Origin of the sequence: Maricaulis sp. W15, assembly GCF_001924955.1 — a bacterium.
Lineage (GTDB): Bacteria > Pseudomonadota > Alphaproteobacteria > Caulobacterales > Maricaulaceae > Maricaulis > Maricaulis maris.
This window is the reverse complement of record NZ_LQXG01000019.1, coordinates 113,314-225,723: the sequence shown is the minus strand read 5'-3', so window position 1 is coordinate 225,723 and position 112,410 is coordinate 113,314. Positions and strand designations below refer to the sequence as shown.

Below are 112,410 nucleotides of genomic sequence, written 5' to 3'. Positions count from 1 at the left end.
CTGGCGGCCCTGGCGTTCGGACTCGCAGTCCTGATAAGTCTGGGCCTGGGCCATGGACGGCAGGGTGACACTGAGTGCGGTCGCGGCCAGAAGCGTGGGGGTCAACAGTTTCATCTCTACCTCCGTTTCGGATCGGTCCGACGGTATCCGCCGGTGTTGAGTTCTGTTCTAGCGCGCCCGCGATGAGCCGTAGATGAACGCCTGCATGACAGTTACGCAAGAAAAAGGCCGACCCTGGCGGGGCCGGCCTTTCCGTCACGGCACCCCACGCACACAGGGAGCCGCTATTTCTGCGGAATGCCGTTATTGGTGGCGCGCGACCTGCCAGTCGCCATAACCATCCCGGCACATGCGCACACGGTCATAGGCAAAGGTGCCGTCCGGCATGTAGACCTCTGCATCACCCCAACGGCATTCGACGCCGGCGGAGTAATAGGTCTCGCGGATGATAATCGTGCCGCGGACACCGGAATACGGGTTGCCCCAATAATAGGGTTGTCCGTATTCGAAGGCGTAGTTCATCGCGTATTGGTATTGCGCCCGGTCGCAATTATCCATCCGGTTCAGGCTGTCACCGAGGACCGCCCCGAAACCGGCACCGAGCAGGATTCCGGCCCCGACATTGTCGTCGCCGGCGGCCGCGCCGCCAATGATCGCGCCGAGCAGGGCGCCAACCACCGCGCCGTCGCCATTGTTATTGTAACGGCAGATACCGTCATAATAGGCGAACTGGCGGTTGGAATAGCCATAGTCGTAATAGCGCGTGTTGTAGCGCCAGCGGCTCGACGGCCCCCAACGCCCGTAATAGCGCGAATTCGACCAGCCATGATTCATATGGCGCAACCAGCGCCGCTGCGCCTGGTGGCGTTGGCGGTCATGATAGAAATTGTGGCGGCGCTGCGCGTATTCCCAGCGGCGCGGATTATGGCCGGCGAACGGACGCGATGGCCGTCCCGGGCGGTGGGCGCCGGGGAGGTTCGGCCGGTTGGGACGCGCATCCGGGCGACGTCCGGGATTGCCAACATCAGGGCGGCGTCCGCCGGGCCGGGCGTCAGGCCGTCGTCCGGGATTGCCCGCATCGGGGCGACGCCGGTCGGGGCGTGTATCAGGGCGACGTCCAGGATTGCCGGCATCCGGGCGGCGACCGCCGGGCCGGGCATCGGGCCGACGACCCGGGTTGCCCACATCGGGGCGACGTCGATCAGGTCGGGTATCGGGGCGGCGTCCCGGATTGCCGCCAGAGGTTGGACGCGACGGCGCCGGGCGGGCGTCATCGCTGCCACGCCCACCGCGTCCGGAACGATCACCGCGACTGCCGCGATTGCGGTCGCCGCGCGTGCCTTGATCGCCGCGATTGCCGCCACGTCGGGCGCCACGGCCGGTTTCATTGCCGCGATCGCTACGGACTTCGTCACCGCCGCCGCGGCGCTGGGCTTCGGCCGGTTCGATGGCGAGCAGGGCCGGCAGCAGGATGAGTGACGCGAGAGAGGCGCCAAGCCATTTGCGCTTGAGCTGCTTCATGCGGTGTTCCTCCACGGGGTCGCGCCGGGCAGACCCGGCCAATCTGCCTGAACCCTAGGATTTCGCGTATGAGCCGAACATGAACGCCGGGTTCACCTTCATGACCAGTCGGCGGATGAAAGCGGATGGCCGTGGCTGATTTACCAGGCCGACTGGCCGGCATGGCGGAGTTTCTGGTCGGCCAGAACAAGCGCCGCCATGGCCTCGCCGACGGGCACGGCGCGGATGCCGACGCAGGGGTCGTGGCGCCCGCGTGTCTCGATTACGGTCTCCTCGAAATCCCGGTCCAGCGTACGCCGTTCCACCGTGATCGAGGAGGTTGGCTTGACGGCAAAGCGGACGACCAGGTCCTGCCCGGTGGAAATCCCGCCCAGCACGCCACCATTATGGTTGGACAGGAAAACCGGCCCGTCCTCGCCCATCCGCATTTCGTCGGCGGCGTCCTCGCCGCGCATCGCTGCAGAGCCGAAACCGGCCCCGATCTCGACACCCTTGACCGCATTGATGGTCATCATCGCGGCGGCCAGTTCGCTGTCCAGCTTGGCATAGACCGGCGCACCCCAGCCCGCCGGCAGGCCGGCGACCACGACTTCGACAATCGCCCCGGTCGAGGATCCGGCCCGGCGCAGCGCGTCCATATCGGCTTCCCACAGGGCGGCGGTTGTCGCGTCAGGGCAGAAGAAAGGGTTGTTGGTGACTTCATCCCAGTCCCAGCGGGCGCGGTCGATGGCCCGACCACCAACCTGCACCAGCGCGGCGCGGATCGAGATGCCATCGCCGAGCACTTTGCGGGCAATGCCGCCGGCGGCGACGCGCATGGCGGTTTCGCGGGCCGAGGACCGACCACCGCCGCGATAATCGCGGATGCCGTATTTCATGTCATAGGTGTAGTCGGCATGGCCGGGCCGCCATTTATCACGGATGGCGCCATAATCCTTCGAGCGCTGGTCGGTATTCTCGATCACCAGGCTGATCGGCGTGCCGGTGGTCACCGGACCATCCGTGCGGTCATCCTCGAACGTGCCGGACAGGATGCGGACCTGGTCGGGTTCCTGGCGCGGCGTCACATGGCGCGATGTGCCGGGACGGCGCAGGTCGAGGAAAGGCTGCAGGTCGGCTTCGCTCAGCGCAATGCCGGCCGGGCAACCATCGACGACGGCGCCGATCGAAGGTCCATGGCTTTCGCCCCAGGTGGTGACCCGGAAAAGATGTCCGAACGTGTTGTGTGACATGGTGTATCCGCCTGCTGTACGGGCAGATTAGACACAGCTTGGCGTCAGGTCACGCGGCCGACTGCGCTTTGCGTATCCAGCGCGCCAGGCGGGTGGTCACCGAGGGGCGCGAGAATTCGTGCATGAAAGCGTCGAGATCGGCGGCATCCGGGAAGTCGGGCGGGGCCGGGGTGACGGTCTCACCCTCGGCCTGAACGCGGATCGTCACGCTGATACGGTCTTCGCCGACCGCGGTCAGACCGGTGCCGTCGCGTGTGCCGGCCGGGATGCGCACCAGCAGCGGTTTGTCGCCATGACGCAAGGTGCGGGTCAGTCCGCGCGCCGCTTGGGCCGCACTGATCTCGACTTCCAGCGCCACCGGTGCATTGGCGCGGATATAGTCCATCGCCGCGACAATCCGGGCGAGTTCGGTGAGGGTTGCTTGGGTCGGCGGTGTGACGTCAGGATGCAGGCGTTTGACGCGGCTGCGAAACGCCGCACGCGCCGCCGCAACACCGTCCACCGGGGCCACCCCGAGGACAGCGAAAGCCGCATCCAAACTCACAACACGCGATGTCATGAGCTTGATCTAGCACGAGAAGATTCCTGAAAGGTTGACGGGCGGGGACGGGGGGAGAGCTTGTTCCGCCCGAGCGCTCATTGACGGCAGGTGAGGACTTGTCCAACTTGCGCGCGTCAGGGTGTTGCCAACAACCCATCAGCCAACGGAAGTATTGCCGGCATGGCCGCTACTGTCGAAATCAAGACGGAGCACGGCGCGTGATTGCGTTTTTGCTGAGCCCGGTGATGCGGGGCATGAATGAGGCGGGGCGGGAGCGATGATGAGAAATTTGGTTGGGGTGGTCGCCAGCTTTCTGGCCTTGGCATCCTGCGCCTCCACTGCAGAATCCGTTGATCCGCGAGTTGCGGAGTCGGTCGAGCAATATTTTCAGCTCTGTTCCGGTGAAAATGGGCGGACATTTCAGTGCGGAGTCGCCGCAATGGAAATACTGGTGCGTGTTGAGCGGTGCCCACCTGTCTTGCCGCGTTGTCAGGCTGTTCTGGATGACCTGGCCCCGCTTTACGCGGCATTTAGTTACTCCGATGGGGCAACGGACATGCAAGAAACGCCAGCGTTGGGAAGAGACCTTTTTCTTTATTGTAAAGTCATTTCCCCGTGGCGGACGCTGCTTGTCGATGCGAATCCCGGATTTGACGCAACCGACGTGTTTGCTTTCAGCGAGTTCTCAGGGCCGGGATATCCTATCTGGCCGCATGACGAGCAGGGTGCGCCGGGGCGCCAAGTCGATCTGTATTGTGAGGAATTTCTCGATCCCTCACGTGACTGCCTGATTTGCTGACGAGGACTTTTGGAATAACCGGAACAGACACAATGGAATAACCGTGACCTGAGCCCTTTGGCTCCCTCGATTATTTCGAGAGTCTGAGCCTTTGGCCGGATACCAACGCTCTACGGCGGATTTTTGAACGCCTTCTTAGAGCGGTGGACTCGACCATCGGCACGAAATCCGTTTCAATCATAAATGGCTTTTTGCCCAGAAGATATTTCAAGAAAGAACATTCATGAATGACAGTATCGATCCTGAGCAAAACGAAGATGAAAGAAAAACCAAGCGAGAGGTTCGTATGTCTGTGCCTTGGGGAGGCCGAGCTAACATTGCTAGCTTTTGCTGCGAAATGGCAAATTCTGGCACGATGTATGATCCAGAAGAGTTAGCATTATTCACCAGGGTGCGAAGCGAAGTGCACAAAGAATTCATTGCGCAACAGGAGAAGACCAAGCGCCTTACCCTTATAATCGGAAGCGTCAGCTTCATCTCCGGATTGCTTGTGTTGGGCTTCTATCCAGAAGGAAGGGCCATGACCTCTATTCCGGCAGCAATAGGTTTGGTTATTTTTGCCGCTGGTGCTTTCGGATACAACCGGCTTTGGGGCAAAGGCGTTAATTTCGAATTCTCGGCTGAGAAATAGTTACGGTATGGCTATTATACGTTATTGTTATCAACAACATGGGCCGCTTCTTAACCAAATCCTAACCATGTTGAGGCTATAATTGTGTAGCTATGGATGAGCGGTGGAGTGAGCAGAAAAGACGGCAGGGTCTTTAATAAACGGGGACACGTACCGTTTTTCACTAGCGCCCTTCTACCCGCGCCTCCGGCGCAAACCCCACCATAGGCCGCTTGCCGAGAGATCGCCGTATCCGCTTCTTCAGGTCAAGGGCGCCGCAGGCGCCGCTTCGCGGTTTCACCCTTGAGCTGAAGAAGCGGATACGGCCTGCTGGCTGACAAGCGCTGTATGGATGGCTCCGCACCGGGCGCCCTTTTTCAGTGGCGAACAGGGAAGCTGCGTGCGCGTGCTTGATGTCGCTGGAAACCGCGCCGTCCGCTGGCGATGGACGCGCCGGGAAAGCTTGACGTGCCGGGTCAGGCGCTTACCTAGGCGGACGTGTTCCAGGAGCGCCCCCGATGTCCGACGACAAACTCATCCCGCCCAGTCCCGACGCCGAGACCTATGCCAGGACGGCGGTCGCGACTGCCAATGCCGTGGAAATCTTCGATCGCGACGACCCGTTTGCCCTGTTTGCCGACTGGCTGACCGAGGCGAAGAAGAAAGAGCCCAATGACGCCAATGCGGTGGCGTTGGCGACGGCAGATGCGTCCGGCCTGCCGGATGTGCGCATGGTGCTCTTGAAGGATGTCGATGCCGACGGTTTCGTCTTCTACACCAATCTGGAGAGCGGCAAGGGCGGGCAGCTGGCGGACAATCCGCAGGCGGCCTTGTGTTTTCACTGGAAGTCGCTGCGTCGCCAGGTGCGGGTGAGGGGGGCGGTCGAGCCGGTCAGCGCCGAGGAGGCCGACGCCTATTTCGCCTCGCGTGCCCGTGACAGCCGGATCGGGGCCTGGGCCTCGAAACAGTCGCGGCCGCTGGAAAGCCGTTTCGCGCTGGAAAAGGCGGTGGCTCGCGAAGCGGCCCGCTTTGGTCTGGGTGAGGTGCCGCGCCCGCCGCACTGGTCGGGCTTTCGCATCCGGCCGCTGAGCCTGGAGTTCTGGCGCGACCGCCCCTTCCGTCTGCATGATAGAATGTTTTTTGACAGGCCGGATTTGGGGTCGACTTGGACGGTGAGCCGGTTATATCCCTGAGCTGAACGCCTGAGGGGGCTTAAAAGTGGAACGTTTCACCGACATGCTGCGTGTGGTCATCCAGCCGCTGGGCTGGATCACGGCGCCGCTCGCCCTGCTCACGCCGCTCTGGTTCCTGATCGCGGCGCTTGGCACCAAGTTGAGTTTTTGGGGCTGGGAGTTCGGACTCTCCTGGATGACGCTCGATATCGGTCCGAAACTGATCCTGGCCTGCGCCATTGCGGGTAGCCTGATGACAGTCCTGGTGGTGGCGCATCGTCTGATGACGCAGCGCTGGTTCGGTGTGATCAGCGTGCCGATCCTGGCCCTGCTCGTCGCAATCGGCGGCTATGGCGGGCGTTATGTGTTCGATGGCTTGGCCGACAGTCGACCCATGCTGCTCGACGTCACAACCGATTTTCAGGACCCGCCGCATTTCACGCCGGCCTATGCCGCACGTCGTGGCGGCGCCCAGCGCTCGCTGGATTTTGACCCGTCCGGACTGCAATTGCAGGCGGAATATTATCCCGGCATCACCAGCCTGACGGTCGAGCGGGAGGCCGGGGCGGTGTTTCGCGAGGCGCTGATGTATGGCCGCGAGGCCGGTTGGCGGATCGGCACAGCCTCCGACGCGGCCGGCATGTTCGAGGCCGGCGCCGAAAGCCTGATGTTCGGTTTCCGCGACGACATCGCCGTCCGGGTGACCGCGCTGGAGGACGGCCGCAGCCAGGTCGATATCCGCTCGCTGGCCCGTCAGCCGGTCCATGATCTCGGCCGCAATGCCAAGCGCGTCGAGCGCTTCCTGGCGGCGATGGGCGGTGAGGGCGAGGCGGGGTAGGGCCGTCATTTGTCCCAAGCTTGCTATCCCTTGTCATCCCCGCCGAATGTCCGGCGCAAGCCGGACGCAGGGCGGGGACCCAACTGATTGCAACAACATAGGTCCCTGACTTTCGCCCCGCCTTCGCCGGGCGTCCATCAGGGGTGGCAATTCGTGCTTTAAGCCGGTTCCGCGAGCCTGAACGTCGCGCTCAGATCCACCTGGTCGACCGCATCGCTGGCGACCTTGCCCAGTTCCACCAAGTGGATGACATGGGCCAGCACCGAGTGGGCGGCGGCGGGGTGGAGGCGTTTGTCGACATCGGCATACATGATGGCGACCATGTCGCGGATATTGTCATGGCCGTCAGCGAGGCAGGCGAGGATCTGGTCCTCGCGGGCGCGGCGGTGGTCGATATAGGCCTGGATGAAGGGGCGCGGGTCATCGATCGACGGGCCGTGGGTGGGCCAAAGCCTGGCGAAGTTGCGGTCGCGCACCCGCTCTAGCTGATAGAGATAATCGCCCATATGGCCGTCCGGCGGACTGATCACACTGGTCGACCAGCCCATCACATGATCACCGGAAAACAGCGTGTTTTCCTCGTGCAGCGCGTAGCAGACATGGTTCGACGTGTGGCCGGGCGTGTGTAGCGCCTCGATCGTCCAGCCCTTGCCGCGGAAGATCTCTTCGTCGCCGACTTCGATATCCGGCTGGAAGCCGACATCATCACCCGCTTCCAGGCGAACCTCGCCGCCCGCGGGCGCGGCCTGTTGCGGACCGAAGCCATAGACCTTGGCACCATGCCGTGCCGCGAGCGGGTGGGCGAGGGGGGAATGGTCGAGATGGTGGTGGGTGACGAAGACGTGGCTGACCGTCTCGCCCTCGAGCGCCGTGTCCAGCGCCTCGATATGGGCCGGATCAACCGGGCCGGGGTCGATGACCGCGACCGAGCCGTGGCCGATGATGTAAACGCCCGTTCCTGTGAAGGTGAAGGGGCCCGGGTTGGGCGCAATGACGCGCCGGATCAGGGGGGAGAGCGTGTCGCAACGCCCGTACTCGAAATCGAAATCGCGTACGAAAGGAATTGAACTCATGATGCTTGCTTGGCCGGTTCCGGTTTCGGGTGACCAAGGAATTCCAGGAATGCCGCGGCCAGCCGTCGTGTGACTTTGATCTTGTCATCTAACTGCATCGCGACCGGCGGACCCATATCAGTTTTGTTCACATCCACGACATAGAGGCGCCCGTCATCGCGATTGCGCAAGACGTCGAGGCCGCCCCAATCCAGCCCCATCGCCCGGGTGAAGGCGGCGAGCTGGGCCTTTTCCTGGGCCGAGAAGACATCATCGGTCTCGGCGCATTCGATTTCGTCATTGGAGTTGGAGAAGCGGTTGCCGATCTTGCGGCGCTTGCGGATCACCAGCGGGATATGGCCGTCCATGGTCGGACAACGCAGGTCCTCGACCATGCCACCCGGCACGGTGTTGTCGATCACACGCTGATAGACCCGACCCGCCTTCGGCGCGGTGATCGGTCCCTCGATCACCCGCCCGTCATGGGCGCCGTTGAGCTCGGATTTCTCGACCATCGGGCCGGTCCAGGTCATCGGGTCGACAGACAGGGAATAGCCGAAGGACTGCTCGAAGACGGCCGCGACATGGCTCTTTTCGATGCTTTGGCAGTCGCGATTGATGACCCGGGCATCGGGCGGCACATTGCAGGGGCGGCAGGTCGTGGAATCGTCGAACACGAAGACGGCATCGGCTTCGCCGGGATGGGCCGCGATGCGCGCGCCAGCGGCGTGCAGGACCGACCAGATCAGATACCAGGGACGCGGCCGGTCGGGCGCGAACCAGATTTTCGGCCCGTCTGTGCGCAGGGCCGACTTGATCCGCCAGCCCTCGACGATGAAGTAGAAGGGAAACCAGGACAGGACTTCGCCAATCAGTCCCAGTTTGAGCGGAAGACGGGCACCGGTCTTCTTGACGGTGACGATACCGTCCTGGAACTCGAAATCTCGCCACCACAGCGCACTGTGCATGGATTGGCCTTTCTCGGTCGCCGCCACGCCGCATCCTAGGCATTCGCCGGATACTTGCAATTCACTCCGGATCACGGGCGGCGCGGAAATTGCGTGATCGGGGTGTGTCGTCTGATCACGGGAGGGGAATGTGAACGCGGGTCGTTTCCTAGGCAAGCGCATCTTGCGGCTGGGTTGGCTTATCCTGGCACTGATATTGGTCCAGTTTTTTGTCAGTGAGGCGACACCCAAGCGCACGCTGTCGCGGACGGCCCCCTTGCCCCCACTCGTCGTGCAGGATGCTGCATTACAGCAACAGAGCCTTCATTGACATCACACGTTCCGCATTGAAACTGCGCGAACCTTGGACTGAGCCGAAGATTTCATGCTTGGATTTGTACTCAGGCGCTTCAGTGTCGCCTTCCCGACCATATTGGTGATCATCACGGTCGCCTTTTTCATGATGCGTGTCGCCCCGGGCGGACCGTTCGACCTCGAACGTCCGATGCCGGAAGAAACGCGTCAGGTGATCCTGGCCAGCTATGGCCTCGATAAGCCGCTGATATTCCAGTATTTCGACTATATGGGGAACCTGTTCCAGGGTGATCTCGGCCCGTCGCTGAAATTGCGCGACAAGGATGTTGCGGAGATCATCGCGGAGGGTTTTCCGGTCTCGGCTACCATTGGCCTCTTCTCCATGCTGTTGGCGATCGCGCTCGGCACGCTGCTCGGTTCGGTGGCGGCCCTGCGCCAGAATTCCGGCACCGATTTCTCGGTCATGACCTTTGCCATGGTCGGGATATCGATCCCGCCCTTTGTGATGGGGCCGATTCTGGCGCTGGTCTTTGGTCTCTATCTGGGACTCGTGCCGACCGGCGGGCTGGATCCACGTTATGGCATGACGCCGGACCGGCTGATCCTGCCGGTGATCACGCTGGCCCTGCCGCAGATCGCCATTATCGCGCGGCTGATGCGGGCCTCGATGATCGAGGTTGTGCGCTCCAACTATATCCGTACAGCGCGGGCCAAGGGCCTGTCGGCACCGGCGGTGATCATCCGCCATGCCCTGCGCTCGGCCATCCTGCCGCTGGTCTCCTATCTCGGACCGGCCTCGGCAGCGGTGATTTCCGGCTCGCTGGTGATCGAACGTGTTTTCCAGCTGCCCGGTATCGGCAAGCATTTCGTCGATGCCGCCCTGCAGCGTGACTATACCGTCGTGATGGGTGTGGTCATCGTCTATGCGACGCTGATCATCCTGCTCAATCTGCTGGCTGACCTCTTGTATGGCGTTCTCAATCCGAAGGTGAAGTACGAGTCATGACGACGCTTTACACTCCCAAGGAAAAGGCCGAGCTGATCGAGAAGGCGGCTGTCCAGGGCCGCTCGCTCTGGGATGATGCCCGGGTTCGCCTGATGCGCAACAAGGCCGCGGTCACCTCGATGATCGTGCTCGCCATTCTGGTCTTCCTGGCCACGATCGGCCAGCTGCTCTGGGTGCACGATTACGACACCATTTATCGCGACCGTGTCTGGATCGCCCCGACGATGGATAACTGGCACATCCTGGGCACCGACGCCCAGGGGCGCGACATGGTGGCCCGCATCCTGGTGGGGCTGGGTGTCTCGTTGATGGTGGGCATCGTGGCGACCTTCGTGTCGCTGCTGATCGGTGTGACCTGGGGGGCGACGGCCGGCTTCATCGGCGGCAAGGTCGACCAGGTGATGATGCGTTTTGTGGATATTCTCTATTCGCTGCCCTTCATCTTTTTCGTCATCATCCTGATGGTGACTTTCGGGCGAAATATCGTGCTGATTTTCGTTGCGATCGGCGCGGTCGAGTGGCTGACCATGGCGCGTATCGTGCGTGGTCAGACCATCGCCCTGAAGGGCATGGAATTCGTCGAAGCGGCCCATGCGGCTGGCGTGTCCCGTCCCAGGATCATCCAGCGACACATCATTCCCAACGTGCTCGGCCCGGTCGTGGTCTATGTCACCTTGATGATCCCGGTCGTCATCCTGGCGGAGAGCTTCTTGAGCTTCCTCGGCCTGGGTGTCCAGGAACCCCTGACCTCGCTCGGCCGCCTGATTTCGGCCGGCGCCCAGGACATGGAGCCGGCGCCGTGGACCCTGATCGGTCCCGCCGTGACGATGATGGTGACGCTGTTCTGCCTCAACTTCATCGGTGACGGCCTGCGCGACGCGATCGATCCGAAGGACCGCTAGCGGCGTCCTGCGCTTCGCAAGACAACCAAAAAGGCCGCCAGATCACCCTGGCGGCCTTTCTCGTTTCTTATTGCAATGGCGTCGATCTAGCGTTCGCGTTCGACGCGGATGGCCCGGCCTTCACCATTGATCCGCAGCAAATAGCTGGACATCGCGCCGCGGCGGATTTCCGCCGTGTGGCCGTCACCGCGCGGAATGCGAACGCGGCCCGTGTCGGTTTGGCGCCAGACCTGACCATTGGTCATGTGGAAAACAGTGGTGTTGTAGCCGACCGTCCGGGTGCGTTCGATCATCATCTCGACCCGGAAAACATCGCCGTCATCGGTGCGTTCCACGATCGCGACCGAGGTTTCGGCTGCCGCGGTGGTCGTCGCTGCGGCAGCGGGGGCCGCCGGCGCGGGCGCCGCCGCAGCCGGGCTGGCCGGGGCGTTGGCGGTGGAGGTTGCAGCGGGGGCCGCGTCGGTCATGTCCACCGTGGCGGCGCCCTCCAGCGCATCGTGTTGCTGATCGGCCGCGGCAATGGCCAGGCGCGGCATGCGCAGGCGCGGCAGGGACGGCATGGAGAAGCCGAAACTGTCTCCTTCCACGGCGGCGACGTCGCTGCGGGTGACCGTCATCAACTCACCGCTTTCGCGGTCACCGGCCAGGCGGGCGGCCGCACTGTCGAAACAGGCGAGGCGGGCTTCCGTCTCGTCGATGCCGCGGCAGGCCAGAATGCCGTCGACGGCATCGGCGTCCGACTGCGCCAGAGCGCTGGCCGGCAAGGCGGTTGTCAGGAAAAGCGCGGCAATCGCCGCGTGGCGTGAGACTGTCATGAGACCCTCGATTGATTACTCGACACGTTCGACCCGGAAACGGCGACCGCCATTATCCAGGCGCATGAAATGGGAACCCAGTGCACCATTGGATATGGTCGCGGTGTAGTCCGTGTCGGCGCGGCTGCGCGTCAGCTGGACATAGGTATTGTCGGTCTGGCGCCAGACCTGGCCGTTGGCGAGGCGGACGATGGTGTCGCCAGACCGGTTCTCTGAAATCTCGGCCACGGCCAAGCCTTCAATACTCTCGATCTGACCGTTCGTGTCACGCACGATAACACGTTGCGGTGAGGCGCTTGCTGATTCGAGTTCGGCGAGCTCGGCATCCTCGCCGCCACCGGGCAGCGACAGGCCCGGCAGGCGGAATTGCGGGATGGTGAGCCCGTAAGTCGCTTCCTCGGCAGCCTCGATCTGCTCGCGGTCAACGGCGACGACCTCACCGCTCTCGGTCTCCGAGCGGAGGGCGTCGACAGCCGCATCAAGACAGGCCAATCGGGCGCCGTCGTCAGCGATGTCCCGGCAGGTGAAGAGCGGGTCCAGTGGCGAGTCGCCACCCTGGGCCAGGGCCGGTGCGGTGATCAGGCTGGCCGGCAACAGAATCAGTAATCGCGCGTTCATGGTCACTCGTGTAAATCTGATAACTTGTTCGACTATGCGCGACCGGTCGGCCAGTGTCGACCGGCCGATGATGTTCGGTTAGAACATCGGCAACCGACTTGTCGTGCCGCTTCGGAGGGGAGACCGAAATCGTGATCCGCACAAAATTTTTCAACACCATCCTCATAACCGCCTCGGCGCTGGCGCTGGCCAGTTGTGGCGGTAGCAACGGGCCCGACTCGTCAAACGTCGTGCTGCACCGGGGGAACAATGCGGAGCCGCTTTCGCTCGACCCGCACAAGGCGTCTGGCACTTGGGAAAACAACATCATCGGTGACATGTTCCTCGGTCTGTTCACCGACGATCCGGACGGTGCGCCGATCCCGGGCATGGCCGAGAGCTGGGAAGTTTCCGAGGACGGGCTGACCTGGACCTTCACCCTGCGCGAGGCCTACTGGTCTGACGGCGAACCGGTGACGGCGGGTGATTTCGTCTTCGCCTGGCAGCGAATCGCGACGCCGGCGACCGGTGCCCAATATGTCTCGCTGCTTTACCCGATTGTCGGGGTCGAGGAGGCGTCGACAGGTGCCGCTGACCCGTCGAGCATCGGTGTGCGCGCCATCGATGACCGCACGCTGGAAGTCCATCTGGTCAATCCGGCGCCCTATCTGCAGGGGCTTTTGACGCACTACACCACCTTCCCGCTGCCGCAGCACGTGGTCGAGGTCTATGGTGATGAATGGGTGCGTCCGGCCAACATGGTCTCGAACGGTGCCTATACGCTCGAGGACTGGCGGACCAATAATTACGTCCACCTGACCCGCAACGCGAATTTCTACGACAATGCCAATGTCTGCATTGACGACGTGTATTATTACCCGACTGTGGACAATTCGGCCGCTGGCCGGCGGGTGCGCAATGGCGAACTCGACCTGAACATGGAATTCCCGGGCCAGCAGATGGAATTCCTGCGCCGCGAAATCCCCGACTTCGTCCGGGTCAATCCCTTCATGGGCACAATCTATTTCTCGATCAACACCACGATCGAGCAGTTCGATGACGTCAATGTCCGCAATGCGCTGGGCATGGCGATCGACCGGGACTTCATCGCCAATGAGATCCTGCGGGCCGGCCAGCAACCGGCTTATTCGATGATCCCGCCGGGCGTTGCCAATTATCCCGGCGGCGTCGAGGCTGAATGGGCCGATATCCCGGTCGAACAGCGCCGCGCCAATGCGCGCGCCTTGCTGGAAGCCGCGGGCTACGGTCCCGACAATCCGTTCGAGTTCGAATACACCTACCGTGCGACCGGCGATAATCCGCGGATCGCGCCAGTGGTGCAGAATGACTGGTCGGCGATTGCTGACTGGGTCCAGCCGGAGCTGATCGTCAACGACACGCAGATCCACTACGACAATCTGCGTGCCTCCGATTTCCAGGTTGCCGATGGCGGCTGGATCGCCGACTACAATGATCCCTACAACTTCCTCTTCCTCGGCGAATACCGTTCGGTGCCGATGAATTATGCCCGCTACAACAATCCGGAATTCGATGCGCTGGTCACCGAGGCCAATCGCGAGCTTGATCTGGAACTGCGCGGCGAGATGATGGCCGAGGCCGAGCAGATTCTGATCGACGACATGCCGATCATCCCGCTCGTCTTTTACGTCAACAAGAGCCTGGTGAACCCCCGGGTTACCGGCTGGGAAGACAATCTCACCAATATCCACCGCACACGCTATCTCTGCTTTGCGGATCTGGAAGAAAGCGACAGCGCAGCCGAATAGGCCCGTTGCGCTTGTCAGAAGCAGCCCTGCCGACCTAGCTTGTGTTCGCGCAACGCCAGGGGGCAGGGCTTTTTCATGACCGGAAGTGACCCAATCAGTGAAGCGGTGGTGGCAGGAAGTGCCGCCGGTGAGCTCGGCGACGCGATCCAGGCTTCCAGGCGCAAGAAGCGTGAGCGCTATTCCGCCTTCGAGGCACCGACGCCAGCGGGTGTCTGCTCCAATTGCGCGACCCAGCTGTCCGGTCCGGTCTGCCACAGTTGCGGCCAGACCGCCGACACCTATCACCGGCCGATCTGGGAATTGCTGACCGATATCCTCGATGGCCTCTTCGGTCTTGAGGGGCGTTTGTGGCGCACGCTTCCGGCGCTCATGTTCAAGCCCGGCAAGATCACCCAGAATTATCTCAGCGGCGTGCGCGCCCGCTATGTCATGCCCTTCCGTCTTTATCTGACGGCCAGCGTGCTCTTCTTCCTGCTTGTCTTTGCCTTTGACGGGATCGGCGGCGGAAGCGATGCACCGGAAACCCTTGACCCCGATGAGGTCGCTGACCTGGAAACCGGCCTGTCCGAACTGGATGCGCAGCTGGCCGCAACGGGACTGTCTGAGGAACAGCGCGCGGCGGTCACACGGAATGTCGAAGCCGGCCTTGAGCAGGCCCAGACCCCGCCGGACGTTCCGCCGGAGGTTCTTGCCATGCAGGAGCAGGCCAGCCGGGATGATATCAAGCTGACCTTCCGCCGCGCGCTCCTGCCGGAGGAATATCCGCTGGAACCGGGCGAAGTCGTCGCGACGGAGGACGGTCCCATTGCGATCGGCGATGGCATGATGGTCGACACGAACGGGTTGGAAGACTTGCCATTGTCGGTTCGCCGGGAACTGGCAGAGCGGACCGACCGCATCATAGACAGCGAGGGCGCCACCCTGGCGGCGGAGATGCAGCGCTGGGCGCCGACCATGATGTTCTTCATGCTGCCGCTCTACGCGCTGATGCTGGCCGGCATGCACTTCTACAAGAAGGGCTATTTCTTCTACGACCACCTTGTCGTGTCGCTGCACTTTCACGCCTTCATGTTCTTCCTGATCACCGGCCTGTCGCTCGCCGCGAACATCATTCCGGGCTGGATCGCGGTCTTCGTCGGCCTGGGTTGGTCGAACTGGTATCTCTACCGGCTGCACCGGACGGTCTATTCACACGGGCGTTTCACCTCGCTCCTGCGTGTGGGCATCTTGGATTTTGCCTATCTGGTCCTGCTAAGTTTCGGCCTGCTCGGCCTGCTGATCGTGGCCGTCATGATGTCCTGAGCAAACGGGGACGCAAAAAAAAGGGCCCGCCGAAGCGGGCCCTTTTCATTTGTATCCGCCGTGCGGGTCAGCGCGGCAGGGCCGCATCCGAGCGCATCTGCACACCGGTCCTGGTCGCGGCCTCGCGGGCTTCCAGCGCGGCGCGGACTTCCGGCAGTTCCATCAGCGCGTTGAGGCGGGCTGCGGACTGCGCCGTGTCGGCAGAGACACCGAACAATTCCTGGAAAACCTCGACCGGCGTTCTCTGCGCCGGGAAACGGCGTAGTCGAATCGCCTGGTCCGGATCAATGCCGGCAAACTCGCGTGCCGCATCAACGGCATCACGCAGGCCACCGATCTCGTCGACCAGACCGAGGTCCAGCGCCTGGGCGCCGGTCCAGACGCGGCCACGGGCAATCTCCAGCACGCGTTCCAGCGGCAGGTCGCGGCCATCGGCGACGCGCTGGGTGAAGTCGTCATAGATGTCCGACATCTGGGCACGATAGGCGGCGCGCTGTGTTTCGCTCCATTCCTCCGACGCGGCGAAGGCGGTGGCGTATTCGCCGCCGACCGAGACCGTTTCGGCGTTGAGGCCAACCAGGCCGAACGTGCCGTCGAGCACGATCTTGCCGCCGAGCACGCCGATCGAACCGGTCAGCGTCGTTTCATGGGCCAGCACATAGTCGGCCGGAGCGGCGATATAATAGCCGCCGGATGCCGCGTAGGACGCCATGGACACAATGACCGGCTTGCCGGCTTCCCGGGCGCGGGTGACCGCATGCCAGACCTGGTCGGACGCAATCGCCGAACCGCCGGGCGAATCGACGCGGATCACGATCGCACGCACCGACGGATCATCGGCGGCATCAAGGATGGCTTCCGACATGACGTCGCCACCGATCATGTCCTCGCCGCCAAACGGGCTGGCGGTCGGCGTGCCGGTGACAATGGCGCCCTGGCCCTCGATCAGCGCAATGACCGGGCCATTGTTCCAGGCCGGTACGGCCTGGGCGTGATACTGGCCGATTTCGACAAAGCTGCCGCCTGCGCCGACACGGGCGAGTGTCGCCTCACGGGCCTCGATGACATGACCGAGCTGATCGACCAGGCCAAGGGCCTCGGCCTCTTCAGCGGTGTGCGGCGCGGTTTCGAACACGTCGCGCAGGGCGGCCTCATCAAGGCTGCGATCGGTCGCGATACGGCGCACCGCCGTGTCGTAGATCGATCCCATATAGGACAGGGTTGCTTCGCGATGGGCTTCGGTGAAGTCCGATTGCGTGTAGGTGTTGGCGGCGTTCTTGTACTCGTGGAACTGCTCGAATTGCGGCACCGCATCGAAATGTTCGAACAGGCCACCGAGGAAAGTCACTTCCGAAGCCAGGCCGGCCGGGGTGAAATTGGCGGTGTCCTGCAGCCAGATCTGGTCCGAACCGGAGACGGCGAAATAGCCGGTGACGCTGGTCCCCTCAAAACCCTGGGCATGGGTGACGACAAATTTGCCGGCGGCGCGGAAATCCGCAATGGCGTCGCGGATTTCTTCCGCCGCGCCCGGCGACATGCCGAATTCATTGGCGCGGATAAAGAGGCCGGCGACGCGGTTGTCGGTCTCGGCCTGTTCCAGGGTGCGAACCACATCGACCACCGCCAGTGGCTCGGCAAAGCCGAAGGGCGTGCGCGACGGGCTGTCGAGGCGACCGTCACGCAGGTCGAGTTCCAGCACCATGGCGGTCTGGGGCAGGGCGGTTTCGGTCCGGGCCCCTTCCATCATGGCCCCGATCATGGCGCCGATGAGAAAGACGCCGAGTACGACGGTCAGAAGTGATCCGACGACCACACCGACAATCGAGCCGAAGAATGTAATCCAGAACTGTTTCATAAGAGCCCTTTCGCCCCGCGCTTTCATGATGAGCTGCAGGTCCTGCAAGAAGCGGTCCTGTCCGGGCCATTATGTAGGCGTTCAATGCGATTGGGTCGAGGGACAGGACGTCGCGCGATCCCGCAACGTCCGGCAGGCAGACGCAGTGCGCCTGCGGGCGGACACCCTCAAGGGGCAAAGGGTCTGAAACGAGGCGGGAAATGAATGGTCGGAGTAGCAAGATTCGAACTTGCGACCCCCGCCTCCCGAAGACGGTGCTCTACCAGGCTGAGCTATACTCCGAACCGAGGCGCGGCTTATAGCCAACTCTTCTGCCCCGTGCAACGCGGCAAAGACAGGCTTGCACAGTGATCTGCACAAGGGCTGGTTTTACAGCCTGTCCGGGCAGGCGGGGGCGGCCTGGCCGGCGGTCGCGAACTGCAAAATTTGCGGGTTGAACTGAGATGAACCGCACAGGGCCGTTGCATCCCTCTCAGGGGTTATGTATTTACGCCGCTCGCCGTCTTAGACGGCTCCGGTTGGGGCGTCGCCAAGTGGTAAGGCACCGGTTTTTGGTATCGGCATTCCCAGGTTCGAATCCTGGCGCCCCAGCCATCTCTTGCAAATCCATTTGTCCTGAATCAGGAATTCGGGCGACGGTCATCACCGCAAGTCGGGTGGCTGCGCGCGAGCCTTGATGTCGGGCAGCCGCGATCGGCTCACCCTGTTGACCGATGGATGGTGCCGGCAAGATCCGGGCTGCGAGCCTGGTCACAATGCGCAGGGTCCCAATTCGTCGCGTATTCGGCGCCCGCACCGCACCGGATGCCGGATTCCAACCGACCCGTTGCATGCGGCAGGTATTTTCGGACCGGGAATGTCGAAATGGGCGCGAAAATCACCTAAGGGGTGTTCTGACGCCGCTATCACCGAAATGTGAGTATGTGTTTTTGCTGCGCGACAATTGTCAGCCATGGGGTCCGGCGATGCAACCGGATGGCGCCATCTGTGCTATCTTTGGGCGAACTGTCACACGCAGGTGATCCTGATAGGCGAATCTTGCCTTATTGTGCGCAGTTCGGGCCGCATTGCAGCCACAAAGATGTATTGATCGTAGTGTAACGCTGGTGTTAGCGTTCAACGGATTTTCAAGCGGCGCGCCTGCGCCGACGAGATGGCGGGGAAACCGTCACGGACCGGGTGGCCTGCAGTTGCGGTAACCACTCATGCAGACTTGGGAGGCTAAGCCGCTGTTTCAGTGGCTTGGCCAGGCCGCTTGAACCGAGGGTAGGGGCCAAGTCAGCTGGTTAGCTGACTCAGCATCGAAGTTTAATTGGGGCGGGGAGTCTTCCGGGACGAACCCGCATTGACCATTGTGAGGCGAGAAATGGTGAACTTGAAGAATTTGGTTCGCGCGTCGCTTATGGCGACAGTGGCGGCGGGCGCCTTTGGGGGGGCCGCCGTTGCGCAGCTGAACCAAACGCTCGAAGTCGCGCGTGGCGATACGGCGAACGGGGCTCAGACCCAGTCGCGTATCGAGCAGCTGGACGACCAGCGGACCGACATCGAACTGGAATATCGTGCGCTGCTCGAGCAGATCGAGTCGCAGCGTCTGTTCGTCGAGCAGCAGCAGGTCTTCCTCCGCTCGCAGGAGAATGAAATCGCCTCGCTCGAGCAGCAGATCGGTCGCGTGGACAATATCGAGCGCGACCTCGCGCCGATGATGCGCGAAATGGTCGTGCTTCTGGAGGAGTTCGTCACGCTTGACCTTCCCTTCCGTCTTGAAGGCGAAGCCGGCCGTCTGGCCCGCATCGAACGTCTCTACGAGTATATTGACGATCCGAACATCACGCCGGCCGAGCGCTATCGCCTGATCCTGAATGCCTACGACATCGAAGCCTCCTACGGCCGCGGTGTGAACACCTATGAAGAGGAAGTCCTCGAAGACGGTGTTCCGGTCCAGGTGACGGTTTTGCAGATCGGTCGCGTCGCGATGATCCGCCGCTATCCCGACAACAGCCTGACGATGCTGCACAACGACTCGTCTGACTGGGAAGCCCTTCCGGGCAGCTATCTTGCCAACGTGACCCGCGCCATTCGCATCGCCCAGGAAGTGACGACGCCGTCGATCTTCCTCGCGCCGCTGCCTGGCCCGACGGTCGCCCAGTAACGGCTTGGAACGGAGAGTTAAAATGAAGACCACCATGAAGATGCTCGCCGCTGCCGTTTCGCTTGGCGTGGCTCTTACCGCCGGTGCTGTGGCCCAGACCCAGCCGGCCGGTTCCCTCAATGAACTCCTCAACCGCGTGCGTTCCGACGCCCGTGAAGCGAGCGCTGAAAATGCCGCTCGCCTGCGTGAGTTCCAGTCCTCCACCAACACCCAGCAGGCCCAGCTCAACACGGCTCGCAGTGAACTGGCTGCTCTCGAGCGTCAGGCGACCCAGTTGTCGGCCGACTTCGAAGCCAACCAGGTGCGTATTGACGAACTCGACGCCGAGCTTCGCCAGCGCCAGGGTGCTTTCGGTGAAATGTTCGGTGCGGCCCGTCAGGCCGCCGGCGAATTCGCTGCGATCCTGAACCAGTCCGTCATCTCGGCCCAGTTCCCGGGCCGCGCCGATGCGCTGGAAACCCTGTCCAACAGTCGGACCCTGCCGACCCGTGCGGAACTCGATTTCATTCCGCGTCGCGTCATTGAAGAAATGATCCAGCAGCAGCAGGTCGTCACCTTCAATGGTCGTGTCACCGGTCTTGGCGAAGGTGCTGCGGTTCCGATCACCCGTGTCGGTCCCTTCCTGGCTTTCACCAACTACAACAACAATCAGCGTTTCGCCCTCTGGGGTCAGAACGAGAATACCGGTGCCTACTCGCTGACGGACATGCCGGCCCAGCCGCCGGCAAACTTCATCAGCGCGGCGTCGGCCCTGTTCAATGCGGATCCGAACGAGATCGTCGAAGGTGTCGTCGACCCGTCGCGCGGTGCCCTGCTGGACATCTACAAGAATGTTCCGGACATCAATGAGCGTATCCAACAGTCGGGTAATGTCGGCCTGGTCATCATCGGCCTGCTCGTCATCTCCGCCCTGTTCGGTATCTTCCGCATGATCACCCTGCTGCTGACGCAGGCGGCGGTCTCCGGCCAGAAGCGCAAGTCTTCCGGTTCCAAGGGCAACCCGCTGGGCCGTGTTATGCTGGCCTATGAAGGTGCCAAGGACAAAGACGTCGAGACGATGGAACTCAAGCTCGACGAAGCCATCCTGCAGGAGACGCCGAAGCTCGAATTCGGTCTCAACTTCCTGAAGCTGGCTGCCGGTATCGCACCGCTGCTGGGTCTTCTGGGTACCGTCACCGGTATGATCAAGACCTTCACCCAGATCACCCTGTTCGGTACGGGTGACCCGCGCATCATGGCTGGTGGTATCTCCGAAGCCTTGATGACCACGGTTCTGGGTCTCATCGCGGCGATCCCGCTTCTGTTCATCCACAGCTTCGCGCAAAGCTTTGCGCGCGGCGTTCAGCAAGTGCTCGAAGAGCAGGCGGCTGGCATGATTGCCCGTCACGCTGAAGAACGCGCACAAGGCTAACCGGAGGAAGCGTTATGGATTTCCAGGCCGTACAAACCGGCCTTCAGGAGTTCCTCGAGCGCGGGGGCCCCGTCCTGGTTGTCATCATGGCAACAACATTTGTGATGTGGGCCTTTATCCTCGAGCGCTTTGCCTATTTCTACATGGCCCATGAGGGCTTTGCGAAATCGGCAAAGAGGGAGTGGAATGCGCGGGCAGACCGGCAAAGCTGGTATGCCCACGCCATCCGCGACCAACTCATCTCGGAGGTCAAATCGCGTTGCGATCAGAATGTCGAGCTGGTGAAAACCCTCGTCGCTGTCGCTCCGCTCTTCGGACTGTTGGGAACAGTGACCGGCATGGTCTCGGTTTTCGACGTCATGTCGATTTCGGGTTCCTCGGACGCCCAGGCCATGTCGGCCGGTGTTTCGCGGGCCACGATCCCGACCATGGCTGGCATGGTGGCGTCCCTTTCGGGGCTCATCTTCGCCAACCAGATCGAACTCCTTGCCAAGCGTCGCGTGTCGAAGCTGGCGGACGAGCTCGAGATTGGTGAGGGGGCTGTGATATGAGACGCCGTCAAAAGCACCAGGATGACCAGGCGGAAGTGAACATGACGCCGATGCTCGACATCGTGTTCATCCTGCTCATCTTCTTCATCGTCACCGCCACCTTCCTGTCGGAAGAAGGCATCGACATGCGTCCGCCTGCGGACAATCCGAACGATCCGCCGCCGGATGCGGCACCGCCGATCGTGATCCAGGTCGACGGGGACAATGAGATCTTCGTCAACCAGGTTCGGACCGATGTCGATCGCGTGCTGTCAGCCGTCAACCGCTTCCGGGCGGAAGAGCCGAGCTCGGCAGTGCTTCTCGAGGTCTATGACGAAGCTGATCACGGCATCATCGTTCAGATCTGGGACGAAATGGGCGCCAATGGCGTGCCGGTTTCGATCCAGCGTCAGACCGACGGATAGGGGAGGTTTTCATGGCTAGACGTGCAAGCCGCGTGAATACCGAAGAGGAAGACGTCGAGCTGAACATGACGCCCATGCTGGACGTTGTTTTCATCCTCCTGATCTTCTTCATCGTGACCTCCGTCTTCATCAAGGAGCCGGGTGTGGACACTGTCCGCCCCGACGCCGTGACCGAAGGGCGCGAGAACCCCTCCATGCTCGTTGCCGTGACTGCGGACAATGAGGTGTGGGTCAATCGCCGGGTCTATGAGATGAATGAGCTCCGCGGGGTTATCGAGCAGTTGCTGCAAGAAAATCCCAAGGGTGAAGCCATGATCCAGGGTGATGAAGGTGCCAATATCGGTCTGATCCTCGACGTCCAGGAGCTCCTCATGGAGATGGAAGTCGATGTGAAGATTTCGACGTTGCAGTAGCGAGAGGAAAGAAAATGGGAAGTTTCATTCGTCTCGTTATCGGCGTCCCGCTTGCGGCGATCATCACGGTGTTCCTGTTCTATGTGATGCAGGATCTGATCAAGACCGATGCCGTCGAGCAGGAGCAGGAAGCCGAGGACATCGTCTTCTCGATCAATGATGAAGTGGCCGAGGTGGAAGCCCGCCGCCGCGACACCACGATCGAGGATGTCCAGCAGGTCGATCCGCCACCCCCGCCGCCGCAGATCGAGCGGCAGCGTGCGGAACAGCCGTCGGAAGGTCTCGCCACCGTCATGGGTGCGATTCCGGATTTCGAGGCCCCGCAGCTCAACTCGGACAGCGTCAATTTCTCGGTCTCCGACCGTGATGCACAGCCGCTGGTCCGGATCGAGCCGCAATACCCGCTTCGTGCTGCGGAGCGCGGGATTGAGGGCAGCTGCTGGGTTCGCTTCGATGTGACGCCGGACGGAACGCCGACCAATATCGACATCTATCGCTGCGACAGCTCCTTCTTCGAGCGCGCATCGACCCGGGCTGTCGAGCGTTGGCGGTACAATCCGAAAGTCGAAAATGGTGTTCCTGTCGCCCGCCGTGGCGTGGAGACCCGCTTCGACTTCCGCTTGGCCGAATAGTGATCCGGGCGCGGCGGGCCTTGGCCTGCCGCGCTCCACTGGCCACCTGGGATGAACCAAGGACCAAGGCGGTCCGCATCCCGTGAGATTTTGGAAAGCCGACCCGGGGAGTTGGGGTCGGTATGAAGGAGCCATCGATGATCCGTTTCAACGGTTTCGATACATCGGGCCTGTTGCGCTCTGTCGCGACCCTTGCCCTCGCCGTTTCGCTGGCCGGGGTCATGATCTCCGACGCCGATGCCCAGCGCCGGCGGAATAATAACGAGGAAGACTCCGAGCAAAACCAGGCTGAGCGGGTTTTCTCGGCGGCGATCGGCCAGATTGTGCTGGAAGCCCAGGAATTCCAGGCCAATGACCAGTTTCAGGAATCGATCACAGCCCTGACGCGGGCCTTGGGCAATTCCGGGATCAACCCGTATGAGCGGATGATTTCGCTGCAGATGCGGGGGCGTGGATATTATGAGCTGGAACAGGTTTCACGTGCCATCCAGGACTGGGAAGCAGCCATCGCCACCGGCGCCATGCTGCCCCAGGAAGTCGCTGACCTGCGCATCAATATCGGCCAGCTTTACATTGCCGAGGGTCAATATTCGCAGGGCATCCAGGCACTCGAAGCTGCGGTCGCCGTGCTCGGCAATGAGGGCATCAATCCGCGCGTGATGCGGATGCTGGCGCAAGCCTATGCCCAGGCTGAGCGTTATCGCGAAGGTGTGGTGTGGGCCGAGCGTTTCTGGAACGCCCAACCGGCGTCCGAGCGGGTACGCGGTGACTATTCGCTGATGCTGTTCTTCTATCAGCAGCTCGAGCGCGTCCCGGACCAGTTCCGCATCATTGAAGAGATGGTGCAGCGCTGGCCGACCGAAAAGAGCAATTGGCGCTCCTACGCGTCGCTGCTGGCACAGACCGGTCGCGAGCAGGATGCGTTCGAAGCCAACAAGATCATGTATATCAACGGCATGCTCACCGAGAGCCGTGAGATTGTGGCGTTGGCGCAATACTATTCCTTCTATGAATACCCCTATCGCGGTGCCGTCATCCTTGAGCGCGAGCTCAACTCCGGCGCTGTCGAGCGGACCCGTAACAATCTCAACCTCCTGGCCAATATGTGGCGCCAGGCGCGCGAGTGGGAGCGGGCCATTCCGGTGCTGCGCCAGCTGGCTCAGCTGACCGGTGACGGGGATGACTTCCTCAAGCTGGCCGAAGCCCTGTGGCAGCGCCGCCAGCTGGATGAAGCCGAAGATGCCTTCACGGAAGCGCTCAACCGCGGCGGTCTTGACCGTCCGGGCGACGCATGGACCTTGCTGGGCAATGTGCGGGCCGAGCTGGGCCGCGAGGAATCGGCACTGGCGGCCTTCCGCGAAGGTGCGCGCTACCCGTATTCCCGCCGCACCGCCAATGGCTGGGCGACCTTCATCACCAACCGTCAGCGGGCGGCACGCGACCGCGTGCGGATTCGCGAGCAGGTCCGTCAGGACGAGTGCCGTTTCTCGATCAGCGATTTGCTCGAAACCGCCACCCTGCTGGGTGATGTCGACGAGAATGGTCGCATCGTGGTCGATGTACCGGAGCGTTGTTCCGACCTCTACAACGTCCATGGCGAGCAATTGAGTGAAGTTGCTGAAGCGGAAGCTTCGGAGGCCGACGCTGGCTGATCCCGACGTCCAAAACCAAAAATGATTGACGCCCCGGCTGCTGCAGCCGGGGCGTTTTTCATTGTGCGAAGAACGGTCCGGTCGCGCATCTCGCGCTTCGGGCCTTCAAAACAACCCCAAATAGCCACATTCCCGCCGTCTTGGCCGCCGAAGCTTTCATTACATGACGGTAATGACGGGCTGGGGAGTTCGCGTCATGACTTGGGGAGAAGCACATGGACAGATCGGATCGCCCGGCGTTTGGCGCCGGATGGCCCCGCCTTGCAGTGGCGGCGCTCATTCTCGTTCTCACACTCACAACGACAGGCCTGCCGACCGCACTTGCGCAAGATGATGACCGACCGGCCGGCGTGTTGTCGCCGGGCGTGGGGAGCCGGTTGCTCGAACTGATCGAACTCGAGGGGCAGGAAGCCTGGAGTGAGGCCGTGGCGGGCTATACAGCCCTGATCGATGGCCGGGCGCTGAGCGCCTATGAACGTGCCGTCCTGCTGCGCCAGCGCGGCCGCGCCCGCTACGAACTGGACGACATGTCCGGCGCGATCAGTGATTGGCGCACCGTCATCTCGCTGGCTGTGCTGCCTGACGAGGAGGTCAATGCCCTGCGCATCAATACCGGCCAGCTGCTGATGGTCGATGGCCAATACCGGGCCGGGATCAACCAGATCGAGGCGGCGTTGGCGCGTGGTGTCACCCTGAATGCCGACCTCGCCATGCGGTTGGCCCAGGCCTATGCCCAGGACGAGGATCATGATGGCGGTCTGCCGCATGCCCGCAACTATTATCGCCTGACCGAAGCCGAAGGCGCGGACGGGCGGCAGCACTTCTCGGTCCTGCTCTACTATTTCCAACAGCTCGGGCTCGTGACCGAGCAGTTATCACTGATGGAGGAGATGGTGGCCCGCTGGCCGGCCGAGAAAGCCAATTGGACCAGCTATGCGTCCCTGCTCGCCCAGACCCGCCGCGAGAGCGACGCCTTCGAGGTCAATCGCATCATGTATCTGGGCGGCATGCTGACCTCGAGCGAGGAGCTGGTGCGGCTGGCGCAGTATTATTCCTATTACGACTATCCCTATGGCGGTGCGGTGATGCTGGAGCGCGAGCTCAATGCCGGCCGTGTCGAGGCGTCGGTCCGCAATATGCAGCTTCTGGCCAATCTCTGGCGTCATGCCCGCGAGTGGGAGCGTGCCCTGCCGGTGCTGGAACGTGTGGCCACGACCTCCGGTATCGGGCGCGACTATGAGGCCTATGGCGAAGCACTCTACCGGGCGGCGCGGTTTTCCGACGCCGAGGCGATGTTCGTCCAGGCGATCAATCGCGGCGGCCTCGTCCGGCCCGGCGATACCTGGACCTATGTCGGCAATGCCCGCATGGAACAGGATGATCTGACTGGCGCCACCCGCGCCTTCCGGCGCGCGCTGGAGTGGGAGTATTCCCGTGCAGCGGCACAGGGCTGGTTGGAATTCATCGCCTCGAAGCGGGAGATTCTCGCGGCCGGAGAGCGACTGGAAAGGCTGACCACGATCGAGACCTGCGAAATCGCGATCGAACGCGCCCGTCGCCAAGTGGTGGTGTCCGAGGACGAGTATGACAGCGAAGGGCGCCGCGTACTCGATATACCGGCCATGTGCGAGCCCTGGTTCGACACCTATGGCAATCGCCTGCCGGCGTCGGAACGGATCTGACCGGCCGGACTTGCGGTCGGCGCGACGCCCGCGCATGACCCCGCAATCGCCCCAATTGACCGCGATTGCGCCCCGCTTCTGCCCCGACCGGGGGCGAGGCTGACAGTGCGGCGAGGCCTCGTGTTGTGAGGCCGACCCGCACCGGCCAACCCGACGCCGGTGGACGGCGCCGGGCCCCTGGCCGGATCTTGGGGCATACCTCTGTGAGGCCATGCAGAACACGCCCGTGGGGAGGCTTGTTCAATGACAGCCATGATCCAGAATCTTCGTACCCCGATGGTCTTGCCGGTTGCGGCCGCGATCACCGTCGGACTTTTCCTGCTGATGCGCGATTTGATCGCCGTTCCGATGGTGGAGCGGGTGCAGCAAAGCGAGACGCCGCGCTTCGTGATCAACGACGTTCCCGACGACACCGAACTGGATGTTCGCATCGACATCACCGAAATCCCGCCGGTCGAACCGCCGCCGCCGATTGAACGCCTGCCGGTGGATCGCGCGGTGCCGACCGATCCGGGCGATGGTGTCACCTACGCCCTGCCGCCGGTGGCGCCGACGGAGATCAGCCATACAGGTGGCCTGGTCACGCCGGATCGTTCGCCCATGCCCATTGTCCGCATCGAGCCGGTCTTCCCGGCGCGAGAGGCCTCCCGGGGCAATTCCGGCAGCTGCACCGTGATCTTCGACATCACGCCGCAAGGTCAGACCACCAATATCCGGTCCCTGGCCTGCGACAGCCGCGCCTTTGAACAGGCGACACTGAACGCCGTCAGCCGCTGGCGCTACAACCCGCAGATTGAAAATGGTCAACCCATCTATTTCCGCGGTGCGACGACAAGGCTCGACTATCGTCTTGATGGATAGGTAAGGGGCGTGGGGGGGCTGTGCCCCCCACGCAACCCATCCAATGTTTGTCATCCCTGATGGACGCCCCGCAAAGGCGGGGCGAAAGTCAGGGACCTATGTGATTGCAACCAGTTAGGTCCCCGTCCTGCGTCCGGCCTACGCCGGACATCCGACGGGGATGACAAAACGCATGCTACAATTTATAATTGCATTCATGTTCCACGTATATCTTCTTGCCTCCCACAAGAACGGCACGCTCTATTGCGGTGTCACCCGCGAACTACTGGCGCGGGTCTATGCTCACAAGGTTCGCGAGGCGGGCGGGTTCACTGCGCGTTACGGCGTCGACCAGCTCGTCTGGTTCGAGAGCCATGAGCTGGTGAATAACGCGATCACGAGGGAAAAGCGGATCAAGCGCTGGCGGCGGGCCTGGAAAATCAATCTCATCGAGACGACCAATCCCGACTGGCGCGACCTCTATTGGGAGATGGGCGGCGTTGACCCGCGCGAAGTGGTGCCGGATGGCATGCGGGCATGGGAAAGCGACAAAGTCTGATCCCGTTTGTCATCCCTGATGGACGCCCGGCGAAGGCCGGGCGCAAGTCAGGGACCTAGATGTTTGACCAGTTGGGTCCCCGCCTTCCGTCCGGCCTTCGCCGGACATTCAGCGGGGATGACAAGGGGAGATGGCGTGGCAACGAAAAAGGCCCGGATCGATTGATCCGGGCCTTGCTCATTCACTCACACGCGCCGCTACTCCGCCGCGATGGCTTCCACCTCATCGTCGGCCAGGCCGACGACCATCAGCGCAAACGCCCAGTTGAGGGCGGTTTCGCGCAGGCTGTCGAAGCGGCCGGAGGCGCCGCCATGGCCGGCTCCCATATTCATCTTCAGCAGGGTCAGGCCGTCATCGGTGCGGCGGTCGCGCAGCCGGGCGACGAATTTGGTCGGCTCCCAATAGGTGACGCGCGGATCGGTGAGGCCACCCGTGGCCAGGACATGGGGATAGGCCATTTCCTGGATCTGGTCGTAGGGCGAGTATTCGATCATCGTCTGATAATCGGTCGCGCTTTCGATCGGATTGCCCCATTCCGGCCATTCCGGCGGCGTCAGCGGCAATTCCGGATCCGACATGGTGTTGATCACGTCGACGAAGGGAACAGCGGCGATGGCACCGGCAAACAGGTCGGGCTGCAGGTTGATCGCGGCTCCGACGAGCAGGCCACCGGCCGAACCGCCATAGGCGACGATCTGGCCGCGGGACGTATAGCCGAGCTCGGCGAGAGCTTCACCGGCCGAGACAAAGTCGCGGAAGGTATTGATCTTCTGCTCGAGCTTGCCGTCCAGATACCATTGATAGCCATTGGCCATGCCGCCACGGATATGGGCGGTGGCATAGACCATGCCGCGATCGACCAGTGATAGCGGCGTGACGCGGAAAGCGGCCGGAATGGTGATGCCGTAGGAGCCATAGCCATAGAGCATCAGCGGCGCGCTGCCGTCGATCGGCGTGTCGCGGTGGTAAAGGATGGTGACCGGGATCTGGGCCCCGTCATGACCCGGCGCCATGATGCGACGGACGACATAGTCTTCCGGATAGTGACCCGATGGGACTTCCTGGCGTTTCAGCAGCGTGCGCTCCTGGCTGCGCAGGTTGAAGTCATAGGTCTCTTCCGGCGTTGACGGGCTTTCATAGGAGAAACGCAGAATGTCGGTGGCGAACTCGTATCCGGCCGAGGCGCCCAGCGAATAAGCCTCCTCGTCGAAGTCGATATTGTATTCTTCACCGGTGGCGTATTCGTGGACGACGATACGCGGCAGGGCGTTCTCACGCTCGACGCGAACCTGCCAGTCAGCAAAGCCGATGACGCCATTGATCAGCGTGCCGGAACGATGCGGGACAAAATCTTCCCAATTTTCGCGGCCGGGATTGTCGAGCGGGGCCGACATGATCTTGTAGTCGACCGCGCCGTCGATATTGGTCCGGAAATAGAAGCGGTCACTGGCTTCGGTGAGATAGTATTCGACATCATCCTCACGCGCCGCGATCAGGACCGGCTCGGCGGCCGGATCATTGGCGTCGATCAGCCGCATCTCGTTGGAGGTGTGACCGCCGGCATTGATGATGATGTGGTTGTTGTTGTCGCTCAGGCCGACCGAGACGAAGAAGCCGTCATCGGGCTCTTCATAGACCAGCTCGGACGGGCCGCCATTGGCGGGCTGGCGATAGACGCGCTTGGAGCGGCCATTATCGTCACGCCAGACCCAATACAGGGTGGCACTGTCATTGGCCCAGGTGAAATCGCCCGAGCTTTCATCGGTCAGGGTCGCGACGATGGCGCCGGTGGCCACGTCCTTGACCCGGATTTCATAGTATTCCGAACCGCGCACATCGACGCCGAAGGCGACATAGCGGTGGTCGGGCGAGTGTTCCATGTCGGAAAAATCGAGATAGTCGAAATCGGCCGCTTCGGCATCGCCATCGACCAGGACTTCTTCCTCACCCATCGGCTCACCGGTTTCCGGATCGACCGGACGGCGGGCAAAGACCGGATACTGGCCGCCTTCGCGATAGCGGGTGTAGTAGGCATAGTCGCCATCGCGCTCGGGGACCGAGCTGTCATCTTCTTTGATGCGGCCGCGGATCTCCTGGAAAATCCGTTCCTGCAGCGCCTCGGTCGGTGCCATGACATTGTCGAGATAGGCGTTTTCCGCGTCCAGGAGCTCGCGGACATCGCTGTCCAGAACTTCCGGCTCGCGCATCACCTGCTGCCAGTTTTCGTCCTTGATCCACTGATACTCGTCGACCCGGGTAAAGCCGACCTGTTCGATGGTGACCGGGCGTTGTTCGGCGCGCGGCGCTTCAAGGCCCTGGGCGCGAGTGATCAGGGCGCCATGGGTGTTGACGGCGGCGGTGGTCGCGGCCGGATTGTCGGACGTCATGTCAGTCTCCTGGCTGCAGGCGACGAGTGCGAGACCGGCAAGTCCCACGCCCATCCGCCTGGCAAGCGGCAAATAACGCATCTGTTTCCCCTCAAGTGTGTGGCCTACTTCTCGCCGTCGCCGGGCTTAAAGTCCAGCACGCCGCCATTGGTGCAAAAGCGCTGACCGGTCGGCTGTGGCCCGTCGGGAAAGACATGGCCGAGATGGGCGCCGCAATTGGCGCAGTGGATTTCGGTCCGCGGCAGGCGCAGTTTGAAATCGGTCTTGGTCTCGACATTGTCGCCCTCGACGGGCTGCCAGAAGGATGGCCAGCCGGAACCGCTGTCATATTTGTGGTCCGAGGCGAAGAGCGGGATGTCGCAGACCTTGCAGTGATAGCTTCCGTCGCGCTTTTCGGCGTTGAACGGGTGGGTGAAGGCGCGCTCTGTGCCTTCCTCGAAAGCGATGGCATGGGTGTCGGCATCGAGCTTGGCCTTGAGGGCCTCGATCTCGGCAGCACTCAGTCGTGGCATGGTTTACTCCGGCGTGGCAGGGGGCGTGGCAGCGGTATCGGGCGCCGGCAGGCCATGGGCCTCGCCGCGCTTCACCGACAATATGGGCGTGGTCAGGCAGATGACCAACAGCACCGCACCCAGCCCGACCATCGGGATCAGGGCTGACAGGTTCGGACCGAGCTGGCCGACCACGACGCCCATCAACACGGCACCGGCCGGCATGCCGCCGAACAGGCCGAGCTGGTAGACCGACATGACACGGGCCAGCTTGTCCGGCGGGGCCTGTTCCTGGACCACTGAACGCGACAGCGAGATGGCCACACCGGCACCCAGCCCCCAGCCGAACACCAGCAAATAGAGCGACCAGAAGGGCAGGTGGAAATAGAAGGCCCCGGTCGCCATCACGGTCACCGCCTGGGCCAGGATCAGCGCCCGTCCGGGCCGCTCGATCTGGCCGAATTTCACCAGCGCCACATTGGCGACCAGGGCGCCGACCCAGAAGGCGACCATCAGGCTGGCAATCTCCGGAAATCCGCCGCCATAGCTCTCGCGGATGATCAGCGGGATCAGCACCAGGAAGGAGCCGCCCACGACCAGAACGCCGAGCGCGATCATGATCAGCGTCATCGGCATCAGCACCGGAGAGGTGAAAACGGCCTTCACCCCGTCGGCCAGGTCTTCCATCGGGTGGGCGGTGGACTTGTCACGCTTGGAGCCCAAGCGCGGCAGGAAGGCGGCGGAAACGCCACCAATGCACAGGCCGGCGGCCTGCATCAGGAAGAGCGCGCCGGGGCCGGTGTAGGCGGCGAAATAGCCGACCGCCATGCCGGCGATCTGGGCCCCGAACTGGACCGCCGAGGCCATCACGACCGCCCGTTGCAGTTCGATCCCGCCATGGCGGGTGCGGGCCGAGATGCGGACCACCGGATTGATGGCGCTGTCGCGGGCCGGCATGACAAAGCCGCCGGCGACCCCGATCAGCAGGGCGAAACACACCATCACCCAATAGGTCAGATGGCCGGTCAGCAGCATCAGGCCCAGCGCGCCCGCCGACAGGCCGGCGAAGATGTAGAAGTAGAAGACAATGCCGCGCCGGTCCTTGCGCTCGGCTAGCACGCCGGCAAAGGGCAGCAGCAGCATCATCGGTGCCGTCAGCGCGGCCTGCGCCAGTCCGAGCCGTTCCGGGCTTTCCTGCAGGGTGAAGGTGATGACACCGGGAAACAGGGTGGTCTGCAGGCCGAATCCGAAAAACCAGCCGGCCACGAGGACCAGATAGGCGCCGAAGGGCGGCATGCGCAGTTTGCGATTGCCGGCGAGGGGACGAAAAACGGGCAAGGGGTGATCGGGTCTCGTGCGGACTGGGGATCGCCGTTTCTGTGATCCGGCGTGATTTGTATTGCGCCTTGTCTAGCAACATGTTGGCCTTAAGCAAATCGGACTGGTCCGAAACAGAGCCAAATGGGGCGAATAATGAAATTCATCAAACCCGGCCTCGGCCTCCTTCTCGCGGCCTTCCTGATCTTCATGGGGTTGCAGAAATTCGGTGATGCCAATCCCGTTTTCCAGTACATCGCGGAGCAGTCGGGCCTGGCCTTCTTTGAGCCACAGGTTCGGGTGCTGACCGGTGTGTTGGAGATTCTTGCCGCCGCGCTCCTGTTGGCCGGGGTTTTCCTCAAACGCTTCGAGGGTTTCGGCGCGGCCCTGTCGCTGGCTGTGATCGGCGGTGCGATCGTCTTCCACCTCTCGCCCTGGCTCGGCATCAATGCCCCGGTCGCCTTCACGGCAGATGGCGGCTATGAGCGCTCGCCCATGTTGTTCGGCATGGCGATTGTCTTTGCGGCTGTCGCGGCGGTGGTGACATGGATGGACCGGGACAAGTTGCCGCTTGTCGGCAAGGGGTGACCGCGACGGCGCGATTGCGCCGTGCATCCCTACCATTCATTAACGCGCAGGCCTCATCCTGTCCGGCAGACTGGATCTGACAGGCCCGACAATGGCGAATGCCGAACCCTTTGAGCTCAACGAGCCCGTTGCATCTCGCACGCGTGCGATCCTGGCCAAGCGCCTCGCCGACATTGTCGGTCTGCCGTCGAGCCGGATCACGCCGCGCGAGCGCTGGATCGTGGGCGATCTCCTGTTTGATGTGATCCGCGCCAGCGATGTCGATCTGCGCAAGCGTTGCGCCAAGCGCCTGTCCGGTTTGAGCGATGCGCCGCACCGCCTGTTGCGCACGCTCGCCTGTGACGAATACGAGGTCGCCGCGCCGATCCTGGAAGATTGCCTCGCCCTGTCCGATTTCGACATGATGGAGGTCGCCCGGGTCGGCAAGCTGCAGCACCGCCTGGCCCTGGCCAAGCGCGAGAACCTGTCGGCGACCGTCTCGGCGGCCCTGGCCGCCGGTAGCGAAACACCGGTGATTGAACGCATCCTGCGCAACAAGACGGCCGTCCTCGCCATGCCCACGGTTGACCATCTGGTCGGCATGGCGGCGGATGAGAGCAATTTCGCGCATTTGCTGATCCGCCGCGAGGAATTGCGTCCGACCCAGGCCTTCCGCCTGTTCTGGACCTGCGAACATGTCGACCGCTACCAGATCCTCGAGCGCTTCGCCGTTGATCGCACCATTCTCATCGACGCCTCCGAAGACATCTTCCCGATGGCCGCCGAGGAGGGGTGGTCCGATCCGATGGTGAGCCGGATCCTGCGCTATATTGATCGCCGTCAACGCAATCGCGACGCCGCCGAGCTGAGCCCCTATGGCTCGCTGGAAGGCACGATGGAAGCGATGTCGATGGACGGGGCGCTGCCGGAAATCATCACCGAAATTTCGACCCTCGCCAATGTCGATCGCCGCCTGGTGCTGCAAATGGTCGACGACATGGCCGGCGAGCCGGCGGCGATCCTGTGCAAGGCGACGGGCATGAAATGGGCCAGCTTCGAGCATTTCTGGCGCGGCCTCGGCCGTTCCTTGACCAGCGAACCGGTGGCCCAGGCCCGCAAGGTCTATGACAGTCTCTCGGTGGAAAAAGCCCAGACGGTGCTGCGCTACTGGAACCTGTCCATGGAAGACAAGGGCGGGAAATAGGGGGCTTCTTTGGGGCCTTCCCCTTGATGGGGAAGGTGGGCCGAGGCGGAGCCTCGGGTCGGAAGGGGTGAGGCGCGAGAGTGTTCTGTCACCGACCGCCTGTCACCCACTCCGTCTTGTCGCTGGCGCGACAATCCACCTCGCCCATCAAGGGCGAGGACCTTGTGACGATCGCCTAGCTCTGCCGCCGCTCCAGCTCCCAGACCTGCCCGGCCGCAAAGCTGCCGTCCGGCGCACTTTCCTGCCGGGTCATCCGGATCCCGTCCGCATTGATATCGATCAGGTTGAAGCTGGCCGTCTCCTGTCTTGTCCGGCGCGAGAAGGTGGTGCCGGTGCCGATGAACCAGCAGGTCTGATCCGGATCGGGCGCGGGCAGGACGAAGGTCTCGTGCAGATGGCCGGTCAGGACCAGATCGCAAGCGGCTGACAGACGTCGGGCGGCGGCAAGTCCGTTGCGGGTGGCCGCGCGTGGATCGTCGGGACGCGGCGCGATCAGCGGGTGGTGACAAGCCAGGACGCGGACCCGGTCGCCGGCCTGGGCGAAACCATCGAGCGCTTGGGCGATGTCTCGGTCGGCGGCGCGGCCCAGAGACCAGTCGGGGCGCCATTGTGCGCGGCGGGCGGTGTGCAGCGTCTCGGCCTGCAGGGCTTCGTTCCGCCAGGCAGGTTTGATCTGGTGACCCAGGGCACGCTCAAAGCGCCGCCAGGGCCGCAAGGCCCGTTCGACCGGGGCGTAGACCGGGACGTCATGATTGCCCGGCCGGCCCACGACCGGTTTGCCAATGCGTTCAAACATTGCCGCTGCCGCATTCAGTTCACGCCAGCGCGCCGCCTGGGTGAAGTCGCCGGCCGCGACGATCAGATCGGGCTCAAGCGCCGCGCAGGCCGCCTCGAAACCGGCCACCAGTTCCGCGTCTTCGGCGCCGAAATGCAGATCGGCGATATGGATGATACGGGTCATTCGGACGGCTTCAGCACGGTAACGGGGTCGGGAAGGCGGGCGATGCGGGCGTGGCGCCCGAGCGTCAACGGTTCGCCGTCAATCATGGCGGCAAGCGGTTTGCGCGAGCGTATCTCTGCGACATTGAACGCGATCGGTCGGGTCCGGGCATCGGGATTATCGGTGCGGGTCAGCGTATCGACGGGCGCAGCGGCCATGTCGCCGATATGCCGCCAGCGGGTCAACACGGCCGCAAAGCTCGTGGCTTCACCCTGCTGGTCGGCCGTTTCCGGATCCGGCGCGATGGTCTCGTGCAGCGGATCGGTGGCGAGGGTGACATAGAGGCCGGAGGCGCGACCTTTCGCCGGGCGATCGTCAAAGCGGCATGTCAGGCGCGGCCGGAAAGCCTGTCCCAGCGAGGCGATGGCGTTGCGCATGGCGCCGGCCAGTTTGTGGCGTCGATCTTCATCACGCAGGCTTTCGCGGGCCCGGGCGAGGGCAGTCGGGAAACCGATCGCGGCCGCGATCAGGAAGAGATGGCCGTCCAGCGCGCCGGCGGTGAGGTCATGCCGCTCAAACCCGTCAGCCTCATCAAGCAGACTCAGCGCATCGCGATCGCCGTAGAGCGCTCGCGGCAGGAGATTGGCGGTTCCCAGCGGCAGGGGGAGAAGGGGGAGCGGGCAGCGCGCCTCCATCGCCGCCGCCGTGACAGCGCGAATCGTCCCGTCTCCGCCGGCGATGGCGAGCGCGTCGACACGGTCGAGCTTGATGGCGGACAGGACCTTTGCCGCGTCGCCCTCCAGTGTTTCCACTTGCTGCACGCTGTCATGCGCCTTGAGCGCGTCCAGCAGCGGCGCGCCCTCACGGGCCAGCGTGCCGCCGCGCGGATTGATGATGATGGCAAGGCGAGGCATCGGGGCCTTTGTGTCTGCGTGGGTCTGACTCTGGGGCGATTGAGCCGTGGCGTCCAGTGCGGCGGCTGGACGGAGGCTTTGGTCCACAGGAGCCGACATTTGGATGGTGTCGTGGTGGTCTTGCCATTCGGGGTCGCGCCAGTGACGCCAGTCGCGGTCGGTACGCGCCACCAACCCGAATATCCCTACTGCAAGTGCGTCTGCATCTTCCCGGCCGCTTTATCTGGTCAAGACTCGTCTGAGAAGCTAATTACCGGGGAAGCAGCGTTATCGCGCGGGGAGTTTCCATGTTCTATGGCATCAGCCTGACCGCCATTCTGGTGGCGCTCTGGCTCACCTTGTCCGGCCCGTTCACCCTGTCCGGGGATTATCCCATCGTGATGGGATTGGGCTTGCTCAGCATCATCGGCACGGTCGCCTTGACCTACCGTATGCGCATTGTTGATCGTGAGACCGTTCCGATCGGTCCGGCATTGGCGCTGTTCACCTATTGGGGCTGGCTGGGCGGCGAGATCGTCAAGGCCAATCTGGCGGTGCTGCGTCTGGTGATGAAGCCGGAAGTCGAGGTCGAGCCGCGCCTGATCCGGGTGTCGGCAGAGCAACGCTCCGATCTGGGTCGCAGCGTGTTCGCCAATTCGATCACGCTGACGCCGGGCACGGTGACGGTGGATGTCGAGGATGACGGTTTCCTGGTCCACGCGCTGGACAATTCCTTCACCGACCCGGCCGGATTCGCGGAAATGGGCGCCCGTTCGGATGTTGCTTCCGACGGCCGCAAGACGGGTATGGCAACGGGAGAGGCGAACTGATGACCTTCCTGACTTTCCTTGTCGCCATCGGGATGGCCGTGGCGATGGCCATCATGCTGGCCCGACTGTTTGCCGGTCCGACGCTTTATGATCGCGTGCTGGCTGCCAATTCCTTCGGCACCAAGACCGTGCTCTTCCTGCTGGTCTTTTCGGCGCTGGTCGGGCGCCAGGATGCCATCGACATCGCGCTGCTCTACGCGCTGATCAATTTCGTCGCGACCATCGCGATCCTGAAATTCTTCCGCTATCGCTCGCTGGAAATCGCCCTGGCGCAAATGTCGCTGCGCCGGGCCCTGGACGGGGATTACGAGAAATGAGCGCCGCCGAGATTTTCCAGCACGCCCGCGACGTCTTCTCGATCGGAGCCCTGGCCGTCGGCCTGGTCTTCGTGATCGCCGGTGCGACGGGCGTGATGCGCCTGCCTGATTTTTACACCCGCATGCATGCGGCCGGCGTGACCGACACGCTGGGCGCCGAGCTGATCATTCTCGGCCTGATCGCCCAGGCCGGTGACTGGCAGACTGCCGCCAAGCTGGCCCTGGTCGGTCTTCTGCTCTTCCTGACCAGCCCGACCGCAACCCACGCGATTGCCAATGCCGCGCACCGGGCCGGACAGAAGCCGGACCTGTCGCATTTCAAGCCGAAACATCCGGCTGATACCGCCACGTCGGAGGGTCCGAAATGAACCATGCCGATCTGACCCAGTATCTGGACTATTTGCTGATCGCCATGTTGCTGGCGGTCGGTTTTGCGATCGTCCGCCTGCGCAACCTGTTCGCCGTGGTGATGCTGACGGGCGTCTACTCGCTGCTGTGCGCCGCCTGGTTCGTGTCGCTGGATGCGGTCGACGTCGCCTTCACTGAAGCCGCGGTCGGCGCCGGTATCTCGACCGTGCTGATGCTGGGCGCCATGCTGCTGACCGCCCGCGAGAGCGAGCCGGCCGGGGCGGGGCGTCACTGGGCCGCCTTTGCGGTGGTCGCCGCTGCGGGTGCGGCGCTGTTTTTCGCCATCCCGGACATGCCGGTCTATGGCGATGCCGAGAGCCCGGCCAATGCCTATCTCGGCCGTGACTTCATGGAGCGGACGCCGCAGGACATTCAAATTCCCAATGTGGTGACGGCCGTGCTGGCCAGCTATCGCGGCTATGACACGTTCGGCGAGACGGTCGTCGTCTTCACTGCGGCTTTGGGCGTGATGTTGCTGCTGGGCTTTGGCTCCGGCGCGCGTCGCAAGGATGAGGAGGAGGATTGATATGTCACCGCACCTGATCCTTCGGGTCATTTCCAAACTCCTGATCCCGCTCATCGTGGTGTTCGGGCTGTATGTTCAGTTTCATGGTGATTTCGGTCCCGGTGGCGGCTTCCAGGCCGGTGTCATCATCGCCGTCGCCGTCATCCTCTACGCGCTGATTTTCGGCATGGACGAGGCCCGCCGCGCGGTGCCGCCGACCGTCGTGCGTTACGGCGCCGCTGCCGGTGTGCTGATCTATGCCGGTGTCGGGATTGCGACCCTGCTCATGAACGGGGCCGGCGAGCCGCTGAACTTCCTTGATTATGACGCGCTGCACCCCGACCAGGGCCACCATACCGGCCAGCATTACGGCATCCTGCTGGTCGAGCTCGGCGTTCTGACCACGGTGTCGTCGGTGATGCTGGCGATCTTCTATGCCTTTGCCGGCCGGGTGCCGGATATCCCGGACGAGGAGTGGTAGCGATGCTGGAAATCCTCGCCGAACGTTTCAACTACATCCCCATTATCATCCTGATGATGATCGGGCTTTACGTGGTCATCGCCACCGGCAATCTGGTCAAGCGACTGGTCGGCCTGTCGCTGTTCCAGACCTCGGTCTTCCTGCTCTACATCACCATCGGCAAGGTGTTTGGCGGCGGGCCGCCCATCATCGCCGATGACGGGAATCACGGCGAAGATGCCGGTCATGGCGCCGAAACCGCTGATCATGCGGCGGCCGCCACCGACCACGCCGCCGAGGCGGCCGATCATGCCGTTGATGCGGCCCATCAGGCCGCTCAAGTCCTTTACTCGAACCCGCTGCCGCACGTGCTGATCCTGACCGCGATCGTGGTCGGCGTGGCGACGCTGGCGGTGGGTCTGGCACTGGTCGTGCGCATCCGCGAGGCCTACGGCACCATCGAGGATGATGCGCTCAATGCCGCCGATTATTCGCTTGAATCCGGGAGCGCCGAATAATGCAGTTTCTGGCTGACTTCCTGCCGGCGGGCCTCGCCGTGCACGCGCCTGCGCTGATTGTCGTCATACCGCTGATCATGGCGGCTGTCGCAGCGCTGATGCCAAACGGGCGACTGGGCTGGCTGGTGACGCTGATCACCGCCGCCATCGTTGCCCTCTTCGCCCTCAACCTGCTCGGTCAGGTCGTCGAAAGTGGCGTGATTTCCTATCATCTGGGCGGTTGGGCGCCGCCGATCGGTATCGAATACCGCGTCGACATGCTCAACATTCCGCTCCTGCTTGTGGTCGGCATTGTCGGGCTTTTGTGCGTGATCTACGCCCTGCCGAGCGTGGGCGACGAGATCGCCGAGAACAAGCAGGCGCTGTTCTATTCCGCCTTCCTGGTGTGCTTTGCCGGCCTGTTGGGCGTGACCATCACCGGCGATGCCTTCAACGTTTTCGTCTTCCTCGAAATCTCCTCGATCGCCACCTACACCATCATTGCGATGGGGGCGGGCAAGGATCGGCGGGCGCTGACGGCGAGCTATAATTATCTCGTCCTCGGCACGATCGGGGCGACCTTCTTCGTGATCGGCGTCGGCTTCCTCTACATGGCCACCGGCACGCTCAACATGGCCGACATGGCGGCGATCCTGGAAGAGACCGGCCATAACCGGGTCACCCAGGCCGCTTTTGCCTTCATCGTGGTCGGGCTGGGCCTCAAGGCGGCGATGTTCCCGCTGCATGTCTGGTTGCCGAATGCCTATGCCTTCGCGCCGAATTTCGTCACCGCCTTCCTCGCCTCGACGGCGACCAAGGTGGCGTTTTACGCGCTGATCCGCTTCCTGTTCTCGGTCTTCCATCCCGATGTCAGCTTCGTGTCGATGTCCTTCACCTGGCTGTTTGCGGTCGTCGGCACCATTGCCATGGTGGTCGCCTCCCTGCAGGCCGTTTTCCAAACTGATGCCCGGCGCCTGCTGGCCTATTCCTCGGTCGCCCAGGTCGGCTACATGATGCTGGGTCTGGGCATGGGGACGGCGGCGGGCCTGTCGGCCGGTATTCTTCACCTGATGAACCACGCCCTGATGAAAGGCGCCCTGTTCATGGCGCTGGGGGCGTTTGCGCTCAATTTCGGCGTTCGCCGGATCAAGGACCTGGCCGGGATGAGCAAGACCATGCCGGCGTCCGCCATGGCCTTCACCATTGCCGGCCTGTCGCTGGTCGGCGTGCCGCTGACCGTCGGCTTCACCTCGAAATGGTATCTCGTCACCGCGGCGCTGGAGCGCGGCTGGTGGTGGGCGGTGGCGGCGCTGATGCTGTCCTCCCTGCTGGCCCTGGCCTATGTCGCCCGGCTCCTGTCAGCGATCTGGATGGATGCGCCGCCCAGCCATCATGGCGAGCTGACGCAGCGCCGGCTGGCACCGTGGATGGTATTGGTGCCGATGTCGGTGCTGGCGCTGGCCAATATCTACTTCTTCTTCCACGCCGACCCGCTGGTCTGGCTGGCCCGGTCGGCGGCGAATGCCGTGATGGGAGGGAATTGATCTGATGTGGACGCCTGAACTCTCCCTCGCACTGGCGCTGGTCATTCCGGCCATGGGCGGTGTCTTCGTGGCCCTGCTGGGCTCGCGCCCGAATTTGCGCGAAGCGGCGACCCTGATCGCTGCCGTGCTGCTGGCCTTCAATGTTGCCTATCTGGTGGAGGTGGCCCAGGGCCATCCGACGCTGAACCTGGCGACGCTGGCGCCCGGTCTGCACCTGGTCTTCAAGCTGGAACCGCTGGGCGCCATCTTTGCCGCCGTCGCCTCGGGCCTGTGGATCGTCAATTCGCTGTATTCGATCGGCTATATGCGCGGCAATAACGAGAAGAACCAGACCCGTTTCTATGTCTGTTTCTGTATCGCCATCGCCGGTGCCATGGGCGTGGCCCTGTCGGGCAACCTCCTGACCATGTTCCTCTTTTACGAGGTGCTCACCCTGTCGACCTATCCGCTGGTCACACACAAGGGTGATGCCAAGGCCAAGCGGGGCGGGGCGATCTATCTCTCCATCCTGCTGGGCACCTCGATCGGCCTGCTTCTGCCGGCCGTGATCGCCACGCATTTCCTCGCCGGATCGACCGACTTCGTGGCCGGTGGCCTGCTGGCCATCAACGAGATCACGCCGGCGATCTCCAGTGTGCTGCTGGTCCTGTTCGCCTTCGGGATCGGCAAGGCGGCGCTGATGCCGGTCCATCCCTGGCTGCCCAACGCCATGGTTGCACCGACCCCGGTCTCGGCCCTGTTGCACGCCGTGGCCGTGGTGAAGGCCGGTGTCTTCGCGATGCTGAAAGTGGGCACCTATATCTTCGGACCGGGGCTGATCGCCATCACTCCCGCCGCCGACGCGCTGGCCTGGATTGCCGGTATCTCGATCGTGCTGGCCTCCGTGGTCGCCATGACCAAGGATAATCTGAAAGCCCGGCTGGCTTTCTCGACCGTGTCGCAGCTGTCTTATGTGACGCTGGGCGTGATGCTTGGCTCGCCGCTGGCCATGCTCGGCGGGGCGCTGCAGATCGTCATGCACGCCTGGGGCAAGATCACCCTCTTCATGAGTGCCGGCGCGATCTATACCGCCACCGGCAAGACCGAGATATCGCAGATGGACGGGCTGGGTCGCTACATGCCGTGGCTGTTCATCGCCTATACGGTCGGTGCGCTGTCGATCATCGGCCTGCCGCCGCTGGGCGGCTCCTGGCCGAAACTCTTCCTGCTGCAGGGCGCCTGGGACAGCGGGCATGGCTGGCTGATGGTGGCGCTGATTGCCTCCTCCATCCTCAATGTCGCTTACCTGCTGCCCTTGTCGGCGCGCGGTTTCTTCTCGCCGCCGGCCGAGGCCAAGCTGAAGAAACAGCCGCCCATGCTGGTCATCCTGCCGCCGGTCATCACGGCCGCCGGGGTGATCGTGCTCTTCTTCCTGATCGGACCGCTGCGTGACTATCTGGCGCCGGTCTTCCTGTCGTCGAACCTTGCTGCGGAGGCCGCACTGTGAGCGATCAAAACGGCAAACATGATGAATTGATCCACCCGGTCGCCCGGCCCTTCCTGTGGCTCGACGCGGCGTGGCTGAAATCCTCGATGATCTGGATTTTCCTGGTCGCGACGCTTGGTTTCGTGGCCGTCGATTTTTTCCATCACCGCCATGAATACGTGCATCTGGCCGAGTTCTACGGCTTTTACGCCATGTGGGGCTTTGGTGCCTTCGTGCTGGCGGTCATGGTCGGCTGGTTCGTCATTCGGGGCCTGCTCGGCCGCGAAGAGGACTACTGGGATGGCGATGACACAGATGAGGAGGGCCAGTCATGATTGAAGCCTTCTACGACGTCTCACCGGCCTGGCCTGTCATCATTGCCGGCCTGCTGGCCGCCGCCTTTCCGCTTTACCAGGTCCGCAAGGGCCTCGCCCTGTTGGCGCCAATCCTGGCGCTGGGTCTGTGGTTCAATGCCCCGTCCGGCGATCATCTGGGCGGTATCATCGAGCTGGGCGGGTTCAGGCTGGAAACCTTCCGCTTCGATGGATTGTCGCGGATCTGGGGCCTGATCTTCATCATCGCCGCCTTCATCAACGGGCTCTACGGCCTGCATGAGAAGGATCGCGTCGCCGATGCGTCCGGCCTGATCTATGCCGGTGCCGGCCTCGGTGCCGTCTTTGCCGGTGACCTCCTCTCGCTCTTCTTCTTCTGGGAGCTGACGGCGATCTCCTCGGTCTTCCTGATCTGGGGCGCGCGCAACCAGGCCGCCTACAAGGCCGGCCTGCGTTATCTGGCGATCCATGTCCTGTCCGGCGTGCTTCTGCTCACCGGTGCGGTGATCCGGGCCAGCGAGACCGGTAGCTGGGCCTTTGACGAGACCCTGTCGATCGAGACGCTGGGCGGTTTCCTGATCTTCATCGCCTTCGGTATCAAATGCGCCTTCCCCTTCCTGCACAACTGGCTGCAGGACGCCTATCCCAAGGCCACCATTACCGGCGCCGTCGTGCTCTCGGCCTTCACCACCAAGCTGGCGGTTTACGCGCTGGCGCGGGGCTATGCCGGCACCGAGCAGCTGATCTGGATCGGCGCGATCATGACCGCCTTCCCGGTCTTCTTCGCCGTGGTCGAAAACGATCTGCGCAAGGTCTTGTCCTATTCGCTCAACAACCAGCTCGGCTTCATGGTTGTCGGCATCGGTGTCGGCACCGAGCTGGCGATCAATGGCGCCGCGGCGCATGCCTTCGTGCACATCATCTACAAGGCGCTTCTCTTCATGAGCATGGGCGCGGTGTTGATGCGGGTCGGGACGGTGAAAGCGTCCGAGCTGGGCGGGCTGTTCAAGTCGATGCCGGCCACCACCGTCTTCTGCCTGATCGGGGCGGCGTCGATCTCGGCCTTCCCGCTCTTCTCCGGCTTTGTCGCCAAGGCGCTGACCCTGGCGGCCGTCGCCCAGGACGGGCATTGGTTGGTGTGGCTGGTCCTCGTCTTTGCCTCCGCCGGTGTGCTCGAGCATTCGGGCATCAAGATCCCGTATTTTGCCTTCTTCAGCCATGATCGCGGCCATCGTGTCCGCGAGGCGCCGGCCAATATGCTGATGGCGATGGGGATCGCGGCCCTGATCTGCGTCTATCTCGGGGTGAATTACGGTGTGCTCTACGAGCTGGTGCCCTTCCCGGAGGCGGCGCTGCATTATGAGCCCTACACGTTCGACCATATCGTCGGGCAGATGCAGCTCTTGCTTGGGGCCATGTTTGCCTTTGCCTTCCTGGTCCGGATGAAATGGTATCCGGACGAGAAGCGGGGCGTGAATATCGACACCGACTGGTTCTACCGCCGCTTCCTGGCCGACACGGTCAATTGGGGCCACGCCATGTTCGGCCGTTTGTGGGCCTCGCTGGGCAATCTGGTCACCGGATTCCGGACCCGGACGGGTGGAAAACTGTTCGAGGTATTCAGTCCTATCGGTGCCCTGAGCCGGGATATCCCCAGTGGATTGCTCGCCATCTGGACCAGCGCGCTGCTGGCGATCGTCCTGCTGATCGCCTATCTCGCACCTTAAGTCTCAAAGGCTTGCATGAAACAAGAGGGCGCAACTCGCAAGGGTTGCGCCCTCTTTCTTTGCAACAAAAATAGGAATATTATCCCCACCTGGGTGTAGCCATCTTAGCATCACGTCGGTCGCGGCCATCGGGGCGCCGCGTCAGAACGGGAGTGCACGGATGAGCCGTATCATGTGCAAATTGGAAGAGGATGTCGCCCGGGCCCGCCTTGCCCAGAGTGCCGTCGCCTACGCCTTCGGGATCTCGCAACGCGAGCTGGAAGCACCGACACGACGATCACGCGAGACCGCGCTGGCCCGCCAGGCCGCCATGTATCTCGCCCATGTTGCCTTTGAATTGCCGATCAGCCGGGTGGCGCTGGCTTTCGGGCGTGACCGCTCGACGGCGGCCCATGCTTGCCATCGCATCGAGGACCGGCGCGATGACCGGGCCTTTGACGACTATATGGACGCGCTGGAAGCGGCCTTGCGCACGGCACCGCGCTTGAGCGCCCTGCAACGCCTGGCCGGTCTGGAACGCTTCGAGCGCCCGGAGCGACTGACATGAGCGCGCCGCGCTGGATGCGGGCCCTGGCCCGTCCGGGTGCCCGGATGCTGCCGCCGGGAGAGATCGAGGCGCGGGCGGTGGTGTTGCCGAAAGGCGACCGGCGACGTCGGCCGACGACATACCTGTCCGCCAGCCGTTTCGAAGAGGCGATGCGCTGTGGCTGGCTGGCGCGTCGCGAGAATGGTCTGGGCCTGTCGGCGGACGGCCAGGCGGCGCTGAAAGCCGGCACGCGCGGTGAGGACCCGGACCCGGCGGCACGTCATCGCGAGATGGAGGACCGGTCGCTGATCACGCCGGATGGTTCACTCAGGACCGCCCGCGCCAATCGCCGTGAAGGCCCGCTCGGCCCTTGGCTCGATGGTCTCGAACCGCACCAGCGCCAGGCCGGCGAACGTTTCATCAGCGATTATCACCAATCCACCCTGATGAGCCCGGTCACCCGCAACTGGTCTCCCACCGCCCAGCGCCGCAGCGAGGGCCGCCGCAAGGGTCCGGAAGACGCGGCCGTCTCGGCGCTTGCCGCCAAGGACAGGGTCATGGACGCCCTCGACGCCCTCGGCCCCACCTTTGCCCGCGTCATCGAGGCCGCGCTCGTCCATGAAGACAGTGCCGCCGCGCTGGAGCGCCGTTTTGGCTGGGCGGCGCGGTCGGGCCGCACAGTGCTTGGCCTGGCGCTGACGCGGCTGGCAGAGATCTATCGGCTGGTTTGAGGGAGGCTTCACCCTGTTGCCTCTCCACTTGATTTTTCCCGGGCGTAGACCCGGGACCCACGAAACGATCCGGCGAGCGATAAGTTTCCCGTAGGTCCCGGATCGCGCCAGGGCGCGTCCGGGAAAAATGGAGTGTGGGGTTAAGGTGTGGCGCTCGTGCGCTCACCCCGTCATTCATCCCTTGCCGAGATGCGGCCTGCTTGCCGACAAGTGATGTATGGATGCTTGCGAGCGACGGCTCGGCTGTTGGAAATCTCACCTTCCCTGGTACGCCCGCGGGACATTGCGCGCCGGCAGCAAGAAAGGCGCTCCGGCCTTTTCTTCCCCGCAATGCGGGAAGTGGGCCGACGCGGGAGCGTCGGGTCGATGGGGCTGAGCGAAGAGAGGGGAAGTCCATGCCGCCTGCGGCGTCACCCCACCGCCACGCCCTCTCGGGGCGTGGCACCTCCCCACGGGATGGGGAGGAAAAATCATCGAGCCCCTAAAGCGCTTCCGCTTCACCCCGTATCCGCCCGATCATCGAGGCCAGGCCATTCGAGCGTTGCGGGGAGAGGTGTTCGGCGAGGCCGATTTTGGCCAGCACGTCGCGGGCATCGACGGAGAGGATTTCTTCGCCCGTGCGGCCGGAGTACAGGCGCACCATCAAGGCGGCGAGACCGCGCACGATGTGGGCGTCGCTGTCGGCGCGGAAGGTGAGGGTATTGCCGGCGGTCTCGGTGACCAGCCAGACCTGGCTGACACAACCTTTGACGCGATTGCCCTCGGTGCGTTCGTCCCCGGGCATGTCCGGCAAAGCCTTGCCCATGTCGATGAGATAGCGGTAGCGCTGCTCCCAGTCGTCCAGAAGGTCGAACTCGTCCACGAGGTCGTCGATTTCAGTTTGGATATCTTGTGCCGTCATGTCAGCGCCGACGTAGTGCGGGCGGGGCGGCGTGGCAAGCCGGAGGTGCGGTTTGCAGTCAGTTCGCGCCGGTTGGCGCGGTGATTACGGGGAAGCGGTCAGGATTTGGCCCGGGCCGGGGTGGGCGCATGGGGTGTCGGAGACGTCGACGAGGCTGTCTGGCGTTCCTGATGGTCCTCGATGGCGTCACCAATGCGCGACACGGCCATCTCACCGAGGAAGCTGCCAAGTCGGGCGGCTTCGGAACCGGCTTCACAGATCACTTCGTTTTCGGCGCACCAATCCGAGACCTTGGCGGTTGCGTCAAGGCGGGTCTCGGCGGTGTTGAACGGCAAGTCGATCGCGTCGCCCGCAAAATCCTGCGGTACGAAGAAACTCACGACTGCCAGCCAAAACGCGGCGCGCAGTAAAAACATCATGTTCGACCTCACTCATGACCGAAACCGGGTGTACCGATCTCAATGCAGGATAGAGGCTAGGGAGAATTCTCAGTAATAGCGAGCGATTACGGGCTTTACCGAAAACGGTGTGCGAATTCGATCCGCGAATTTTGTGTAAAATTGTCGATAAATTCGATCTTGTCTCTGATCGGGACACGTTTCGTTAACATTTGGCGGGATTCCGCGAAAACCAACGTTCAAATTTGACTCAATTCGCGCTGCTTCCCAGACACCGGCTGACGTCCATCAGGGCGTGTTCGGCGATGCAGAAACTGTCTTCATACATGAAATGCCCGGCGGCGACGCATTGCTGCAGGTCAAGACGGACCCAGGCGAGGCAGCGTTCGACCACCGGATCGGCCAGCAGGGCGTCAACCACCTGGTCGGTACGGGCCGGGTCGCTATTGTTCAGTGATTGCAGGGCCGCGACCGAGAGAATGCGGCCGATCCGGCTGCGGTCCGGGTCGGGCACGGCTTCACCGACGGTCAGCGTCAGCTGCGGCGCGACCGAGGCGCGGTCGGACAGGGGCGCGGCATCCATGTGTTCAAACAGGGCGGAGGCCGGCAGGCCATTGTCGAACCCGCCGGACAGCGTCATCAGGACTTCGTCCGTCATGTTGATCGGCTGGCTGCCCATCACTGACAGTTCGGCAAGGCGGTCGGACCGGTCGCCATAGCTGCGATTGGCCCAGCGTTCACTCTGCAGGTCGTAGGCGGCGGCGCGATAGCGTTCGGAGACTTCGCGGATCTCGGCATTGTCGGCGGCCATGGCGTCGACGACCGAGTCCTGGGCATCCTCCGACGACGCGAAACTGGTCGCATAGGTCGGGTCGTACATCAGGCCGGTCATGGCCGCTTCCGGACCGTAATAGTCGGCCAGCTCGCGGACCTCGTCGAGATATTCCGGGTGGCGGGCGGCGATGATGGCAGCATAGGCGATCCAGGCCCGTACCAGGCGTTCCTCGCCATAAAAGGCGGTCAGCCGGTTCATCGCGGTATCGAGGTCCTGGCTCGAGGCGATGGGAGCCGAATGCAGGTCTGCGATCACACCGTGATAGGCGGCGTATTCGCCGGCCGAGCGTTCCACAAGTGTCGGATTGCGCGGTTCAACTTGTCCAAGCTGCAGCACGGGCGCGGCCGGTGCAGCGCTGGTCGCATCGGCCGGCGTTTCCGGCACGGTCGACGCAGACGGCTCCGTGCCGGACGGTTCGCTGGCAGGCGGTGTGGCGTCCTGGAGTGTCAGACTCATGCTCATGCTCAGCGCGCCGATGGCGAGGAGAGACGTCAACATTACACAATACTCCTTTGAACCCGGCTCATACTGCCTTGCCTTGAACCCGCATCCAAGGGGGGTAGCGTGATGAATTATCACGACGCTTACCGCATGGGATGCGTAAACGAACAAAGTTTAAGATTCAGTATTTGTTAACGTCGAAGGCGAAGATTCCATTCAGCAATAAAAGCGAGTCGCACCGGTTCGACATGAAGCCGAAAACGCCTGCCATAGCAGCCTGGTTCGCACGCCAAGGCGGAACGCTTGTCAGCCTGATCTGGCTTGGCACGCTGGCGGCTGCCTTGCCGCGGCTCTGGCCAATCCTTGACGGCGGACCGCTGGAGAAAACACTGCTGGTCGCCGGCATCGCCGCGCCTGCCCTTGTCTCCTTCCTGCTGATACCCCGCATGGAGCGCGCGTTCGAGCGTTTCCTGCTGGCCTTGGTGTGGACCGGCTTCGCCGTCGGCGTCACCCTGACCGGCGGCGGCGTGACCGGTATAGGCGTGCTGGCCTTCCTGCTGGCACCGGCGATCGCGTCGGCCTGCGGTGAGCGTGATGGGGTCGTCAAAGCCGCGGCCCAGTCGGGGCTGGCGGCGCTGGTCGTGGCCGGGCTGCAGTTGACGGGTTTCGTTGCGCCGGCCCCGATGTCGGTCGAACTCCATCTGCCCTTCGTGCTCGGTTGCGTGCTCACCCTGTCGACCGGTTTTGCCTTTGGCGCCCTGCGCGCCGTGCATGATGCCGACAAAGCCCGGGCCGAGGCCGAGCGTGGCCGGGTTCGCGCCAAGGCGTTTGATGCCTCGCCTGTCCCGCTCATTGCCTGCGATGCCGACGGCCATATCCTGGCCGCGTCGAAAGGTCTGCGTGACTTGTCACCCGGCCTGCCGCGCGAGCTCAAGGGCCTGCCGCTGGCCGATCTCGGTTTTGACGAGGATGACCGCGCCCAATTGGCCGCCTCCGGTCGCCGTGCCGCCCTGCGTGATATTGACGGCCAGCTGGTGGTGCGGGGGACTCGGGGGCACAGCGAAGATGTCCGCGTCCAGTCGCATCCGATCCATGGCGGTTCGGTCATCGCGCTGGCCAAGGATAGCGGCCCGGCGCTGGAAGCCGCGCTCAGCCAGGCCCGTCGCGATCGCGAAGCGGCCGAAGAAGACGCCCGCGCCAAGTCACAATTCCTGGCCTCGGTCAGTCATGAGCTGCGCACGCCGCTCAATGCCATTATCGGCTTCTCCGACGTCATGAAGGCGCGCCTGTTCGGGCCGCTGCCGGCGCGCTACGCCGAATATGCCGACCTGATCCATGAAAGCGGCCAGCACCTGATGGAGCTGATCGGCGACGTGCTCGACATGTCCAAGATCGAGGCCGACCGCTATGAACTGGTGCGCGAGACCTTCGATATCAGCGAAGTGGTCAACCTGTCGGCCAAGATGATGCGCCTGCAGGCAGAAGAGGCCGGCATCAATCTCAAGATCAAGCGCCATGACGGCCCGGTCCTGGTCGATGGCGACCGCAAGGCGCTGCGCCAGATCCTGCTGAACCTCTTGTCCAATGCCGTGAAATTCACGCCCAAGGGCGGCGCGATCGTGGTGATGGCCCGCCCGTCCGGCGGCCAGCTTGTGCTGGCGGTCGGTGATAGCGGTGTCGGCATTGATCCGGCCGAAGCCGGCCGTCTCGGCCAGCCCTATCAGCAGGCCGCCAATGCCCGCGACATCGACAAGCGCGGCACCGGTCTTGGCCTGTCGCTGGTGCGCGCCCTGTCCGAACTGCATGGCGGCTCGATGAATATCGCCAGCCGCAAGGGTGAGGGCACCACGGTGACCATCTCCCTGCCCATCCTCGCCGAGGACCAGGCCGATGTGGAGCCCCTGCCGGGCCTCGACGTCCGCCAGCAAATCCAGCGCGCCCAGGAAGCCAGCCAGGACATGACGGTGGCGAAAGCGGACGTGGCCTGAGGGCTGAGACGGAAGCGCCCCTCTGGGCCAAGCCCCATCTACCGCCATCGGTGAACAGTTCGCGCGACGCGCAGACCCGCCCTTACATTGCTTGTCAGCTAGCGCGCCAGACGCGGTTTGCGAGGTCAAGGGCGCGAAGCGCCGCTGTGCGGTTACACCCTTGAGCTCGCAAACCGCGTCTGGCCATCTCTCGGCAAGCGATGAGTGGGTGAGTGGGCGCCGGGCGCCAATGCCCACAGCATTTCTCCCGGACGCGCGCCAGCGCGATCCGGGACCAACGGGAGACTCATCGCCTGTGGCGGCGTTCCGTCGGTCCCGGGTCTTCGCCCGGGAAAAATGGTGGAAATGCTGTGAGCCCTAGCCCTTCGGCTTGCGCTTCAGCGTTGCGCCTTTCTCGAACGGCTTTCCGCCGTCCTTCTTGAAGCCGGGCTTCTTGCCGGCCGGCTTGTCATAGCCGCCGGCCTTTTTCTTGAAACCGCCCGGCGCGGGTTTGCGCTTGCGGGCCCAGGAACTGTCCTCGCCCTTGTCGGGCCGGGCATTGGGGTTGGTCAGGTCGCCGGCGGGGCGGGCCTTGGCGGTCGGACGGTCTTCGTTCGAGGATGACGGCTTGTCGGCTCGCGGACGGCGGGGCTTGTCGTCCTTTTTCCAATCGGACTTGTCGGCCCGGGGCTTCTTTTCCCAAGGCTTGTCGTCACCGCCGACCGGTGTGTCAGCGCGGTCAAAATCGGGCTTCGGCTTGCCCTTGAAGGGGCGGTCACCATCAGCCTTTTTGCCATAGGGTTTCTTCTCGTACGGCTTCTTGTCGCCATAGGGTTTCTTGTCCCCATAGGCCTTCTTCTCATACGGCTTTTTCTCGTAGCGTGGCTTGTCGCCTGACGTCTCGCCATCACGCTCGCGCTGGTCATGGGGTTTGCGGTCCTCATAGGAACGCGGCGCGCCGTCATCGCGATTGCGGCTGACCGGATAGCCGTCGCTGTCGGTCTCGCGATGGCGGGACTTTTCGCGGTGACGCATTTTCGGCGTGCGGGCATCGGTCGGCCCGTCATTCGGTCCGGCGCGCTCCATCTGCGAGCCGTCATCCGGGGTGACACGGATATTATTCTCGCCGCCGCCGTTTTCAGCCAGGGCCTTGGCGAAGCGGTCGGCATGTTCGGCGTCGATCTCGAAACGGGTCTCGCTCTCGCCAATCTGGATCGAGCCGATCTCGCGCTTGGTGACATGACCGAGGCGGCAGATCAGTGGCAGCAGCCAGCGCGGCTCGGCCTTGGCCTTGCGGCCGGCCGACATGCGGAACCAGACGCTGGCCTTGAAATTCTCGCGCGGTTTGCGCTCGGGACGGTCATTCTGCGCGGCGGGGCCGGACAGCAAGTCTTCGGCCGACGGCAGGGTCGCGAGGCGGGCGCGCAGGAAGGCGGCGGCCAGTTGCTCGGCGGTGAATTTTTCCAGCAGGGCGTCGGTGTCGACCTTCATCGCCTCGTCGATCTCTTCGGTGAGGATCGGATCGGCCATCAGGCGTTCGCGGTCTCGGGCGCGGACATCATCCGAGCTCGGCGCCTCGGCCCATTCGGCCTGCAGCTTGGCGTCGCGCAGAAGACGGTTGGCGCGGCCGCGGCGGGTGTGCGGCACGATGATCGCGCAGACGCCCTTGGCGCCGGCCCGGCCGGTGCGGCCTGAGCGGTGCAGCAGCACGTCGGAATTGGTCGGCAGGTCGGCATGGATGACCAGTTCCAGACCCGGCAGGTCGATCCCGCGGGCAGCGACATCGGTCGCCACACAGACACGGGCGCGGCCATCGCGCAGGGCCTGCAGGGCGTGGGTGCGTTCCTTCTGGGTCAGCTCGCCGGACAGGGCCACGGCGGCAAAACCACGATTGCCGAAGCGGGCGGCCAGACGGTTCACCGCCTCGCGCGTGGCGCAGAAGATGATGGCGCGCTCGGCGTCGTAATAGCGCAGCACATTGATGATCGCATTCTCGCGATCGGACGGGGCCACCGACAGGGCGCGGTATTCGATATCGGCGTGCTGACCGCGCTCGGAGACTGTCGAGATGCGCAGCGCGTCCTTCTGGAAGCGGCGCGCGATGTCGGCAATGGCGCGCGGCACGGTGGCCGAGAAGAGGAGGGTGCGACGGCTCGCAGGCGCGGCGTCGAGGATGTATTCGAGGTCTTCGCGGAAGCCGAAATCGAGCATCTCGTCGGCTTCGTCCAGCACGACGGCCTTCAGCTGCGACATGTCCAGCGCGCCACGCTCGATATGGTCGCGCAGGCGGCCCGGCGTGCCGACCACGATGTGACAGCCGCGCTCCAGCGCCCGGCGTTCGGTGCGCGGATCCATGCCGCCGACGCAGGAGGCGATGCGGCCGCCAGCCTCGCCATAGAGCCAGGACAGTTCACGCTCGACCTGCAGCGCCAGTTCGCGTGTCGGGGCCACAACCAGCGCCATCGGCAGGTCGGGCATGTTGAAATTGGTGTCGTCGCCCAAAAGCGTCGGAGCCATCGCCATGCCGAAAGCGGCGGTCTTGCCGGAGCCGGTCTGGGCCGAGACCAGCAGGTCGCGCCCGTCAGCATCTTCCGCGATCACAGCGGACTGGACTTCGGTGAGGGCGGCATAGCCCTTCTTTTCAAGCGCAGCAGCAAGGGCCGGCGCAATGCGCGGATTCAGAGTCATATGGTGCTTTTCCAGTGCCAAAATGCCGGCCACACCCATCAGCGGCCGGGTTCCATCAGTGTCCCGGTAAGGACGCCGAGAGGGCGACTGGCCGGAATATGCGGGGCTTTAGCACAGGACAGGCGGCAAAGGCCAATGGTGTGGCAGCAGGGCGGGCATGCAGATGTGGGGGTGAGGCGCGAACGGGTGATCGGCAGGTCATGAGAGCGGGGCACAGGTCCTCGGATGAGTGTGCCAGGTGTCGTCCGATGTTTCGGAACCGTGTCCGGTCAGCTTGCCGCCTATCATGGCGAATCTGCGCATTGGCTGATTTATTGTTTTGCGACAGGACCGTTCTGTGGTGGACTATCAATTCGCATGACATTTTTGCTGTGTCGGTTCGACTGCGTGATCGGCCCCGCAACCGGAGCATTCGCGTTGGAGAGACAACCCGCCGGCTCGGAGCCCAGACGCTTCCTGATCATCGATGATGACGATCTCGATCGGATGGTGATCGAGCGCAAGCTGGGTCAGCTGGAGCCGGGTGCAGTGTGTTGCCACGCGGCGACCGCCGAAGATGCGCTTCGCCAGGTGGCCCGGGGTCCGGCCTTTGACGCTGCATTCGTTGATTTTGCCATGCCGGACGAGGACGGGCTGAGCACCATTCGCGCGCTGCGGCGGCAAAAATCGCTTGAGCTGGTGCCGGTGATCATGGTCACCGGGAGCGCAGACCCGGTGCTGGCCGCGTCGGCCATCATCGAGGGAGCGGATGCCTATCTTGGCAAGGAGGACATGACCGACTCGCGGTTCGCCTGGGCGCTCGTCAGTGCGACCGAGCGGGCGAGATTGCGCCGCGAGGCCCGGGCCAAGGAGGTCGCGATGCGTGAATTTGCGTTCAACGCGGCCCATGATCTCAAATCACCGCTGAACGGGATTACCGGATTTGCCACGCTGCTGGCGAAAGCCGTCGACGGTGTCTCGCCCCAGGCCCGGGAGTTTGCGGCAAAGATCCGGACCCAGGGTTTCAAGATGGCGGAATTGATCGACTCGATGCTGGACTACGCGATTGCCGGTGAAGCGATCGGCGAGACCCCGGTCGTCGCCCTGCAGGATGTTGTCGACGATGCCATCGCATCAACCCGGGCTGCGTTGGACGCGGTCGGCGCGACCGTGCATGTCAGCGCGACCGGCCAGGTACCCATGGACCGCCTGCAGGTCGAGCGGGTCTTGCGCAACCTCATCCTCAACGCGGTCAAATACCGCTCGTCGGCACCTCCTGAGATAACGATCCGGACCCGCGACGAGGCCGGTGGCATGGCTGTCGAAATTGCCGATAACGGGCTGGGCGTTCCGGCCGATCTCCAGGACCGGATTTTCGAACCCATGCAGCGCGCGCACCAAGAATCGGCAGACGGGCACGGTCTGGGTCTGGCGATTTCCCGCAAGATCATCAATGCCCATGGCGGCCGGATCTGGTGCGAGACACGACCTGACGGCGGTAGCCTGTTCACCTTCACCCTGCCCGGAGCCTGACCGGATGGCGCAGGCCCCGCCTACACATCTCTCTGCCCTGCTCACCCGGGCCGGACCCCATCGCGGGCATATTGCGCTGGCGCTGGTGTCGATCGCGATCTGCGTCACCGTCATGATCGGCTGGAAGCTGGGTCTGGAAACGGTGGTGCGGCTGTCTCCGACCCTGTCGCCGATGCAGTTCAACACAGCCCTGGCGCTGGCGCTGGTGGGCATCGGGGCGATTGCCGGGAGCCTGCGGTATCGCCTCGTAGCGGGCGTCCTGGCAGGAGCGGGGGCAGGCATTGCCGCCCTTAACCTGCTTGAAATCGCGACCGGTGTCCGGCTGCCGCTGGATGAGTTGTTCCACGCCCATCAATTTGTCGAACCTGGCGCCATTGCCGGCCGGATGTCGCCCAATTCTGCATTGGCGATCCTGTTGATGGGGCTGACCGTCTTCGTGCCCCAGATCCGATTGTCGGGTCGACCAATGCCAGGCGCGGCGATTGCCGCCTTCATGTTCAGTGCGGCGGCGATCGGCGCGATCGCGGCGTCGGTGATCGGCTATTTGATCGGCGCCGCGGAAGTCTTCGGGTTTGTGCCGGAAACGCGGATGGGTGTGCTGACGACGATCGCGGCGACCTGTCTGGCGGTTCCGATCTGCGAGTCGATGCTGGCGGCCCTTCTGCGTCGGCGCCGTTTGCCCGTGGCGGGCCTGCTGGCCGGTTTCGGTCTCGCACTGGGGATTGTGCTCGCGTCCGCGCATGGTGCCATTCGCGAAGATGCCCAGAATGCACGACGCGCCCAGCTCGACCTGGAACTGGGATATGTCGCGCGCCAGCTTTCGGGCAGCATTGCCGACCGGGTCCTGGCGATGGAACGCATGGCGCAGAGATGGGGGCGGGTCGGCGGCCTGTCAGAGGAGAACTGGCGTGCTGATGCGCTGCGCTACGCCTCAGACTATCCGATGATTCAGGCTGTCAGCTGGGCCAGGACCGATGGCATTCTGGCCTGGGTGGAACCCCTTGCCGGCAATGAAGAGGCGGTCGGCCTTGATCTGTTCAGCTTTCCGGATCGACGCGCCGTCTATGAGCGTGCCCGCGACAGCGGCCGCACGGTTGCAACGCCCGTTCTCGATTTCGTGCAGGGCGGCAGGGGCTTCATCACCATGTCACCGGTTTACGTGCGCAATGGTGAGTTCGACGGGGTCATGAATGCCGTTTTCGTATTGTCTGAGGTGGTCTCGGCCATGCCGGTCTCACCGGTATTGGGCGAGGCGGAGCTGATCCTGGCGGACACCACTACCGAGATGATTATGTGGGACCAGGTCCAGGTCCTGGACGGGACTTTCTTTGTCGGCATAGGGCAGGACGCCGCAGCCGTGCTCCAGCCCCGACAGGTGATCGCTGACCTGGTGCTGGTCCTCGGCCTCATTTCCGGCGGGCTGGCCCTGCTGGCCTCGGCTGCCCTGCTTCGCACGCTGGCGCAGAACCGGCAGATCGCGCAGACCAATCGGGACCTCGAACAAGCCAATTCCGAACTCGACAGCTTTGCCTATCTGGCCTCGCACGACCTGAAATCGCCGATGCGTGGCATCCGGCAATTGGCCGACTGGCTCGAACAGGACATGGCGGCGAATCTGTCCGAGGAGGCGCGGCGCTATCTCGGCCTGATTCATTCGCGGATCGGTCGCTTGCAGGACTTGTTGGATGCCCTGCTTGAATTCTCCAGGGTCGGGCGGAATGCGATGGTGCTGGAGAGCGTCGACGTGCTGGAGGAGGTCCGGCGCGCCGTTGCCTTGCAGGATCTTCCCGGGACGTGGACGGTCGACATCCGCGGCGACCGGCTGGAGGCGAGGGTCGACAAGAATCTGCTTCTCGTGATCGTCGCCAATCTTGTCCGCAATGCCGTCAAGCACCACGACCGGGAGGCCGGGCATTTGCAGGTGGTTTTGACCTGTGATGTGGATGACTGGACACTGGCCGTGATTGACGATGGGCCGGGCATACCTCGTGAGAAGCAGGAACGGGTGTTCGAAATGTTCCAGACTCTCAAGGCTAAGGATGTTGTTGAGGGCAGCGGCATGGGATTGGCGATTGTGTCCAAGGCTGTTGCGCGTTTGGATGGCGGTGTCCGTGTCGTGTCGGATCCATCCGTAGAGCGCGGATCCCGTTTTATTGTTCGATGTCCGCTTGTGGTGAGGGAAGCTGATGCATCTCAATCGTGAAATTTCCATCCTGTTGGTCGAGGATGATGATATCGACGCCGAGGCTGTTTCCCGGGGTCTGCAACAGGCCCGGGTTGCCAATCCGGTTGTACGGGCCCGCAATGGCGAGGAAGCGCTTGCGATTTTGCGGCGGGAGGACGGGGCGCCGGGCATCCGGCCTCCCTATCTCGTGCTTCTCGACCTCAACATGCCGGTGATGAACGGGATTGAGTTCCTGAGGGAGCTGCGCGCCGATCCGGCGCTGACCCGGGCCGTGGTCATGGTGTTGACCACCTCGAACGCCGACAGGGACCGGCTTGCGGCGTTTGATCACCATGTGGCCGCCTATATCCTCAAAGCCCGGGCCGGGGCCGAGTTCGAGGCCGCGATCAAGCTGATCGGGCATTACTGGCGCTACGTCGAATTTCCCGACTGATGCCGGCCGCTGGCGGGCTTGCGGCCGTTGGTCAGGCCTTCGCCTTGGCCTTGTCGGCCTGCAGGATCAGCTTCCGGTAGTCATTGAGATCACCATCATAACGCGTCGCGCGGCCATCCTTGACCAGCCAGAGCTGGTCGGCCGTGCCTTCGGCGAGATAGACGTCGTGGGTGATCAGGACGACGGCGCCATTATAGTCGTTGAGGGCGTAGATCAGCGCTTCGCGGCTGTCGATATCAAGGTGCGAGGTCGGCTCGTCGAGGATCAGGATGTGCGGCTTTTCCAGCGCCATCAGGCCGAGCAGCAAGCGCACCTTCTCGCCGCCGGACAGTTTCTCGATATTGGTTTCGACCTTCTCGTAGGGAAAGCCCATCCCCGCCGCCACGGCGCGGCAGCGTGACGGGATTGTGCCCTCGGGCAGGGCGTCGCGGACATGGTCGAGCACGGTTTCGCCGGGGCGCAGCTCATCCATCTGGTCCTGCGAGAAATAGCCGATGCGCAGGGAGCGCGCCGCGGTGCGTTCGCCGGACATCAGCGGCAGGCGGCGGGCGATGGATTTGACCAGCGTCGTCTTGCCCTGGCCATTGGCGCCGACAATGGCGATACGGTCATCGGGGTCGAGGCGCAGTTCGACACCTTTGAGAATTTCCGCGTCCTTGCCGTAGCCGACCGAGGCGCCGCGCAATTGCAGCAGCGGGGCGGCCAGCTTGTCGGTCGAGGTGGGGAATGAAAACGGCGTCGTGCGTTCGGCGATCGGGATGGAGATGTCCTGCATCTTCTGCAGCCGTTTCACCCGTGATTGGGCCTGGCTCGCCTTGGAGGCCTTGGCCCCGAAACGATCGACGAAGGATTGCAGGTGGGCTCGGTCGGCTTCCTGTTTGGCGCGCTGGCTTTCCAGCAGCGCAGTCTTGGCGGCGCGCAGTTTCAGCCAGTCATCATAACCGCCCGGCGAGATGGAGAGCTGCTTGTGTTCCAGCGCCAGGGTGTGGGTGACGCAGCGGTTCAGCATTTCCCGGTCATGCGAGACGATCAGCACGGTGTGGGGGTATTTCTTGAGATAGGTCTCGAGCCAGGCGGCGCCCTCGAGGTCGAGATAGTTGGTCGGCTCATCCAGCAGCAGAAGGTCGGGCTGTGAGAACAGCACGCCGGCGATCGCCGCCCGCATCCGCCAGCCGCCGGAAAATTCGCGCGTCGGGCGCGACAGGTCGGCATCGGTGAAGCCCAGACCCATCAACACTTCCGCCGCCCGGGACTCCGCCGACCAGGCGTCAATATCGGCCAGGCGCATGAAAATTTCGGAGATGCGGTCCGGATCGGTCGCGGTTTCCGATTCCTGCATCAGGGCATGGCGTTCGGCGTCGGTGGCCAGTACCACGTCCAGGATGGTCTCGTCGGACGGTGCGACCTCCTGCGCCACCCAGCCCATGCGGGCACCGCGATTGAGGCGGATCGAGGCGTCGGAGGAGGGTTGGTCGATCTCCTCGCGGATCAGCTTCAACAGGGTCGACTTGCCGGTCCCGTTGCGCCCCACCAGTCCGACTTTCCAGCCGGAAAAAATCTGCGCCGAGGCATTCTCGAACAGCGAGCGTTCACCGATGCGATAATCGAGGTTTGAAATCGTCAGCATTGACGGGGTCCAACGGGCGTTGAAGTGGCCGGAAAAAGGGGTGGTGAGGGCCGGACTTCAACCGCGCCGCATCACCCGCCGGACATCACGCCCGTACTCTTGGCCGGGGTCATAGCGGCTGAAGGGCGATCCGGCCAGTGCTGGCTGCGGTGAGGGGAAATTCGAACCCTTGTCATCCCCGCTGGATGTCCGGCGAAGGCCGGACGCAAGGCGGGGACCAACATGTTGCTATCAGCTGGGTCCCTGACTTTCGCCCCGCCTTCGCGGGGCGTCCATCAGGGATGACAACAGGGGAGAGCCCCGTGCCCTAACTCCGCACCTCACCGCGGTCAGCCCCGCGCAGAAACGCCAGCGCGGCAGCGAAGTCGCCGATTTCGATGTGGTGGCGGGCGACGATATGGCCGTGTCGGTCCATCAGTTCGATGCGGGCGGTTTCGCGCGGGTCTCGTGCAGCCAGCGCGTCGGCGGCCGAGATCGGGAAGTCGAACAGGGTGGCGCGGTCTTCACCGGCCAGGGTGGCGGCGGTACGACCGGCATCGCGGCCGCTGGCCCAGACGCGTGTCTCGGCAAAGCGGGGCGGGGTCCAGCGAGCCCAGGGGGCGTCGGTCGGGCCGGTATAGGTGCCGCCCATCGTGGCATCATACAGCGTCGGCTGGCGATCCATGTCGCGCAGGACGAGAATGGCCGAGGTGGCCCGCTCATTGCCGGGCAGGGTGAGGCTGAGCTGGCGCTGACCGCTGCGGGTCGAGACCCCGATCTTCAGATCGCCCTGGTCCTGCAAGATCGACCAGACCGGCATGTCCGGCATGATGCCGCGGCTGGCCGTCCAGGTGAATTGCGCGCCGGGGAAATCCATCGCCGGAATGCGGACCCAGCCGGCAAAGGCGTCGACGACGCGGTTTTGCAGATCGCCGACGGCGGGGTCGTTGCAGGCAATGCCGGACGCTTGTTGTTGCAGCTCACGGGCATAATCGTCGAGGGCGTGCAGCGAGATGCCTTCACGCAACAACAGGCCGCGGGCTTGCAGGCGGGCAGCGTCAAGGGCGTTGCGCTGACCGGCCGTGAAGAGGTCGCAGCGGGCATCGACCGCGAGGGCGAGTTGACGCTCGCCATAAATGGCGGCGGTCGCATCGTCGGCCAGGGCCGGTGCGGCCAGGCTGGCCAGCCCCAATCCGAGGCAGATCGTTTTGATGATCGCGTGCATGACAGATCCCGCTTGCATGGGACCTGTCTAGCAGGCGGGCTTTGATGCCACGTGAAGAAGGGTGGTTAATGCTTAGCGAATTCAATTACTAAGATTTACGGCACTAGGCTCGGGCCCGGGCCTGTTTGCGGCGACCGAAGAAACCGCGCACCAGCAGGAGGAAAGCCGCACCGAACAGCAGGAAGGCGGCGTCGCGGGTATGGTCGACGGCGAATTCCTGGACCCGTTCGACCAGGCTCGGTGCGACCACGGTGTAATCCAGTGCGGTGACCCCGCGGGCACTCCAGACCGCAGCCCGGCCTTCCAGTGCCGTCCACAGGTCGGACCGGGCCAGCGAGCGACCGGCGGCCTCGAAGGAGGCAATGTCGGGTGCGGTCAGCGTGCCGATCCAGCGACCATTATTGGCCTGGTCGCGGAACAGGGAGGCGACACCGATCCCCACTTCATTACCGGCTTCCGCATCCGCGGCGTCGGCATAGGCGGCGGCGGCGAGGCGCATCAGGCCGCGTTGTCCGCGCGAGCGTTCGGCAGCGCGCAAGGCGGCGCGCAGCTCGGGCGGGGCATTGCGGTCAACGGCGGCGATCTCGGTCGAGCCGGGCCCGATGACCAACAGGTTGTGATTGGCCGGGGCGGTCTCGCTGGCATCGCCATACCAGGCATAGAGCCACGCTTCGCCGGAGATCAGCGCGGCGCGGGCGAGGACGGACAGGGCACCATGGCGGTCGGCGTCGAACTGGGTCGAGAATTGTACCGCTGTGCGAGACCCCTGATCGGCACTGAAGGGCAGGCCGCTGTCGGCAAAGGTGCGCAGGTCGGCATTGGCGTGCAGCGTGCGGGCATCGCGGATCTGACGTGTGCCGAGACGGGTTGCCGTCATCGCATCGGCGGCGAGGAAGCCGCGGCGATAGCCGATGAAGGAGCGCGCTGCCATCAGGCGGGCCGCGGCGGTCGCCTCGTCGAGATTGCGGCCGGTAACGACCAGATGCGGCAGGCCGCGTTCATTGCGGAAGGCGATCTCCGGACCGGTCGAGCGATCACCCGAGCGCAGGGCGGCGCGGTCGTCGGCGGCGAGACGGTCATTGTCGGCGATGCGGACAATCAGGTCGGCCTCGTCGGCATTGGCGGTGAAGAGCGGGACCTGGCCGGCGCGCAGGGCGAGACCTTGGGCGACCAGGGCTTCCAGCGTCACTCGTTCACGGCTGGCATCGGTGATGAGGGCGATCCGGCGCGGCGCGGCAAAATCGGCAGCCAGCGCCTGTTCCAGGCTTTCCAGCGTGTCGATCGGTGCCACCGGCTCCAGCGTCAGCCGCATTTGCGAGCGACGGGCATCGACAATCCAGCCGGCGGCCGAGGTGTCGGTGGAATAGGCGATCTCGAGCGTGTTGCTGCCGGGACGGAAATCAGCGGAGAAGAGCGCGAAACGGGCTTCCATCGGCCGTGCCTGCGGCCGGATGGTGATCGCTTCACCGCCATTGACCGAGACATGGATCAGGCCGGCCGTGCTGTCGCTGGCCGGGCGGGCCGCCAGGCGCAGCCAGGCTTCCGACGTCTGGACATGCGGCGGCAGGGTGAAATCGATCCGGGCCAGCCGGCGCGTGGTGGAGAGGATGAAGGCGTCGGCGCCGCCATCGAGATCCGACAGGCTGCGCTCTTCCGTGTTGACCGGAATTGTATCAACCTCTGCCGCAGGCGTTTGTCCCGCCGCCGCGTCGGTCGATCCTGTACTCTGGCCCCAAACGGCAAATGTGCCGGACGCAACGATAGCCAAAGCGGCAACCGCAGACGACAATACTCGTACCAACATAGAACGCTCCCTCACCCGTTTACAGATTATTAAGCAATTGGGCGGCCAGCAACGAAAATGAGTGCTCTGAAATCAAAATTCTGGGTCGACGCCTTGATTCGCAGGGCTGAATTGGGGTTGGCGGCGATTTATGTGATTCGCCGGGGAGACGAAGATGCCGGGGCAGTGCTCGTGAAGGTGGTAAGTGGGCCGTCGCTGGCACAGCTTTATGTGCCGTCGCGGGACGAGGAGGGCAGTCGTATCTGGACCTGCCGGCGCGAAACCGACGAGGCCGAGCTCGACGCCTGGTGCCGCAAGCGCTTCGACCAGGACCCGGATCTCTGGCTGATCGAGATCGAGGACCGGCAGGGGCGGCATTTCCTGACCGAGCCGGTAGACAATCCTTAACGTCACCGCGCTAGGGTCAGTGCGGTTCCAACAGCTCAACAAGGTTCGAGTTTGCGATGTTGTTTCTTTTCAACGATGTCGTCTTCGACCTGGGTGATCTGAAGAGCGTTTTGCGCTCCGGCAAGATTCCGCTTTCGACCGCCCAGATCGAGACTTTGACGGCCGCCCAGCTGAATTCCCTGGTGCGCGAGGCCGTGTTTGCTGACCCGCATATCGCCCACAGCAAGCCGGAACATGTGCGCCATCTGGTGGCGCTGATCAGCTTTGTCGCGCCCGGCGCGAATGCGCTGTTGGCGGTCCGACCGGACGACGCCACCGGCTTTCAGGAGGTCGGCCTGCGCTATGCCAATGTCTCGATCACGACGCTGGCTTCGCTGTGGCGCGATCAGACCAATGGCGATCTCACGGCGCATCAGATCAATGATCAGGTCTGGCTGGCCGCTTGAGGTGGCTTGCCTAGCGGCCCGGTAACAGGGTAACCGAACGCCCTGCATCACCTGTGAGCCCATCATGACGACCCCGACTTCAGACGCTCCGGAATGGGCGCGCCGCCGCTCTTTCGCCATCGTCTCCCACCCGGATGCCGGTAAAACGACGCTGACCGAGACCCTGCTCCTGTCAGCCGGTGCCATCCGGCTGGCCGGCCAGGTGCGCGCCCGCGGCGAAAACCGCCGCACCCAGTCGGACTGGATGAAGATCGAGCAGGAGCGCGGAATTTCGGTCTCGGCCTCGGTGATGACCTTCGAACACCGCGCCTTGCTGTTCAACCTGCTCGATACGCCGGGCCACGAAGACTTCTCCGAAGACACGTATCGAACGCTGACTGCGGCTGATAGTGCGATCATGGTGCTTGATGCGGCCAAGGGCGTTGAGCCGCGGACCTTGAAACTGGTCGAGGTCTGCCGCCTGCGCGACATCCCGATTGTCACCTTCATCAACAAGATGGACCGCGAAGCGCTCGATCCGGTCGACCTGCTGGAAGACATCCAGGACAAGCTGGCGCTGGACACGGTGCCGATGCAATGGCCATCCGGTTCCGGCAATCGTTTCAAGGGTGTGCTTGATCTGCGGACCAAGGATTTCGTCGGCTATCAAAAGCCTGGCGATGATCGCGACGACACGGCCGCCAGCCCGCGCTGGGCGCTCGATGGCGACGAGATCCGCGCGCATGTGTCCCAGGACGAGTTGGCCGAGCTGGAAGAGGGCGCGGAAGTCGCGGCCGAGCTGTGCCCGGCCTTCAAGATGCAGAGCTTCCTGGAAGGCCATATGACGCCGGTCTTCTTCGGCTCGGCCCTGCGCGGCTTCGGCGTCCGCGAGCTGCTGGACGGTCTCGCCGACATCATTCCCGGACCGGGGCCGATGGCGGCGATCAAGGGCGGCCAGGCAGTGGAGCTCGAGCCGGGTGGCAAGGAAGTCGCCGGCTTCGTGTTCAAGGTGCAGGCCAATATGGACCCCAATCACCGCGACCGGGTCGCTTTTGTGCGCCTGTGTTCCGGCACGTTCAAACGCGGCATGAAACTCAAGACCGAGGCCGGCAAGCAGCTCACCGTGTCCTCGCCCATCCTGTTCTTCGCCCAGGATCGCGAAATCGCCGACGAGGCTTTCGCTGGTGACGTGATGGGTGTGCCCAACCACGGCACGCTGCGGGTTGGTGACAGCCTGTCCGAGAGCGGCAAGCTGCGCTTCTCGGGCATCCCGAACTTCGCGCCGGAAATCCTGCGCCGGGCCCGCTTGGCTGATCCGCTGAAAGCGAAACACCTCAAGAAGGCCCTCGAGAGCCTCGCCGAAGAAGGCGTGACCCAGCTCTTCCGGCCGACGCTTGGCGGTGATTTCATCGTCGGTGCGGTCGGCGCGCTGCAGATTGATGTGATGCGTGAACGGGTCGCGGCGGAATACGGTCTCGAGGTCGATTTCGAGCCGGCCCCCTATGATACCGCGCGCTGGTTGTCGGGCGATCGGGACAAGATCGAAGCCTTTGCCGACCGCCACAAATCGGCCATGGCCGAGGACATCAATGGCGATGCGGTCTTCCTCGCCAAATCCGCTTGGGAAGTCTCCTATTCGGAAGAAAAATTCCCCGACCTCACCTTCCATCGCGCCAAGGAGCGTTCGGCATGATGACAGCCGCACCGGCAACGACGCCGGCCAGCCCGACGATAGACGACAGCCTGCCCGAACAGGCGCAGGAGTTGTGGGGCATCGCGATCGAGGTCTGGAACACCTCCTTTCTTGGTGTCAGCGTCGGTCAGGGCCTGGCCGCGCTTTTGATCGTGCTGATCGGCCTGGTCGCCCGCGGGCTGATCGCGCGCTGGCTGATCGCCGCACTCAAGCGCCTTGCCGAACGCACGGAGACCACCTTCGACGATGCCGTCGTCGATGCCTTGAGCGGCCCGATGAAACTGGTGCCGGTGATTGTCAGCCTCTTCTTCGCGCTGAACATTCTCCAGATCGGCGCCGAGGGCGCCCTGCGGGGCCATCAATTCGTCCAGTCGCTGGTCGTGATTGCCCTGTTCTGGTCGCTGCATAATGCGGTCGGCCCGCTGGCCCATGCCCTGCAGGGCCTGCGCAATGCGCTGACCCCGGTCATGGTCGATTGGATGACCAAGGCGCTGCGCATTGTTTTCATCATCGTCGGCGCGGCCGCCGTTCTGCAGGTGTGGGACATTCCGGTGGCGGGCATAGTCGCCGGTCTCGGCCTGTTCGGCGTTGCCATCGGTCTGGGCGCCCAGGACCTGTTCAAGAACCTGATCGCCGGCATTCTCATCCTGACCGAAAAGCGCTTTCTGCCGGGCGACTGGGTGAAGGTGGATGGCGTTGTCGAAGGCACGGTGGAGGAAATCAATTTCCGCTCCACCGTGGTGCGCCGCTTCGACAAGGGGCCGGTCTATGTCCCCAATTCGAAACTCTCCGACAATGCGGTCACCAATTTCACCCGCATGACCCATCGCCGCACCTATTGGATCATCGGCGTGCGCTATGACACCACCGCTGAGCAATTGCGCGAGATCCGCGACAAGGTGCTCGGTTATGTCGAAAACCATCCCGAATACGCCCAGGCGCCGGAGGTCTCGACCTTCATGCGGGTCGACAGTTTCGGCCCGTCCTCGATCGACTTCATGCTGTATTGCTTCACCAAGACCACCAATTGGGGCGAATGGCTGCGCCTGAAGGAAGAGCTCGCCTTTTTCATCAAGGAGACGGTTGAAGCCGCCGGCACCGAATTCGCCTTCCCCTCGACCAGCATCTATGTCGAAAGCGGCGCGGAAGTGTTTTCGCCGCCGGGCGATGACGCGGCGAAGGCCGTGCTTGCGGGTGAGGCCGGCAAGGGCTGAGGCGGACTTTTCCTCCCCACAAAGTGGGGAGGTGGATCGTCGCGCCAGCGGCGAGACGGAGGGGCCGCCGCAGGCGGCGAGCGGATTTCCTCGCTACGCTCGGCCCCATCGACCCCTGCTTCGCGAGGGCTACGCAGGGCCCACTTCCCCATGGAATGGGGAGAAGAGATCGTCATCCGCTCGGCAGCAATCCGGCCCGTCGCCGCAGCGCCTGAGCGGCGCCCGAGTTTAGCTGCCAGTCCAGATCCGTGATCACATCCGGGATATCGCCCCAGGCCGCCAGGAAAGCGGACCGGGCCGCGTTGAGTTGCTGATACCGGAGCGCCACCCCCGGATCGGCGGCATCCAGCCCCTCGGCCAGCGCCCAGCGCGACAGGTCCGCCGCATCGGCCAACTCGGCAAACCCGCGCCCGATCATCACCAATGCCAGCAAGGTGTCGTGGGTTGCGAGGTCGCCATACTCGTCAAACACGGTCACCCGCAGGGGCGGCACGGTGTCGCTGTGAACGAGGATATCGACGGCATCACCGTGCAGGACCGCAAAGTCGGACGGCGCGACCGCCAGTCGAATGCCGGCGTCGGCGAGCCAGGTTTCGAGCCGGGTAGTGGCACGTGTTGCAATGGCGGGGTCGAAGGGGGCAGGCATGTTGGGAGACTGGCATGGTCGGAGGAAGCGGGGAAGTTTCCCGGATACTCTTCGGTCGCTCGTTCCGGGCGCAGCCCGGATGTGTTATAATACACGTGACCACACGAGGTGATGTCATGACCAGTCTGAAAATTCGCACAATCGGCAACTCGCAGGGCGTGGTTTTGCCCAAGGCGCTGCTCGAGCGCTTCAAGCTGGCGGCCGGTGACGTCCTCTATGTGACCGAAGCATCGGACGGATCAATGCGGATCACCCCCTATGACCCGGCTTTCAGCGAACAGCTCGAGGCGGCAAAGGAGGGCATGGCTGCCTATCGCAATGCCTTGCGTGAATTGGCCCGGTGAGCGCCCCGAAATGGTTGTCACCGGCAGTCGTGTTTGCCGTTCACGACATGCAGATCGCAGAGCATGGCGGTGCGGCGGGTCTGCGCGATGCGGAAGGTTTGGACAGCACGCTGGTTCGTCCGTCGCAAGCCTATGAGTATGGACTGACGGACCTGCATGCGCTGGCCGCGAAATATGCGCACGGCCTCGCTTCGGCGCATCCGTTCGTGGACGGCAACAAGCGCACAGCGTTTTTGGCGGCGTTCATATTTCTCAGGATCAACGGATTGAATTTGGCGGCATCGGAAATTGATGTCGTGCGTCATACCTTGGCCTTGGCCGCAGGCAAGTGTTTGCAAGGCGAATACGCCGAGTGGTTACGCATGGGGACGAAGCCGGTCGACCTGGCAAATGCACCCGCCCCCTAAGCCGCCATGTCCCGGCGCATGCGCCAGAAGCGCATCGCTCTTGCGGCGTCGTCTTCGGTGATCCTGTCGTAGAGCTGGCCGAGTTCGCGGGCGTCGCGGAAGGCGTCTTCGCCGCCATTGTGGCGCAGCACGGCTAGGGTGACGAAGAGGGCCTTGTCGAAGCCGGCGGAACGGCAGATCAGGGCGAGCGGATCAATGCTCTCCTGTTCGATGGCGCGCTTGGCGGCCGGGTAGTCGACGCCGGTCATTTCGGCAAAGGCGACATGGCATTTCACGTCTTCGCCCTCGCGCATGAGGCGGGCCAGAAGGCCGCCATCGAGCTTTTTGCGCATCGCCATGGCGCGCACGAATTTGCGGGCTTCCTCGACCGCCTTGTCCTGCTTCATGCGGGCCGCGAGACGCGCCCTGGAGACGGCCATGGCCTGGTCGATGATGTCCGGATCGACGCTGTCGAACTTTTCCATGATCTGCTCGCGCAAATGATTGCGGACGGTCAGCATCATGTCGGCGAGGATGTCGTTCGGCGTGTCACTCCGGCGGACCAGCGGCGCCTGCAGGACTTGCGAGGTTTCGGCCCGTTCGGAGACGGTCTCGAAGGTCTCCCGCGACAGCTGCGCGCCCTCGTTGGAGATCAGCGTCGCGACCGTTTCGTCATCGCCGCGGCGAACAATCGTGTCGGACAGGCGTTCGGAAACGGCCTCACGTTTCGACATCGCCTTGAGATGATGCTGGCCACCCTTCTCGGCGATTGCCATCAAATCGTCTTCGGACAGGACCGAGGATTTCGACAGCATCGGGCCGGCAACCTCGATCGCGTCCTGGGCCAGTTTCAGGACCAGGCCGCGCGGCGCCAGCGGCGTGTCGGCGAAGCGCTGGGACAATTCCTCGCGGGCGTCCTGGGCGGTCTGTTCGGCCAGCGCGGAGAGGACTTCATCAAACCGTCCCGATACCGCGCTGTCACGCGCCGGCGGTTCCTCGAAGAAGAGATCGGTCACCTCGCGCAACAGGGTCCGCCGGCGATCACTCGATTTCTCGCGTGCCAAGTCGACCAGATTGTTGAGCTTGCTGATGACAGCCATGGGGCACTCCAAACGAGGATAGGGGCTCAATCTGCCTGCCGCGGGTAAAAAAAACGTACGGGCGATGGTTCAAATTGTTTGTGACTGCTGATTTGTGGGCGCGAAGATCAGTACGATCCCCGCAACACCGCCCGCAGGGCCGGCATTTCGCGGTCGCTGGGCGGGCGTTCGGCTGTGGCTTCGATGCGGGCGCTGACCGCGCTGGACAGGCCTGTAACCCGGCCAGGCGCGCGATAGGGGGTCGGCGTGCTGGCGAGCAGGCTGCAACCGGGGTCGCTGCCGGTCAGCTCGGCCCGGGTCCACACCCAGGACCGGCACATCGCGTCGTCGTCGCACAGGGCGGCACAGGCTTGCGGGGTGAGGTCGGGCTGGGTCATTCGCTGATAGACCGCGCCGCGGCGGGCGTGGCCGTCCATGACGTCATCGGCAAGGGCCGGTATCGCCGGGACAAGCCAGGCCGTCAGCAGGGCCGCGATCCGGAGCCGCGGTTTCACGCTTGCGCCTGACGCGGTGCCGGTGCCGCGATGTCCGGACGGGGCCGGCCTTTTGAAAGCGTCGTCGTCAGGCACGGCAGGACGTCGTCCGCCGCCATTGGCGCGCCGATCAGATAGCCTTGGACGTGGCGGGCGCCGAGCGAGCGCAGAATATGCATCTGGGCCTCGGTCTCGACGCCCTCAATGACACAGCCAAGATCGAGCGTCTGTGACAGGGACAACATGGTTCGTACGATCTTAAAGGAGGAGCTGTCGGTCAGCATGTCGCTGACGAAGGAACGGTCGATCTTCAGCTTGGAGACCGGCAATTGCTGCAGATACTGCAGGGAGGAATAGCCGACGCCGAAATCGTCCAGGGCGACCGAATGGCCCGCTTGCGAGATCCGGTTGATGGCGTGGCGGGCCTGGTTGAAATCGCTCATCATCGCGGTTTCGGTGATCTCGAACTCGATCCGGCTGGCCGGCAGGCCGCGGGCCTTCACGGTTTCCAGCACGCTGTCCATGGCCTGCGGCGACATCAGGTCGTGGGCGGACAGGTTGAAGGACAGGGCGACATCCTCCGGCCAGTCGGCCATGGCAGCGAGCGCCTTGCCCAGCAGGACCTGGGTCAGGGGCCGGATCAGGCCGGCGCGCTCGGCTGCGGCGATGAAGACGTCCGGTGCGACCGTTCCCAGCTCCGGGGAGTCCCAGCGGGCGAGGGCTTCAAAGCCGATGATCTTCGACTTCACCAGATCATATTGCGGCTGGAACTTGACCGTGAATTCAGACTCGTAGTCGCAGCGGCGCAGCGCCTTGTCGATCTGGCTCGACGCCGTCATCTCGTGTTCCAGCGCGGCGTTGAACAGGACCGCCTTGCCTTGCAGGGCGCGCTTGGCGAAATAGAGTGCATGGTCGGCCCGTTCCATCAGGTCATGGGTCGATAATTGCGGGTCGTCGCAGATCAACAAGCCGACCGAGCCCGATCCCTTGCAGGTATATTCGCCCAGGTCATAGGGTTCCGAGAGTTGCGCCTCGATCCTGTGGCCGAGCTGCAGCACGGTTTCGGTCCGGGTGCATGGTGCCGGGGCGATGAGGGCAAATTCGTCACCGCCGAGGCGGGCCGGCATGGCCGTATCACCGGCGACACCGGTCAGGCGCCGGGCGACGGTCTTGAGCATTTCGTCGCCGGCCGCGTGGCCATAGGTGTCGTTGACCGGTTTGAAACCGTCGAGATCAACCAGTCCGAGAATGAAGGGCTCGCCATGGCTGCGCAGGCGCGTCAGCCGGCTTTCCAGGGCCAGGAAAAAACTGCGCCGGTTGGGCAGGTCGGTGAGGGCGTCGCATTCGGCCAGGTGGCGGGCTTCGGCGGCAAGAACCTCGGCGGTCTCGCGGTCCTTGACGGCTTCCAGCCGTGCCTTCACCGCGTTGACGACGGCATTGCGGATGATCACGGCAATGGCGACCGATGTCAGGACTCCGGCAAAGCCGACCGAGAGGTAGTCGTTCATCATGTGCGGAAGATTGGCGTGTACCAACCAGCCCAGCATGACGCAGCAGATCGCCACGGCGATGACGATCGACCGCCGTCGCGGCAGCAGAGTCGCGAAAACGGGCATCATCAGGACGGAATAGACAAGGTTTTCCTGCTCGAAGGACAGGAGTTGCTGCAGGTTGGAATTCAGGAACAGAACCAGACAGATAACCCCACCCAACAGGTCCAGTTGACGCGTCGACAACTCGTGACGCAGGCAGAAGTGGACAAAGGTGAGTGTCGCCAGGCCGACGACATTCATCACCAGCATGGGGCCGTCATAGAGCGGATTGGGGAAGAGGAGCCGGGTCACGAAGTCATAGGCGATGAACATCAGGATCGCGATGGTCGCGCCGTTCAGGATCGGCTTGTAGGCAATCAGGACCTCGTCGGCCTCCGGCAGGGCCGGGCCGGGAGGCTGCGTCGTCTCCGGAATGTCTTGGCGGGGTGTCCGCATGGCAAGGCCCGATCACTGTTCGTCGCCTTGATAGATGTGTGACCTTAAATCGTGGATAAGCGGTCCGGTAAAATTCGATCTATCTGTGATTTTCTTCAAATGTGATCTGCCACCAGATGATTGAATTTCAACGGGGACAGGGCTAGGAGCAGGCCTGACTGCCAGTCGGGACAACGGTGGCGGGGCTGCCGAGGGGGATGGGTGTGAAGGCTTTCATCGAGAGTTCGCGTTTTCGCAATTTCATCATGACGCTGATCGTTTTCAACGCGATCACGCTGGGGCTGGAGACCTATCCCTATGAGGGCGCGTGGTTCACGACCTGGCTGCCCATGGCCGATCGCATCATTGTCGGCGTGTTTGTCGTCGAAATCCTGCTCAAGCTGATCGTCTACCGTCACCGCTTCTTCCTCAATGGCTGGAACTGGTTCGATCTGACGGTGATCATCATCTCCATCCTGCCAGCGGCGGGCGGATTTTCGGTGCTGCGGGCGTTGCGCATTGTCCGCGCCTTCCGCCTGTTCTCGGTCATGCCGGACCTGCGCAAGGTGGTCGAAGCCCTGTTGCGGGCCATTCCCGGCATGGGCGCCGTCATGGCGGTGCTGGGACTGATGTTTTACGTCTCGGCGGTGATGGCGACGAAATTTTTCTCCGAGACAAATCCGGAGCGGTTCGGGTCGCTGGGCGAAAGTGCCTTTGCTCTGTTCCAGGTGATGACGCTGGAAGGCTGGGCCACCGATGTCGCTTTGCCGGTGATGGAATTTCACCCCTGGGCCTGGATTTTCTTCCTCGTTTTCATCGTCCTGACCAGTTTCGCCGTCCTCAACCTCTTCATCGCCATCATTGTCGACAGCCTGCAGGCCAAGCATTTTGACGATGAGGAGGCGCGCGACGCCGAAGCGGACGCCGATCGTGACAAGCTGCACGCGGAAATCAGCGGTCTGCGGGTTGAAATCAACCGCCTGACGGCGCTCGTTCAGCGCTCATTGGGCGACGCCCCGTCGGCCAGTATCGCCGAAAAAGACGCCGACAAGTCGGAATAGAAGGCGGCCAGGCGCTCCTCGCGTTCCGAGCGTGTGCGTGGCGCGGGGGCCGAGAGCGGTCGCGACGGCAGGCCCTGATGGACCCGCGTCATATAGCGCTGCCAGATCATCGCCGGCAGGCCGCCGCCGGTGACATTGTCCATCGGCGTGTCGTCATCATTGCCGACCCAGACCCCGGCGGTGAAATCGGCGGTATAGCCAACAAACCAGGCATCGCGGAAGGACTGGCTGGTGCCGGTCTTGCCGGCGGCGGGACGATCACCCAGCGCCGCCCGGCGCCCGGTCCCGGTCAGCACCACATCCTGTAACATGGTCGACATGGATTGTGCCACGGCAGCCGTCGTCGCCCGCTGCGCCGGTGCGGTTTCGTGTTCATAGAGCACATCGCCGCGCGAATTGGTGATCGAGGTGATGAAATAGGGCTCGCGCCGTGCTCCGTCATTGCCGAACACGGCATAGGCGGAGGTCAGCTCCAGCAGGTTCACTTCGGCGGCGCCGAGCGCGATGGCCGGCAGTTCGGGCAGCGGTGAGGTGATGCCGAAACGGCGTCCGACCTCGACCACGCGATCAATCCCGACCTGGTCACCGACCTGGGCCGCGACCGTGTTGATCGACCGTTTCAGCGCCTCCTGCAGGGTCACCAACCCCCGGAAACCGCCGGAGAAATTCTGCGGCGTCCAGCCTTCCAGATCGACCGGCTCGTCCCACACGGCCGAGGACGGGTCATAGCCCGCTTCCAGCGCTGCCGTGAACACGAAGGGCTTGAAGGCCGAGCCGGGCTGGCGCTGGGCCTGGATGGCGCGGTTGAACTGGCTGGTCGCATAATCGCGGCCGCCGGAAAAAGCCCGCACCGCCCCGTCCGGTGCCAGCAGCACGACCGCCGCCTCGGCGGCATTCTGGCTTGCGCCCTCATCCGACAACACCTCTTCGACGATGTCATGGGCGGCGCGGGCCAGTGCCGGGTCGAGTGTGGTGTGGATCACCAGGTCCGGCACCTCATCACCGATCAGCCCGGTGGCCTCGGCGAGGGCAAAATCGAAGGCATGGCCCCAGATCGCCGTGCCGCCGGGATCGGACGTGTCGGCGACCGGCACTGCCGGTTCGGCAATGGCCGCATCATGGGCCGCCTGGTCGATGAAACCGGCCGCCAGCATGGCGTCGAGCACCGTCGCCGCGCGCGCTTGCGCGGCGGCCAGGTTGACCGTCGGGTCAAGCCGGCTGGGCGCCTTGGGCAGGGCTGCCAGAAGCGCCGCTTCGGCCAGGGTCAGCTCGGTCGCCGGCTTGTCGAAATAACGCTGTGCCGCCGCCTCGACCCCGAAGGCGCGGGCGCCCAGATAGATGCGGTTGAGATAAAGCTCGAGGATTTCGGTCTTGGTCAGATGGTTTTCCAGCTGCCGCGCCAGTCGCATTTCCTGGATCTTGCGGCGCAATTGCCGGTCCGGTGTGAGGATCAGATTCTTGACCAGCTGCATGGTGATGGTCGAGCCGCCCTGGACCGATCGTCCGGCCCGGAAATTGACCCAGAGCGCCCGGAAAACGCCGCGCAGATCGACCCCGTCATGCTCGTAAAAGCGCTGGTCCTCGATCGCCAGGAAGGCTTGCGGCACATGCTCCGGCAGGGTGTCGAGGCCGACCGCGCGGGCATAGAGCGGGCCGCGCACGGCCAGCACATGGCCCTCGCGATCCATCAACGTCACCGCCGGTTCGCGTCGGGTCGACCAGAGTTCGGACGCCGAGGTCGGCACCGCCGGCAGGTCATGGAAGGCCCATTGCCAGCCGATCGCGGCCAGCAGCGAGCCGACAAGCACAAGCGATCCCAGCACGGCGGCCAGGATTCGCCGCGTGCGCTGCTCGCGTCGTTCGCGTTCCATCAAGTGATCCGCACGAAACGGCTCCTGATACATGCTATAGCCACCCCCCTTGGTGACAGTCTAAAGCCTTCCAATCGAGGCCAAATTCAGGCGTTTCCCATGGCATTGCCTTTCTGGAAGATGAAATCTCTCGGCGAGATGAGCAAATCGGAATGGGAGTCATTGTGCGACCATTGCGGCAAATGCTGTCTGATCAAGCTGGAGGATGAGGATACCGGCCTCAATCTGGACACCGATGTCGCCTGCAAACTCTATGACTGCAACAAGGGCGGCTGCCGCCATTACGCCAACCGTCACACCCATGTCCCCGATTGCGTCGTGCTGACGCCGGAAAACGTTCCCCAGCTCAAATGGATCCCGCAAACCTGCGCCTACCGCCTGATCGCCGAAGGTCGCGACCTTTACGACTGGCACCCGCTGAAAACCGGTGACCCCGACAGCACCCGCAAGGCCGGCATGTCGGTGATCGGCCGGGTCTATTCCGAGAGCCAGTTCTCCGACCCCGACAGCGTCGACTGGGAAGCGCGGATCACGGAATGGCCGGGTGAGGGGGAGGAGTAGCTTGCCTCGTTTTCTTGTCATCCCGGGCGGAGCCCTGACCTGATCAGGGCGGAGATCCGGGACCCATCAGCCCGGTGCTGCGGCCTGCCTGCGCAGGCCAGGAGCCTGCGCCCGCGAAGGCGGGTGGCCGGGATGACAAAGGTTTGGATTACATTCCGTTTGGCAAGTCGCGCCCCGCGCGAACCCACCCTTAATTCACTTGTCAGCCAGCGGGCCGTATCCGGTTCTTGAGGTCAAGGGCGGCGCAGCCGCCGCTTCGCGGGTTCCCCCTTGAGCTCAAGAACCGGATACGGCTGTCTCCCGGCAAGTGATTTATGGCGGGGCATGCGCGCGGCGCCAGCCCTTCCACATCCCCCAATCCCCGTCATCCCCCGGCTTGTCCGGGGGACCTCGTCCACCCGCTCGACGGGGAAGCGAAGGTCCCCCGGATCGCGGCCTTGCCGCGACCGGGGGATGACGGTGGTGGTGGGGTATCGAAACAGCGCGGAAGAAGCGGCCCGCGCTCCACCGCCTCCCCCCGATAGATCGCATTTGCACCCACGCCTTTACCGCGGCGCAACCCTCGCCCCACTCCGGTGTTTCAAATTCGAGCCAAATTCGTCACAAGAGCGATCAAGCAGGGCGCGCCGCCAACCCGCCTTCACGACAAATGCCAGTGACATTCCCCCCGACGGGGCCACAAGGCGCGGATAAACCCGCCACTATCCCCGTATCTGTCCCGAAGAACCCGTGACCATCCAGTTGGTTGCGGGTTTTTTCGTGGTGGATATCCGACCGGTGACGGCGCCGGCCTATTGTTCGGCATGCCCGGAATTCCCCAGACAAAGCCGAAAGACGACGTGGCCTGGTACCCCTATTTTTGCGTTCGCAGAGTGGGGCGACCGGGCCGGAGCTGGCCGAAATGTGCGGCCTGTCCATCCCGACCGTAAACCGGCATTTGCGCCGGCTGCGCGCCTATGACGCGGAGACCCTAGCCGGCCTCAAAGAGCAGGCCATCGAGCGCCGCAAGGATGAAGCCGTGATCGAATTCCTGATCGGCGACCCCGGCAAGGCGACGCGCATTGCCAATGGCCTGGCGGCGCTCTGCAAGCTTGATCGCGCCACGCCCGACACCGCCGCAACACCCGATACACTAGACGAAGAGGACGCGATCGATGACGCCGCCCGACACGCTCGCGACGATGCTTTCCTTCGTCGATACATTCTGGACCATGACGATGCGGGAGCGGGTGAGGGCGTGGAAGACGGCGAAGCCGCCGGCCCGCGATGCGATCCATACCGACTTCCGCTACCGCGCGACGGGCCCGCAACTGCCGCCGCCGGGTGAGTGGCGGACCTGGCTCTTCCTCGGCGGGCGCGGGGCCGGCAAGACCCGCGCCGGCGCTGAGTGGGTGCGTCACCGGGCGCTGCGGACGGTGAGCCGGATCGCGCTGGTGGGACCGACTTTCAATGATGTCCGCGAAGTGATGATCGAGGGGCCGTCCGGCCTGTTGCGACTGGGCTCGCGGGCCGAGCGGCCGCGCTATGAAGTCAGCCGCAAACGCCTGGTCTTTCCCTCCGGCAGCCTGGCCTATGCCTTTTCCGCCGAGGATGCGGACGGGTTGCGCGGGCCGCAATTTGACTATGCCTGGGGCGATGAGTTCGCCGCCTGGTCGGACCCGCAACGTGTACTCGACACGCTGCGCATGGGGGTCCGGCTGGGCGGCGCACCGCAAATCCTGCTGACCACCACGCCGCGCCCGATCCCGGCCCTGAAAGCACTGGTGAAGAGCTGGGATCCGAAAGGGCCGGTGCGGGTGACGCATCAGCCGACCGCCGCCAATGCCGCCAATCTGGCGCCGGGCTTTGTCGAGGCGCTCAACGCCGCCTATGGCGGCTCGATGCTGGGCCGGCAGGAGGTGGAGGGGCTGTTGATCGATGATCCCGAAGGCGCGCTGTGGACGCGGGACCAGATCGAGGCGGCGCGGCTCGAGACGGGTCATCCGGTGCCGGAGCTGGACCGGATCGTGGTGGCACTCGACCCGCCGGCCAGTGGCGGGCCGCGTTCGGATGAATGCGGGATTGTGGTGGCCGGGGCGCAGGGCGAGGGACCGGCCCGTTGCGCCGTGGTGCTGGCGGATCTGTCCTTCGGCCCGGCCTTGCCTGCCGATTGGGCCGCCCGCGCCGCCACCGCCTTTGCGGAGTACAGCGCCGACGCGCTGATCGCCGAAGCCAATCAGGGCGGCGAAATGGTGCGCTCGGTCCTGCAGGCCGCCGCGCCCGGCCTGCCCGTGCGCCTAGTCCATGCCAGCCGCGGCAAGCGCGCCCGCGCCGAACCGGTCGCTGCCCTCTACGCCGCCGGACGGGTCCGCCATGCGCGGCCCTGTCCGGCCCTGGAAGACCAGATGTGCGCCTTCGGCGCCGCCGAGGCCGCCAAATCCAGCCCCGACCGGGTCGACGCCCTGGTCTGGGCCATCAGCGATCTCGTGCTGGGGCGGGTGGGGGCGCCGAGGCTGCGGCGGCTTTAGCCACCTGTTTCAAATTTCAAACCAAAAGGAGGCTGCTATGCCCCATTGGATCGACCGCTTGTTCGGCCGGGAGGAGAAATCCGCCCTGTCCAGCCGTCTCATTGCCCTGACTGCGGCGTCGCAGACCGGATGGTCGCCGCGCGCCTTGCCGGCGATGATGCAGGCCGGTTATGCCCGCAATGCCATCGTCCATCGCTGCGTCCGGCTGACCGCGGAGGCCGCCGCCGCCGTGCCGCTGACCGCGTCAGACGCGGAGATCACCCGGCTATTGGACATGCCCAATCCGGACCAGTCCGGGCCGGAGCTGTGGGAAACGCTCTATGGTTATCTACAGCTGGCGGGAAATGCCTATCTCGAGCTTGCCAGCCTGGCCGATGAACCGCGCGCGCTCCATCTTTTGCGCCCGGATCGCATGCGTGTACTGGCCGGGCCGACCGGTTGGCCGGAGGGGTGGGAGTATGCGGCGGCCGGCCGGAAACGTCGTTTTCAGCGCGATCGGGCCTCGGGCCGCAGCCCGGTTTTCCACATCCGCCTCTTCCATCCCGGCGATGATCATTATGGCCTCTCACCACTGGAGGCGGTGGGCCGGGCGCTGGATCTTCACACCGCCGGCTCCGACTGGGCGCGCGCCCTGCTGGACAATGCGGCGCGGCCGTCCGGCGCGCTGGTTTTCAAGGGCGAGAACGGCCAGCTCTCGCCGGACCAGTTCGAGCGTCTGAAAGCCGAGCTGGAGGCCAGCCATACCGGCCCGAACAATGCCGGACGTCCGCTGCTGCTGGAAGGCGGGCTCGACTGGACGCCGATGGCGTTGAGCCCGGCCGAGATGGACTTCACCACCGCCCGCCGCGAAGCGGCGCGAGAGATCGCGCTGGGCCTCGGCGTGCCGCCGCTCCTGCTCGGCCTGCCCGGCGACAATACCCACGCCAATTACGCCGAGGCCAATGCCGCCTTCCTGCGCCAGACCGTGCGTCCGCTGGTGATGAAAATGGCCCGCGCCCTGAGCGTCTGGCTGCGGCCCTGGGCGACGCCGGAGCTGGAGATCAAGCCGGATTTCACCGTCCTGGAGGACGGCAAGAAGGAGGCGCGCCATGCGTGAGGCCGACAATTGGACCGTCCAGAAACAGGTCACGCTCGGCCTGGTCTTCGCCATCCTCCTGCAGACCTCCGGCGCCCTGATCTGGTCCGGCCGGGTCGGTGAACGTCTCGACCAGCTCGAACATGTCAGTGACCGCCAAAGCCCGCTGGCGGAACGCTTGGCGAGGCTGGAAGCCGAGATGCGCCTGGCCCGCGAGAGCCTGGTGCGGATCGAGCGGCGGATGGAGGAGTGAGTTTTTTCGATATTGAAGTGAGGCGCCGCAGCGCCCACCAATCCATTCATCGCTTGCCGGGACGTCGCCGCATCCGGTTTTCCAGGTCAAGGGCGCGAAGCGCCGCTCCGCGGTTTCACCCTTGAGCTGGAAAACCGGATGCGGCCTGCCGGCTGACAAGCGATCCATGGATGATTGCGCGCCAGCGGCGCTGAATTTCCAACTCTATTCCAACTCCCATCTACCCACCGTCATCCCCCGGCTTGTCCGGGGGACCTCAACCATCCCGCCAGCCGGTTAGCCGGGGTCCCCCGGACCGGCGCTGTGCGCCGGCCGTGGGATGACGGTGGGTGAGTGAATTCAATCTCCCCCCAACAAGGACACCCCCCCATGCCAGACACCCTCGCCATCGAGGGTCATGCCAGCCTGTTCGGGCTGGCTGACCTTGGCGGCGATGTGGTGGCGCGCGGCGCTTTTGTCGCGTCGCTCGCCACCCGTCGCACCATTCCGATGCTGTTCCAGCACGATCCGTCCGAGCCGGTCGGCGTGTGGACCTCGATCACCGAGGATGCGCGCGGCCTGTTCGTGCGCGGCGAAATCCTCGCCACCGGCGCGCGGGGACGGGCGACAGCGGCGCTGGTCCGGCGCGGCGCGGTGGACGGGCTGTCCATCGGCTTTCGCACCCGCGCGGCCCGGCCTCGCAAGGTCCGGGGCCGTCTGCTGACCGCGATCGATCTCTGGGAAGTCTCCATCGTGACCTTCCCCATGCTGCCCCAGGCGCGCCTGCGTCTTGTGGCTCCGGCGGGCGACCGTGTCGCCGCCTGACTTTCCACCCTTTGCCAACTCCAGGAGATTTATGTGAGCAAGGAAACCAAGATGACAGCCGCGACCGGTGACAGCCGCGCGGTGATGGGCGAGCTGCTGGCTGCCTTCGAACAGTTCAAACAGGCCAATGACCAGCGCCTCGCCGAGATCGAGACGCGGGCCGCTGCCGACGTGTTGCTGGAAGACAAGGTCGCCCGCATCGACAAGGCCCTCGACAGCCAGAAATCCGCCCTCGACCGGCTGGTCCATGAGGCCGCCCGTCCGGGCCTCGCCACCGGTGCGGACAGGTCCGCGGCCTCTCTCGGCTTTGCCGCCTATATGCGCAGTGGCCAGATCGGGGAGGGCAAGTCCGCGACCGCCGGTACGCCCGGCGAGGGCGGTCATGTCGTGCCGGTCGAGACCGAGGCGCATATCGACCGCCTGCTGGCCGAAGCCTCGCCGATCCGCTCGATCGCCACCGTGCGCCAGAGCACCATGGGCGTGTTCCGCAAACCGGTCTCGCGCGGCGGCGCAGCGACCGGTTGGGTGTCGGAGACGGCCGCCCGCCCCGAGACCGATGCGCCGAGCCTCGAACTGATCGAATTTCCCGCTGCCGAGCTCTACGCCATGCCGGCGGCGACCCAGCAATTGCTCGATGATGCCATGGTTGATGTCGAGCAATGGCTGGCGGAAGAGGTCCGCGATGTCTTCGCCGCCCAGGAAAGCGCCGCTTTTGTCTCCGGCGACGGCATCAACAAGCCGCGCGGCCTGCTGGACTACACGGCGGTTGCCGAGGGCACACAGGCCTGGGGCGAGCTGGGCTATGTCGCCACCGGCACGGCGGGCGGGTTTGATGCCGATGATCCGGCCGACGCGCTGATCGACCTCATCTATGCGCCCAGGACCGCCTATCGCGCCAAGGGCCGTTTCGTGATGAACCGCCAGACCGTCTCTGCCGTGCGCCGCTTCAAGGATGCCGACGGCAATTATCTCTGGCAGCCGGCGCTGGGTGAGGGTGCGAGCTCGACCCTGCTCGGCTATCCGGTCACCGAAGCCGAGGACATGCCCGATATCGGCGCTGACAGCGTCTCGATTGCCTTCGGCGATTTCACCCGCGGCTATCTCGTCCTCGATCGCCAGGGCGTGGAAGTCCTGCGCGACCCGTTCAGCGCCAAACCCTATGTCCTCTTCTACACCACCAAACGCGTCGGCGGCGGGGTGCAGGATTTCGAGGCGATCAAGCTGCTGAAGTTCGGCGAGAGCTGAGTTCCTGATCCTGTGCAAATTTACCGTCATCCCCCGGCTTGTCCGGGGGACCTCAGCCAAACCGTCGACGGGCAAGCGCAGGTCCCCCGGATGACCGCTACGCGGCCACCGTGGGATGACGGTGTTTTGTGGTGGTCGGTGTGACGCGCCTCCGGGCGCTCACCCCGCCATACACCCCTTGCCGGGACGTCGCCGTATCCGGTTTTCCAGGTCAAGGGCGCCGCAGGCGCCGCTCCGCGGTTTCACCCTTGAGCTGGAAAACCGGATACGGCCTTTTGGCTGACAAGGGATTTATGGCTCAGTCCGCGCTGAGGTGCTCAGTCATAATGCCATCCGACAAAGGGAAAGCTCGATGCCGCGCCGCGCGCTCGCAAGCGCCCCATTCGGTAGATGTTGGCGACCGCGCTCAAAAGTATGAGCAGCGCGAACGGGGCGGTAATAATAGTCAGTGGCGGGGCCAGGAAATACAGCCAAGCGCCAGCTTGTGGCTCGATCAGGGCCACGACAAGCGCGATGATCAGGCCGCCGACGAACACGCCCGCGCCATGGCCGAGCACCGGCAGGTGCAGGCGGTCTTCCTCGATATGCCAGGCCGGCGAGACATCACGCGCATGATCGGCTGCCCAGACCACGCCATAAACCTTGAACCACCAGGGCAGGGGATCGGGGCCGAGTTGTGCCCGGCGGCGCAGGACAGGGCGCAGGATCGCGCGAAAGACTGGCGGCAGCACAACGGCCGGAATGATCGGTGTCAGCAAGATGGGCATCAACACTATCGGCACCGGGTCTACAACCCACAGACGCAAAAGCACGACCCAGACCACCACACTGGCCAGACCGGCCAGTGTGAAAACCCCGACCTCGACCCAGAACGGCTTCACCGCCTCGGGCGGAAAGCGGACCCCATCTTCGTCCTCTGAAACGGAGTTTTCCCCCATGTCCCTCACACTCCTTGATCCGCCCGCCGCGGAGCCTGTTTCGCTGTCCGAAGCCAAGGCTCGCCTTCGGGTGGCGGATGCGTCGCAGGACGACGCGATCAACCACTGGATACAAACCGCCCGGGCGCGTGTCGAGCGGGATACGGGGCGGGCCTGTCTCGCCCAGACCTGGCTCGAGCGGCGCGATGTGTGGTGGGGCGAAGGGCGGCTTTCGGCCTTCGGGACGCGGTTTCGCCTGTTGAAACCGCCCCTGATCGCGCTGGAAGCGGTCACGGTATACGGGCTGGATGATGCGCCGTCGGAGATCGATCCGGCGGCGTTTTTTGTCGACACGCTGAGCGATCCGGGGCGGCTGGTCCTGCGACCGGGCATGAGCTGGCCGCAGCCGGGCCGGGCGGCAGCGGGGATCGAGATCCGCTTTCACTGCGGCTATGGCGACCAGCCTGATGACGTGCCGGCGCCGCTGCGCGAAGCCATCCTCCAGCTCACCGTGCATCTTGCGGAAACGGGCGGCGCCAGTGCCCTGCCGCCCGGCGTGGCCGAGCTGATCCGGGCTTTCCGTCCGGTGATGTTGTGAGCGGCGTGATTGAGGCCTTGCGCGAGGCCCTGACAGCGCAGTTTGCCAGTGATCCGGCGGTGATGATCCTGCTGGGTGACCCGATCCGCCTGTATGAGGAGCGCTCCGCCCGTGCCGCTTTCCCCCATGCCAGCTGGGGCCGCATCGAGAGCCACGAGAGCGGCGCCGATGATGTCCGCCTGCTGGACATCCGCCTGACACTTGATATCTGGCATCGCGATGGCGATCCCGATCCGGTGGTCGCGGCCCTGGCCGATGCGGTTGCCAGTGCGTCACCGGATCTGCCGGCCCCCTGGCGCCTGATCAGCCTGACGCCGACCTATCGCGATGTCTTTGCGACGCGGGACCGACGCTTGAAACGCGGACTGTTGCGGGTAAGGGCCGTGGCGGGGGCGCAGGTGTCGGCGTGAAATCGGCACAATTGCTGCCTATATTGGGGCTTGCGGGTCAGAAGCGGTGCCAGAAGGGATGACTGTTTACGGCCCGGTAAGCGCGCCTGTGCTATAGACCAGACAGGCGAAACCGGCTAGAAATAGCCGCAAGTCGATCAGGAGTTTTGTGATGCATCGTGAAGGTACAAACCGGATTGAGGGTACCAATCGTGAAGGCACCAACCGGCTCGAGGGCACGAACCGCTGATTGGCGGCGCGTTGCACGGCCCGGCTTGTCCGGGCTTTTTTGTGTCTGCACATACCCGTCAAGGTGGTGAGTGAGGGTTGTGCGTGATTTCGGCGTCCAAAGGGCGGCGCGCACAGGAGGGGCATTTTGAGCCTGTTGCAAATTCTGCCGGCCATGTCGCCATTCGTGCTGCTCCTGTCCGTCGGGATAGCGTGGCTGGCCTTCCGGGATGCGCGTCGGCGCAACCGCGTGGATCACGATGAAGCCCGCAAGCGCGATCAGGTCTCCAAGTCTTTTGACCACATTATCGAGCAGACCCGAGATCGCGACCTGATCGAGATGAATGAGCAATTCAAGGCCGTGATCGACAGCCTGAAGAAAACCGGGCCGGGGCCCTATGGTTTGGCCGAGGTCGAAGGTCACTTCGTCAAACACCGTCAGGCGGCCATTGATGCTGCGGAAGTGATCACCAAGCTGTTCAACTATTATGAGGCGACCGCGATCGGGATCAGCCTGGGTGCGCTCGACGAGGAAATCATCAAGCAGTGGTGGCGCGCCAGCTATGTTGCCGATTGGCAGGACTTCTCCGCCTATGTCACCGAAAAGCGTGAGCGCGATGGCCGCGACGCACTCTACCTGCAATATCAGAGGCAGGCCGAACGCTGGGCCTGACCGGCCCGACGCCCACCTCACCCGCCCCAACCGCCCCCACCCGGGCGGTTTTTTTGTGCCTGACACCCAGACCTGATCCCCGAATGAAGGAGCCCTGCCATGAGTGTGCAATCCGGCCGCGATATCCTGATCCGTATCGGCGATGGCGGTGATCCGCCCGTGTTCACCAGTGCCGCCGGGCTGCGGTTGAAGACGATTTCGCTCAATGCGCGCACGGTGGATGTGACGAATACCGACAGCGCCCAAGGCTGGCGCGAGCTGCTGGCCGGGGCAGGCGTGAAGACCTGTTCCGTGTCCGGATCCGGCGTCTTTGTGGATGTCGCCGCAGATGCACAGATCCGGCAGGGGTTTTTCGATCAGGCGGCGCTGGTCTGGCAGCTGGTCATTCCCGATTTCGGCACGCTGACCGGGCCTTTTCAGGTCGCGGCGCTGGATTATGCCGGCCGCCATGATGGTGAGGCGACATGGTCGATGAGCCTGGCCTCGGCTGGCCCGCTGGTGTTTGCGGCGCTCTGAGATGGCCAATCCGCAACGCGGCGAGGTCGAACTCCTCGCCGGTGAGATGCGGCTGACGTTGTGTCTCACACTGGGCGGCCTGGCCGAGATCGAAGCGCTGAACCGGGACGGCGAGGCACTGACGGCCGAGACGCTCTTGCGCCTGGTCGAAATCCTGGCTCGTGGTGGCGGCAGTGCCATCACGTTGGAGACGCTCAAGGCCGCTCCGCTGTCGCTGACGCAAGCGGCCGATGCGGTTGCCGCCTGCCTCGCAGCGGGGATGGAGCCTTGAACTGGGCTGCCATCCTGCGCACCGGGTTGGCGCTCGGCCTGATGCCTGACGCGCTTTGGCGCCTGTCGCTGGTCGAGTGGCGCGCCCTGACCGCCGCCAGCGGTCCGCCGCCGCTTGACCGGACCGGGCTGGACGCCCTGCGCGCCCGTTTTCCTGACAATTCTGACAAGGAGGCCGAGAGATGAGTCCATCCTCTTCCGACAATCCGCTGGACGAATTCGCCGACGGAGCCGGCCAGCGCGCCGCTGAGGCGCTGGAGACGGCTTTTGAACGCGCCGGCAGCCGGATCGAGCAGGCGCTCGGTCGGGCGGCGCGCTCTGGCGAGGCGGATTTTTCGCGCATGACCGAGGCCATCCTCGCCGATCTGGCCCGGCTGGCGGCGCAGCAGGCGATCGAACGTCCATTGGCCGGGCTGATCGACCGGGTGCTGGGGCCGGTGACGCCGTCCGGCGCCCGGGCCGAGGGCGGGCCGGTGCAGGCGGGCGCGGCCTATCTGGTCGGCGAGCGCGGGCCGGAGGTCTTCGTGCCGGGCACGAGCGGGCAGATCGGCGCGGCAGGTGGCGGCCAGACCGTGCACATCCATCTCACCCTGCCGCCCGGTAGTGGTGGCGACAGCGAACGCGCCGTGGCGCAATCGCGCAGTCGCATCGCGCGCAGCCTGGCGCGGGCGGTTGATGAGGGGCGGCGTTGGTCATGAGCGTGTTTCACGAGATCCGCTTTCCCTTCTCCGTCTCGATCGGGGCCTCGGGTGGTCCCGAGCGGCGGACGCAGATCGTGCCGCTCCTGTCCGGCCGCGAACAACGCAACACGCCCTGGGCCAACAGTCGCCGCCGCTATGATGCCGGGCCGGGTGTGCGGTCCTTGGCTGATATCCACACCCTGATCGAATTTTTCGAGGCGCGGCGCGGTCCGCTGCACGGGTTTCGCTTCCGCGACCCGTTCGACAATCGCTCGGCCGCCCCCGACCAGGCGTCATCACCGACCGATCAGATACTGGGCAATGGTGATGGCGCGACAACCATATTCCAGCTGGTCAAATCCTATGCCAGTGGCGGCGAAAGCTGGACACGGTTCATCGAAAAGCCGGTCGACGGGTCGGTCCTGGTCGCGCTGGACGGGGTGGCGACGAGCGACTTTGTGGTCGATCCGGCGACCGGCCTGGTCACGCTGGCCAGCCCGCCGGCCAGCGATGTCGTGGTGACAGCCGGTTTTGCCTTTGACGTGCCGGTGCGCTTTGACGCCGAGCGGCTCGATCTCGCCTTGGACGAACCCGGCGCGGCCAGCGCGCTCTCCATCCCCCTCATCGAAATCAGACCCTGAACCGTCGCCCCCGAGCGGGGCGGCAAGGAGGTGTTCATGCGAACCATTCCGACGCCGATACAGGCGGCGCTGGACAGGGGTGTGTCCTGTCTGTGCCAGTGCTGGATCGTGACCCGAACCGATAATGCCCGTTTTGGCTTCACCGATCATGATCGCGATCTCGTCTTTGCCGGTGTGACCTGTCGTGCCGGTACCGGGTTTGGCAGTGGCGACATGGCGTCTGCGACGGGCCTGGCACCGGATCAGGCTGGCGTGGTTGGCGCGCTCGATGATGCGGTTTTGCGGGCGGCGGACCTTGAAGCCGGGTTGTGGTCCGGTGCCCGGGTCGAGGTTTGGCGGGTCGACTGGTCGGCTGATCCACCGCTTGGCGTGAAGACCGGCCAGGGCGAGCTGGGCGAGATCCGGGCCGTTGCTGGCCGCTTCGAGGCCGAGCTTTTCGGCTTGTCGCATCGCCTGTCGCGGCTGACCGGGCGGGTCTTTGCCCGGCGCTGTGATGCGGAACTGGGGGATGCGCGCTGCGGCGTCGATCCCGGTCATCCCGGTTTTGCGGGCGGCTGTGACAAGGCCTTTGCCACCTGCCGCGACCGTTTCGCCAACACGCTCAATTTTCGTGGCTTTCCGTGGATGGTCGGCAATGATGTGCTGCAGGCCTCGCCGGCCGGAGACGCCGTGCGCGACGGTTCCTCGCGGGGGCTGGGCGGATGAGCCGGGCGAAACGGCGCCGACCGGTCTCCGCCCGCGCCCTGGCCCTGGCCGAAGCGCGACGCTGGATCGGTACGCCCTTTCACCATCGGGCCAGCATCCGCGGCGTTGGCTGTGATTGTCTCGGCCTGCTGCGCGGTATCTGGCGGGCGCTGCATGGCGCCGAGCCGCAAGCCGTGCCGGCCTATGAACGCGACCTTTCCAATGGCAGCTGGGACGGCGCCTTGCTGGCGGCGGCCCGGAGCCATTTTTGTGAAATCGACAAACAGGCGGTGCGGCCGGGCGATGTGCTGTTGTTTGCCGTCGAGCCGGGCGGCGCGGCGCGTCATTGCGTCGTGCTGTCGCAACGCGGCCGCATCATCCACGCCTATTGGCATCGCAGCGTCGTCGAGACGGCGCTGACGCCGTGGTGGCGCCGCCGCCTGGTTGCTGCCTTCGCCTTTCCCGACCTGCCTGACACCGAACCGAGCGAGGAGGCAATATGGCCGAACTTGTCCTGACAGCCGGTCGCGCGGCCCTGCAAACCGGTCTCGCTTTGGCCCGTTCGGCCCTGCCCATGCTGGGTCAGGCTGTGGCCGGTGCCGCGGTCAATGCGCTGTTGCCCGGACGTGAGGGGCCACGCCTGGTGGAGCTGCCGGTCCAGACTTCGACCGATGGCGCAGCCATGCCACGCCTGTGGGGGCGGGCGCGTCTGGCCGGTCAGGTGATCTGGGCGGCTCGTTTTACTGAGCACGCGCAAACCTCCGGCGGCGGCAAGGGCGGGCCGAAGGAGACCGGGTTTTCCTATTCCATCTCCTTCGCCGTCGGCCTGTGTGAGGGCGTGATTTCCGGGATTGGCCGGATCTGGGCCAATGGCGCACTGGTCGACCAGTCGCGCTTTGCCGTGCGCTGGCATGGAGGGGCGGAGGACCAGACACCGGACCCGCTGATCACGGCGATCGAGGGCGATACGGCGCCGGGATTTCGCGGCACCGCCTATCTCGTCTTCGAGGATTTGCCGCTGGATGAGTTCGGTCACCGCATCCCCAATCTCTCGGTCGAAGTGTTTCGCGGGGTCGGGGCGGACGGGCTGGAGACGCAGGTCCGCGGCGTCAATCTCATCCCCGGTTGCGGCGAGTTTGCCCTGTCGCCCGAGCCGGTCATGCGGCTGGACGGACCCGGCGCCGAGACGCCGCTCAATAGCAACAATTCGCGCGGCCTGACTGATGTCATGGCGGCATTGGATGATCTGGAACGCGATCTGCCGGCCTGCCGTTCGGTGCAGATCGTGCTGGCCTGGTTTGGCACGGATCTGCGGTGTGGTGCCTGTGAAATCCGACCCGGCGTCGAGGATCGCGAGACCGTAACCCGGCCGACCTCCTGGTCGGTCGCCGGCGCCGATCGCGACAGTGCCTGGTTGATCGGCCGGGTCGACGGGCGGCCGGTCTATGGCGGCACGCCGGATGATGCCGGCGTGGTCGCCCTGATCAAGAGGCTCAAGGCGCGTGGTTTCACGGTCACCCTCTATCCCTTCATCCTGATGGATATCGCGGATGGCAATGATTTGCCCGACCCCGATGGCGGCAGCGGTCAGCCGGCCTATCCCTGGCGCGGCCGCATCCGCCCGGTCGGCGGCAGCGTGGCAGCGCAGGTCGCCGACTTTTTTGGGTCGGCCGCCGCGAGCGATTTCAGCGTTGCGGGTCAGACGGTCAGCTATGACGGACCGGCGGCCTGGCGCTATCGCCGCTTCATCCTGCATTGCGCCGCCCTGGCCAAGGCGGCGGGTGGGGTTGATGGCTTCCTGATCGGCTCGGAAATGGTCGCGCTGACGACGGCGGGGGCGGAGGAGAGCTATCCGGCCGTTGCCGCCCTGTGCGATCTCGCGGCCGAGGCGCGCAGCCTGCTCGGTCCGGCGACCCGGCTCTCCTATGCCGCGGACTGGAGCGAGTATCATGGCCATCAGAGCGGCGGCGGCGCCAAGATATTCCATCTCGACCCGCTATGGTCGCATCCCCAGATCGACGCCGTGGCGATTGATTTTTATATCCCGCTGGCCGATTGGCGTGATGGCGACGGGCATCTCGATGCTGGTCTCGCCGCGACCCCGCATGACCGCGCCTATCTCGCCAGCCAGCTGACCGGCGGGGAGGGGTATGACTGGTATTATGCCAGCCCGGCCGATCGCGAGGCGCAGCTGCGCACGCCGATCCTGGATGTTGGCCATGGCGAGGACTGGGTCTGGCGTTACAAGGATCTCGTCGGCTGGTGGTCGAATGCGCATCATGACCGGCCCGGCGGTGTGCGCAATGCCAGTGCGACCGGCTGGGTGCCGATGTCGAAACCGGTCTGGCTGACCGAGCTGGGCTGTCCGGCGGTCGACAAGGGCGCCAACCAGCCCAATGTCTTCATCGACCCGAAAAGCTCCGAGAGCGCGCCGCCGCATCACTCCAGCGGCAGCCGTGATGATCTCATCCAGCGCCGCTACCTGGAATGCGTGCTGGCACATTGGCAGGATGTGGCGGCCAACCCGGTCTCACCGGTCTATGGCGGGCCGATGGTCGAGCCCGACTGGTGCGCGGTCTGGGCTTTTGATGCCCGACCCTGGCCGGACTTCCCGGCGCGCTCCGAGATCTGGTCGGATGGCGGCAATTGGCGGCTCGGGCATTGGCTCAATGGCCGCGCCGGCCTGGTCCCGGTCGCCCGCATCATCGACGAACTGGCCGACGCCTCGGGCCTGACCGAAATCGACACCAGCGCGGTCCACGATCTGGTGGCCGGCTATGTCGTCGATCGACCAATGGCCGCACGCGACGCGCTGGCGCCACTGGTTGCGATGCTGGGGCTGGATGTGATCGAGGGCAGTGACGTGGTCCGCTTCCAATCCGCCGCACCTGTCACCGACGGCCTTGCCCTGACCGACCCGGTTGCGGCGGAAGCCGACAGTGTGACGCGGCATTATCCGGCGCCGCTTGATCTCATCCGCGATGTCCGCTTGGGCTTTTACGATGACCGCTCGGCCTATCGCCTTGGTCACGCCTATGCCCGCGACACGTTCGGCACCGTTGAGAGCGCAACTCTGAGCGTGCCGGTCATTGCCGATGCTGACACCGCCCGGCGCTGGTGCACAGACTGGCTGGCGGCGGCGCAGACCGAGGCAGACCGGCTCGACCTGATCCTGCCGCCTGCCGCGCTGGGGCTGGAGGCTGGTGATGCGATCACCGTGTCGGGCGCAGTGTGGCGGATCGTGTCGCTGGACGGCGATTTTGGCCGTACGGCGCAGCTGGTCCGTCCCGGTGGGCGCCGCCTGACCGTCGCGACCGGCGAGGCGGGGGTGGACGGGACATTGCCCGGACCGGCGACCCGGCCGGCGCTGGAGGTTCTCGACCTGCCGCTGCAATCGGGCGAGGCGCGGGACGGGCCGCTGGTCGCCGCCTGGTCCAAACCCTGGCCCGGCGCCATTGATGTCTCGCTGGCCGGCCAGACCCGTCTGCGATTGACCCGTCCGGCGCGGATGGGCCGACTGGTTGAGGCGCTGGCGACCGGACCGGTCGGGCGCTGGGACCGCGCCGCCCGTCTCGACATCGCGCTCGATTGGGGGCCGCCTGACAGTCTCGATGAATTGGCGGTGCTGGGCGGTGGCAACCGGATTGCCGTCGAAGCGGCGCCGGGCGTCTGGGAGGTTGTCGCGTTCAGCGACGCCGAACTGGTCGCACCGGGACAATACCGGCTCACCGGATTGTTGCGCGGTCTGGGCAGCTGCGTCGCGCGCACCGCTGCGGCCGCGGCGCGGGTGGTGATCCTCGATGCCGCCTGCCAGCCTCTGATGCTGGCACCGCATGAGCGTGGTGTGGCGCTGGACGTCGCTGCCGTTGCCGCAGGGCGCTCGCCGCTGGACGAGGCCGCAAGCGTGCGCACGATCGCGCCTGTTGTGGCTGACCTGACGCCGCTGCCGCCGGTCCATCTTTCCCTGACGCGGACCACCGACGGGGTCGAACTGGACTGGATCCGGCAGACCCGGATCGGTGGTGATGACTGGTCGGCACCGGAGGTGCCGCTTGGTGAGACGGTTGAGGCCTGGCAGGTCGAACTCGAGGCGGACGGCGAGACGGTCCGCCTGGACGATATCGGTGAGACCCGGTTGACGCTCACGAATGCTGCGCTGGCAGCGTATTTCGGCGCCTTGCCGACGCATTTGACGGTACGGGTGGCGCAGGTGTCGGCGCGGCTTGGCGCCGGGGCGGTCGCGACCGCTGAGGCCGACCTGTGAGGCCCGCTTTGATATCGTCGGCAAAGCCGCTTACATGATGCCTGACCTTCACAGCCGGAAGGATTGACGGACAGGCATGACGGGCATGGACGATCCCTACAAGACGCTTGGCGTTTCCAAAACGGCGACGGCCGACGAGATCCGCAAGGCCTATCGCAAGCTGGCCAAGGAACTCCATCCTGATTCCAATCCCGGCAATGCCGCCGCTGAGGAACGTTTCAAACACGTCTCGCAAGCTTTCAAGCTGTTGTCCGATCCGGACAAGCGGGCTGAGTATGACGCGGCCGCGCGGGCCGGTTTCCATCCCGGCATGGGCGGTGCGGCCGGTGGCAAACCGTTCAATTTCCGGCAGTCACGTCAGGCCGGGCGCGGCGGGTTCGAGGACATCTTTTCGGATATCTTCACCGATTTCGGGGCCCAGGGCGGCGCCCGTCGCCAGCAACAGGCGCCGCGCAAGGGGGCCGACATGCGCCAGAGCCTAACCGTCGATTTCATGGAAGCGGCCCATGGCGGCAAGCATCGTGTCTCCCTGGCCGGCGGCCGGACACTGGATGTCGCCGTGCCGTCCGGTGCTTCGGACGGACAGGTGCTGCGTTTGCGCGGCCAGGGCGAGCCGTCCGCAAGCGGTGGCCAGCCCGGTGACGCTTTGATCGAGATCCGGGTTGCCGAGCACAAATATTTCTCCCGCGCCGGCGATGATGTTCGCCTCGAACTGCCGATCAGCGTCAAGGAAGCGGCGCTGGGGGCCAAGGTGCGGGCGCCGACGATTGACGGGCCGGTCGATGTCCGGGTGCCGCCGGGGTCGTCCACGGGCACACTGTTGCGGCTGCGTGGCAAGGGATTTGCGGGCGCCAAGGGCAAGCGGGGCGACCAGTTGATCCGTTTGATGGTGGCCCTGCCACCCAGCGATGAGGCGCTCAAGGCCTTTCTCGAGACATGGTCGCCGCCGGACGGTTATGATCCGCGCAAGGGCTTGCGCTCGTGACGGTGATGTTTTGGTAGTAAGTTGTTCAGCACGGGTTCAGGGGGATCCCGTCAGTGTGAGTGTCATGTTGAGACATTTGATCATCCTTGCCGGCGCCCTGAGCGTCATCGCGGCCCCCGCCCAAGCCGACGATTCGGTGGCATCGGCGACGCTGTCGTCCGCCGCGTTGTCGGTGGCGCAGCCGGCTGGCTATGCCAGCCTGCAGGATCGCTATTCTGCTCCGGAGGCCCGCAATGCGCGCCGTCAGGGTGATGTGGTGCCGGCGCTGCGTGTGATCGCGGAAGTGCGTCGTCGCTATCCTGGCGCCGATGTGCTGGATGCCGAACTCGAGGGCGGTGCGTCACCGCGCTATGTGATCAAGATTCTCACCCAGGATGGTCGCCGCGTTGATGTGGTTGCCGATGCCCGCACCGGGCAGATACTCTTTGAACGATAGGGGGAGTGCATGCGCGCGCTTGTTGTTGAAGACGATCCGGACCTGAACCGCCAGCTCGGCCGGGCGCTGGAAGATGCCGGCTATGCCGTGGACTCCGCCCTCGATGGCGAAGACGGGCATTTCATGGGGGATACCGAACCCTATGACGTGGTCGTGCTGGATCTTGGCCTGCCCAAGATGGATGGTGTCACCGTGCTGGAGCGCTGGCGCCAGGAAGGCCGGGACTTCCCGGTCCTGATCCTGACCGCGCGCGACCGCTGGTCGGAAAAGGTCGCAGGCTTTGACGCCGGTGCCGATGACTATCTCACCAAGCCTTTCCATACCGAGGAATTGCTGGCCCGCATGCGCGCGCTGACCCGCCGCGCCGCCGGTCACACTACCGCGACAATCGAGTGCGGCGGCCTGTCCATCGACACCCGTGGCGCCCGCGTTTTCATCGATGGCGCGCCGGTGAAGGTGACCTCGCATGAATTCCGCATGCTGTCCTATCTCGCCCACCACCAGGACCGCGTGATTTCGCGCACCGAGCTGGTCGAGCACATCTATGATCAGGATTTTGATCGCGACAGTAATACGATCGAGGTTTTTGTCGGTCGTTTGCGCAAGAAGATCGGCACTGACCGGATCGAGACCGTGCGCGGTCTGGGTTATCGGCTGGTTGATCCGGTGGCGCGCCCGGTTTCGTGAAACGCCGCGCCTCCCTGGCTTTCAGACTGTTCGCCGGCGCCGCCGCTTGGGCGCTGGTCCTCCTGCTGCTGGGCGCGGTGGCGCTGACGACCCTCTATCAACGCTCCGTCCTGCGGACGATGGACGACCGGCTGGCCAGCGTCGTCGAGGCGCTGGTTGCGGCTGCCGAGACCGATCCCGGCGGCGGCATCGTGCTCGCCCGGCGACCGTCCGACCCCGCTTATGACCGGGTTTTCTCCGGTCGATACTGGCAGATCATGGACGGGCCGGAGATGGAGGGCGGCGGGCATCAGGCACTCGTGGTCTCGCGCTCGCTGTGGGACGAAGTCCTGGCGCCACCGGATGCGCTCCTCGCCTCGGCCCTGGCCACGCCGGGCCAGATCATTTCCTTTGATACCAAAGGCCCGAGCGGCGAGCCCCTGCGCCTGACCGCGCAGGCGGTGCAATTGCCGGCCCGGGCCGACATGGTGATCATGATGGCAGCCGAGGATCGCGAGGCGGCGGATCGCGATGTCCGCAATTTCGCCATCACGTCCGGCATCATGTTTCTTGGTTTTGCGACAGCCATTGCGGCCGGTGTTTTCTTCCAGGTCCGGATCGGCCTGGCGCCGGTCCTGCGCATGCGCACCAGCGTCGCGGAAGTGCGTGAGGGCAATCAGGAACGTGTCGATGGCGAGTTTCCGACCGAACTCCAGCCCCTGGCCGACGAACTCAACGCCATGCTCGACCATTCACGCGAACTGGTTGAACGTTCGCGCACCCATGTCGGCAATCTGGCGCATGCGCTGAAAACCCCGATCGCCGTCTTGACCAATGAAGCGCGGACCTCGGAAGGGGCGCTGGCCGACATGGTCCAGCGCCAGACGGGCGTGATGACTGAACAGGTGGAGCACCATCTGCGTCGCGCCCGGGCCGCGGCCCACGCCAAGGCGGTCGGTGCGCGCACCCCGCTCGGCCCGACCGTTGGTGACCTGGCGCGGACGCTGGAAAAGATCAATGCTTCGCGCGGCATCCGCATCACCACCGAGGTCGAGGACGATCTCCACTTCAAGGGCGAACGCCAGGACCTTGAGGAAATGATCGGTAATCTGATGGATAATGCCTGCAAGTGGTCGGGTGGCGAAGTGCGGGTTTCGGCCTGTCGCACGGCGCCGCGTGAGCTGGCGGTCACCATTGAGGATGATGGTCCCGGACTGGACCCGGACGAGTGCGAAGCCGCGCTGCAGCGGGGTGTTCGGCTCGACGAACAGGCGCCGGGCTCGGGACTTGGGCTGGCAATTGTATCCGACCTCGCCAAAGCTTATGATGGAGAACTCAGCCTGTCGAGATCAGAACTGGGAGGCTTGGCGGCCCGTATTGGACTTCCGGCGACTGGGCGCTAAACGCTCATTAACCTAAGTCGTTGAAGACTAGGGTCAGCAAAAAACTGTGTATCCTAGACCATGGCAAAACTCTCGCCTTCCCAGCGAGCCAAACTCGAAGCGCTCTGGCGCAGCATGCCCGAACATATGCGGGCGACGTTGCGGGCGACAACGAAGGCGGCCGCACCGAGCGACCCCGCTTCGGCCCTGCTCAGCACGATATTTGCCGAGCTGGATGAGGCGATGCGCAAGCCGGCCGGTGATCTGGCGAAGGCCTATGTGCTGGCGCCCTTGCGGCCGTTGGTCGGCGAGTCCGGCATCATCCCGCCATCGCGCTTTCGCTTCACCACCGAAGACCTGTCGAAGATCTGGGGCTGGATGGGGCGACATCTGGCCAAGGACATGGTCGAGACTGCCAAGAAGTGCAAACGACCGGAGAGTGATCCGATCTGGTTTGAGTTCCGGCGTCAGGCCGGGGCTGCACTGGCTGAAGCCGTGCACAAGGCCGACCGCGTTCCCAAGGACATGACAGCCCTGCTCAAACGCTTCGGCGGCGAGGGGCGGGCGATGCTCTCGGATGCCATCGTCTTGCTGAATAATTGCGAAGAGATCGCCGGGGCGATGGCGGAAGTGCCGGAGAAGATAGAGGATTTTGATGACGACCTGTCCCTGACCGTCAAGCGGCTGCACGAGACCATGCATGAGAGCAATGCCGAGGCGGCCTTGTGGGTGTTGCTGTTGACGATGGGACGGCTGGAAAGCCCGTGGCAGATATTCCGTGTCGTCAAGCGGATCGGTCGCCGGGATGATGATCTGGTCGTGTCCAAGACCGAACTCGCCGCCGTCGGTGATGCCGTGCTCGGTGATACCGGCTATTTCGCGGCCCGCCTCAAACAACCCCCGCAGACGCTGGAAGAGGCCAAGGCCTGCTATCTCGTCTTTGACCGCTTTGTCGCCTTCTCGACCGGGATGACCGCCGAATTCGGCATTCGCAAGGATGGCCGCTGGGGCCGGTCCCTCTTCGGGTTGCGGGCCGAGGCCTCGACCAATGTCGAGAAAATCCTCGCCAAGGTCCCCCTCGCGCTTGACGCCGGCCTGCCGGAACCACGCCGTGGTCGCAGCGGCCGGGTGATCCCGGCGCAAATCCCGCCCGAGGCGGCGATCGACAAGGCCGAAGGCCTGCTCTACTTCCTCGGCAAATGCCGCGAACACGCGACCGCCGCCGCCATCGCTTCGACCCAGAAACGAATCGCGGATGCGGCCGAAAAACGCATGCAGGAAGCCGGCGAGATGCTGGTCGATCTGGTCGCCACCAGTGAGGGCCAAAACCGCACAACCGCCCAGGACGGGCTGGACATCACCGTGCGCCTGATGCTGGCCGCCGGTTGTGATGAAGCGGCCTCCTTGCTGCGTCGCCGTGGCGTCGCCGCCGCCGCGGCATAGCGTCCCGCGCCGCGCCTGGCAGCTTGCCTCGAGCCGCGCAGACACGTAACTCCCACCGCATGAGCAAACCACCCGGATCACCGATCGCGCTGGAACAGCGCACTGCCACTGACGACCGGCTGCATTCGCCAAGCGCTGCGCGCAATCGCGATGCGATCGCCGCCGTCCTAGCCGATGTCCTGCCGCCGGACGCCGAAGTGCTCGAGATCGGATCGGGGACGGGAGAGCATGCGCTTGCGGCCTGTCGGGCGCGTCCCGATATCCGCTGGCAACCGTCCGACCCGGACCCGGCCTCCCGGGCCAGCCAGGCGGCATGGGCCAGCGAGGCCGATGGTGCGATCCGGCCGCCCCTAGCGATCGATCTGATGGATCCGCAAACCGTCGCCGACCTTGCCCCGTTCGACGCGCTGGTCTGCATGAATGTCATCCATATCTCGCCCTGGGGTGTGGCCGAGGCGCTGGCCGCGCTTGCCGGGCGCGCGCTGAGGCCGGGTGGCTGTGTCATGCTCTATGGCCCCTTCATGGACGGTGAGGCCACGGCGCCCTCCAACCGGCAGTTCGATGCGTCGCTGAAAGCGCGCAACCCGGCCTGGGGCGTGCGGGCGCTGGACGATGTCGTCGCGCTGATGGCGGGCCACGGCCTCGCCCTCGACCAGCAAATCGCCATGCCGGCCAATAATCTCTCCCTCGTTTTCAAGCCCTCGGAGCCGCGCTGATGCGTCACCGCAATCGCCGCCTCGCCACCATCGCCGTTGCCGGCATTGTTCTCAGCATCGCGGTCGCGCTCGGCTTCCTGGCGGTCGGCAATGCCATCGTCTATTTTTATTCGCCCAGCGAGATCGCCGCGGCCCATCCCGGCACCGAGGCGCGGATCCGGGTCGGCGGGCTGGTGCTTGAGGACTCTGTGGGCGAGACCGCCGACGGGGCCGTGCAATTCGTGATCACCGACCGGGTCGAAAATGTTCAGGTCGTCTATGACGGTCTGCTGCCGGACCTGTTTCGCGAAGGCCAGGGCGTGGTCGTCGAAGGTCAGTTCAACCTGGCAGGCGTGCTGCAGGCCCGCAATGTCCTGGCCAAGCATGACGAGACCTATATGCCGCCGGAAGTCGCCGAGGCCCTGCGCGAGGCGGGCGTCTGGCAGGGTGAGGGCGAAGACATGACGGCAGGCGCGCCCGACAGTCGCTGACGGGATTGTCAGCGCCGCGTGTGTTGTGTTCGTCTCCTGATGACTTACCTGATGGGAAAGTCGAAGGAGACACGGCATGGCACGATCTGAACGCGTGACCTTTACCGGCGCGCTGGGCGAGACGCTGGCGGCGCGGCTTGAACGGCCGGCCGGTCCGCCGCGGGCGCACGCCCTGTTCGCGCATTGCTTTTCCTGCTCAAAGGACATTCTCGCCGCCAGCCGGATCGCACGCCGTTTGACGGCCGCCGGCTTTGCGGTGCTGCGCTTTGATTTCACCGGGCTGGGTCAGTCCGAGGGTGATTTCGCCAACACCAATTTTTCCTCCAATATCCAGGACCTGGTCGCGGCGGCGCGTTATCTGGAATCCGAACATGCGGCGCCGGACTTACTGATCGGTCATTCCCTGGGCGGCGCGGCGGTAATCGCTGCGGCGGCGCAATTGCCGTCGGTCAAGGCTGTCGCGACGATCGGCGGTCCGGCCGATGCCGAACATGTCACCCGCCAGTTCGCCGACAAGGTCGAGACCATTGCCCGCGACGGCGTCGCCGAGGTTTCGCTGGCCGGCCGCCCGTTCACGATCAAGAAGCAGTTCCTTGATGATATTGCCGGCCACAGTCTGGAAGACGCCGCCGCCGACCTGCGGCGACCGCTGCTGATCCTGCATTCGCCGATTGATGAGGAGGTGGGCGTCGAGAACGCTTCGCGCCTCTTCGGTGCGGCCAAACACCCCAAGAGCTTTGTCAGCCTTGATGATGCCGACCATTTGCTGCGCGACGAGCGTGATGCGCTCTATGCCGCCGACGTCATTGCCGGTTGGGCGACGCGCTATGTGCTCGCTCCGGCACCGGCAGCGCCGACACCGGGGCCTGCGGGTACGGTGATTGTCCGCGAGACCGGGCGCGGCAAGTTCGAAAATCATGTCGTCGATGGTGATCATGTCATGATCGCTGACGAGCCGGCTTCGGTCGGCGGTTTCGATGCCGGCCCGTCGCCCTATGGTTATCTCGCGGCCGCACTGGGCACCTGCACCGCCATGACGCTGCGCATGTATGCCGACCGCAAGGACCTGCCGCTGGAGCGGGTGACGGTGGGCACGTCCCACGAGAAGGGGCATGCCGAGGATTGCGAGGCCTGTGCCGATGGCCAGGAACGGCATGTCGATATTTTCGAGCGCGAGATCGTTCTGGAAGGCGCGCTGGACGCAGCGCAGAAGGCCCGCCTCCTGGAGATCGCCGACAAATGCCCGGTCCATCGCACCCTGCACAATCCTGTCGTCGTGAGGACCCGCCTGAAAGATGACGGGTAAATTACCGGTTGTAATGTTATTGTAATGTTTGAGACACGCCGCGTTTAATCCCGCCGCGTGATGTTCGAGCCGTATTCGCAATGAACCCGTACTAGTAATGGAAAGGTCGTCGATACCCATGATTTCGGTTGATCGCATGCGCCGCCTTGGTGGTGTTTCGCTTCTGGCGCTCTCCGCGCTGGCTGCAGGAAGTCTTCTGGACCGCTCGATGGGCGAGGCCCACGCCTTCCAGTCCGCCGGCCAGCCGCCATTGGCGGCTGCGGTTCCGGCCGGGGCGCCGATGTCCTTCGCGGACCTCATTGAAAGCGTCAGCCCGTCCGTGGTCACGGTCCAGGTGAGCGGGACGGTCGACATGGCCCAGTTCGGCGGCGGTGACGGCCCCGACATGGACAATCTGCCGCCGCAAATGCGCGAGTGGCTGGAGCGCCAGTTCGGTGGCCAGCGGCCGCAGCCGCAGCCGCGGCAATCGCTCGGTTCCGGCTTTTTCATCAGCGCTGACGGTTATCTGGTCACCAACAACCACGTCGTGGCCAATGCCGACGAGATCACCATCGGCATGTCTGACGGTGAAGAATTCCCGGCCCGTGTCATCGGTACCGACCCGCAGACCGACCTGGCGCTGCTGAAGGTCGATTCCGACGTCGATTTCCCCTTTGTGCGCTTGGAAGAAGACCCGCAATATCGCGTTGGCGACTGGGTTGTCGCGGTCGGCAATCCGTTCGGCCTCGGCGGCACCGCAACCGCCGGCATCATCTCGGCCATTGGCCGGCCGATCGGCAATTCGACCTATAACGACTTCATCCAGGTTGATGCCCCGATCAATCGCGGCAATTCCGGTGGCCCGACCTTTGATCTCAACGGCAATGTGATCGGTGTGAACTCGCAGATATTCTCGCCGACCGGCGGCAATGTCGGCATCGGTTTTGCCATCCCGTCCGACGTCGCCGCCCGCATCATCGCTGACTTGCGTGATGATGGCCGCGTCGCGCGCGGCTGGCTGGGTGTGTCGATCCAGAACGTCACCGACGATATCGCCGAAGCCTTGGGACTTGAGGGCACGACCGGCGCCATCGTCAGCTCGATCGTTGAGGGCGGCCCTGCCGACCAGGCCGGTTTCGAGCGCGAGGATGTGGTGCTGGAAGTCGATGGCGAAACGGTTGACGGATCGCGAGATCTGACCCGCCGCATCGGCAATATCCAGGCTGGCGAGGAGGTTCGTTTCCTGGTCCTTCGCGATGGCCGTGAACATACGGTCCGCGCCCGTCTCGGTGATCGGCCAGGCGAGCAGGAATTGGCCAGCATGAGTTCGGTCGACCAGGTGGCGCCGCGCACAGCCGTGTTCGGGATGTCGATGGCGCCCTTGGCCGAAGAGGACCGTGAGGTCCGGGGGCTGGCGCCGAACGTCACGGGTGTCGTGGTCGATGAGGTTGAACCGGGCAGCGAAGCCGCCCGCAAGGGTGTGCTCACCGGTGACATCATCCTGGAAGCCGGCGGCGAGCCGGTCGACAGCGCCGACGCCCTGCGTGTCATCGCCGATGAGGCACGTGAAGACGGTCGCAGCGCCATCCTGCTGCTGGTCCAGGGGCGTGGCGGTCAACGCTATGTCGCCCTGCAACTCGGCGATGCCGACTAGAGAAAAAAGGAGATCGGGGTGCGCATTCTGATCGTTGAAGATGACCGTGAAGCCGCCAGCTATATCCGCAAGGGGCTTCGCGAAAGCGGCCATGTGGCCGACCATGCCGGCGACGGCGAAGAGGGTCTGGAAATGGCCCGTGCAGCGGAATATGACGTGCTCGTCGTTGACCGCATGATGCCGCGCATGGACGGGCTTTCGATGGTCGAGGCGCTGCGCGCCGACGATGATCGCACCCCGGTTCTCATTCTCTCCGCCCTCGGCGAGGTCGATGACCGTGTCGAAGGTCTCAAGGCCGGCGGCGACGACTATCTGGTCAAGCCCTACGCCTTCGCCGAACTGCTGGCCCGCGTCGAGGCCCTGGCCCGTCGCCGGGATCCGGACACGGTTCGCACCAAGCTGGTGGTCGGCGATCTGGAAATGGACCTGCTGGCCCGCACCGTGGTGCGCGAGGGCGAGGAAATCCTGCTTCAACCGCGTGAATTCCGCCTGCTGGAATTCCTCATGAAGCATTCCGGCCAGGTCGTGACCCGCACCATGCTGCTGGAAAAAGTCTGGGACTATCATTTCGACCCCCAGACCAATGTCATCGACGTCCATATTTCGCGCCTGCGCTCGAAGATCGACAAACCCTTCCCGCGCTCGCTTCTGCACACGGTGCGCGGAGCCGGCTACCGCCTGCAGGCCTGATCCGGCATGCAGGCGCGTGGGGCTGCCTTCCTGAGAACAACGGCCTTCCGGCAGACCCTTCTGTCGGCGGCCCTGTTCGCACTCGCGAGTTTTGTCACGCTGGGCTTCGTTTATGCGGCCTCGGCCGGCATGGTGCTGCGCCGTGCCGACGCGGCGATCAATGAGGAAGTCGAACAGCTCGATGCCAGCTTCCAGGCCGGCGGCATCCGTACGGTCAATCGCTACATCCTCGAGCGTACGGTCGGGGGCGGGGCGGACTATCTCTATCTGCTGGTCCATCCGTCCGGTCGCAGCCTGTCAGGAAACCTGACCTATCTGCCGGATGTACAGCCGGATGATGAAGGTCGCGTGCAGTTCACCTACCGCCGGCCTGCTGCCGGTGACCGCGATGATGCCGACGGCAAGGATGATCGCACGGCGCGCGGCCGGATCATCGACCTGCCGTCCGGTTATCAGCTCTATGTCGGTCTTGATGTCGACGAGGAAACGCGTCTCGTCTCGCGCATGCTCAACACCATCCTGGCGGCTTCGGCGCTGGCTCTGGCGCTGGGCGTGGCGGCGGGCATTTTCGTCAGTCGCCGTTTCGTGCGCCGCCTCGACCGCATCAACACCGTGGCGCGGCGGGTCAAGGCGGGCGATCTTCAGCCTCGTGCGCCGCGCAATTTCACCGGCGACGAACTCGACGAGCTGTCCGAGAATTTCAACAACATGCTCGACCGGGTCGAGGCCTTGATGCACCGCATGCGTCATACCGGTGACAGTATCGCCCATGACCTGCGCACGCCGCTGACGCGCATGCGAAACCGGCTCGACGAGGCTTTGCGGGAAGACGGTGACCGCCAGTCGCGCGAGCAGGCGCTCGAGCGGGCCGTCGCCGATACCGACGAGCTCCTGGGGATTTTCAACGCCATCCTGTCCCTGTCGCGCTTGGAAGCCGGTGAGAGCCGAGCCTCGATCCAGCGCCTCGACCCGGCCGATATCGCCTCCGACCTGGCCGAGCTTTACGAGCCGGTCTGCGAGGATGAGGGCCTGGCCTTTGCGGCCGAGATCCAGACGGGTCTGACTCTGCTGGGTGATCGCGGCCTGTTGTCACAAGCGCTCGCCAACATTCTCGATAATGCGGTGAAATATACGCCGGCCGGCGGCGCGGTGACCCTGCGCCTGCGCGAGACCGGCGAGGGCAAGATCGAATTCTCGGTCACCGATACCGGGCCCGGGATTCCCGACAGCGATCGCGGGCGGGTGACCCAGCGTTTCGTGCGCCTCGACAATTCACGCACCAAGCCGGGTTCCGGCTTGGGCCTGTCCCTGGTCCAGGCCATTGCCGATGTCCACAATGGCGCGTTCGAACTGGGTGAGGGGCCCGGCGTTGTCGCAGACGGCCATGGCGCCGGCCTGCGCGCCTCGCTGTGCTTCCCCAAGGCGCCGGCGGAAAGCTAGCGACCGGCGAACTGTGTGCTACGGAAAATTATTTCGTGGTGCAGAGGATCAGGAAAATTTGCGATTGGCGGCTTCGTGCCCTTCACCCGAACCGCGGATCGGGCCAACTTGCCCGTCATGAGCGAAGCCGACACGCAATCCAGCCCCACCCTGCCGGCCGGCCTGGCGCCCTTGCCGGGACGGACGCCCGGTGCCGCTGCGCATGTGATTGCGGCGCTTCCGGCACCTGTGCGCCTGGCGGTTGCGCCGGTCGAGGCCTTTCTCGACACGGTTTTCGCGGCCGCGCCCTATCTGGCTCGTTTGGCACAGCGGCGACCGGATACGCTGGCCGCTTGTGTGATGGAGACGCCGGACCGCTTGATCGGGATGGCCATCGATAATCTTCGCATCGCGGGGGCCGGGGCGCCGGATGTCGGTGAGCTCGATATCGCCTTGCGCCAGGCCAAGAGCGACGCCCACCTGGTCACCGCGCTGGCGGATTTGGCGGGGGTCTGGGGTGTACGGTCCGTCACCGGGGCCATGACCCGGCTGGCGGACGCTGCCCTGCAGGCGGCCCTGCACGCCCATGTCCGCTTTCTCGCCGAACAGGGCCGTGCCCATCCGGTCGATGATCCGGAGAATCCGCTTCCCGGTGTGATCCTGCTCGCCCTGGGAAAGATGGGCACGGGTGATCTCAATTATTCCTCAGATATCGATCTGGTCGCCGTCTATGATGCCGAGGCCTTGTCCCTGCCCGACAGCGAGGAGCCGCGGCGGCGTTTGCCGCGCCTGATCCAGTCCGTGGTCAAATCGCTGCAGGACGTCACGGCAGACGGCTATGTCTTCCGGGTTGATCTGCGGCTTCGGCCGGATCCCGGTGCGACCCCGGTGATCATCTCGACCGATGCGGCGCTGAACTACTATGAGAGCCTCGGCCAGACCTGGGAGCGGGCGGCCTGGATCAAGGCCCGGGCCAGCGCCGGCGACACCGCCGCCGCAGCGCGCTTTCTTGCGCACATGCAACCCTTCATTTGGCGTCGCTCGCTGGATTACGCCGCGATCGACGACATCCGGGGCCTGGCGCGGCAGATCCAGACGGTCGGACGACGGGCCGAAATCCGCCCGGCCGGGCATGATCTCAAACTCGGGCGTGGCGGCATTCGCGAGATCGAGTTTTACGCCCAGATCCCGCAATTGGTCTTCGGAGGTCGTGACGAACGGGTGCGGGCGCCGGCGACCCTGGCAGCGCTTGAGGCGCTGCGCCAAACCGGTGCGGTGGATGCGGAAGTCGTCGCTTCGCTGTCGGCCGATTATTGCGACCTGCGCAGCTGGGAACACCGGGTGCAGATGCGCCAGGACGAACCCAGCCAGACCGTACCGCTCGATGACGATGATCGTGCCGACCTTGCCGCCCTGGCGGGATTTGTCGACCGGGCTGCCTTCGAGGCGGCGGTCGAGGCCTGCCTGCAGCGGGTGCACGGGCATTTCTCGGACCAGTTCGAGGATGACGAGGCGCTGGCTTCAGAAGCGGGTTCGCTGATCCTGACCGGGGTTGAGCCGACACCGGACACGATCACCACGCTGGAAACGCTGGGTTTTTCCCAACCCGCCTCGGTCTGGGCCACGCTCAATGGCTGGGCCGCGGGGCGGGTGAGGGCGGTGCGATCAAGCCGCGCGCGCGCCCTGTTTGCGCGTATCGCGCCGCAACTGGTCGACCGCATGGCGGCGACTGGCGAGCCGGATGCGGCGATGACGCGCTTTGCCGCCTTCTTCGAAAATCTGCCAATGGGGGTGCAGCCGCTCTCACTCCTGTCCAATGAGCCGGGGCTGGCCGCCGACCTGATCGGCATCCTCACGCTCGCGCCGCGACTGGCCGCCGATCTGGCGCGACGTCCGGCCCTGCTTGATGCCATGCTGGACAAACGCTTTTCGGTCCCGCTCGACCAGGACGCCCCGGACAGTTTTCACGATGGTTTGGGCGAAGCCCTGGCGCGGGCCGGTGACTATGAGGCGGCGCTCAACGCGGCGCGCCGCCGGGTGCGTGAGGAGCGCTTCCGCATCGGCACCCAGATCCTCAAGGGTACAGCGAGCGCGCAAAGCGCCGGCGTCGCCTATTCGGCCATGGCCGATGCCACGCTCGCGGCCATGGCGCGGGCCGCCCAGGATGAGACCGAGCGCCGTTACGGCCCGATGCCGGGCGAGGGGGTGATCCTGGGCATGGGCAAGCTGGGCGGCCGCGAACTCGCCGCCGACAGCGATCTCGACATCATGATCATCTATGACGGTGACGATACCGCGCCAGCCTGGTTCGGCCGGTTTGCCACCCGCATCATCAGCGCCCTGTCGGCGCCGACCGAGGAGGGCGAGCTCTACACGGTCGACATGCAATTGCGCCCGTCGGGCAAGGCGGGACCGGTGGCCGTCTCGCTGGCACGTTTTGACAGTTACTACCCGCACGAGGCCTGGACCTGGGAGATGATGGCCCTGACCCGGGCCCGCATCATCGCCGGCGATGGCCCCTTGGCGCGAGCGGTTGAGGCGTCGTTCGAGCGGGCGCTGTGCCGGCCGCGTGACGCCAAGGGGGTGCGGGACGACGCCTTGGCGATGCGTCGCCGCCTCGCCGAGGCCAAACCACCACGGTCGGACTGGGACCTCAAGGCGCGGCCGGGCGGTCTGCAGGACATTGAATTCATTGCCCAGACCCTGGAACTCATCCATGCCGGCAAAGCCGATGTGTTGCGCGCTTCGACCGCGGACGCGCTGACGGCGCTGGGCGAGGCGGGCATCCTGCCGGCCGGTGAGGTCAAGCTGCTCACCGAAACCCTGCAGCTCGAACTGGGCGTGTTGCAGATGATCCGCTGTGCGCATGGCTCGGGCTTTGACCCGGCCCAGGCCAGCAGCGGCTTCGCGGCCCGTCTCGCTGAACTGGCCGGCTGTCGCAAGATCGAGGCCCTGTCGGCGGCCCTCGGGACGCGCATGGCCGAGGTCCGCAAGGTGTTTGGGCGGCGGGTCGGAAAAATGTGACGCCGCCGCGACGGATATCGGCCGCTGTCCCGTTCTACTCACAGCGAGGCTTTGAACGACAAGGACGACGTCATGAAAACTTCCAGACTGATTATATTGATGAGCTCGACCTGCCTGTTGCTGGCCGGTGCCGTGGCCCAGGCCCAGGGTCCGGGCGGACGCCATGGCGGTGACCGCCAGGGTGGTGGCCATGGTGCCGGTGGCGCCCATCGTGCGATGAGCATGTTGCGCGCGGCCGATGCCAATGGCGACAACACCATCACCCGGGCCGAGGTCGATGCCTTGCAGGCGGAAATGTTTGCCTGGATGGATCGCAATGGTGATGGCTATCTCGATAGCGCCGATGCGTCGCCGGTCCGGCAACGTCTGCGGGCGCAGCGCGAGGCGCGGGCCGATGAGGGCGAAGGCAATGACCGTCGCCGGCATCGCCGCGGATCGCGCCGCGGCGGCGGCGAAGGTGAAGGCCCCGGCCGCCGTTTCGACACTGATGAGGATGGCCGGATTTCCCGGGCCGAATTCCTTGGTGGCGAGAACCGGCTCTTTGCCCGACTCGACAGCGATGAGAACGGCTCGATCACGCCGGACGAGCTGGACGCGGCTGTGGAACAGCGACAGGATCGCCGGCATTGGTGGCGGAACTAGCGGTTTCGCTGATGTTCGACGGACACGGTATGAAGACTGACGAACCGGCTGCTGCCGGAACCCTGTCGGGCCGTGTCCGCGAACGGTCGCTACCCGTCACCCCGGCTCCGGCCGGGGTGCGGGCGGCGGAGGATCGCCTGATGGCGCGTATCGGCGCTGGCGACCGCGATGCGGCGCGCGAGCTGATGGCGGCCAACATGTCCCGCATCCTCGGTCTCGCCCGGCGCACGCTGGGTGATCCGATGGAAGCCGAGGATGTGGCGCAGGAAACTTTCCTGCGCGTGTGGAACGCCGCCGGACGCTGGCAGCCGGGTCAGGCCCGGGTCTCCAGCTGGGTCTGCCGGATCGCGCTGAACCTTTGTTATGACCGGCTGCGCAAGCGACGCGAGATACTGACGGATGCCGTCCCCGAGCGCGCCGACAGTGCGCCCGGTCAGGATGCCCGGATGGAACAGGCGGAAAGCGGCAATCGCGTCGCTGCCGCTGTGGCGCAATTGCCGGAGCGCCAGCGCCAGGCACTTGAATTGGTTCATTTCCAGGAAATGAGCAATATCGAGGCGGCGGACATCATGTCTGTGAGCGTCGATGCCCTCGAATCCCTGCTGGCCCGTGGCCGGCGCAAGCTCAAGGCCGTGCTTCTGGGCGATGCGCCCGATCTGATAGCCAGCTATGCACAGGGCGGTAACGCCCGTTACGGTGACGAATGATGACTGAGGAACGCTTCTTTCGAATTCTCGAGGTCTATGGCGCCGATCCGGCCCGCTGGCCTGATGATGAGCGCGTCGCGGCACAAGCCTTCGCGGCGAACCACCGCGCGGACGTTGTCGAGGCGACCAGCGATGAAATGGTGCTGGATGAGCTGCTCGACCGGTTGGTCGAACCGGTGATCGAGGCACCGCTGCTGGAGCGCCGTCTGCTGGCACAATTGCCGGTGCCGACCGGCCTGCCGGCCTGGATGGCCCCGTCGGCGATCGCGGCCGCACTCCTGGTCGGTGTCTTTGCCGGCTTTGCCAGCGGTGCGCTGACCGGAACCGGGGCCGATACCGACATGATCTACGCCGACGCTTTCACCGGATACGAGCAGGATTGGGTTGACTGGCTGGGAGAGGACGCATGAGACCGGCGCTCCCCTGGATCATTGCCCTGGTTGGGTCCGTCCTGATCAATGGCGCCCTTGTGGGCTATCTGGTGCATCGAAGCACCGATGGTCCGCGTTGGCAGCTGCGGCAGGAATACGAGCCCGGGACGCCGCCCCGCGGTGGTCCGACCGGCCGCGGCGGGTTTGACCTGCGCGGTTTTGTCGAAGCGCTACCCGATGAGGCGCGTGATGAGGCGCGGAGCCGCCTGCGCGACAGCTTTGCCGGGATGCGCGATATCGCCGGTGAGGGCCGGGACGCCCGGCGCGAATTGGATGCCCTGCTGGTTGCCGAGGAATTTGACGCCGATGCGGTCGCCGCGGCCATGGCGCGGATGCGCGAAAGCCAGCGGACGATGGAGGCGCGCATCGAAGCGGTTGTTCTCGACGTCGTCGCCGGACTTGATGCCGAAACCCGGGCCGCAGCGCTCCAGGCCGGTCGTGACCGGATCGGGCGTGAGGCACGGGGACGACGCGGACCCCGCCGTGATCGTCGCGACGAACCCCGGCCGCCTGCCGGGCAATAACGCCGCGACAGTCGAAATGGATGGATGATTATTCGCCGGCCGCGAAGCGGGCCGGCGTTTCGCTGTCGACGAACTCATCATCCGCATCAAAGCCGTCATCGCTCTGAAGACCCGCTGACAGGCCGAGCGGTGCGTGGGTGTCGACATCCGCCTCGGCGCTGACGTCGTCGCCGTCAATGTCGGCATCGGACCCGCCGGTGACCTTGCGGATGGCGTCGCGCGGGATCGGCTGGTCCTGGCTGATCGGCAGAACGATGGACACCGTCGTGCCTTCACCCAGCGTCGACTCGATCGACAGCGTTCCGCCGTGCAGTTCGATCAGGGATTTCGACAGGGCCAGGCCGAGACCGGAGCCCTGGAAGCTCTTGGAATGCTGGCTCTCGATCTGTTCGAAGGGGCGGCCGAGGCGCGGCAGGTCGTCCTTGGCAATGCCGATGCCGGTATCGGAGACCTGGAAGGCGACGCCGAGGCCGGACAGGAAGCCGCGTATGGTGACCCGGCCCCCTTCGGGCGTGAACTTCACAGCGTTCGAAACCAGATTGATCATGACCTGTTTGAAGGCGCGCGGATCGACTTCGATCTCGGGCAGGTCGGAAACATCGGCACGCAGTTGCAGCCGTTTCTCCTCGGCCCGGCCACGGACAATGCGAATACTCTGCTCGACCAGCTCGCTGGCATCGGTCGGTTCGGGCTGAAGCTGCATCTTGCCGGCTTCGATCTTCGACATGTCGAGAATGTCGTTGATCAGTTCCAGCAGGTGACGGCCGGAGGACAGGATGTCCTTCATGTAGCCGACATAGCGGTCATCCCCGAGCGGACCGAACATTTCCTGCATCATAATTTCGGAGAAGCCGTTGATCGCGTTCAGCGGCGTGCGCAGCTCGTGACTCATGTTTGCCAGGAATTCGGACTTTGACCGGTTGGCTTCCTCGGCGCGGATCTTCTCTTCCTCGTACTTCTTGGCGAGGTCGGCGATGCGGGCCTGCGAGCGTTTGACGTCGTCGACGGTCTTGCGCAGCTGGGCTTCGTTCTCGGTGAGGGCGGCCTCATGGTGTTTCAGGTCGGTAATGTCGGCACCCACCGAGACCAGGCCGCCATCGGCGGTCGGGCGGTCGGAATAGTGCAGCCAGCGGCCATTCGACAGCTCGATCTCATAGGCGGCCTTGCCCTCGGTGCCGCCATGAACGGTCTTGATGGCCCGGGCGGCAGCCTGTTCGACGGCTTCATAGCTCATACCGGGCTTGAGCATGCCTTCGGCGAAGTCGAACAGGTCACGGAATTTGCGGTTCCACAGCACCAGGCGCTGACGGCTGTCCCAGAGGACAAAGCTTTCCGACATCGATTCCAGTGCCGCGCGGAGCCGGCTCTCGGCGGCGGCGACGCGGGCCTGGGCGCCCTTGCGCTCGGTGACGTCGATGGCGACGCCGACGATGCGGGTGTGATTGGCCTCGCCGCCCGGCAGGATGCGACCGCGCATCTGCAGCCAGACCGGTGACCGTGCCGCGAGGACTTCATGGTCGACCTCTGCACCGGCCGGGGCGCCGCGCATGGCCGCGCGCAGGCGCTCGCGGTCCGGCTTGGAAAAGAGTTGCAGGAATTGCTGGCCGCTACATTCGATGGCGGCGTCCAGTCCCAGGATCCGGGCCAGGCTGTCCGTGACGAAGACCGTGTCGGCCTCCGGATTCCAGTCCCACACGCCGCAGCGTGCGCCTTCGATGGCGACGCGGAAGCGTTGTTCATTGTCTTCCAGCTGCTGCCGTGTCGAGCGCAGACGACCCATCTGCATGAAGACCAGCGCACACAGGCCGAGCGCGACGAAGATCGGGGCGATGAACATCAGCCCGTAAAAGGAGATGGTCCGGTACCAGGCGTTCTGGTTGATGCGCATCGCGCCAAGGGCGTAGACGCGCAATTCCGTGCCGGTGATCGGGGCCACGGCGAAGGTCACGCGTTCCTCACCGAAGCGGGCATCGGATGTGGCACCGCCGCCACCCTCGGCCAGGGCGTCGATATAGCCCGGTTGCAGGCCGAAGCGTTCGGCCAGCTGGGTGCCGGCGCGAGCGCTGGGCATGCGTGGACGGATGGCCAGCATGCCGCCGCCGGCATCGGCCAGCGCGACAACGCGGTCATCGCCCCAGTCAGGCAGCGCGGTTTCGGTGCTCAGCCGGGCCACGAAAGCGCCGACCGTGCCGTCGCTCAAGGGGGCCGGAACGGCCAGCACCAGATAGGCCGCATTGCCGGACACGTCGGACGTCAGGCCCGAGGGCGCATCGAGTGCGGCGCCGGCAATGTCACGCAGGCCATCGACCGGCGTGCCGTCGGCGATCACCTGGCCACCGGGCAGTAGCAGGGCAATGTCCGCGACGAGTTCGGACCCGCCGATCGCGGCGAGGCGGGCGCGAGCCAGGCCCTCAACCGCGTCCGGTGCGGCGTCACGCAGGTCGGCGGCGGCAAAGGCGAGGGCGTAGCGGGCTTCGGCAATCCGCGCTGTCACGCGCTCGGCCAGATAGCCGGCCGCATTGGCCTGCGAGCGCTCGGCCTCGGTGATCAGGATTTCGCGTTCCTGCTGGATCTTGACCAGCAGGATGCCGCCATAGGCCAGGGTGAACAACACCATGGCGAGAATGATCCACATCGCGCCGCTGGCCCGCTTGCTGGCCGGTTTTTCGGGCTTCGGATTGCGGTCGCGCGCCTGCGCTCCCCGGGAAGGGGATTTGACCACCCTGTCCAGGGACGGGCGCTGATCGAACCGCATCTGATTCATTGTCTCAAACTAAGGTGCGTCGGCGGCCCGTGTCGACCGGCCAAGGCGGGCTTTCAAACGGAACTCATGCCTCACCGGCATCAGCGTCCTGGCTGGTATCGGACGCCTCGATATCGGCGCCCACTTTCTGGCGCGCCTTGCGCCGTTCCTGACCCTTGTAGGCGCCGCCGTCTTGATTGGCGCGCCGCCGGTCTGGCCCGAAATAATTCTTGTTGCGGATGAAGGGCCGTGGCTCGTTGATCACCGAGGCGATCTTGGAGAACATTTCCTTTGCGGTGACCGGTTTGCAGCAGAACTCGGTCACGCCGGCATCCCGCGCCGCCATGACCTTGGACTTCTCCGAGTAGGCGCTCAGCATGATGATCGGCACAAGCGGATTAGGGCTGTCGTCAGCGGTCCGCACGAGGCGTACGAAGTCCAGCCCGTCGAGAATTTCCATCTGGTAGTCGGTGATGATGATGTCGACGGAATCTGAGCGGACCAGGTCAAACGCGTCGGCGGGGTCTTTCGACTCGAAAATCTGCTTGATGCCGAACCCGTGCAAAATGGTGCGCAGAATGGTCAGCATATAGCCGTTATCGTCGACGATCAGAACTCGCACACGGCTGAAATCCACGGCCATGGTCTGCCTACCTCGGTTGCGTCACGCCGCGCGCGACGCATTCTTCTTCGGATCCTTGAGCGAGCTTAGCGGCACAGGCTTACCGAAATAGTAACCCTGGCCATAGGTCACGCCAAAACCCTTCAATGTGGTTGCCTGGGCTTCTGTCTCGATCATTTCCGCGACCGTGGCGGCGCCAAGGCTGCGGCAGATATTGATCATGCCCTTGAGCAGGGTTGCGTCCCGCTTGGAGTGTTCGAACTGTTTGATATAGCTGCCGTCGATCTTGACCACATCGGCCGGAAAATCGCGCAGATAGTGGAAGCCGGCCGAGCCGGCCCCGAAATCATCGAGGCAGACCTGGTGGCCGCGTTCGCGGATTTTCTGGATCACGGCGTTGGCCGCCTTGATATTGGAGACGGTGGCCGTCTCGGTCAGTTCAAAACTCAGACGCGAGCGGTCGATCTTGAGATCGGAGAGCAGGGCCAGAAAGCGTTTGCCCCAGGCCATGTTGGTCAGAGACTTGCCGGACAGGTTCACCGCCAGCGCCGGGCGGTCGTAATCTTCGCGCAGGAAGGCGGCCGCGATTTCGGTCATGGCGAAGTCGATCTCGTAGATCAGGCCGGTGCTTTCGGCAAAGCCGACACTGTCCTGCACCGGCTTGCCGTCGGGCAGGCGCAGCAGGAGTTCATAGTGGTGGACCTTGCCGGTCTCCAGCTCCACCACCGGCTGGGCGTGTGGTTCGATTACCCGTCCGGCGATGGTGGTGCGCAGCTCGGTCATGCGGCGTTCGTTCTCGCGCATCATCCCTTCGGCGACTTCCTGCAGGCTGACGATGTCCAGCGCCTTGTCACTCTGCGCGGCTTCATTGATCGCATAGAGGAAGGCCTGGATGGCGATGCCCGGCTCGATGCTGGGGGCATCGGCAACGGACTCGATCACGACTTCGGCGTCTGGCAGGCCGGCATCGGCGAGGCTGGCTTTCACTTCCGTGCGCAGGTTTTCCAGATCGACATTGCGATCATGGATCAACGCCGTGCGTTCTTCATCAACCTGGCGGGCGACCCCGTCATCGCCGACGGCGAGGGTGCAGGAGGCGGCGACAGACTGGTAGACGGCGGCGGCGCGGGCATCGCCGATCAGGCGGTCGAGCGCGTCGCCAGCGTCAATGCGCAACACTGACATCGCCATGTTGACGCCGGCCGAGCGGGCTTTCTCGATCGCGCGTTCGGCGCAGCGTTCAAAGGCCTGCGGGTCAAGTTCGTCGGGCGCGTGCATGGCCTCGTAGGACAAGCTCCAGCGGATGCGGTCATCTTCGCCCAGCATCCAGCCGCTGAGACGGCATTCGCGACCGCCGACAGCGATCCGGACCGGGCCGAGGCGGCGGCCGGGTTTGAGACGATGCATGGTGGCTTGAAAAATCGGGCGCGAGGTCCGGTCGAAGCGCTTCGCCAGATCCTCGCCGGTACCGGTCAATTGCGGCTCGCCCAGCGCGGCGACAGCGCCGGCCGCATAGGTCACGCGGCCCTTGCCATCGGTTTCAATCAGTATGTCGGCGGCGGCGAAGGCAAAGGACAGGAACCGGTTGCGTTGTTCGACCAGGGACATGGAGATTCCACTTGTATGCACAGGTCGGACAGTTTCCGTGCACAAACGTTAGAACGCCCTTAAAATTTTAGGTGAATCAGGCAGCTTGCGGGCGAGCCGCCCCGCCACGCTTGGCGGGCTTGGTGTTGACGTCCTTCAAAATGCTCTCTGCACGGTGCGAAAGTTCGGCCAGCGCTGGTGGCAATTCACCGTCCTCGCCCGCGAGGGCTGCAAGATGTTCGGCAATTTCCAGCAGGCGCGGACTGTTGGCGAGGAGGCGGGCCTGGGCTTCGATACGGTGCGGATCACGGTCATATTCCGCCGCGGGCACCCGCCAGCCGCCCCAATCCATCGCCTCGGTGACCACGACGGGGAATGTTCCGGGGAAGGGATGCCCGGCACATTCCTCCATGCTCTGCCACTTGTTGCGGGCGCGCAGGACGCGCCAGTGGCCGGCCTCGACATGGTCGGCCTGTTCGGCGGCAAGTTCATCGGCGGTGAAGTCGCGCCCAAGCCCGCAATCATAGGCAATGCGGATCGGCTCCTCGACATCCTTCACCCAGTGCGGCTTGACCTGTTCGATCAGCGCCCAAGTCCCCACAGGTGCGACGTAGACACGCTGATGCTTGTGAAAGACTGCCTTGGCCATGCGTCAAACTCCCTCGCCCGCCTCACACAATCATGTCCACGTTTAAACCCGGTGAACGGAACAGATTGGATTTGAAGGATTGCCGGCGCAGCCCCCATGCTGACCGGTGCGGGCGTGCCGCGTTGCCCGACAGGCCTGCACAGGCTATGTGGCGCGCATGAAGACGCCTTCGACCTTTTCGCGCCGCCTCTCCGTGGCGCCAATGATGGACTGGACGGACCGGCATTGCCGGGCCTTTCACCGTGTCCTGACGCGAAACGCGCTTCTCTATACCGAGATGGCGGTCGACAAGGCGATCATCCATGGCGAGACGGCGCGCCTGATCGGCTTTGACGCCTCCGAACATCCGGTGGCGATCCAGCTGGGCGGCTCGGATCCGGCCGAGCTCGCGGCTGCCGCTCGCACGGCGCAGGATTTCGGCTATTGCGAGATCAATCTCAATGTCGGCTGCCCGTCCGACCGGGTCCAGTCGGGCCGTTTTGGCGCCTGTCTGATGCTGGAGCCGGAACTGGTTGCCGATTGCGTCGCGGCGATGCGCGAGGCGGTCACTGTGCCGGTGACGGTGAAATGCCGGATCGGCGTCGATAAGCAGGAGCCGCAAGCCGCGCTTTTCACCCTGGTCGACGCCTGCGCCGCGCGCGGCGTGACGAGCTTTGCCGTACATGCCCGCAAGGCCTGGCTCAACGGGCTGAGTCCGAAGGAAAACCGCACCGTCCCGCCGCTTGATTATGATCTGGTGCGCCGGCTCAAGGCCGAACGTCCGGAGCTGGAAATCATCCTCAATGGCGGGTTGGAAGACCTCGACCATGCGGTCCGTGAGAGCGCCGATCTGGACGGCGCCATGATCGGTCGCGCGGCCTATCACACGCCCTGGATACTCGCCCGCATCGACTCGACCCTGTTTGGCGAGACCGACCCGGTGGCGACCCGGTCGCAGGCGCTGGACGCCTACCGACCCTATATCGCGGCGCATCTGGAAAATGGCGGCCGCCTGCATGACATCACCCGGCACATGCTCGGCCTTTACGCCGGCGAGCCGGGCGCGCGCCAGTGGCGGCGCATCCTGTCGGAAAAGGCGCCGCGCGCGGGTGCCGGTCTCGACATTCTCGAGGAAGCGCAAGCGGCCGTGTCGCCGCGCGATGAGGCGGCCTGAATGACCGATATCTGGATTCTGGTGCTGGCGATGGCGGCGACGGGCGCCTTTGCCGGACTGATCGCGGGCCTGTTCGGCATTGGTGGCGGCGTCGTCATGGTCCCGGCCATGTTCTATGCCTTTCAATTCCTCGGCTATGACGATCCGCGCATCATGCAGGTCGCGGTCGGCACCTCGCTGGCGGTGATCATTGCCACCTCGGCCCGTTCGGTTGCCGCTCACGCCAAGCGCGGGGCGGTTGATTTCGCGGTCCTGCGCGCCTGGGGGCCGTGGATCGTGATCGGCACACTGATCGGCTCGCGTATTGCGCACATGCTGCCCGGCAATTTCCTGACCGGCCTGTTCGGGGCCATGGCGGTCCTGCTGTCAGCGCAATTCTTCTTCGGGCGTCCGGATTGGCGCTTGGCCGACGACATGCCCGGTGGCCCCCTGCGTTGGGGACTGGGCGGCGCAATCGGCGTATTGTCAGCCCTGATGGGGATTGGCGGCGGTGTGCTCGGCGTCACCCTGATGACACTGTGCGGCAAGTCGATCCACAAGGCGGTCGCCACCGCTGCCGGTTTTGGCGTTGCCATCGGCTTTCCCGGCGC

At 64.4% G+C, this 112,410-nt stretch carries 110 protein-coding genes and 2 tRNA genes (2 of these 112 cut by a window edge); 80 read left to right on the top strand and 32 right to left on the bottom strand.

What is annotated here, in order from left to right; all coding sequences use genetic code 11:
* The 4 genes from AWH62_RS13905 to AWH62_RS13885 form a co-directional block, all read right to left on the bottom strand.
* Positions 1–114, bottom strand: partial view of a hypothetical protein gene (locus AWH62_RS13905; RefSeq protein WP_075191090.1) — the 5' end (the start) only. Its footprint begins 636 nt before the window's first position; 114 of the gene's 750 nt are visible here — the first part of the coding sequence; the start codon lies at positions 112–114; its stop codon lies off the left edge, out of view.
* A 189-nt stretch (positions 115–303) separates the two neighbouring features.
* A complete protein-coding gene (locus tag AWH62_RS16880) occupies positions 304–1,521 on the bottom strand; it encodes a hypothetical protein (RefSeq protein WP_143743068.1) in 1,218 nt (405 codons plus the stop codon).
* Between the two features lie 140 nt (positions 1,522–1,661).
* Positions 1,662–2,753 carry a chorismate synthase gene (gene aroC, locus AWH62_RS13890; protein ID WP_075191087.1) on the bottom strand — a complete coding sequence of 364 codons (1,092 nt, stop codon included), beginning with the start codon at positions 2,751–2,753 and terminating at the stop codon, positions 1,662–1,664.
* 49 nt (positions 2,754–2,802) lie between these two features.
* Entirely contained in the window at positions 2,803–3,312 is a 510-nt protein-coding gene (locus tag AWH62_RS13885; protein ID WP_075191086.1) for a hypothetical protein, read from the bottom strand.
* Between the two features lie 262 nt (positions 3,313–3,574).
* On the opposite strand from AWH62_RS13885, the gene AWH62_RS16875 reads away from it, so the two are divergent.
* The 4 genes from AWH62_RS16875 to AWH62_RS13870 all read left to right on the top strand — a co-directional run bounded on the left by AWH62_RS16875 (position 3,575) and on the right by AWH62_RS13870 (position 6,713).
* Positions 3,575–4,093, top strand: coding sequence for a hypothetical protein (locus AWH62_RS16875; RefSeq protein WP_143743067.1), 519 nt, complete (start codon positions 3,575–3,577; stop codon positions 4,091–4,093).
* A gap of 223 nt (positions 4,094–4,316) precedes the next feature.
* Positions 4,317–4,724 carry a hypothetical protein gene (locus tag AWH62_RS13880; protein WP_143743066.1) on the top strand — a complete coding sequence of 136 codons (408 nt, stop codon included), beginning with the start codon at positions 4,317–4,319 and terminating at the stop codon, positions 4,722–4,724.
* A 497-nt stretch (positions 4,725–5,221) separates the two neighbouring features.
* The gene (pdxH, locus tag AWH62_RS13875; protein ID WP_075191084.1) at positions 5,222–5,896 is read left to right on the top strand and encodes a pyridoxamine 5'-phosphate oxidase; all 675 of its coding nucleotides are present in this window, start codon (positions 5,222–5,224) and stop codon (positions 5,894–5,896) included.
* 25 nt (positions 5,897–5,921) lie between these two features.
* A complete protein-coding gene (locus AWH62_RS13870; protein WP_075191083.1) occupies positions 5,922–6,713 on the top strand; it encodes a DUF1499 domain-containing protein in 792 nt (263 codons plus the stop codon).
* Positions 6,714–6,871: 158 nt separating this feature from the next.
* Here AWH62_RS13870 and AWH62_RS13865 read toward each other — a convergent pair whose 3' ends face one another.
* Both AWH62_RS13865 and AWH62_RS13860 read right to left on the bottom strand, forming a co-directional pair.
* Positions 6,872–7,786 carry an MBL fold metallo-hydrolase gene (locus AWH62_RS13865; protein ID WP_075191082.1) on the bottom strand — a complete coding sequence of 305 codons (915 nt, stop codon included), beginning with the start codon at positions 7,784–7,786 and terminating at the stop codon, positions 6,872–6,874.
* Entirely contained in the window at positions 7,783–8,760 is a 978-nt protein-coding gene (locus tag AWH62_RS13860) for a hypothetical protein (RefSeq protein WP_233128331.1), read from the bottom strand. Before AWH62_RS13860 ends, AWH62_RS13865 begins: the two co-directional genes overlap by 4 nt.
* Before the next feature lie 337 nt (positions 8,761–9,097).
* Between AWH62_RS13860 and AWH62_RS13855 the strand changes: the two genes are divergently transcribed.
* Positions 9,098–10,033 carry an ABC transporter permease gene (locus AWH62_RS13855; protein WP_075191081.1) on the top strand — a complete coding sequence of 312 codons (936 nt, stop codon included), beginning with the start codon at positions 9,098–9,100 and terminating at the stop codon, positions 10,031–10,033.
* A complete protein-coding gene (locus AWH62_RS13850) occupies positions 10,030–10,935 on the top strand; it encodes an ABC transporter permease subunit (protein ID WP_075191080.1) in 906 nt (301 codons plus the stop codon). Before AWH62_RS13855 ends, AWH62_RS13850 begins: the two co-directional genes overlap by 4 nt.
* An 86-nt stretch (positions 10,936–11,021) precedes the next feature.
* Here the strand turns inward: AWH62_RS13850 and AWH62_RS13845 are convergent, their stop codons facing one another.
* Positions 11,022–11,750 carry a hypothetical protein gene (locus AWH62_RS13845; RefSeq protein ID WP_075191079.1) on the bottom strand — a complete coding sequence of 243 codons (729 nt, stop codon included), beginning with the start codon at positions 11,748–11,750 and terminating at the stop codon, positions 11,022–11,024.
* Between the two features lie 15 nt (positions 11,751–11,765).
* A complete protein-coding gene (locus AWH62_RS13840) occupies positions 11,766–12,368 on the bottom strand; it encodes a hypothetical protein (RefSeq protein ID WP_075191078.1) in 603 nt (200 codons plus the stop codon).
* 131 nt (positions 12,369–12,499) lie between these two features.
* Between AWH62_RS13840 and AWH62_RS13835 the strand changes: the two genes are divergently transcribed.
* Positions 12,500–14,134, top strand: a complete 1,635-nt coding sequence (locus tag AWH62_RS13835) for a peptide ABC transporter substrate-binding protein (protein ID WP_075191077.1) — start codon at positions 12,500–12,502, stop codon at positions 14,132–14,134.
* A 75-nt stretch (positions 14,135–14,209) separates the two neighbouring features.
* Positions 14,210–15,436 (top strand): DUF3667 domain-containing protein, encoded by a 1,227-nt coding sequence (locus AWH62_RS13830; protein ID WP_075191076.1) that lies wholly within the window; start codon positions 14,210–14,212, stop codon positions 15,434–15,436.
* A gap of 67 nt (positions 15,437–15,503) precedes the next feature.
* Here the strand turns inward: AWH62_RS13830 and sppA are convergent, their stop codons facing one another.
* A complete protein-coding gene (gene sppA / locus AWH62_RS13825; RefSeq protein WP_075191075.1) occupies positions 15,504–17,291 on the bottom strand; it encodes a signal peptide peptidase SppA in 1,788 nt (595 codons plus the stop codon).
* A gap of 205 nt (positions 17,292–17,496) precedes the next feature.
* A tRNA-Pro gene (locus AWH62_RS13820) sits at positions 17,497–17,573 on the bottom strand.
* 237 nt (positions 17,574–17,810) lie between these two features.
* Between AWH62_RS13820 and AWH62_RS13815 the strand changes: the two genes are divergently transcribed.
* The 11 genes from AWH62_RS13815 to AWH62_RS13765 all read left to right on the top strand — a co-directional run bounded on the left by AWH62_RS13815 (position 17,811) and on the right by AWH62_RS13765 (position 27,584).
* Positions 17,811–17,885, top strand: a tRNA-Gln gene (locus AWH62_RS13815).
* Between the two features lie 772 nt (positions 17,886–18,657).
* Positions 18,658–19,440, top strand: coding sequence for a DUF3450 domain-containing protein (locus tag AWH62_RS13810; RefSeq protein ID WP_083635208.1), 783 nt, complete (start codon positions 18,658–18,660; stop codon positions 19,438–19,440).
* Between the two features lie 22 nt (positions 19,441–19,462).
* Entirely contained in the window at positions 19,463–20,851 is a 1,389-nt protein-coding gene (locus AWH62_RS13805; RefSeq protein ID WP_075191074.1) for a MotA/TolQ/ExbB proton channel family protein, read from the top strand.
* Between the two features lie 14 nt (positions 20,852–20,865).
* Positions 20,866–21,402, top strand: coding sequence for a MotA/TolQ/ExbB proton channel family protein (locus AWH62_RS13800; protein ID WP_075191073.1), 537 nt, complete (start codon positions 20,866–20,868; stop codon positions 21,400–21,402).
* Complete coding sequence (locus AWH62_RS13795) at positions 21,399–21,806, top strand: biopolymer transporter ExbD (protein WP_075191072.1); 408 nt, start codon at positions 21,399–21,401, stop codon at positions 21,804–21,806. The genes AWH62_RS13800 and AWH62_RS13795 overlap by 4 nt, the downstream gene beginning before the upstream one ends.
* Positions 21,807–21,817: 11 nt before the next feature.
* Positions 21,818–22,219 (top strand): biopolymer transporter ExbD, encoded by a 402-nt coding sequence (locus tag AWH62_RS13790; protein ID WP_075191071.1) that lies wholly within the window; start codon positions 21,818–21,820, stop codon positions 22,217–22,219.
* Positions 22,220–22,233: 14 nt separating this feature from the next.
* The gene (locus tag AWH62_RS13785) at positions 22,234–22,851 is read left to right on the top strand and encodes an energy transducer TonB (protein ID WP_075191070.1); all 618 of its coding nucleotides are present in this window, start codon (positions 22,234–22,236) and stop codon (positions 22,849–22,851) included.
* A gap of 137 nt (positions 22,852–22,988) precedes the next feature.
* Complete coding sequence (locus tag AWH62_RS13780; protein WP_075191160.1) at positions 22,989–24,503, top strand: tetratricopeptide repeat protein; 1,515 nt, start codon at positions 22,989–22,991, stop codon at positions 24,501–24,503.
* 215 nt (positions 24,504–24,718) lie between these two features.
* The gene (locus AWH62_RS13775) at positions 24,719–26,185 is read left to right on the top strand and encodes a hypothetical protein (RefSeq protein ID WP_075191069.1); all 1,467 of its coding nucleotides are present in this window, start codon (positions 24,719–24,721) and stop codon (positions 26,183–26,185) included.
* Positions 26,186–26,428: 243 nt separating this feature from the next.
* The gene (locus AWH62_RS13770) at positions 26,429–27,046 is read left to right on the top strand and encodes an energy transducer TonB (RefSeq protein ID WP_083635206.1); all 618 of its coding nucleotides are present in this window, start codon (positions 26,429–26,431) and stop codon (positions 27,044–27,046) included.
* Positions 27,047–27,242: 196 nt separating this feature from the next.
* Complete coding sequence (locus AWH62_RS13765; protein WP_075191068.1) at positions 27,243–27,584, top strand: GIY-YIG nuclease family protein; 342 nt, start codon at positions 27,243–27,245, stop codon at positions 27,582–27,584.
* A 197-nt stretch (positions 27,585–27,781) separates the two neighbouring features.
* Here the strand turns inward: AWH62_RS13765 and AWH62_RS13760 are convergent, their stop codons facing one another.
* From AWH62_RS13760 to AWH62_RS13750, 3 genes are read right to left on the bottom strand one after another with little or no spacing between them, the layout of a single operon-like run.
* Positions 27,782–30,052 carry a S9 family peptidase gene (locus AWH62_RS13760; protein ID WP_075191067.1) on the bottom strand — a complete coding sequence of 757 codons (2,271 nt, stop codon included), beginning with the start codon at positions 30,050–30,052 and terminating at the stop codon, positions 27,782–27,784.
* A 23-nt stretch (positions 30,053–30,075) separates the two neighbouring features.
* On the bottom strand, positions 30,076–30,483 hold the full coding sequence (gene msrB / locus AWH62_RS13755; protein ID WP_075191066.1) for a peptide-methionine (R)-S-oxide reductase MsrB: 408 nt from the start codon (positions 30,481–30,483) through the stop codon (positions 30,076–30,078).
* A 3-nt stretch (positions 30,484–30,486) separates the two neighbouring features.
* Positions 30,487–31,800 (bottom strand): MFS transporter, encoded by a 1,314-nt coding sequence (locus AWH62_RS13750; protein WP_075191065.1) that lies wholly within the window; start codon positions 31,798–31,800, stop codon positions 30,487–30,489.
* Positions 31,801–31,935: 135 nt separating this feature from the next.
* On the opposite strand from AWH62_RS13750, the gene AWH62_RS13745 reads away from it, so the two are divergent.
* Both AWH62_RS13745 and AWH62_RS13740 read left to right on the top strand, forming a co-directional pair.
* The gene (locus tag AWH62_RS13745) at positions 31,936–32,367 is read left to right on the top strand and encodes a DoxX family protein (protein WP_075191064.1); all 432 of its coding nucleotides are present in this window, start codon (positions 31,936–31,938) and stop codon (positions 32,365–32,367) included.
* A gap of 91 nt (positions 32,368–32,458) precedes the next feature.
* Positions 32,459–33,550, top strand: a complete 1,092-nt coding sequence (locus tag AWH62_RS13740) for a DUF2336 domain-containing protein (protein WP_075191063.1) — start codon at positions 32,459–32,461, stop codon at positions 33,548–33,550.
* A gap of 175 nt (positions 33,551–33,725) precedes the next feature.
* Here AWH62_RS13740 and AWH62_RS13735 read toward each other — a convergent pair whose 3' ends face one another.
* On the bottom strand, positions 33,726–34,511 hold the full coding sequence (locus tag AWH62_RS13735; RefSeq protein WP_075191062.1) for a metallophosphoesterase: 786 nt from the start codon (positions 34,509–34,511) through the stop codon (positions 33,726–33,728).
* Positions 34,508–35,404 carry a diacylglycerol kinase family protein gene (locus AWH62_RS13730; protein ID WP_158025634.1) on the bottom strand — a complete coding sequence of 299 codons (897 nt, stop codon included), beginning with the start codon at positions 35,402–35,404 and terminating at the stop codon, positions 34,508–34,510. Before AWH62_RS13730 ends, AWH62_RS13735 begins: the two co-directional genes overlap by 4 nt.
* A gap of 287 nt (positions 35,405–35,691) precedes the next feature.
* Between AWH62_RS13730 and AWH62_RS13725 the strand changes: the two genes are divergently transcribed.
* The 12 genes from AWH62_RS13725 to AWH62_RS13670 all read left to right on the top strand — a co-directional run bounded on the left by AWH62_RS13725 (position 35,692) and on the right by AWH62_RS13670 (position 44,725).
* Positions 35,692–36,213 (top strand): Na+/H+ antiporter subunit E, encoded by a 522-nt coding sequence (locus tag AWH62_RS13725; protein WP_075191060.1) that lies wholly within the window; start codon positions 35,692–35,694, stop codon positions 36,211–36,213.
* A complete protein-coding gene (locus tag AWH62_RS13720; protein ID WP_075191059.1) occupies positions 36,213–36,530 on the top strand; it encodes a monovalent cation/H+ antiporter complex subunit F in 318 nt (105 codons plus the stop codon). The genes AWH62_RS13725 and AWH62_RS13720 overlap by 1 nt, the downstream gene beginning before the upstream one ends.
* On the top strand, positions 36,527–36,898 hold the full coding sequence (mnhG, locus tag AWH62_RS13715; RefSeq protein WP_075191058.1) for a monovalent cation/H(+) antiporter subunit G: 372 nt from the start codon (positions 36,527–36,529) through the stop codon (positions 36,896–36,898). Before AWH62_RS13720 ends, mnhG begins: the two co-directional genes overlap by 4 nt.
* Positions 36,895–37,464, top strand: coding sequence for a DUF4040 domain-containing protein (locus AWH62_RS13710; RefSeq protein WP_075191057.1), 570 nt, complete (start codon positions 36,895–36,897; stop codon positions 37,462–37,464). Before mnhG ends, AWH62_RS13710 begins: the two co-directional genes overlap by 4 nt.
* A gap of 1 nt (position 37,465) precedes the next feature.
* Positions 37,466–37,924 (top strand): Na(+)/H(+) antiporter subunit B, encoded by a 459-nt coding sequence (locus tag AWH62_RS13705; protein ID WP_075191056.1) that lies wholly within the window; start codon positions 37,466–37,468, stop codon positions 37,922–37,924.
* A gap of 2 nt (positions 37,925–37,926) precedes the next feature.
* Positions 37,927–38,421, top strand: a complete 495-nt coding sequence (locus tag AWH62_RS13700; RefSeq protein WP_075191055.1) for a cation:proton antiporter subunit C — start codon at positions 37,927–37,929, stop codon at positions 38,419–38,421.
* Positions 38,421–39,944, top strand: coding sequence for a monovalent cation/H+ antiporter subunit D family protein (locus AWH62_RS13695; protein WP_075191054.1), 1,524 nt, complete (start codon positions 38,421–38,423; stop codon positions 39,942–39,944). The genes AWH62_RS13700 and AWH62_RS13695 overlap by 1 nt, the downstream gene beginning before the upstream one ends.
* Before the next feature lie 4 nt (positions 39,945–39,948).
* A complete protein-coding gene (locus AWH62_RS13690) occupies positions 39,949–41,430 on the top strand; it encodes a proton-conducting transporter membrane subunit (RefSeq protein WP_075191053.1) in 1,482 nt (493 codons plus the stop codon).
* Positions 41,427–41,744 (top strand): hypothetical protein, encoded by a 318-nt coding sequence (locus tag AWH62_RS13685; protein ID WP_083635204.1) that lies wholly within the window; start codon positions 41,427–41,429, stop codon positions 41,742–41,744. Before AWH62_RS13690 ends, AWH62_RS13685 begins: the two co-directional genes overlap by 4 nt.
* Positions 41,741–43,468 carry a Na(+)/H(+) antiporter subunit D gene (locus AWH62_RS13680; RefSeq protein ID WP_075191052.1) on the top strand — a complete coding sequence of 576 codons (1,728 nt, stop codon included), beginning with the start codon at positions 41,741–41,743 and terminating at the stop codon, positions 43,466–43,468. Before AWH62_RS13685 ends, AWH62_RS13680 begins: the two co-directional genes overlap by 4 nt.
* Positions 43,469–43,628: 160 nt before the next feature.
* Entirely contained in the window at positions 43,629–44,015 is a 387-nt protein-coding gene (locus AWH62_RS13675; RefSeq protein ID WP_075191051.1) for a helix-turn-helix domain-containing protein, read from the top strand.
* Positions 44,012–44,725, top strand: a complete 714-nt coding sequence (locus AWH62_RS13670; RefSeq protein WP_143743064.1) for a DUF6456 domain-containing protein — start codon at positions 44,012–44,014, stop codon at positions 44,723–44,725. The genes AWH62_RS13675 and AWH62_RS13670 overlap by 4 nt, the downstream gene beginning before the upstream one ends.
* A 481-nt stretch (positions 44,726–45,206) precedes the next feature.
* Here the strand turns inward: AWH62_RS13670 and AWH62_RS13665 are convergent, their stop codons facing one another.
* From AWH62_RS13665 to AWH62_RS13655, 3 genes are all read right to left on the bottom strand, one after another.
* The gene (locus AWH62_RS13665) at positions 45,207–45,626 is read right to left on the bottom strand and encodes a SufE family protein (protein WP_075191049.1); all 420 of its coding nucleotides are present in this window, start codon (positions 45,624–45,626) and stop codon (positions 45,207–45,209) included.
* Positions 45,627–45,724: 98 nt separating this feature from the next.
* Entirely contained in the window at positions 45,725–46,045 is a 321-nt protein-coding gene (locus AWH62_RS13660; protein ID WP_075191048.1) for a hypothetical protein, read from the bottom strand.
* Between the two features lie 229 nt (positions 46,046–46,274).
* Entirely contained in the window at positions 46,275–47,357 is a 1,083-nt protein-coding gene (locus tag AWH62_RS13655) for a hypothetical protein (RefSeq protein ID WP_075191047.1), read from the bottom strand.
* Positions 47,358–47,548: 191 nt separating this feature from the next.
* On the opposite strand from AWH62_RS13655, the gene AWH62_RS13650 reads away from it, so the two are divergent.
* The gene (locus tag AWH62_RS13650; protein ID WP_075191046.1) at positions 47,549–49,288 is read left to right on the top strand and encodes a PAS domain-containing sensor histidine kinase; all 1,740 of its coding nucleotides are present in this window, start codon (positions 47,549–47,551) and stop codon (positions 49,286–49,288) included.
* Positions 49,289–49,645: 357 nt separating this feature from the next.
* On the opposite strand, the gene AWH62_RS13645 is transcribed toward AWH62_RS13650, so the two are convergent.
* The gene (locus AWH62_RS13645) at positions 49,646–51,955 is read right to left on the bottom strand and encodes a DEAD/DEAH box helicase (RefSeq protein ID WP_075191157.1); all 2,310 of its coding nucleotides are present in this window, start codon (positions 51,953–51,955) and stop codon (positions 49,646–49,648) included.
* Between the two features lie 417 nt (positions 51,956–52,372).
* Between AWH62_RS13645 and AWH62_RS13640 the strand changes: the two genes are divergently transcribed.
* From AWH62_RS13640 to AWH62_RS13630, 3 genes are read left to right on the top strand one after another with little or no spacing between them, the layout of a single operon-like run.
* Entirely contained in the window at positions 52,373–53,467 is a 1,095-nt protein-coding gene (locus tag AWH62_RS13640; RefSeq protein ID WP_158025633.1) for a HAMP domain-containing sensor histidine kinase, read from the top strand.
* A 4-nt stretch (positions 53,468–53,471) separates the two neighbouring features.
* Positions 53,472–55,670, top strand: a complete 2,199-nt coding sequence (locus tag AWH62_RS13635; RefSeq protein ID WP_075191044.1) for an ATP-binding protein — start codon at positions 53,472–53,474, stop codon at positions 55,668–55,670.
* Positions 55,654–56,085, top strand: a complete 432-nt coding sequence (locus AWH62_RS13630; protein WP_075191043.1) for a response regulator — start codon at positions 55,654–55,656, stop codon at positions 56,083–56,085. The genes AWH62_RS13635 and AWH62_RS13630 overlap by 17 nt, the downstream gene beginning before the upstream one ends.
* A gap of 31 nt (positions 56,086–56,116) precedes the next feature.
* Here the strand turns inward: AWH62_RS13630 and AWH62_RS13625 are convergent, their stop codons facing one another.
* From AWH62_RS13625 to AWH62_RS13615, 3 genes are all read right to left on the bottom strand, one after another.
* Entirely contained in the window at positions 56,117–57,712 is a 1,596-nt protein-coding gene (locus AWH62_RS13625; protein ID WP_075191042.1) for an ABC-F family ATP-binding cassette domain-containing protein, read from the bottom strand.
* Positions 57,713–58,019: 307 nt separating this feature from the next.
* Positions 58,020–58,916, bottom strand: coding sequence for a hypothetical protein (locus AWH62_RS13620; protein WP_075191041.1), 897 nt, complete (start codon positions 58,914–58,916; stop codon positions 58,020–58,022).
* Between the two features lie 103 nt (positions 58,917–59,019).
* Positions 59,020–60,720 (bottom strand): cellulose biosynthesis cyclic di-GMP-binding regulatory protein BcsB, encoded by a 1,701-nt coding sequence (locus tag AWH62_RS13615; protein ID WP_143743063.1) that lies wholly within the window; start codon positions 60,718–60,720, stop codon positions 59,020–59,022.
* Positions 60,721–60,777: 57 nt separating this feature from the next.
* Here AWH62_RS13615 and AWH62_RS13610 point away from each other — a divergent pair, with 57 nt between their 5' ends.
* The 4 genes from AWH62_RS13610 to AWH62_RS13595 all read left to right on the top strand — a co-directional run bounded on the left by AWH62_RS13610 (position 60,778) and on the right by AWH62_RS13595 (position 64,439).
* Positions 60,778–61,107: a DUF1491 family protein gene (locus AWH62_RS13610; protein WP_075191039.1), complete on the top strand. Its 330-nt coding sequence runs from the start codon at positions 60,778–60,780 to the stop codon at positions 61,105–61,107.
* A gap of 56 nt (positions 61,108–61,163) precedes the next feature.
* The gene (locus AWH62_RS13605) at positions 61,164–61,553 is read left to right on the top strand and encodes a hypothetical protein (RefSeq protein ID WP_075191038.1); all 390 of its coding nucleotides are present in this window, start codon (positions 61,164–61,166) and stop codon (positions 61,551–61,553) included.
* Positions 61,554–61,617: 64 nt separating this feature from the next.
* A complete protein-coding gene (locus tag AWH62_RS13600; protein ID WP_075191037.1) occupies positions 61,618–63,225 on the top strand; it encodes a peptide chain release factor 3 in 1,608 nt (535 codons plus the stop codon).
* Positions 63,222–64,439, top strand: a complete 1,218-nt coding sequence (locus AWH62_RS13595; protein WP_075191036.1) for a mechanosensitive ion channel family protein — start codon at positions 63,222–63,224, stop codon at positions 64,437–64,439. The genes AWH62_RS13600 and AWH62_RS13595 overlap by 4 nt, the downstream gene beginning before the upstream one ends.
* 172 nt (positions 64,440–64,611) lie before the next feature.
* Here AWH62_RS13595 and AWH62_RS13590 read toward each other — a convergent pair whose 3' ends face one another.
* On the bottom strand, positions 64,612–65,085 hold the full coding sequence (locus AWH62_RS13590; protein ID WP_075191035.1) for a hypothetical protein: 474 nt from the start codon (positions 65,083–65,085) through the stop codon (positions 64,612–64,614).
* A 116-nt stretch (positions 65,086–65,201) separates the two neighbouring features.
* On the opposite strand from AWH62_RS13590, the gene AWH62_RS13585 reads away from it, so the two are divergent.
* On the top strand, positions 65,202–65,429 hold the full coding sequence (locus AWH62_RS13585) for an AbrB/MazE/SpoVT family DNA-binding domain-containing protein (RefSeq protein WP_075191034.1): 228 nt from the start codon (positions 65,202–65,204) through the stop codon (positions 65,427–65,429).
* Positions 65,426–65,836 carry a type II toxin-antitoxin system death-on-curing family toxin gene (locus tag AWH62_RS13580; protein ID WP_083635200.1) on the top strand — a complete coding sequence of 137 codons (411 nt, stop codon included), beginning with the start codon at positions 65,426–65,428 and terminating at the stop codon, positions 65,834–65,836. The genes AWH62_RS13585 and AWH62_RS13580 overlap by 4 nt, the downstream gene beginning before the upstream one ends.
* On the opposite strand, the gene AWH62_RS13575 is transcribed toward AWH62_RS13580, so the two are convergent.
* The 3 genes from AWH62_RS13575 to AWH62_RS13565 all read right to left on the bottom strand — a co-directional run bounded on the left by AWH62_RS13575 (position 65,833) and on the right by AWH62_RS13565 (position 69,376).
* Positions 65,833–66,915 (bottom strand): DUF2336 domain-containing protein, encoded by a 1,083-nt coding sequence (locus tag AWH62_RS13575; RefSeq protein WP_075191032.1) that lies wholly within the window; start codon positions 66,913–66,915, stop codon positions 65,833–65,835. The two genes, AWH62_RS13580 and AWH62_RS13575, sit on opposite strands and share 4 nt — an antisense overlap.
* 107 nt (positions 66,916–67,022) lie before the next feature.
* Positions 67,023–67,409, bottom strand: a complete 387-nt coding sequence (locus AWH62_RS13570) for a PAN domain-containing protein (RefSeq protein WP_075191031.1) — start codon at positions 67,407–67,409, stop codon at positions 67,023–67,025.
* Positions 67,406–69,376 (bottom strand): bifunctional diguanylate cyclase/phosphodiesterase, encoded by a 1,971-nt coding sequence (locus AWH62_RS13565; protein WP_075191030.1) that lies wholly within the window; start codon positions 69,374–69,376, stop codon positions 67,406–67,408. Before AWH62_RS13565 ends, AWH62_RS13570 begins: the two co-directional genes overlap by 4 nt.
* Positions 69,377–69,573: 197 nt before the next feature.
* Between AWH62_RS13565 and AWH62_RS13560 the strand changes: the two genes are divergently transcribed.
* On the top strand, positions 69,574–70,416 hold the full coding sequence (locus AWH62_RS13560) for an ion transporter (protein WP_075191029.1): 843 nt from the start codon (positions 69,574–69,576) through the stop codon (positions 70,414–70,416).
* Here the strand turns inward: AWH62_RS13560 and AWH62_RS13555 are convergent.
* Positions 70,350–72,287 (bottom strand): transglycosylase domain-containing protein, encoded by a 1,938-nt coding sequence (locus AWH62_RS13555; protein WP_233128329.1) that lies wholly within the window; start codon positions 72,285–72,287, stop codon positions 70,350–70,352. The genes AWH62_RS13560 and AWH62_RS13555 overlap by 67 nt on opposite strands.
* A gap of 99 nt (positions 72,288–72,386) precedes the next feature.
* Between AWH62_RS13555 and AWH62_RS13550 the strand changes: the two genes are divergently transcribed.
* The 7 genes from AWH62_RS13550 (at position 72,387) to AWH62_RS13520 (ending at position 78,732) form a co-directional block, all read left to right on the top strand.
* A complete protein-coding gene (locus AWH62_RS13550) occupies positions 72,387–72,848 on the top strand; it encodes a YcgN family cysteine cluster protein (protein WP_075191027.1) in 462 nt (153 codons plus the stop codon).
* An 859-nt stretch (positions 72,849–73,707) separates the two neighbouring features.
* On the top strand, positions 73,708–74,175 hold the full coding sequence (locus tag AWH62_RS17190) for a winged helix-turn-helix domain-containing protein (protein WP_075191026.1): 468 nt from the start codon (positions 73,708–73,710) through the stop codon (positions 74,173–74,175).
* Positions 74,060–75,355 (top strand): DNA-packaging protein, encoded by a 1,296-nt coding sequence (locus AWH62_RS13540; RefSeq protein ID WP_233128337.1) that lies wholly within the window; start codon positions 74,060–74,062, stop codon positions 75,353–75,355. Before AWH62_RS17190 ends, AWH62_RS13540 begins: the two co-directional genes overlap by 116 nt.
* 37 nt (positions 75,356–75,392) lie before the next feature.
* The gene (locus tag AWH62_RS13535) at positions 75,393–76,451 is read left to right on the top strand and encodes a phage portal protein (RefSeq protein ID WP_075191025.1); all 1,059 of its coding nucleotides are present in this window, start codon (positions 75,393–75,395) and stop codon (positions 76,449–76,451) included.
* Positions 76,444–76,683, top strand: a complete 240-nt coding sequence (locus tag AWH62_RS13530; RefSeq protein WP_075191024.1) for a hypothetical protein — start codon at positions 76,444–76,446, stop codon at positions 76,681–76,683. Before AWH62_RS13535 ends, AWH62_RS13530 begins: the two co-directional genes overlap by 8 nt.
* A gap of 369 nt (positions 76,684–77,052) precedes the next feature.
* Positions 77,053–77,487: an HK97 family phage prohead protease gene (locus AWH62_RS13525; RefSeq protein ID WP_075191023.1), complete on the top strand. Its 435-nt coding sequence runs from the start codon at positions 77,053–77,055 to the stop codon at positions 77,485–77,487.
* Between the two features lie 33 nt (positions 77,488–77,520).
* Positions 77,521–78,732, top strand: coding sequence for a phage major capsid protein (locus AWH62_RS13520; protein WP_083635198.1), 1,212 nt, complete (start codon positions 77,521–77,523; stop codon positions 78,730–78,732).
* Between the two features lie 317 nt (positions 78,733–79,049).
* Here the strand turns inward: AWH62_RS13520 and AWH62_RS13515 are convergent, their stop codons facing one another.
* Positions 79,050–79,670 carry a hypothetical protein gene (locus AWH62_RS13515; protein WP_075191022.1) on the bottom strand — a complete coding sequence of 207 codons (621 nt, stop codon included), beginning with the start codon at positions 79,668–79,670 and terminating at the stop codon, positions 79,050–79,052.
* On the opposite strand from AWH62_RS13515, the gene AWH62_RS13510 reads away from it, so the two are divergent.
* The 27 genes from AWH62_RS13510 (at position 79,669) to AWH62_RS13380 (ending at position 105,066) form a co-directional block, all read left to right on the top strand.
* Positions 79,669–80,247, top strand: a complete 579-nt coding sequence (locus tag AWH62_RS13510) for a phage head-tail connector protein (protein WP_075191021.1) — start codon at positions 79,669–79,671, stop codon at positions 80,245–80,247. The genes AWH62_RS13515 and AWH62_RS13510 overlap by 2 nt on opposite strands.
* A complete protein-coding gene (locus AWH62_RS13505; protein ID WP_075191020.1) occupies positions 80,244–80,657 on the top strand; it encodes a DUF3168 domain-containing protein in 414 nt (137 codons plus the stop codon). The genes AWH62_RS13510 and AWH62_RS13505 overlap by 4 nt, the downstream gene beginning before the upstream one ends.
* A gap of 355 nt (positions 80,658–81,012) precedes the next feature.
* The gene (locus AWH62_RS13500) at positions 81,013–81,537 is read left to right on the top strand and encodes a DUF4760 domain-containing protein (RefSeq protein WP_075191019.1); all 525 of its coding nucleotides are present in this window, start codon (positions 81,013–81,015) and stop codon (positions 81,535–81,537) included.
* A gap of 99 nt (positions 81,538–81,636) precedes the next feature.
* Positions 81,637–82,053 carry a phage major tail protein, TP901-1 family gene (locus AWH62_RS13495; protein ID WP_075191018.1) on the top strand — a complete coding sequence of 139 codons (417 nt, stop codon included), beginning with the start codon at positions 81,637–81,639 and terminating at the stop codon, positions 82,051–82,053.
* Between the two features lies 1 nt (position 82,054).
* Positions 82,055–82,324, top strand: coding sequence for a hypothetical protein (locus tag AWH62_RS13490; RefSeq protein WP_075191017.1), 270 nt, complete (start codon positions 82,055–82,057; stop codon positions 82,322–82,324).
* Positions 82,321–82,509, top strand: coding sequence for a phage tail assembly chaperone (locus tag AWH62_RS13485; protein ID WP_075191016.1), 189 nt, complete (start codon positions 82,321–82,323; stop codon positions 82,507–82,509). The genes AWH62_RS13490 and AWH62_RS13485 overlap by 4 nt, the downstream gene beginning before the upstream one ends.
* On the top strand, positions 82,506–83,021 hold the full coding sequence (locus AWH62_RS13480; RefSeq protein WP_075191015.1) for a phage tail tape measure C-terminal domain-containing protein: 516 nt from the start codon (positions 82,506–82,508) through the stop codon (positions 83,019–83,021). The genes AWH62_RS13485 and AWH62_RS13480 overlap by 4 nt, the downstream gene beginning before the upstream one ends.
* Positions 83,018–83,644 (top strand): DUF2460 domain-containing protein, encoded by a 627-nt coding sequence (locus tag AWH62_RS13475; protein WP_075191014.1) that lies wholly within the window; start codon positions 83,018–83,020, stop codon positions 83,642–83,644. Before AWH62_RS13480 ends, AWH62_RS13475 begins: the two co-directional genes overlap by 4 nt.
* A 36-nt stretch (positions 83,645–83,680) precedes the next feature.
* Positions 83,681–84,349, top strand: coding sequence for a DUF2163 domain-containing protein (locus AWH62_RS13470; RefSeq protein WP_075191013.1), 669 nt, complete (start codon positions 83,681–83,683; stop codon positions 84,347–84,349).
* Complete coding sequence (locus AWH62_RS13465; RefSeq protein ID WP_075191012.1) at positions 84,346–84,846, top strand: NlpC/P60 family protein; 501 nt, start codon at positions 84,346–84,348, stop codon at positions 84,844–84,846. Before AWH62_RS13470 ends, AWH62_RS13465 begins: the two co-directional genes overlap by 4 nt.
* A complete protein-coding gene (locus AWH62_RS13460; RefSeq protein WP_075191011.1) occupies positions 84,828–88,592 on the top strand; it encodes a glycoside hydrolase/phage tail family protein in 3,765 nt (1,254 codons plus the stop codon). Before AWH62_RS13465 ends, AWH62_RS13460 begins: the two co-directional genes overlap by 19 nt.
* 76 nt (positions 88,593–88,668) lie before the next feature.
* Positions 88,669–89,577, top strand: coding sequence for a DnaJ C-terminal domain-containing protein (locus AWH62_RS13455; protein WP_143743061.1), 909 nt, complete (start codon positions 88,669–88,671; stop codon positions 89,575–89,577).
* Positions 89,578–89,641: 64 nt separating this feature from the next.
* Positions 89,642–90,013, top strand: a complete 372-nt coding sequence (locus AWH62_RS13450) for a PepSY domain-containing protein (protein ID WP_121212258.1) — start codon at positions 89,642–89,644, stop codon at positions 90,011–90,013.
* A 9-nt stretch (positions 90,014–90,022) separates the two neighbouring features.
* Positions 90,023–90,700: a response regulator transcription factor gene (locus AWH62_RS13445; RefSeq protein ID WP_075191010.1), complete on the top strand. Its 678-nt coding sequence runs from the start codon at positions 90,023–90,025 to the stop codon at positions 90,698–90,700.
* A complete protein-coding gene (locus AWH62_RS13440) occupies positions 90,697–92,082 on the top strand; it encodes a sensor histidine kinase (protein WP_075191009.1) in 1,386 nt (461 codons plus the stop codon). The genes AWH62_RS13445 and AWH62_RS13440 overlap by 4 nt, the downstream gene beginning before the upstream one ends.
* Before the next feature lie 114 nt (positions 92,083–92,196).
* Positions 92,197–93,504, top strand: coding sequence for a hypothetical protein (locus AWH62_RS13435; protein ID WP_075191008.1), 1,308 nt, complete (start codon positions 92,197–92,199; stop codon positions 93,502–93,504).
* 59 nt (positions 93,505–93,563) lie between these two features.
* Positions 93,564–94,220, top strand: coding sequence for a DUF938 domain-containing protein (locus AWH62_RS13430; RefSeq protein ID WP_075191007.1), 657 nt, complete (start codon positions 93,564–93,566; stop codon positions 94,218–94,220).
* On the top strand, positions 94,220–94,690 hold the full coding sequence (gene ccmE / locus AWH62_RS13425) for a cytochrome c maturation protein CcmE (RefSeq protein WP_075191006.1): 471 nt from the start codon (positions 94,220–94,222) through the stop codon (positions 94,688–94,690). The genes AWH62_RS13430 and ccmE overlap by 1 nt, the downstream gene beginning before the upstream one ends.
* A 76-nt stretch (positions 94,691–94,766) precedes the next feature.
* The gene (locus AWH62_RS13420; protein WP_075191005.1) at positions 94,767–95,996 is read left to right on the top strand and encodes an alpha/beta fold hydrolase; all 1,230 of its coding nucleotides are present in this window, start codon (positions 94,767–94,769) and stop codon (positions 95,994–95,996) included.
* A 118-nt stretch (positions 95,997–96,114) separates the two neighbouring features.
* Positions 96,115–97,629 (top strand): Do family serine endopeptidase, encoded by a 1,515-nt coding sequence (locus tag AWH62_RS13415; RefSeq protein ID WP_083635194.1) that lies wholly within the window; start codon positions 96,115–96,117, stop codon positions 97,627–97,629.
* A gap of 18 nt (positions 97,630–97,647) precedes the next feature.
* On the top strand, positions 97,648–98,319 hold the full coding sequence (locus AWH62_RS13410) for a response regulator transcription factor (RefSeq protein ID WP_075191003.1): 672 nt from the start codon (positions 97,648–97,650) through the stop codon (positions 98,317–98,319).
* Positions 98,320–98,325: 6 nt separating this feature from the next.
* Complete coding sequence (locus tag AWH62_RS13405; RefSeq protein WP_075191002.1) at positions 98,326–99,759, top strand: HAMP domain-containing sensor histidine kinase; 1,434 nt, start codon at positions 98,326–98,328, stop codon at positions 99,757–99,759.
* Positions 99,760–99,876: 117 nt separating this feature from the next.
* A complete protein-coding gene (locus AWH62_RS13400; protein ID WP_075191001.1) occupies positions 99,877–102,762 on the top strand; it encodes a bifunctional [glutamine synthetase] adenylyltransferase/[glutamine synthetase]-adenylyl-L-tyrosine phosphorylase in 2,886 nt (961 codons plus the stop codon).
* A 72-nt stretch (positions 102,763–102,834) separates the two neighbouring features.
* Entirely contained in the window at positions 102,835–103,404 is a 570-nt protein-coding gene (locus AWH62_RS13395; protein WP_143743060.1) for an EF-hand domain-containing protein, read from the top strand.
* Positions 103,405–103,433: 29 nt separating this feature from the next.
* On the top strand, positions 103,434–104,111 hold the full coding sequence (locus AWH62_RS13390) for an RNA polymerase sigma factor (RefSeq protein ID WP_083635217.1): 678 nt from the start codon (positions 103,434–103,436) through the stop codon (positions 104,109–104,111).
* Positions 104,111–104,521, top strand: a complete 411-nt coding sequence (locus AWH62_RS13385) for a hypothetical protein (protein ID WP_143743059.1) — start codon at positions 104,111–104,113, stop codon at positions 104,519–104,521. The genes AWH62_RS13390 and AWH62_RS13385 overlap by 1 nt, the downstream gene beginning before the upstream one ends.
* Positions 104,518–105,066: a periplasmic heavy metal sensor gene (locus AWH62_RS13380; protein WP_075190997.1), complete on the top strand. Its 549-nt coding sequence runs from the start codon at positions 104,518–104,520 to the stop codon at positions 105,064–105,066. Before AWH62_RS13385 ends, AWH62_RS13380 begins: the two co-directional genes overlap by 4 nt.
* 28 nt (positions 105,067–105,094) lie before the next feature.
* Here the strand turns inward: AWH62_RS13380 and AWH62_RS13375 are convergent, their stop codons facing one another.
* The 4 genes from AWH62_RS13375 to AWH62_RS13360 form a co-directional block, all read right to left on the bottom strand.
* Entirely contained in the window at positions 105,095–107,821 is a 2,727-nt protein-coding gene (locus tag AWH62_RS13375) for a PAS domain-containing sensor histidine kinase (protein ID WP_075191152.1), read from the bottom strand.
* Between the two features lie 73 nt (positions 107,822–107,894).
* Positions 107,895–108,452, bottom strand: a complete 558-nt coding sequence (locus AWH62_RS13370) for a response regulator (RefSeq protein ID WP_075190996.1) — start codon at positions 108,450–108,452, stop codon at positions 107,895–107,897.
* A 21-nt stretch (positions 108,453–108,473) separates the two neighbouring features.
* Positions 108,474–110,039: an EAL domain-containing protein gene (locus AWH62_RS13365; RefSeq protein WP_075190995.1), complete on the bottom strand. Its 1,566-nt coding sequence runs from the start codon at positions 110,037–110,039 to the stop codon at positions 108,474–108,476.
* Between the two features lie 76 nt (positions 110,040–110,115).
* The gene (locus AWH62_RS13360) at positions 110,116–110,667 is read right to left on the bottom strand and encodes a hypothetical protein (RefSeq protein WP_075190994.1); all 552 of its coding nucleotides are present in this window, start codon (positions 110,665–110,667) and stop codon (positions 110,116–110,118) included.
* A gap of 157 nt (positions 110,668–110,824) precedes the next feature.
* On the opposite strand from AWH62_RS13360, the gene dusA reads away from it, so the two are divergent.
* Both dusA and AWH62_RS13350 read left to right on the top strand, forming a co-directional pair.
* Positions 110,825–111,820 (top strand): tRNA dihydrouridine(20/20a) synthase DusA, encoded by a 996-nt coding sequence (gene dusA, locus AWH62_RS13355; protein ID WP_075190993.1) that lies wholly within the window; start codon positions 110,825–110,827, stop codon positions 111,818–111,820.
* Positions 111,821–112,410: the 5' portion of a sulfite exporter TauE/SafE family protein gene (locus AWH62_RS13350; RefSeq protein ID WP_075190992.1), read on the top strand. 229 nt of this gene lie beyond the right edge of the window; 590 of the gene's 819 nt are visible here — the first part of the coding sequence; the start codon lies at positions 111,821–111,823; its stop codon lies beyond the right edge, outside the window.

What these genes read in the sequence shown, in the direction of transcription:
- AWH62_RS16880 (WP_143743068.1), bottom strand. Translation starts at nt 1,521, where the DNA reads ATGAAGCAGCTCAAGCGCAAATGGCTTGGCGCCTCTCTCGCGTCACTC.
- aroC (WP_075191087.1), bottom strand. Translation starts at nt 2,753, where the DNA reads ATGTCACACAACACGTTCGGACATCTTTTCCGGGTCACCACCTGGGGC.
- AWH62_RS13885 (WP_075191086.1), bottom strand. Translation starts at nt 3,312, where the DNA reads ATGACATCGCGTGTTGTGAGTTTGGATGCGGCTTTCGCTGTCCTCGGG.
- AWH62_RS16875 (WP_143743067.1), top strand. Translation starts at nt 3,575, where the DNA reads ATGAGAAATTTGGTTGGGGTGGTCGCCAGCTTTCTGGCCTTGGCATCC.
- AWH62_RS13880 (WP_143743066.1), top strand. Translation starts at nt 4,317, where the DNA reads ATGAATGACAGTATCGATCCTGAGCAAAACGAAGATGAAAGAAAAACC.
- pdxH (WP_075191084.1), top strand. Translation starts at nt 5,222, where the DNA reads ATGTCCGACGACAAACTCATCCCGCCCAGTCCCGACGCCGAGACCTAT.
- AWH62_RS13865 (WP_075191082.1), bottom strand. Translation starts at nt 7,786, where the DNA reads ATGAGTTCAATTCCTTTCGTACGCGATTTCGATTTCGAGTACGGGCGT.
- AWH62_RS13855 (WP_075191081.1), top strand. Translation starts at nt 9,098, where the DNA reads ATGCTTGGATTTGTACTCAGGCGCTTCAGTGTCGCCTTCCCGACCATA.
- AWH62_RS13850 (WP_075191080.1), top strand. Translation starts at nt 10,030, where the DNA reads ATGACGACGCTTTACACTCCCAAGGAAAAGGCCGAGCTGATCGAGAAG.
- AWH62_RS13845 (WP_075191079.1), bottom strand. Translation starts at nt 11,750, where the DNA reads ATGACAGTCTCACGCCACGCGGCGATTGCCGCGCTTTTCCTGACAACC.
- AWH62_RS13840 (WP_075191078.1), bottom strand. Translation starts at nt 12,368, where the DNA reads ATGAACGCGCGATTACTGATTCTGTTGCCGGCCAGCCTGATCACCGCA.
- AWH62_RS13830 (WP_075191076.1), top strand. Translation starts at nt 14,210, where the DNA reads ATGACCGGAAGTGACCCAATCAGTGAAGCGGTGGTGGCAGGAAGTGCC.
- sppA (WP_075191075.1), bottom strand. Translation starts at nt 17,291, where the DNA reads ATGAAACAGTTCTGGATTACATTCTTCGGCTCGATTGTCGGTGTGGTC.
- AWH62_RS13810 (WP_083635208.1), top strand. Translation starts at nt 18,658, where the DNA reads ATGGTGAACTTGAAGAATTTGGTTCGCGCGTCGCTTATGGCGACAGTG.
- AWH62_RS13805 (WP_075191074.1), top strand. Translation starts at nt 19,463, where the DNA reads ATGAAGACCACCATGAAGATGCTCGCCGCTGCCGTTTCGCTTGGCGTG.
- AWH62_RS13800 (WP_075191073.1), top strand. Translation starts at nt 20,866, where the DNA reads ATGGATTTCCAGGCCGTACAAACCGGCCTTCAGGAGTTCCTCGAGCGC.
- AWH62_RS13795 (WP_075191072.1), top strand. Translation starts at nt 21,399, where the DNA reads ATGAGACGCCGTCAAAAGCACCAGGATGACCAGGCGGAAGTGAACATG.
- AWH62_RS13790 (WP_075191071.1), top strand. Translation starts at nt 21,818, where the DNA reads ATGGCTAGACGTGCAAGCCGCGTGAATACCGAAGAGGAAGACGTCGAG.
- AWH62_RS13785 (WP_075191070.1), top strand. Translation starts at nt 22,234, where the DNA reads ATGGGAAGTTTCATTCGTCTCGTTATCGGCGTCCCGCTTGCGGCGATC.
- AWH62_RS13780 (WP_075191160.1), top strand. Translation starts at nt 22,989, where the DNA reads ATGATCCGTTTCAACGGTTTCGATACATCGGGCCTGTTGCGCTCTGTC.
- AWH62_RS13775 (WP_075191069.1), top strand. Translation starts at nt 24,719, where the DNA reads ATGGACAGATCGGATCGCCCGGCGTTTGGCGCCGGATGGCCCCGCCTT.
- AWH62_RS13770 (WP_083635206.1), top strand. Translation starts at nt 26,429, where the DNA reads ATGACAGCCATGATCCAGAATCTTCGTACCCCGATGGTCTTGCCGGTT.
- AWH62_RS13765 (WP_075191068.1), top strand. Translation starts at nt 27,243, where the DNA reads ATGTTCCACGTATATCTTCTTGCCTCCCACAAGAACGGCACGCTCTAT.
- AWH62_RS13760 (WP_075191067.1), bottom strand. Translation starts at nt 30,052, where the DNA reads ATGCGTTATTTGCCGCTTGCCAGGCGGATGGGCGTGGGACTTGCCGGT.
- msrB (WP_075191066.1), bottom strand. Translation starts at nt 30,483, where the DNA reads ATGCCACGACTGAGTGCTGCCGAGATCGAGGCCCTCAAGGCCAAGCTC.
- AWH62_RS13745 (WP_075191064.1), top strand. Translation starts at nt 31,936, where the DNA reads ATGAAATTCATCAAACCCGGCCTCGGCCTCCTTCTCGCGGCCTTCCTG.
- AWH62_RS13740 (WP_075191063.1), top strand. Translation starts at nt 32,459, where the DNA reads ATGGCGAATGCCGAACCCTTTGAGCTCAACGAGCCCGTTGCATCTCGC.
- AWH62_RS13735 (WP_075191062.1), bottom strand. Translation starts at nt 34,511, where the DNA reads ATGACCCGTATCATCCATATCGCCGATCTGCATTTCGGCGCCGAAGAC.
- AWH62_RS13730 (WP_158025634.1), bottom strand. Translation starts at nt 35,404, where the DNA reads ATGCCTCGCCTTGCCATCATCATCAATCCGCGCGGCGGCACGCTGGCC.
- AWH62_RS13725 (WP_075191060.1), top strand. Translation starts at nt 35,692, where the DNA reads ATGTTCTATGGCATCAGCCTGACCGCCATTCTGGTGGCGCTCTGGCTC.
- AWH62_RS13720 (WP_075191059.1), top strand. Translation starts at nt 36,213, where the DNA reads ATGACCTTCCTGACTTTCCTTGTCGCCATCGGGATGGCCGTGGCGATG.
- mnhG (WP_075191058.1), top strand. Translation starts at nt 36,527, where the DNA reads ATGAGCGCCGCCGAGATTTTCCAGCACGCCCGCGACGTCTTCTCGATC.
- AWH62_RS13710 (WP_075191057.1), top strand. Translation starts at nt 36,895, where the DNA reads ATGAACCATGCCGATCTGACCCAGTATCTGGACTATTTGCTGATCGCC.
- AWH62_RS13705 (WP_075191056.1), top strand. Translation starts at nt 37,466, where the DNA reads ATGTCACCGCACCTGATCCTTCGGGTCATTTCCAAACTCCTGATCCCG.
- AWH62_RS13700 (WP_075191055.1), top strand. Translation starts at nt 37,927, where the DNA reads ATGCTGGAAATCCTCGCCGAACGTTTCAACTACATCCCCATTATCATC.
- AWH62_RS13695 (WP_075191054.1), top strand. Translation starts at nt 38,421, where the DNA reads ATGCAGTTTCTGGCTGACTTCCTGCCGGCGGGCCTCGCCGTGCACGCG.
- AWH62_RS13690 (WP_075191053.1), top strand. Translation starts at nt 39,949, where the DNA reads ATGTGGACGCCTGAACTCTCCCTCGCACTGGCGCTGGTCATTCCGGCC.
- AWH62_RS13680 (WP_075191052.1), top strand. Translation starts at nt 41,741, where the DNA reads ATGATTGAAGCCTTCTACGACGTCTCACCGGCCTGGCCTGTCATCATT.
- AWH62_RS13675 (WP_075191051.1), top strand. Translation starts at nt 43,629, where the DNA reads ATGAGCCGTATCATGTGCAAATTGGAAGAGGATGTCGCCCGGGCCCGC.
- AWH62_RS13670 (WP_143743064.1), top strand. Translation starts at nt 44,012, where the DNA reads ATGAGCGCGCCGCGCTGGATGCGGGCCCTGGCCCGTCCGGGTGCCCGG.
- AWH62_RS13665 (WP_075191049.1), bottom strand. Translation starts at nt 45,626, where the DNA reads ATGACGGCACAAGATATCCAAACTGAAATCGACGACCTCGTGGACGAG.
- AWH62_RS13660 (WP_075191048.1), bottom strand. Translation starts at nt 46,045, where the DNA reads ATGATGTTTTTACTGCGCGCCGCGTTTTGGCTGGCAGTCGTGAGTTTC.
- AWH62_RS13655 (WP_075191047.1), bottom strand. Translation starts at nt 47,357, where the DNA reads ATGTTGACGTCTCTCCTCGCCATCGGCGCGCTGAGCATGAGCATGAGT.
- AWH62_RS13650 (WP_075191046.1), top strand. Translation starts at nt 47,549, where the DNA reads ATGAAGCCGAAAACGCCTGCCATAGCAGCCTGGTTCGCACGCCAAGGC.
- AWH62_RS13645 (WP_075191157.1), bottom strand. Translation starts at nt 51,955, where the DNA reads ATGACTCTGAATCCGCGCATTGCGCCGGCCCTTGCTGCTGCGCTTGAA.
- AWH62_RS13635 (WP_075191044.1), top strand. Translation starts at nt 53,472, where the DNA reads ATGGCGCAGGCCCCGCCTACACATCTCTCTGCCCTGCTCACCCGGGCC.
- AWH62_RS13630 (WP_075191043.1), top strand. Translation starts at nt 55,654, where the DNA reads ATGCATCTCAATCGTGAAATTTCCATCCTGTTGGTCGAGGATGATGAT.
- AWH62_RS13625 (WP_075191042.1), bottom strand. Translation starts at nt 57,712, where the DNA reads ATGCTGACGATTTCAAACCTCGATTATCGCATCGGTGAACGCTCGCTG.
- AWH62_RS13620 (WP_075191041.1), bottom strand. Translation starts at nt 58,916, where the DNA reads ATGCACGCGATCATCAAAACGATCTGCCTCGGATTGGGGCTGGCCAGC.
- AWH62_RS13615 (WP_143743063.1), bottom strand. Translation starts at nt 60,720, where the DNA reads ATGTTGGTACGAGTATTGTCGTCTGCGGTTGCCGCTTTGGCTATCGTT.
- AWH62_RS13610 (WP_075191039.1), top strand. Translation starts at nt 60,778, where the DNA reads ATGAGTGCTCTGAAATCAAAATTCTGGGTCGACGCCTTGATTCGCAGG.
- AWH62_RS13605 (WP_075191038.1), top strand. Translation starts at nt 61,164, where the DNA reads ATGTTGTTTCTTTTCAACGATGTCGTCTTCGACCTGGGTGATCTGAAG.
- AWH62_RS13600 (WP_075191037.1), top strand. Translation starts at nt 61,618, where the DNA reads ATGACGACCCCGACTTCAGACGCTCCGGAATGGGCGCGCCGCCGCTCT.
- AWH62_RS13595 (WP_075191036.1), top strand. Translation starts at nt 63,222, where the DNA reads ATGATGACAGCCGCACCGGCAACGACGCCGGCCAGCCCGACGATAGAC.
- AWH62_RS13590 (WP_075191035.1), bottom strand. Translation starts at nt 65,085, where the DNA reads ATGCCTGCCCCCTTCGACCCCGCCATTGCAACACGTGCCACTACCCGG.
- AWH62_RS13585 (WP_075191034.1), top strand. Translation starts at nt 65,202, where the DNA reads ATGACCAGTCTGAAAATTCGCACAATCGGCAACTCGCAGGGCGTGGTT.
- AWH62_RS13575 (WP_075191032.1), bottom strand. Translation starts at nt 66,915, where the DNA reads ATGGCTGTCATCAGCAAGCTCAACAATCTGGTCGACTTGGCACGCGAG.
- AWH62_RS13565 (WP_075191030.1), bottom strand. Translation starts at nt 69,376, where the DNA reads ATGCGGACACCCCGCCAAGACATTCCGGAGACGACGCAGCCTCCCGGC.
- AWH62_RS13560 (WP_075191029.1), top strand. Translation starts at nt 69,574, where the DNA reads ATGGGTGTGAAGGCTTTCATCGAGAGTTCGCGTTTTCGCAATTTCATC.
- AWH62_RS13555 (WP_233128329.1), bottom strand. Translation starts at nt 72,287, where the DNA reads ATGGAACGCGAACGACGCGAGCAGCGCACGCGGCGAATCCTGGCCGCC.
- AWH62_RS13550 (WP_075191027.1), top strand. Translation starts at nt 72,387, where the DNA reads ATGGCATTGCCTTTCTGGAAGATGAAATCTCTCGGCGAGATGAGCAAA.
- AWH62_RS13540 (WP_233128337.1), top strand. Translation starts at nt 74,060, where the DNA reads ATGACGATGCGGGAGCGGGTGAGGGCGTGGAAGACGGCGAAGCCGCCG.
- AWH62_RS13535 (WP_075191025.1), top strand. Translation starts at nt 75,393, where the DNA reads ATGCCCCATTGGATCGACCGCTTGTTCGGCCGGGAGGAGAAATCCGCC.
- AWH62_RS13530 (WP_075191024.1), top strand. Translation starts at nt 76,444, where the DNA reads ATGCGTGAGGCCGACAATTGGACCGTCCAGAAACAGGTCACGCTCGGC.
- AWH62_RS13525 (WP_075191023.1), top strand. Translation starts at nt 77,053, where the DNA reads ATGCCAGACACCCTCGCCATCGAGGGTCATGCCAGCCTGTTCGGGCTG.
- AWH62_RS13510 (WP_075191021.1), top strand. Translation starts at nt 79,669, where the DNA reads ATGTCCCTCACACTCCTTGATCCGCCCGCCGCGGAGCCTGTTTCGCTG.
- AWH62_RS13515 (WP_075191022.1), bottom strand. Translation starts at nt 79,670, where the DNA reads ATGGGGGAAAACTCCGTTTCAGAGGACGAAGATGGGGTCCGCTTTCCG.
- AWH62_RS13495 (WP_075191018.1), top strand. Translation starts at nt 81,637, where the DNA reads ATGAGTGTGCAATCCGGCCGCGATATCCTGATCCGTATCGGCGATGGC.
- AWH62_RS13490 (WP_075191017.1), top strand. Translation starts at nt 82,055, where the DNA reads ATGGCCAATCCGCAACGCGGCGAGGTCGAACTCCTCGCCGGTGAGATG.
- AWH62_RS13480 (WP_075191015.1), top strand. Translation starts at nt 82,506, where the DNA reads ATGAGTCCATCCTCTTCCGACAATCCGCTGGACGAATTCGCCGACGGA.
- AWH62_RS13475 (WP_075191014.1), top strand. Translation starts at nt 83,018, where the DNA reads ATGAGCGTGTTTCACGAGATCCGCTTTCCCTTCTCCGTCTCGATCGGG.
- AWH62_RS13470 (WP_075191013.1), top strand. Translation starts at nt 83,681, where the DNA reads ATGCGAACCATTCCGACGCCGATACAGGCGGCGCTGGACAGGGGTGTG.
- AWH62_RS13465 (WP_075191012.1), top strand. Translation starts at nt 84,346, where the DNA reads ATGAGCCGGGCGAAACGGCGCCGACCGGTCTCCGCCCGCGCCCTGGCC.
- AWH62_RS13460 (WP_075191011.1), top strand. Translation starts at nt 84,828, where the DNA reads ATGGCCGAACTTGTCCTGACAGCCGGTCGCGCGGCCCTGCAAACCGGT.
- AWH62_RS13455 (WP_143743061.1), top strand. Translation starts at nt 88,669, where the DNA reads ATGACGGGCATGGACGATCCCTACAAGACGCTTGGCGTTTCCAAAACG.
- AWH62_RS13450 (WP_121212258.1), top strand. Translation starts at nt 89,642, where the DNA reads ATGTTGAGACATTTGATCATCCTTGCCGGCGCCCTGAGCGTCATCGCG.
- AWH62_RS13445 (WP_075191010.1), top strand. Translation starts at nt 90,023, where the DNA reads ATGCGCGCGCTTGTTGTTGAAGACGATCCGGACCTGAACCGCCAGCTC.
- AWH62_RS13435 (WP_075191008.1), top strand. Translation starts at nt 92,197, where the DNA reads ATGCCCGAACATATGCGGGCGACGTTGCGGGCGACAACGAAGGCGGCC.
- AWH62_RS13430 (WP_075191007.1), top strand. Translation starts at nt 93,564, where the DNA reads ATGAGCAAACCACCCGGATCACCGATCGCGCTGGAACAGCGCACTGCC.
- ccmE (WP_075191006.1), top strand. Translation starts at nt 94,220, where the DNA reads ATGCGTCACCGCAATCGCCGCCTCGCCACCATCGCCGTTGCCGGCATT.
- AWH62_RS13420 (WP_075191005.1), top strand. Translation starts at nt 94,767, where the DNA reads ATGGCACGATCTGAACGCGTGACCTTTACCGGCGCGCTGGGCGAGACG.
- AWH62_RS13415 (WP_083635194.1), top strand. Translation starts at nt 96,115, where the DNA reads ATGATTTCGGTTGATCGCATGCGCCGCCTTGGTGGTGTTTCGCTTCTG.
- AWH62_RS13405 (WP_075191002.1), top strand. Translation starts at nt 98,326, where the DNA reads ATGCAGGCGCGTGGGGCTGCCTTCCTGAGAACAACGGCCTTCCGGCAG.
- AWH62_RS13400 (WP_075191001.1), top strand. Translation starts at nt 99,877, where the DNA reads ATGAGCGAAGCCGACACGCAATCCAGCCCCACCCTGCCGGCCGGCCTG.
- AWH62_RS13395 (WP_143743060.1), top strand. Translation starts at nt 102,835, where the DNA reads ATGAAAACTTCCAGACTGATTATATTGATGAGCTCGACCTGCCTGTTG.
- AWH62_RS13390 (WP_083635217.1), top strand. Translation starts at nt 103,434, where the DNA reads ATGAAGACTGACGAACCGGCTGCTGCCGGAACCCTGTCGGGCCGTGTC.
- AWH62_RS13385 (WP_143743059.1), top strand. Translation starts at nt 104,111, where the DNA reads ATGACTGAGGAACGCTTCTTTCGAATTCTCGAGGTCTATGGCGCCGAT.
- AWH62_RS13380 (WP_075190997.1), top strand. Translation starts at nt 104,518, where the DNA reads ATGAGACCGGCGCTCCCCTGGATCATTGCCCTGGTTGGGTCCGTCCTG.
- AWH62_RS13375 (WP_075191152.1), bottom strand. Translation starts at nt 107,821, where the DNA reads ATGCGGTTCGATCAGCGCCCGTCCCTGGACAGGGTGGTCAAATCCCCT.
- AWH62_RS13370 (WP_075190996.1), bottom strand. Translation starts at nt 108,452, where the DNA reads ATGGCCGTGGATTTCAGCCGTGTGCGAGTTCTGATCGTCGACGATAAC.
- AWH62_RS13365 (WP_075190995.1), bottom strand. Translation starts at nt 110,039, where the DNA reads ATGTCCCTGGTCGAACAACGCAACCGGTTCCTGTCCTTTGCCTTCGCC.
- AWH62_RS13360 (WP_075190994.1), bottom strand. Translation starts at nt 110,667, where the DNA reads ATGGCCAAGGCAGTCTTTCACAAGCATCAGCGTGTCTACGTCGCACCT.
- dusA (WP_075190993.1), top strand. Translation starts at nt 110,825, where the DNA reads ATGAAGACGCCTTCGACCTTTTCGCGCCGCCTCTCCGTGGCGCCAATG.